Here is a 113,221-nt window from a genome sequence, read left to right as displayed (position 1 = left end):
CGGCGGCTCCGCGACGATCCTGTGATCGGTTGGCAGAATTCACAACTGCTGGTTCCTTACGAGCAGGTAGGCGCGGCGTGTCTCAATCTCCTGTGGATAGTTCACGCGCTCTAGGCTCATCTCGACGGGCAAGCCCGCGCTCCCCAGAGCATCGGCGATCTCCGCCGACTGGAAGAAGCGGAAGTCGAGGTCGATGGCGTGGCCCTGCCATTCGGCCAGGTGCCTGACCTCCGATCCGACGTGAAACGCAATGAGGGCACGCCCGCCTGGCCGCAGCCCCCGGCGGATCTCGCCGAATGCCCGGTGCAGTTCACCGTGCTCCAGGTGGATGATCGAGTAAAAGGCGACGGCCGCCGCGAACTCGCCATCGTCCGCTGGTAGCTCGAGGAGGTCGCCCTCACGGAACTCCACCTGGGGATAGTCCCGGCGGCCGGCGGCGATCATGACAGGGGACAGGTCGATACCCACCGCGGCCACGCCGTGCTCAACTAGCCAGGCCGTCACGTGCCCGGGGCCACAGCCCAGGTCCGCGACCGGCGAGCCGTCTCCGGCCTGCTCAGCCAGGCAGCTCAGCAGGGCCCGGTCGAGCGGTTTGCCGGCCAGTTCATCGCGGAAGATGTCTGCGTAGGACCCGGCGATGGCGTCGTAGCTGCGGCGGACGGAGTGGTGCTGCACGATCGCTCCCTTGATGACGGAAGTCGGCTTGGCCGTAACGATGAGAATGCCTAGATCGCCGCGCTCCGGGTCTGCGCGAGTCGCTCGCGGACCCGTTGCCTGGCCACCGTCAGGGGCGGCTGCCCGTTCTTCGCGGCTTCGTCGAGGAGGGCGCCGAGGCGGTCACCGATGGCGGCGATGAGGCGGTGAACTTCGAGTTCGGGAAGATGGTCGACCTCGCGGGCGACGGACGCGACGATGCCGCCGGCGCTCACGACCGGGTCGGGCGCCCAGGTGATGCCGCGTGCATGCAGCAGGTCCGCCACAGACTCGTCTGCGAGCTGGTTGTTGGCCGGTCCGACGATGGCGCGGCAGCGGAGCGCCGGGACCGTCTGCGGGGTGAGGATGCCGCCTAGTCCCGCGGGCACCAGGATGTCGGCGTCGCTGGCCAGCAGTAGCGCCGGGTCTGCGATGCGGGCGTGCCAGCGGCCGGCGAGCCGCCGGCGGCCCGGGTCGGTGTCGGCCACTACAAGGGTGGCACCCTGGCTCGCCAGGGAGTCGGCGATGAGGATGCCGACGTGGCCGAGTCCCTGGATGGCGAAGGTGAGCCCGCTGGCCGGGCGGCCGTCGAAGAAGCGCATTCGGACGGCGTCGATGCAGGCGAGGGTCCCGGCGGCGGTGGGGGCCGATGAGTCGCCGCTGCCGCCCGCGTTGTGCGGGCGGCACAGGACGTGTCTGGTGCGCTGAGCGATGACGGCCATGTCATCCGGGCAGGTGCCGACGTCCGGGCCGGTGATGTACCTGCCGCCGAGCGAGTCGACGACCTCGCCGACGTCCGCGAGGAGGTCGCCGCGGCGGGTGCCGGCGTAATGCGCCGCCGTGCCTGGGGAGAGCGCGACGACGGTCTTCCCGCCGCCGTAGGGCAGGCCGGCGAGCGCGGCCTTGTCGGTCATGGCAGCCGACAGGCGCAGGGCATCGTCCAGCCCGTCGCGCCAGGAGGCGTACGGCTTGACGCGGCAGCCGCCGAGTGCCGGCCCGGCCCCGGTGGAGTGGAGGCTGATGATGACCGGCTGGCCGGTTCGCGTGCCGCGCTCGACCCGCAGTGCGTCCGGCGCGCTCACGCCGCCGCCCCGTGCGGGGCCAGGCGCTTGGTCGCAGCGCTAACCCGGATGCGCGCCCCGTAGATGGCCAGCCTCAGACATGACGCATTGGCCGAGCGGCTGCCAGCGACCTGGGCCAGATAGTCCTCAAGCACCAGCCTGGTGTCCAGTCGCACGTCTCCTCCTGAGGCATATGATCGGCCAATACGGGTGATGCTAGATAGTTCGCTGCCGGGAGAGCTCAGTACGCGAACATCATCCAAAAAGACCGCTGATGGAGTGGATGTGGACGAAGTAGATTCGGCGATCGTCCGGGAACTGCAGTCAAACGCGCGGCTGAGCAACCGGGAACTGGCCGCCCGGATCGGCATCGCCGCGTCCAGCTGCCATGTGCGGACACGGCTGCTGCGCGACCGCGGCGTGCTCGCCGGATTCCACGCCGAAGTCAGCCTCGCCAAGGTCGGCCTCACCGTACAGGCACTCATCGCGTTCCAGGTCCGCCCGCTCAGCCGGCAGGTCATCCAGGGCTTCCGGGCCTTCGCGCTCTCCCTCCCCCCAGTCCGCGCGGTCTACGTGCTGACTGGCAACGACGACTTCCTCATCCATGTCGCCGTGCCCGACCTGCCAGCGCTCCACGGCCTCCTGATGGATCACTTCAGCCAGCGCAAAGAGGTCATCGGCTTCCGCACCTCAGTCATCTACGACTACGCCAGCCAGCCCCTGCTCACGTTCCCGGCAACCGAATGAGCCGGCGGCCAAGCGAAGCGCGTAATGGCGGGCCGGCAGCTGTCGCCAAGTGCGATCACGGAGATCCTGAAGATCATCCGAGAGCGGCACGTTCTGCTGGGCACCTTGCCCGCCGACCCTGACAATTCGGCGGACACCACAGCCATACTCGCGCACCCGGAAACGCCCGCACCAAACGCGACAGCTCCCGCTTCGCAGGGTGCTTGAATGACGCATCGTCGAGCGGCTGCCCATTCTGAGCCATAGCAACCATTCCGGCGACGCAATGGAAGCAGTCATCGGACGGCGCAGCACCGAGCATATCGGCGGATCTCGTGCGCTCGTTCCTGAGGCCATCGGTTACGTAGCGTGGTAATTCCCCTCGTCGCCGATCTCCTAGCTGGACGACAACGGGTCGCTTTCGGTAACTGCTCCGGAGGCCGTCGCAGCGTCTGTACTCGCGAGCCGGTCTGCACCTGCGCTCGATTGCTCATGATCATCCGGAACGCCGACGAGGCATCATTGCTCACTGGCCACAACGCCGCAGGTCGGCGAGCCGCGATTGCTTATGATCGCTCGGATCCTACACGCACTGCAGGATCCGCGGATCCGTGAGCAATTCCGGATGATCTGATCATGAGCATCTGTGCCGGGGAGAGCGGCAGGAGAGTGTGACACGTGGTGCGGTTCGCGGGAACCGGAATTGGCGTTTGTGCTGACGGAAGTGCAGCGCTCGGCGGCGTCTGTGTGCTTGAGAATGTCATTGCCGTTGATAGAGATCCCGCCGCCTGGTGAGATAGCCGTCATCGCGGACGGGACTGTGTGCGAGGAGGTTGCAGGTGGGTGACGCCGCCGCTGAGCGCGGCCGCGACGGTGATCGGCAGGGCTTTTCGGTGCGCATCGCGCCCCGCTACTGCGACGCCCAGGGCATGGTGCATGCAAGCCGGTACTACGAGTTGTTTGAGGATGCCTTCCTGGCGTGGCTGGAGCATGCGTGCGGCGGTTACCTCGCGCTGCAGGCAACCGGCGGCGACCTTGTCATCGTCGAGAATGGCTGCACGTACCGGCATCCGGCTCGCCAGAATGACACGGTAACCATTGAGGTTGACCCTGTGTGGGCCAGCAGGAGCTCGTTCTGCGTGGCGTTCCGTGTACGCCGGGATCAAATCAAGCTCGCCGATGGGCGATCCACCTATGTGTTCGTCCGGAACGGAGCGTCCGCCCCGATCCCGGCGCTACTGGATCCAGCTCTGGCAGACGCCAAGGCGCAATCTTCTTGTCGGCCAAGACGGGAGGGTCAAGCTGGCTGACGGCGTTTATCGGGTTCGTGGTGAAGGAGCAGCTGCTTGAGCGCGGAGGCGATCGAGTCCTGCTGCTGTCCGCTGAGCGGTTCGAGGAATGCCTGGTTGGCGGCTGTCAGTTCCTGAAGCGCCTGCCCGGGCGACCTTGCTGCCTCGCGGGGGGAGACGGACGAGCACCCCGCGCCGGTCGGCCGGATCGGGCGCGCGGCGGATGAGCCCGGCTCGTTCGAGCCGGTCCAGCCGTGCGGTCATGGCCCCCGTGGTGATCAGGGAGGCCCGGGCCCTCTCGCTGGGCTTGCTGCCGTGCTGGTCACCGACCCGGCGCAACGTGTTCAGGACGTCGAAGTCCGCGATGGCCGTCCAGTCGGCTGGCCGCCACTGCGGTCCGGGTGCGGCGCGATGATGAACCTGAGTTGGCTCAATTTAGCCTTCTCGCCGGGGCGGTCGCGCTTCCCGGAGAATTGGCGTGGGGCTGCGGGTTGCCGGCTGGCGCGGGTCGCTGCCGCTCCGTGGCGGGGCGGTCTGGGCTGTTCTGGTCCTGCCGGGATGGCCGGGCTGGGAGCATGGGTGCGGGCTGCCCGTGACGCCGAGCGCACTTGCCGCTGATAGCCGGGTTGAAGCCCGTGAAATGGCCTCTCGGCCCCTGGGCGAGACGGCCCCGTGCCGATGGCCTGCACCGCGAGGCTGGCCGCGCCGCGGGCGGAGGCCGCGTTCCCCCCGCGCAGCCTCGTGGCGGCGATCACCGGCGCCGCGATCGGCGTGCTGATGACCGCGGCCAGCGCGTTCAGGCCCCGCACCAGCAGCGACTTCCCAGCGATCTTCGTGTGCCCGAACTTCGCGCCCTGCTTGGCGTGCCCGTAGACCCGCTTCTGCATCGAGTCGATGTCCACGAACGCGAGGGTCCGGGCGCCGGGCAGCAGCGGCGCCCGGCGTGCCAGTCCCGCGAGGAACCCCCGGCCGGGTTGCTCCAACTGGCTCACGTTTCCCCAGGTATAGGAGCGCAGGTGCGAGCCGAGAGTGGACGGGGCGCGGACCCCGCCGAACAAGATGCCCATCGCGCCGTGCCGCAGCACGTCCATGTCATCGATGCTGTCCGCGCCCGCCGCCATGCCCGCGACCAGGGCCGGCACCTTCAGGCGGGCGTTCACCCCGCAATCCCCGGCCGGGCGGACGTGCTCCGCGGCCAACTCGCCCAGGCCGGCGCGCTCCGCCAGGGCCATCACCGGAACCAGGCCTGCGTGCGACACGAGATGCGGGTCATCGAACGACGCGACGGTCGTCGCCAGGGCATGCAGCAATCTCACCTACGAGGTGTCCTCTCGAACCGGGTGATGGAAGCGTCAGATACTCCCATTCTCCCAGCTCATAGGGCACCTTTCACGTTAGCACGCCGGAATGCACCCCTATTTGACCGGTGGATCGAGGCTTAGATGCGCGGCCGCCAGAGCGACCAGTTCTGTTTCTGGGTTTTCATGCGTCGTGGGGGATGCTGATCAGGTCGCCACCTGGCAGCGTAGGGCTCAGACGGCTGGTTCGACCCGGTAGCGGCCGGCGAGCCGGCGCTCGGCGTGCTTGCGGCACTTCTCGGCGTCAGTCAGCTTCCGGACCTGGCTCAGACGGCCCAGATGGCGTCAAACGCGCGCTGGTCGAGCGGGAGCAGCCAGCACGCTGTGATGTGCTGATCGATGACGTCATACAAGCCCACAGTCGACCAGCGATGGTCGACGTTGCGGATCGTGGCGAAGCCGTCGGTGAGCGCGGCGATCCGGTCTCCGTCGCCAACGAGAACGTCTCGCCGTTTCATCTGGAATGTGCGATCGGCGAGGTCTCGTCGTTTTCGGAAGTAGCCGAGCACGTCCTCGAGTCCGCGGTAGGTCCCGGCAATGCGATTATCGCCAGGGACAGTCCAGGTGATGTCGGGAGCGAGGAGCTGTTGGAGGGCGGCGCCGGGGCCGCCCGCGTAGAACTCGTTCTGCGCCTTGTGCAGTCGGTCGAGAAGGCCGGTGGCGGTGTCCCGGTTCATGGCTGGCGCGGGGGCCGTTCCGGGCTGCTGGCCTGCGCGAGGAGGTCCCGCACGACCTGTTGATGCCGGGGTGCGATTCCGGCCCACAGTGCGCGTGCGATGGGGTTGTCCAGTTGCACGAAGGTGGCGAAGAGCAGCGTGTGCTGCTGGCGTTCGAAGAGCAGTTCGCCCGACAGCCCGAGGCGGCCGCTGGCGCCAAGGAGCGCGGCGTCCGGGGTGCTGCGCCGGGCCTCCCAGCCGAGCACAGACCGGTCAGGCTGAGTTGAACCGAGCCGCAGGCCGAGCGCAGACCACCCCCTCGCGAGCGCGTTTCGCGTGCGCAGCGGAGCGCCTTCAAGGATCGCCCGGGCCCATTGCTCGCCCGTGCGGTCCAGAGCCGGGCCGGTTTCGACGACGAAGGCGTCCTCGCAGTCGACTTGGGAGAGCGTGCTGAGCGCTCGCGCGGCCGGCGGCAGTGTGACCTGGCGCACCCTGCCCGGCGCCGTCACGTGCGGGTCGTCCGGATGGCTGTCTGTACCCGCGGTCACGTCGATCTCCTCCTTGACTGAAGTACCTGGCGCGGTGATCGGTAAATCGAGTGCGTCGCAGAAGGCGACGGCGGTGTCCCGGTTCATGGCCGGCGCCGGCGCCCCTGTTCGGTCCCGTGGCACCGGATCCCCGATCCGGGATTTCGAATAGACCATCTGAGCTACGCGCGCGCCGGTGCCGGATCGCCGGGGAGCGCCTGCCAGCCCCGCCCGATCTCCCGCAGCATCGGCGGGTACACGATCAAGTGCCGGAACGGCCTGATCGCGGCCATGTAGCCGGTCCCGAGCAGCCCGTTGGGCTTGACGAGGACGGCCATCTGGCCGCGGTAGCCGCCGGTCCCATCCGGAACCCAGCCGAGGTGCATGACCCCGTGAACGGTCCGGTTGACGATCTCCGCGGCCCACTCGTCGCCGGTCAGGTACAGCGAGGTGAAGGGGAGGGCAGCGAAGTCCGGGCCTGGCGGGGCCTCGCGCAGGTCCGCCGGCAACCGGTCGCGGAGCGCCGGCCGCCCCGGGCCGGGGCCGGCGTCCGGGCCGTCCCAGCCGAGCACCTCCCCGGCCTTCCACCGGATCGCCCAGAGCGTGCGGACGGCGCAGGAGGCGGAGGCGTGCGCCGGGTCGCCGCGCGAAGCCCACCACTGCACCAGCCGGGGGAAGTCGTCCGGGCCGCCCGGCGTTGGCAGGGCCCACACGTCCTCGAGCCGGAAGTCACCCGTGAGCTCGTGGATGCGCCAGGGCCGGGAGGTGTGCGCGGTGTCCGGAAGCCGCATGCGGGAACCTCCATTTATACGATACCGTATACATGAAAGGTAGCACCATCAACGGCGCTGTCAACTCCCGGGGGTGAATTCACAGCTCATGGCCGCCGTCACCCGGACGCCCCGCAGCAGGTGGATCGAGGAAGGCTTGCGGGCCCTTGCGGCCGGCGGCCCGGACGCCGTCCGGGTCGAGGCCCTGGCGCAGGAGCTCGGCGTGACCAAAGGCGGCTTCTACGGGCATTTCGCCGACCGGAACGCGCTGCTCGGCGAGATGCTCGACGCGTGGGAGAGAATGAGCACCGACGAGGTGCTCGAGCGGGTCGAGCGCCATGGCGGCGACGTCAGGGCCAAGCTGCGGCTGGCGGGCGCGCTCACCTTTGCCGGCGAGCTGCTGCCGATCGACCTCGCAATCCGCGACTGGGCCCGGCGCGACCAGGCGGTCGCCGAGCGCCTCCGGCGCGTCGACAACCGCCGCATGGACTACCTGCGCCTGCTGTTCGGCGCCCTCTGCCCCGACGAGGACCAGGTCGAGGCCCGCAGCATGCTCGCCTTCTCACTAGTGGTCGGCCACCACTTCATGGCCGCCGATCACGGCGCACGCAGCCACGCAGACGTGCTCGAACTCGCCGTGAGGTGGCTCTTGGCGTAGCAGCGCCGTGAGCAGTGCGCGCCCTGACCGTGCGTTGTCCCGCATCTTGCGTTGTCAGCGGAGCTCCGGCTCCACCCGGTGGCTCCCCTCCGTGTCACATAACGAAAACCCTCCGGGAACATTGCCGCCGGGAGGCCAGTGCCCCGCGATAAACAGCAGCTCGGTCGCGACTGCACCCGTCCGGCTGCCCCGCACAGAACATCCCGATCAGGAACGCCTGCAAAGCCATGCTGCATCTTGCCGCCGACGTACCGAACGGCGGTTATCTGAAGTCGCCCTGTCTACGCCGTGCCTGACCAGGGCGTCTGCGGTGGTGACATGTAACCGCACAGCGTTCCCGTAGTAGCCGCCTAGTTCTAAAAGCGGCACCGAAGAGGAGGTTTGCGCGGGCTCTGCGGCGAAGACACTGTTCAGATAATGCGTTCTCCGCCCAGGCAAAAGCACACAAAACACCCCCGGCGGTTACAGCGAAGACACCCGAATCCGGGCTGGAGATAACGGCGGTTATCGATCGCGGGCCGTTCTCATCGGGCATGAGCGGGCCTTCGGTGGGCATCGTCGCTGGACTAGCCGGGGGCCCGCCTGCCGTCATGGGCGAACCGCCCGCCGGCAATCACACATCCCGCCGATGGGGCCATGCTGGATGGGTAACTGGTCTTGAAGACGCATGGCCCGGAGGCCGGGCGAGGTTAACCTCAGGGCTTCAGCGGTGGATTCGCCGGATCAAGGAGCCCCCGCTCCTTCAGCCAGCCGTACAGCGGGGTGTCCTCCGGGTAGTGGCCCCATGCGTGATCCCCGCCAAGGTCCTCGGCGCCGCCTAGCAGCTGCTGCTGAACGGGGGTCAGGCGGCCGAGCCAGTCGCTGGCCCGGATCGGGGCGATGTCATCCCGGATGGCGGTCCACCGGTAGGTGTAGCCGAAGAACACCGCCTTGGGGGTGTGCCCGGAGTGGTTGCGTGACCGGGTGTGCCAGATCCGGCGGTCGAAGAACACCGCGTCGCCGGGCCCGGCGGTCACCTCGACGGCGCCGTCGGGGTCGGGCCATCGGATGTCGCGGCGCGGCGGGCCGCCGATCCAGTTGGTCAGGTGGCTGCCCGGCACCGACCTTCAGGTTGCCGCGGCCGGGCGCGGAGACATCCGACAGCCAGTACGCCAGCTTCACCGACAGCCGCGGCCGCGGGGTCGTCTCGAGTTCGCGGTTCTGCCGGCCGCCGTCTTGGTGCCAGTCGAACCGGAACGGCATGGGTACCTGGATCGGCGGATGGACATCGAGGTGGGAGTGGTAGATGTGGATGTTCCAGCCGAGGACCGACCACACATGGCCGAACGTGGCCGGGTGGTCGGTCAGGCAGGTGACTTCCGGGCAGTGGCTGACCGCGCTGAGCAGGTGCATCGAGCCGTCCGGGCCGAGTGAGCCCGCCTTGGCCATGGCGGCGTACACCCGGTCGATCGCCTCGCGGGCGGCGGCGGCCTCATCCGGGCCAAGCGCGCCCCGGATGATCAGGTAGCCGTCGCGGTCGAAGGCGGCCCGCTGCTCAGCCGTCATCGGAACGGCCGGCGTGGTGTTCCCCGCTGCGGTTGGCTTTTGTGTCATTGTCCTTTCCTGCCGGCAGTTGCCAGTGAGATGAGCAGTCGCTGCTCGCAGCGGCATCCGGCGGATGACGCTGTTCGCGGTTCCTGTGCTGTCAGATGCTCCAGAGCGCCGCAGTAGGGGACAGGCGGGACCTCGGGGTGGTTCAGGTCGGCGTCCGTCTGCGGTCGATGGTCGCTGCCTCGGCCTTACTCAGCGTGCAGCGCAGCCGCGGTGCGGGCTCGGGCGGCCCAGGCGGCCGGCAGTATCCCCCCGGCCGCGGCTATGACCAGGCCGGCCAGGGCCAGCACGGCGATTTCCCATGCCCGGTAGACAGCCAGATAGCTGGCTGGAATCCCGGTTCCCGCCGCGTGCGCCATGACTGGCAGCACGTACCGGTGCACCGCCATTCCGGCTGGGACTGCCAGGAGGCCCGCGACCAGGCCGGTCCCCGCGACCGAGCACACCACCGTGGCAATGGTCTGCCGCGGGGTCATCCCGAGCGCCTTGAAGATGCCCAGGTCGTGTACGCGTTCGCGGGTGTGCAGCACCACCGTGTTCAGGACGCCCAGCCCGGCCATGATGGCCAGCAGCAGGGTCAGGGTGCCGATCAGGCCGATCAGGACGAGGACGAACGGATCCCTGCTGTTGATGCTGGTGTTGATATAAGAGGCATGAGGACCGAGCGTGCGGCCCAGCGCCTGGACGTACGCATCTGGGGAGGTGCCGGGCCGCAGCGCGACGTTATACGTGTCGAAGGTGAGGCGCCGGTCCGCGGCGGCGAGCGTACGCCAGTCGGTGAGCATGACCAGCCCGCCGTTGTCGGTGTCGAAGACCTCACCCACGATCCGGGCCGTGACCTGCGCACCCCCGTCACTGAACGTGACGGTGTCGCCGACCGCCTTACCCGTGACGGTGAGGAAGTTGGTCGGCACGTCCACCTGCCCGGGACCGGTGTACCAGTGCCCGCTGATCATGTCGTAGCCGGTCCAGTCCGCGTTGCCGCGGAACACGGCCATTCGGACTTGCCCGGACAGCCCGGCGACGCTGACCTCCTGGTCGGCCTGCGCGGCGTAGTGCAGCGTTCCCGGCTGCGCCCGCAACGCCGCCTCGATGGCCGCCCGCTGCGCCGACGGTGACGGCTGCGATCCGCTCGGCGGATTGGCCGGGTTATTCCCGCCCGATCCCGCCAGGGTCACCTGAACGGGCTCGGTATTGGCGTGCGACAGGCCGTCGGCCACCATGGTCAGCGAGGAGCTCAGGCCGACGGCGAAGGTCACTGCGAGCGCGCCCAGTCCCACGGCGGCGAGCGTGCCAGCGGCGCGGGCCGGGCGGGCGAAAGGCGCCGCGAGGCCGATGGTCACCGGGCGGGGCAGCGACAGCCTGCTCAGCAGCCGGTGCGCGGCGTAACCGCGTCCGGCGGCGGGCGCCCGGCCGATAGCGATCGCCTGGACCGCGCTCAGCCGCCCGGCCCGCAGGGAGGGCAGCAGGGCCGCGATCCCGGCCAGGCAGCACATCGCGCACGGGACGAGCAGATCCACCCACACCGGGACCCCCAGCGCCCCGACCCCGTACACGATGGCGGTGCTACCGAGCAGCGGCACCGACAGCGCGTTCCCGAGCACAACTCCACCGAGACAGCCCGCTACGGCGGGCACGGTGACCAGCCCGGCGTAGGAGCCCACCACCTGGGCGGGGGTGAAGCCGATGCTCTTGAGGATGCCTATCCGGCGATAGCCGGCCACGACGGCGCCGCAGACGACGTTGATGACGATCAGCACCGACATGACCAGCCCGATGATCGCGAACGCGACCACGAACGGCGCGAACGGGGCGATCCCCGACGTCTCCTGCGCCTTGACCGCCAGGTAGGACTGCGTGCCGGTCAGCGCGCCTGAGGGCAGCGCGGCGCGGAGCCGGCCAACCTCGGTGCGCAGCGCCGCCGCGCTGCCCGCGCTGGCGAACCGGTACAGCATCTGCGCGGTCGCGGGCGCCCCCGGTGCGCGCAGCGCCGCGATCTGGCTGGGCACGACCCAGCCGTCGGCCGACTGATTGATCGAGTTGGCGTAGCCCACCACGGTCAGCCGCGGCGTGCCCGGCACCCCGCCGACGGTGAGCTGCGTGCCCAGCGGCACGGCGGGGCCGGAATCGGAGGACAGGACGAGCTCACCCGGTCGCCGCGCCCAGCGGCCCTGCTGGATGACGAGGTCATCGAGGGGCCCGCCCGGCCCGCCGCGACCCGCCACCGTCATCGGCTGGAGGGTGGCCGCGGGCTGGCCTGGCCCGCCAATCTGCGAGCTGATCGTCGCCTCGGGGTAGGGCCCGGCCGCGGCCGTGACCTCCGGCAGCCGCGCTGTCGCGGCGAGCTGCCCTGGCGTAGCCACCGCCCGGTCGACGGTGGCCACCACATCCGCGCCGTGCTGAGCGGCGAAGGCCTTGTCGAACGGGGTGTTGGAGTCGACAACAAGGCCGAGGGCCAGCACGCAGGCGCCGGTGGACACCAGCAGCACCAGGCCGATCACCAGCGTCTGGACCTTGCGGCGGGCCAGCCCGCCGCCGACCGCCCGGGCAACGGGCCCGGTGCCGGGCATCACAGCTGCGCCCCGGTGAGCGTGTCACTGGCGACCCGGCCGTCGATGAGCTGGACCGTCCGGCTGGCGTAGCGGGCGGCCAGGCCCGGGTTGTGCGTGACCAGGATCATGGTCTGTCCGCTCCGGTTGAGATCGAGCAGCAGCTCGCCGATCTGCTCGCCGGTCGCGGTGTCCAGCGCCCCGGTCGGCTCGTCGGCCAGCAGCAGGGCGGGCCGGTTTACCAGCGCCCGCGCGATCGCCACACGTTGCCGCTCCCCGCCGGACAGCCTGGCCGGGTAGGCGTCGCGGTGGCGTTCGATCCGCAGCGCCGCCAGCAGCTCGTCAAGCCTGGCCAGGGCGCGGGCCCGGCGGATTCCGGTGAGCTGCGCCGGCAGCAGCACGTTGTCGGCGACGGTGAGGTCGTCAAGCAGGTTGAAGAACTGGAAGATCATGCCGATGCGCTGCCGGCGGAACCGCGCCACCGCAGTCTCGCTGAGCGTGTCGATCCGCTGCCCGGCGACGGTGACCGTGCCGCTGGTCGGCCGGTCCAGGCCGGCGATCAGGTTCAGCAGCGTTGACTTGCCGCTGCCCGACGGGCCCATGACGGCCACCGCCTCGCCCGGGGCCACCTCCAGATGGATGCGGTCAACCGCGGGCTGGCCGCCGCTCTGATAGCGCTTAGTTACCCCGCTGAGGCTGATGAGAGAGTCCATGCGGGCACGGTAGGCGTGGCCTGCCGCCGTGCGCCTCGGCCGCGAGCGCGAATTCCGATACCGTAGCTGGCTGACTCGCGGCGGCCCTCATCATTGCGACGGAGTCAGCTAGCCCTTGCGGCTGATGCGATAGGGCCCGTTTCCCGGCGACAATGGATAGGTGAGCGTAGGCAGCTGGCCGCGCCGGGCAATGGCGTTCTTGGGCAGCACGGAGCCGCGAACCGCGCTGCCCGGGCAGGCGATCATCACCGACGCCTGCCTGGCGCTCGTAGCCGTCCTTGCGGCGCTGGCCGCGCTCGAGGCGGAGGCGACGCACCGGCCCGCCGCGCTCGCCGAGGTCGCCGCGGTGCTGACCACGGCGCCGCTAGCTGCGCGCAGGCTCGCGCCGCTCGCCGCCTTCTGGGCGATCCTGATTGGCGTCATGACGCTCGGCAACGACAATACGATCGTCAGTTTCGCCGCGATATTGGTCGCCGGCTACTGCGCGGTCGTCTACAGCCGGTACCGCGGCCTGGCGCTGGTCAGCCTGCCCCTGGTCGGGCTGATCATCACGGCGGCGTTCCAGGACACGACGCCGCCGCTGGGCCGGCTGTCCGCCCTCGCGATTCTCCTGGCGATCATGGGCTTCGGCAACGCGGTCCGGGTCTGGCGTGCCCGGGCGGGGGCCTCCGGCGCGCGGCTGCTGCGGGCACAGGCCGAGCATGAGGCCGCGACCCGGCGTGCGCTGGAGCTAGAGCGGGCGCGGATCGCCAGCGAGCTGCACGATGTGGTGACCCACAACGTCAGCGTGATGGTCGTGCAGGCCGGCGCCGCCCGGCAGGTGCTCGGCGCCGAACAGCACGAGGCCAGGTCGGCCCTGCTCGCCGTCGAGGCGAGCGGCCGGACGGCCATGGCCGAACTGCAGCACATGCTGGGCCTGCTTTCCGTGCCGGGCGAGCAGGAACCCGGATCCCTGGCTGACGGCCAGGCCCGCGGGCGGCTGCGGCCCCTGCCGGGGCTTGACCAGCTCACGACGCTGACCGACCGGATGGCGGCCGCCGGGCTCGATGTTGAGCTGCGCGTCCTTGGCGTGCCATGGAGCCTGTCGCCCGGCGCGGACCTGGCCGCCTACCGGGTGATTCAGGAGGCGCTCACCAATGTGCTCAAGCACGCAGGTACGGCGCGGACGGTGATCACGCTGGACTACCGGCCCAGCGGGCTGACAGTCCAGGTAACCGACGACGGACCGCCGTGCCGGCCGACCGGGCCGTCGGCCTCTTCGCAGCCAGCGGGCCGCCCGGCGAACATACCCGGCACCGGGCGCGGCCTGCTCGGCCTGCGGGAACGCGTCATCCTGCATGGCGGGGAGTTCGATGCCGGTCCACGGCCAGGCGGCGGCTGGCGCGTCATAGGCCGGTTCCCCGCGGAGGATCCGCCGCTGGCACTCACCGCGGCCAGCGGAATGCCCGAAACGGCACGAGCCGCGGCTGTGAGCGGGGCGGCCGGCTTGCCCCATCCGGGTCAGTCATGAACACCGCGGCCGACAACGTCGCAGAGCACTCCGAACCCCGCGTTCTGATCGCCGACGATCAGAACCTGGTCCGGACCGGCTTCCGCATGATTCTGCGCGAGGCCGGCATCCCGGTCGTCGCCGAGGCGGCCGACGGCGGCGAGGCCGTCGCGGCGGCGCTGCGGTACCGGCCCGACGTGGTCTTGATGGACATCCGGATGCCCGGGATGGACGGGCTGGAAGCCACCAGGCGTATCCTCGCGGCACAGCCAGGGAACGGCAGCCGGATCATCATGCTGACCACCTTCGACCTCGACCGCTACGTCTACGAGGCGCTGGCCGCGGGCGCCAGCGGGTTCATGCTCAAGCACGTCTCGCCCGAGTACCTCATCGCCACGGTGCGACTGGTCCGCTGCGGCGATGCCCTGCTCGCCCCGTCCATCACGCGCAGGCTGGTGGAGCGGTTCGCGTCCCACGCGTCCGTGCCGCCGCTGGTGCACGGCGACCTGGCGGGCCTGACACCCAGGGAACTTGAGGTACTGCGGCTTCTAGCCCGCGGCCTGAGCAACGCCGAACTCGCCGCGGAACTGACGCTGAGCGAGGCGACCGTCAAGACCCATGTGGCCAACATCCTCGCCAAGCTGCAGCTACGGGACCGGGTCCAGGCCGTCGTTCTGGCCTACCAGACCGGACTGGTGAGCCTACCCGGCAGTCCAGCCGTTGGCGGACAGTGAATCACCGGGACCGCACCACCAGGCCAAAACACCGACGAACCTCGCCTGAGGCAGGGGCAATTACAGAGCGTTAGAAGCGGTCTCGCCCACCGGACCATCGCGGCGCGCGCAAGCGTCGATCGCCTATGGCGTCTGGCGGCGCCTGCATGACAAGTTCCCAGAAGCGTCCGCTGTGGTGACCGGCATCCTGACAAGCACGTACGCCCGGTGCGGTGGGGAACATCGCGGACTTGGCGACTGCGAGCACGTAGCCGATCCGATGAGCTTGAAGCAAGGCCCGGCCGAGCGCTTCCTGCCGTTCTGGGAACGCGCCGGGGCACTCGGCGTGCCTGGCTACCTGCATCCGCGCGACCCCCTGCCCGGAAACCAGGGAATCTACGAGGGGCACCCGGAACTGTTCGGCGCCGTGTCGACCTTCACCGCCGAGACCGCCACCCACGCGCTGCGCCTGATGACCAGCGGCCTGTTCGACCGATTCCCCCGGCTCACCGTCATCCTCGGCCATCTGGGCGAGACCCTGCCGTTCAACATCGTCGGGCGGGCCCTACGGCATCGACGCGTCCGCTCATCTGCTCCTTGAGCGGGCGCTGTCGGCAGCACCGATCGACCTGATCTGTGACCGCTGTGCCCGGCTGTGCGGCGCCCAGGTCAGCGCACCGATCGGCGGATATTTTTCACTTCGCGTTAAGTAGCGTCGGTCACCGAGCGTGATCCTGGTCGGTGGCTTTACGTGCTTGCCGATGCCGATGGCCGTGCTGGCTGGGATGATGACGTGGTGGCTGCAGGCAGTGAGCGCGGGCGGATGGGGGAAATCCTGGTGGGGCCCAGGCACGACTTGTCCCCGGGCCCCACCACGCTTTGACGCTAGCTCCGAGTTGGCCGCCACCACTCCTGTTTCTATACGGCCTTACCATCCCTGCGTGTCGTGCAGGTCGGCCGGTCGCGCGAGGTCATGGATGATCTCCCGGTTCCGGGAGCGCGCGAGGGCATGCCCGCTAGCGCGGGAAGCGGTGAACGTTTCGCGGATCTGAGCCTGGATCCACCGCCATGTGGTCAGCCGGACTGGGTGTACCTGGCGCCGTCCACCGGGTTGTAGGTGTAGTTGTAGTGGCCGCCCCCGGTGATCGTGGCGTGGCCGTCGAACAGCTGGTTGAGCATGGTCCCCTGGCTGGTGTCCCCGCTGGCCTGCTGCGCGGGCAGGTTGGCCGGGTCAGGCGGCGTGCTGGACGACACCTGGTAGTTCAGCGAGCCGTCCACTGAGCCGGCGCCGGTCTCGCATTCCCCCGTGGTCGGACTGGCCACCTGGGAGAAGCTGCCGTGCGCGGTGATGGTCACCGAGTAGGTGTGGGGGCCGTCGGGCACCGCAGTGAACCGTAGCGACAGGTTGTCGTACGCCCAGACCGGGCCGTTGGCCGAGATCGGGGCGCAGGAATTTGCCACGCTGGTCGTGTCCGGGTGGTTCTGAGTGTGAGTCACCGCCGTGACCGTGCCGGGCCCGCTGGATGCCATTGCCGGGGCGATCCCGAGCCCCAGTGCCGTGAGAGTGCCAGCGCCTGCGATGGCAAATTTGATGCGAGTGTTCATTCTTTCCTTCTTCCCTAGGGCAGCCTGACCGGCTGCCTCGTGCCTGGGCCGCGCTATGACGCGCGCACGACTCTCCGTGCCCAGGCTTGGTGCTTGCTGCCGCCGTGCCAGCCGGCGGATGCCGACCGGGTGCGGGACGATCTGCTCGCGCGCTGCCGAGCGGAGCGGATCGAGCCGCCGTCGGCGCGTGCATGCCGCGGCTGTTCCCGAGCTGGTAGCCCGGGCGCTGGACCTGCCGGTGCGGCGCCCGGGCTGCGGCTGCTGGTTTACAGCTGGGTGGTGACGGCCTTGACTTCGGTGTAGGCCTCGAGGGCCTGGTGGCCCATCTCGCGGCCCCAGCCGGACTGCTTGTATCCGCCGAATGGCAGTGCCGCGTCGAAGACGTTGTAGCAGTTGATCCAGACGGTGCCGGCCCGGAGCTTCTTCGCCAGGGCGTGCGCCTTGGAGATGTCGCGGGTCCAGATGCCCGCGCCGAGTCCGTACTGGCTGTCGTTGGCGATGCCGGCGATCTCGTCCAGGTCGGTGAACGGTGAGGCGACCAGGACGGGGCCGAAGATTTCCTCGCGGACGACCTTCATGTCCGGGCGGGTGCCGGTCAGCACGGTGGGCTCGACGAAGTAGCCGCGGTCGCCGTGCCGGCCGCCGCCTGCCAGCGCGGTTGCGCCGTCGGACTTCCCGGACTCCAGGTAGCCGGTCACCCGGCGGAACTGCTCCTCGGAGACCAGCGGGCCCATCTGCGTCCCCGGCTCCATCCCCGGTCCCATCTTGATGGACTTGGCGATTTCCGCGACGCCGTCGACGACCTCGTCGTAGCGGCCCTGCTGGACGAACAGGCGGGACCCGGCGACGCAGCACTGCCCGTGGTTGAAGAAGATCGCGTTGGCCGCGCCCTCGATGGCACTGTCGTCGGCGTCGTCGAAGACGATATTGGGGCTCTTCCCGCCCAGTTCCAGGGTCAGCTTCTTCAAGTTGCTGGCCCCTGAGGCGGCGACGATCAGCTTGCCCACCTCGGTCGAGCCGGTGAACGCCACCTTGTCGACATCGTTGTGCGCGGCCAGCGCGGCCCCGGCGGTCTCGCCGAAGCCGGGCACCACGTTCACCACGCCGTCGGGCATGCCCGCCGCGGCGATCAGTTCCGCCAGCCGCAACGCGGTCAGCGGGGTCTGCTCGGCCGGCTTGAGGACCACGCAGTTCCCGGTGGCCAGCGCCGGGCCGAGCTTCCACGCGGCCATCAGCAGCGGGAAGTTCCACGGGATGATCTGCCCGACCACGCCGAGCGGCTCGCGCAGCGTGTAGGAGTGAAAGTTCACGCCGGGCATGTAGGGCACCGAGATGCTGATCGTGCTGCCCTCGATCTTGGTGGCCCAGCCGGCCATGTAGTGGAACAGGTCCGCCGCCAGCGGCACGTCCGCCGCCTGCGCCACCCCGTACGGCTTGCCGTTGTCCAGCGACTCGAGCTGGGCAAGCTCGTCGGCGTGCTCGAGGATCAGGTCGCCGATCCGCCAGATGATCCGCCCGCGCTCCGACGGGGTCATCCTGCTCCAGGGGCCGTCGAAGGCGGCGCGCGCCGCCCGCACCGCGCGGTCGATGTCTTCGGCGTCACCTTCGGCGATCCGGGCGAGGGTCTCACCGGTCGCCGGGTTGGGGGTCTCGAACGTCTTGCCGGATGCGGCGTCGGTCCACTGCCCGTTGATGAAAAGCTGCCGGGGGATGCCGATGAAGTTCTCGACATTCCGGTCCAGGGTCACGGTCATGTTCTTCTCCCTCGGTTGCGCGGCGGGCAAGGGGGTGCGGCCAGCCGGCACCTCGCAGGTGTGGTTACGTTGCAGATGTGTCTACGTCGTAGACCTACGTTGTTAACATACGCCGTTAACGGCGCGATGCCAAGTTGGCGGAGCTGCATTTCCGGCAGGCGGGCTGCGCAGGAGCCCCGCCGGCCTGGCCCGGGAAACGGCAGATCCGCTGGCGGCCCGGCGCCTGGCAGCAGCGGGCAGCTGCTCCCTGATTCCCGTGCGCGCCAGGGATCAAGGCGGCAGCGTGACGCCACCCGAACTACGCCGTAGAGCTACAATGCCGAGCTACCGGCCCCGGCCCGCAGGGAGAAGGTGGTACCGCGATGACGTCACCGTCAGCCGGCCGCCCTGATGGCGACGCTAGCGCGAATCCGGATGGCAGAATCACCCGCGATGTCGTGCTGGCCACCGCGCTGGAGCTGATCGACCGGGACGGGGCGGACGGCCCGTCCATGCGCAGGCTCGCACGCGTCCTGGGCCGGGACCCAATGATCTTGTACCGGATGCGCCGAATAAGTTGCTGATGGCCGCGCGCCCGCTCCCGGGAAATGAGAATGGGGTCCAGCGCGAAGCACGCACAAGAACATCGCCCGCGGCCGCTGGTTCTCGATCAGCAGCAGATCCAGGGCCAGCAGCTTCGGGTTCAGCGCCGAGATGAACGCGAGTGCGAAGAACTCGGCACTCATCGCCGGTCAGCCAGCATGCGTCCTCGTCGCCTGCTCGCGGCACGTTCCGGTGGGTGGTACGTCTTGACATGCTCCACATGCGCGGTAATGCCGTCCGCTACCCGGGTATGGTCCGCGGACCCGCTGAAGCTCGGGCGAGACCTCGCGGTAGTCCAGATAGGGATGATCGCCGCAGTCGCAGCAGACGATCTCATACAGGTCCGAGTAGCCACCTTCCGGCTGGCCCTCAACCATGCGGGCCGGCTGGCGCCGCAGAACCACCGTCCAGCCGTCCCCGGGCCGATCACGGGTCGCCATGCCTGCCTCCTTCGCGATGCCTCCGCTGGACCCTTCCCGAGGCGGCGTCACCTGCGGGCTGCCGCCAGGGCCCGTTCATCCTCAGCTTCCGGGGTCGTGGGAAGGTGCCGGGCTTCCCGCTCAAGCCAAACCCGGCCACCGGACGTTGCATCATGTTGCCCGGGTGAGGTTCCGGTCCCTCCGCCGGTCTGTTGATACTCCAGATCAGGATCGCGCGGCGACCCGCGAGCTGAGAAGACGAGGGCACCCCGAAAACCCGCCGTAGAAACGCGTCCAGCGCTGCTGTTCTCCGCTCCGCCTACGAATGTGCCGCATAGCTTAGGACATGGGCCCGGGAGGGCGGTGGCCGGATAATTTCAGTTCTGGGAGGCGCGGCCGGGTAGCTTGCCGAACCGCCGCAGGTAGGCGAGGTTGAACTGGCTCAGGCTGGCCCAGCCCCACCGGCGGGCCACGCCGGCCGCGGTAATGCCGCTGGTCGGGTCGGCGTTCGAAAGATCTTGATGGGCGCGCTCAAGCCGGATCCGACGCAAGTACCCCTCCGGCGTGGTCCCGAAGCGCTGCTGGAACGAGTACCGCAGAGCAAAGACGGTCACGTCCGCCCACGCAGCGACTTCCTCTACCGTTATCGGTCGGCCGGCGCGGGCGTCGATGTACTCTGTCGCACGGTCCACCGTGGCCCACGCCACCCAGCCGGGGCCGGCCAGGTAGCCGGCCGTCATGGTGGTGTTGGGGAAGGTTTCCAGTATCGCCGCGGCCGCTAGCCTGGTCAGTTCCTGCGCAAGCAGTGGCTCGATTTCAGTGATCGCGGACGTGACCAGCTGATCGCAGATGAAGTCCACAGTCCTGCCAAATGTTCCCTGCCTGGCCGCCGAGACCGGGGCCATAGCGGCGAACCGCAGGTCCGCCGCGGGCATTCCCGTCCACTCCTCGGCCAGGGCGCCCACCACCGTCAATGGCACCTGCAGAGTCGCCATCGTGACGGCGCCGATCAGGGTTGCTGACGGCCGGTCAGCCGGCAGCAAGAAGGCGCAGCCAGGTCCATAGCGCAGGTCTTCGTCAGCATTGCTGATCTCGCCAACACCTTGCTTGAGGACCGCCGCGTTCGGCATGTCGGCAGGCTCCATCTCAGCCTGGCACAGCCCAGTTCACGCGGCCGTCGACCAGGTGCGGGTCAGCGCAGCGGAACCGCGCCGTGTGTTCGACATAGACCTGTCGGCTCAGCTCAGAGAGCTGATCCATATCCTGGGTGACCAACTCAGTATGCGTAACCGGCAGGTTACTGCCGTCCGAGCGAGGCTTGATCATGCGGTATCTCCTCATACACCCATGCCCGGCTCTACTCGGCACCTTAGGGGCACGGTCGGCAAGCTCCCGCGCGTCGGGACTGCGGCTGCTTGCGCGATGTCCTGACGCGGAACGGCGACGGCGACCAGCTCGGCCCCTCAGCCTGCTCGCCGCCGTCGCCTCAACCCGCACAACACCATCGCCGGACCTTTGCGGTCCTCGTCGCCTGCCAGGCGACGTGGATGGTACTGCCGGGGACTTTGCATGCCTGAGCGCGCAAAAACCTTATTGACACTCCCTCGGCCTTGTCGCCGAGGATGTCGCTCATCCGGCAAAATCGCCCCCGAGACGACGCTCCCCCTGTCCAGAGCATCCTCGCGGTAAGCGCGACGCCACCAGATCACTCACTTCGGGCCCGGGAGGGCCGCGCCTCCACTGACGGAGACCTGTAGACCTGGGTGGCAGCCCGCGCACGACGGTCCGGGAGACATCCCTGCGGGTATGGCGCACAGCTCCTCCGACTTGGCGGTCCACAAGGTCCGCTGCCGGGGTCCTGAGCAGCAGTCGCAGCTGAATGTGACTCCTGCGATGCGGGAGTGACAGCTCGACCGTCGACACGGTAGCACATCAACGTAACCAACGGTGACGATTACAACTAGACCGGAAATCTCAGAAGAAGATGTTGGCATGGCTGTGCGGTCGAGCCGGCAGGCGATCCGGCGGGTCGGTCCTGCCATGTGCCGACCATCGCACTGGAGAGGACGGATCGCCTGATGGCTGATTTTCCTTACGTGCACCGACAGGCTCACGCAGGGACGCGGACGCGGCTCCGCGTCGCTGCGACGCTGACAAGGCCGGACCGCGGCGTGGCTCGCGCTAGCGGGTACCTGTGATGTAGTCCGTCAACGCGGCCCGCTCAGTTTCCAGCTCGCCGATGCGGCTCTTCACCACATCGCCAATGCTCACGATGCCGCGCAAGCCACCGTCCACCGTGACCGGCGCGTGGCGTACCCGGCGCTCGGTCATCATGCGCTCGACTTCCTCCAACTCGGTTTGCGGGGTGACCGTGTGTACTTCGGCGGTGTAGATAGCCGTGACCTGCTCAGACATCACGGCTGTGTCTCGCAGGGCCAAAGCCCGGACGATGTCACGCTCGCTGACGATCCCGTCGACTGAGGTGCCGTCCTGAGACACGACGACCGCACCGATCCGGTGCTCGGCCAAGACCGTCAGAAGACGCCGCACCGTCGTGTCCGGGGTGACCGTGACGACCTCCGCGCCCTTGATGCGAAGTACATCGCTGATACGCATCCAGCCCTCCCGCCACTGCCACACCACGACCCGTGTACGTATCAGTACCCGAGGCCAGGCACTTCAATCGGTTGCTGCCCGGCAAGCGACCCGCGGTAGGCCCTGGCAGCTACGGCGCGGTGCTGGCCGCGCTGGCCCGGCTGCTGCCCGGCAGCCAGCTCCGCGAGCTGCGCCTGATCGTCAGCCGATACCCGGGAGGCCGGGCCGCCGCGCGGCTCACCGGCGGTGCGACGCCTCCGCGGGCTCACGGCGCCGATTGCTGCGCGCCCAGGGGCGTAAGAACGAAAATCGGCATCGTCCTAGTGGTCTTCTTCTGGTATTCGGCGTAGTCCGGCCAGGCCGCGACAGCGCGCTCGAACCAGACTGCGTATTCCTCGCCGTGGACCTCGGTGGCCTGGTAGTCCTTCTTGACCGGGCCGTCCTGAAGTTCCACGCGCGGGTTCGCGGTCAGGTTGTAGTACCAGACGGGGTGCTTGGGCGCGCCGCCCAGCGATGCGACCACGGCGTACTCGCCGTCGTGCTCGACGCGCATCAGCGGCGTCTTGCGCAGCTTCCCGGTCTTGGCGCCCACCGACGTCAGCACGATCACCGGCTTGCCCCCAGGATTCTGCGCGCCCTCGGCGCCGCCGGAGCTCTCGTAGAGGTCCACCTGATCGCGGGCGAAGTCGAACGCGCTCGGCGCGTAATCTCCAGTGAGAGGCATGTCTCCACCTTCCAGTTCGTCGGTTGCCTGGCTAAACGGACCATACCCCGCTTCGTATTCCGCCGGCAGAGCGGACCGAAGATTAGCCAGTCATCTGGGGAGCGCCGCATGCCGAGCGCGCCGATGCCGCACGCAACCGGCTTCACCTCCTGACCACGGCCCGCAAGACGTTCGCCGAAATGAGCCCGGCCCGGCTGACCATGGACGGGCTGGCGGAACGGGCGGGAGTGGGCAGGGCACCCTGTTCCGCGGCTTCGGCACCCGGCGGGATCTTCCAGGCGCTGCTGGACGACGACGAACGGGCCTTCCAGAAGCGGGTGCTGTCCGTCGCCGCTGGGCCCAGGCGCCAGGCGCATGGCCGACACCAGCGGCGACGCCGGACTTGGCTCGATGAGCGGATCACACGGCCGGGTGGCAACCCCAGGCGTTCAGCGAGACGCGGGGTTACGGCTACAGGAACCCGGGAAGTGCAGCCACCATCACCCGATGATGGCCGCTGGCCGTGCCGAAGGCAGAGGCGCCGGGTGACCTTGTTCAGAGAGACCCAGAATTCGACCACGGGCTGTCGGCCGCGCGGGAAATGATCGGAAAGAGACTGGGATGACTTCGAAGGCGACCTCGCCGACGCCCAGCCGTGAACCCGGCGTGCCCGCGCAGCAAGACCAGCACAGCCTGGTGCGCCGCGCCCTGATAAGCATGATCTTCCCGGTGTTCTTCGCCGTGGGGTACACGCTGTGCTTCGCCAGCGCTTTCCAGTCCCCGGCCCCGCACGGGGTGAACGTCGCCATCGCCGGTCCGGCGGCGCGGACCGCACCGCTGCGGGCCGGCCTGGCCCGGGGCGTCGGCCCGGCCTTCGACGTGAGCGCAGTGCCGACCGCCGCCGCGGCGGTCCGCGAGGTGCGAGACCGGGACCTGTACGGGGCCTACGTCCCGGCAACACCGGGGAAACCAGCCGCGACCGTGATCGTCAGCAGCGCGTCGGGGGTCGCGGTGGCGAACACGGTGGAAGCGCTGTTCCGGGCTGTGGCCGCGAAACAGGGCGCCCGCCTGACCGTGCTCGACGTCCGCCCGCTGCCAGCCGGCGACCGAAGCGGCCAATCGTTGTTCTTCTTCCTGATCAGATGCTCGGTCGCCGGATTCCTCACCATCGTAGTTACCGGTGCGCCCGCGCTGCGGCAGCGGTACCGCTGGCAGCTGATCCTGGCTGCGGCGGTTGCAATGCCTGTCCTGGCGTACCTGCTGGCTGGCCTGGGGCTCGGTGCCATCAACGGGTCGGCGGGAGCCATCTTGGCGCTGCTCGGGACGGGCGCCCTGTACGTGCTCAGTGTGGCGGTGATCGCACGTGGCCTGCAGGTCATCCTCGGCAAGCCCGCGATCCTCGCGTTCCTGGCCATCTTCGTCATGCTCGGCTTCCCCAGCGCCGGCGGCGCGGTCTCGCCTGTCCTGCTCCCGACGTTCTGGCACGTGCTAAATAGGTTCTGGATCGACGCTGGCGCCTTCGACGCCTTCCGCAGCATTATCTACTTCGCCGGGCTGGGAGTCGGGACCGATGTGCTCAAGCTGCTGGCCTGGCTGGGAGTCGGTGTCTTGCTGCTCGCCCTGCCGATCTGGCGCAAGACCGGACCCTGGCGCGGTCGACAGGCCCCGCCGTGACAGGCGCTGAACCACTGACTGAAGGGCGCTTCCGGGCGTCGCTGACCACGCTGGCGGACACTCCTTTTATGGAGCCGTCCATGCACTTCATCTGGACTGATATAGACACAATCAACCTTAGGTGGTACCTGGATGGCCAGCCCCTCCTTAACGTGTTCGATCGCGTTCGCCGCCACACATGGTGGGAACCTGATTGTTCGCCACGCACAGATCATGGTGATCCGCATCGGTTGTAGTCTTCCGCTATTCCTTTGCGGGGGCGGATCGGGGAGTCGGTCTCCTTCTGCGCCTGGACGAGGCATCCGGGCCGCGAGCGGGGATCGGAACCAGTGTCAGTCAGGTACCTGGAAATCTTTAGATCCCGTAAACGCGCCTTGTCTGGGCTCGTGGCTGGTGCCACGGCTGTTGCGACGAGCGCAGGCGCGACCACGGGCGATGCCAACAGCGAGATCACCGCGCTTTCAGACACGAAGTTCCTCGTCGACGAGCGTGACGGCAACTTCGAGCCGTTCGCGAACAAGACCGTCTACGAGGTCGACATCAACGGCGCCAGTGACATCAGCGGCCTGACGATCAACGGCAAGTCACCCGAGGCCTTGTCGGGGCGGACGGCACCAATGCGGCGCTCGCGACGCTCACCCAGGCCGGCGTGCAGGTGGCGCAGAAGCAGCCGTACCTCCAGGTCGGCACGCTGGTGAGCCAGCTTGACCCGACCGGCAAGCTTTTCGGCCACGACAAGGTTGAAGGGGTGGCTACCACGGACGTCAGCCAGAAGCTGTACCTGTCCACGACGACGACTTCGGCATCGACACGATCGTTGTTAACGCCGACGGGAGCTGGGCAGTGCACGAGAAGGTGCTGCCGGCAACGGGTCAGCCCGACAGCGGGGAGATCCTAGAGGTCGACACCGCCAAGCTGCCTGCCGTGCTCAAGACCGTCACGGTCACGATCCACGTGAGCTGACGCGGCTTACCCGCACCGGGCCCATCCACCACGCGGTGGGTGGGCTCGGCGTGTTTCGCGCGGCGGCCGCACCGAGTACGGCCGCACGCCCGGCTATCCGAACGGCTACCCTAGGGAGTCCCCGCGCCTCTCCCATCTGGTGATTCAGGGGCCGAGGCTAAAGCGCGGGCGGCGCCGAATCAGGGGCACCCCCGCAGAGTAGAATCTGGCATATCAGGCTGGCCCTCAGGCCGGACACATGCTGTTGGTTTCGTAGGTGGGCTTTTCGCGGGTGTTTACGCAAGACAGGTTGTTCCAGGCTGAGGAAATCGGAAACTCCGGGCAGGCTGCGGCCGCCATAATTTTCATCTGCCCGTACGGCACTCCGATTCAAAAAGTGAGTTTCGCTATACGAAGGCTTCTTAGGGCGGGCTATCACGTTGTGGCGTACGAGACCACCGCAGCCGTCTTCACAGCCGCCGACCCGCTGATCCTTCCCGAGCTGATCTCTCAGGTAAGAGAGGACATCAGGTCGCGGATAGCGAAGCTGGCAGCAGAGGGCGTAACCGAGTTCGGATTCTTCGGCAGCAGCCTGGGATCCTTCATCCTCTACAACTGCGTAGGCCGCAACATCCCCAAACTTCGCTGGGGCGTATTCAACACCGGCGGCAACATCGCGCAGGGCATGTGGAAAATGCTTGATCTTAGACAGCTGCATGTGGCGCAAGGATGGTCGCTTCCGCGACTTGAAGAAGCATGGGCTGAGCTTCAGTGGCCGGACTTCGGGCGACTCGACGGCTGCCGGTTCGTATTCGTGAGCTCACGCCGCGACGACATTGCCCCACCGGGAGATATCGTCCAGTACCTCGGCCCAATGGTCGAAGCGGGGGCCGAAGTGAGCGTGCGCAGGGTGCCGGCAATCAGTCATCGCACGACCGTCATTGCCGGGCTCTGGAACGCGCCACGATTTGTTCGGATGGTGAGCAGTAGTCAGGGGCCACCGCCGGGCAGACTGACGCAGTCACTGTGAGCTGCCACGGGCTAATAGCCACCGATGCTCGAATGCGTAAGAGCGATAGCGATGATCACTAGTCCCCATGCGATCGCGTACAGGAGGACGAAAGTCGCCTGTCAGCCAGCCCAGTACTCGGCTCGAACGGGCATCTTGCCCCCTCTTTCCGATTCCTAGCCGATTGTAATGTCAGCAACGGCTGCATCGCGGAGAAATATTGTGCCTTCGCGACGCTCCACCGGGGAACCTGTGGCTAATGAGCCGTCGACTTGGGCGGTATCAGCAAGTGGCGCAGGTACGGATCGCGGAGGATCTGACGGCGCGCGTCACGGGGCATTTGCATCGGACGGGCTCGGCGTACCCACCGTGCCCTGATCTGCGGGATAGTCGCCTGCAGGCAGTCGTACTTGGACAACAGCATCCCGCGGAAATCCATTGTTTCCGGCAGTACACCTGTAACGGCACCCCGGCCCAGGCGTTCAGCCTGGTGCCGTAAGAGCACAGTAGAGCGTTTCTACCACCTGGGGCGGCCCTGCCCAGGCAGGGCCGCCCTTGCTAACCACCCGGTCCGGTGGAAGCCCAGCCGCCGTGTCCGAGCTTCCGATCGTCCCCGCCACCGTGTCGGCTACCTCGGCCGCTATCCAGCCGATACGTGAGCCTGACCGACAAGCGCCCCTGCGCCGGCCACCGGGTGTCCTCGCGGGGGTAGGGCTAGCATTACCCCGCATCCGGAAGTCCGGATGATGGCGGGTGCCGACGCCGATGGCCTAGCGTCACTTGCATGCACTTCGTTCGGGACCTGGTGTCGCCGCGCACCTGGCTGGCGTTCATCCACCACTTCATCGGCGTGTGCGTCGGCGCCGTTGTCGTTTGGATCGTCGTGCCCGGGCTAGTGGCCGGCGCGCTTGGGCTCCCGGTGGCGCTGATCGGCATGCCGATCCTCGGCACCACGCTGCGGTTTACCGACTGGTTCGCCCGCGCCGAGCGGGCGAGGTTCGCGGTCACGCTGGGCGAGCGGATCCCCGCCTGGCCAGCGGGCACGCGCAGCGGGTACCGGCTGCGGCTGCTGCCGCGCCTGGCCAAGCTCAGCGAGCATGCCACCTGGCGCGAGGTGAGCTATGCGGTGCTGCGGGGGCCGCTCAGCGCAGCGGCCGCGTTCGTCACGCTGGGCGTATGGGCCTTCGGGCTGATCATGACGACGCTGCCCCTGTTCGACTGGTCGCTGCCTGGCGGGGGCTTCCACGTGGACGGCAGGACGCTGCACGAAACGAAGGCCGTGTTCGTGGCAGTGGCCGGCCTGCTCGTGCTGCTGGCCGCGCCGCAGGTGACCAGGGGCCTGGCGCTCGCGGACGCCGCGCTCGCCCGGCGGCTGCTCGGCCCACCAGGCGGCCTGGCCGCCCGGGTCGCCGAGCTTGAGCTCAGCCGGGAGCGCGTGGTGGACGCGGCAGAAGCCGAACGACGACGAATCGAGCGCGATCTGCACGATGGCGCGCAGCAGCGGCTGGTCGCGCTCGCGATGGAGCTGGGCCGGGCCAAGGCGAGGTTCAGCGACGACATTGACGCGGCGAGGGACCTGGTCGACTCGGCCCACGCGCAGGCGAAGGCCGCGCTGATCGAGCTGCGGGACCTGGTCAGGGGCGTGCACCCGCCCGTCCTGACCGATCGCGGACTCGACGCCGCGCTATCCGGCCTGGCCGCGCGCAGCCCGGTGCCCGTCGAGGTTAACGTCGACATGCCAGTCCGGCCGAAGCCGCTGGTGGAGGCCGTCGCCTACTTCGTCGTCGCGGAGGCGCTCACGAACGTCGCGAAGCACTCGCGGGCCAGTCAGGCGAAGGTCGTGGTCGAGGGGCACGGCTATCCCGGCACGCTCGCCGTCGTGATAAGCGACGACGGAATCGGCGGCGCCGATCCGAATGGCGCGGGGCTCTCCGGCCTCGTCAGCCGGGTGAGCGGCATCGATGGTCGGCTGACCGTGGAGTCTCCTGTCGGCGGGCCGACGATCATCGCGGCGGAGCTCCCATGCTCCGGGTAGCGATCGCGGAGGACTCTGTCCTGCTGCGCGAGGGGCTGACCCGCCTGCTGGCGGAGGCCGGCCATCAGGTTGTCGCCGCCGCGACCGATGCCGAGGAGCTGATGCGCGCCGTAGAGACGTGCGGCCCCGACGTGTGCGTCATCGACGTCAGGATGCCGCCGACGTTCACCGACGAAGGGCTGCGCGCCGCGCTCGTGATCCGTAACCGGTGGCCGGAAACCGGCGTGCTCGTCTTGTCGCAGTGGGTGGAAGAACGGTACGTGACCGAGTTGATCTCCGAGAGTCCGCACGGCATCGGGTACCTGCTCAAGGACAGGGTGGCCGACGTGTCGGAGTTCCTCGACGCGCTCCGCCGGGTGGCCGACGGCGGCAGCGCGCTGGACCCCGAGGTCGTGGCCCAGCTGCTCGCCCGCAGCCGCCACCCCCTCGGCGTGCTGACCGGCCGCGAGCGCGAGGTGCTCGCGCTGATGGCAGAGGGCCGGTCCAACTCTGATATCGCCGAGACGCTGATCGTCAGCGGCGGTGCCGTTGGAAAGCACATCAACAGCATCTTCAGCAAGCTCGGACTCGCGTCGGGCGAGCACGGGCACCGTCGGGTGCTCGCGGTCCTTCATTACCTGAATGGGGTCACCTCATGATCAGCTTCCTGCCGGCCGCCGCCCAGCCCGCTGCTCGCGAGCTGCTCATGACGCCCGCGCGCCGGGTCATCCTGCTGGTGGGCGTCCCGCTCTCGCTCACCCTGCTCGCCTGGACCTGCTACGGAATCATCAGCAAGGCCTCACAGGGCAGTTACACGGTGAGCTACTCCCCGGTGCGCGTCAGCGGCGGGCTCGCCATGAACGTGTACGGCGGTGACGTGACCCTGCAGGGCGGCGTCGCGCCAAGCGCAGCGCAGTTCACCGGCGCAGGCACCGTCTGGTACGGCCTGACCTACTCGGGCCAGCGCCCCATTCTCGCGACGGCGCAGACGGCGGCCGGGACCAGGATTAACTTCGCCTGCCCCGACTACAACTGCGCGCTCAGCTCATCCGTCGACGTTCCGCCGCAGGTCCCGGTGACGGTGACGAGCAACGGCGGCAACGTGACGGCGATCGGCATATCGGACGCGACCCTCCAGACCGCAGGCGGAAACCTGACCGTTGACGGGCTGACCGGCGACGTCAGCCTTAACACCGACGGTCGGTATGGTCCTTTCGGGGGCGGCAACGTCACCGGCACGCTTGCGGCGCAGAACGTCACCGTGGACAGCGGCGGCGGCAGCGTCGATCTCCAGCTCACCACGCCGCCGTCGAACCTGAACGTCACCACAGAGGGCGGCAACGTGACGCTGCAGTTGCCCGGCGGCTACAGCTACCGCGTCGACAACATCCCTGAGACGGCGGCCCAGATCGACCAAAACGGGCCCGCGCAGCCGTCCGCGATCACGGTCGCCACCAGTTCCTCGTCCCACTACCGGATCACCATCAGCGCCGACAGCGGCGCCGTCACAATCGACTAGCGGCGCGGCCGCCAGTGCCGCAACCAAGTGACCCCGCACCGGGCTTCAACGGCCATCCTGCGGAGGAGACTCCGTCCCTAGCACGGTCATGTTGGACGGCCACTCCAGCCCTTGGAGTGATCGCGGGGAAACCCCGTGGCTTAGCGCTCGGGCAATTAGGTGCCCGTTCGCCGCCCTACGTCGGCTCCCAGGCTCGTAAATCGATCCCGACACGTGCTCGCGCGGATCGACTTCCTCACCGGCCTCCCGGCGTCGCTCGATCTCCGCCCCCACTTCCCGCATGCAGGCGTGAGATTCCACCTCGCTGTCGAACGCCGCCACGACCACATTCCGCCGCTGGCGCCGTTGCGGGTCATAGCGATAGTGGTGAACGATGAACCGCTTGATGCTGTCATCGTCGGGGTCAACTTGCGCCATAGGCCAACGGTAGCCCTGGTGCAGCGGCCCCTTTGTGTCAACCAATTGAGACAAGAGGGCTTGGCCTCGGCCTGCTCTCGGGTAGCCAGCGGGCTGTCCGCGCGGGTTCCGCGATCCCTCACCGCTACCGTGGCCGGACCCGGCCACTTCTTCAACCTGCTGGCGGAAAACGTCGTCTTCGAGTACGTGATCACGGTCCCCGGCTACCCGCGCCGGGTGGAGGGGCGCGCCGCGGTCGCTGAGCTGTACCGGCCCTATGGCCAGGTGCTTGTCCTCGACCGTTGCTACGACCTGGCCGTCCACCACGATCCGGCGCAGGGCACCGTCGTGCTTGAGTACGCCTCCGAGGGCAAGGTTGTGGCCACCGGCGCCCCTTACGGCAACCGCTACATCTCCGTCCTCACCCTGCGCGACCGCGAGGTGGTGCACTGGCGGGACTACCTGGACCCCGTGGCGGTCTTCGACGCGCTCGGCTGGCCCGCGCGCTGATGCGACGCTACTTCGGTTGACGATATACCGGGAAACGAAATAGCCTGACGGGCATGTCGATCTTCGTGGAGGATCCTGCCCCGAGCCGGCGCCGAGGCGGCCGCCGCATGATGCTGACGATCGCGCTTTTCGCCGCATTCCTCGGCGGCGTGGTGCTGCTCGTCCTGGTCATCGCTCCGGGCATCGGTGCGGCCGGCGGCTGCGGGGGAGGCTGATGCAGCCGGAACTGACGCTGACCCGTGGCGGTTCGGCAGACGGGCACCGGTCGTCGGCCCGCCGTTGGCTTTGGGCGACGGTCGCCCTCACCGCTGGGGCGTTCGTCATCGCGGCGGCATTCGCGCCCGCTGGATCGGCACCGCCTGGCCGCGGGCTGGCCTGGGTGCTGTTCGCCGGATCCGCGGCGCACGTGGCGTCCACGGGCTGGCTCTACACGCTGCGCGACGTCCGCTCATACGCGGCGAGCCGTCCGTGGCGCTTCATCCGGGTCCCGGTGCTGCTGATGACCGCGGGCGCGGCGGTCGCCGCCACGCTCACCCCCGCGGCGATGGCGTGGCTGCTCCTCCCGTTCTTCGCCTGGCAGTTCTTCCACTTCGCCAAGCAGAACCTCGGCATGGCGGCGCTAGCGGCCATGACGGCCGGCGCGCCGCCGCTGCGAGCTGCCGAACGCCGCGCGCTGATCGCATCGGGCGTGGCCGGCATCGGCGGGCTGATGGCGCGCCCGGCGCTGCTGCAGCTGCGCGTCGATCCTGGGCTTTGCGCGCTGTTCCCGCTATCGGCGGCGTCGATGGCGGGAGCCGCTACCGTCGGCATAATCCTGCTTGCCCGCCGCGCGCCCGCGGACCGGCCGCGCGGCTTCTGCGTGATGTACCTGATGGGGCTGTTCTTCTCGGTCCCGGTCTTCGTCTTCGCCTCTCCGTACGCGGCCGTCGGCGGGATGACGATCGCGCACGGCATGCAGTACCTGCTGCTAGTGAGCCTGGTCGGGGCCGGGGGCTCGGGAGAGGCCGGCCGGGCGCTGCGCCTGGCGGTCCTGTGCAATGTCGCGCTGCTCGGCGGGGCGGTCCTCGCGATGGGCTCGCACCTGCACGACGGAGGTCCAGCGGAACGGTTGATATTCGGCGCCTACCTGGGCACGGTGATGGCGCACTTCGTGGTCGACGCCGGACTGTGGCGACTGCGTGATCCGTTCCCCCGGGCATTCCTCGCGGGCCGGGTGCCGTATCTGATGCGAGCGGCCCCGTGACAGCAGCCGCTACCAGGCGACGTCTCCCAGAGAGAGCGGGAATGCATCCGTCGGTGTCGGGAGAGGAGTGAAAGTGCCGTGGCTAATCACGCCGAAGTGGACCTGCGGCTGCGGCGAGTAGTCCGGCGAGTTCTGCTCGCCACCCATGGTCCCGACCGGAGGCGGGCTGGCGGTCCACTCGCCTAGCAGTGCGGACCCGGACGCGCTGACCCACAGGGTTTCCACGTCAAGGCTGTACCCGGCAGGAAGATCGACGGTGGACTGGTACACGCGAGTGCCGCCGCCGGCGTCCGCCAGCAGATCCGGCAGCGGGTAGGTCTGCCAGATCGCCTGCCGCGGCCCCCCGCTGCCGTAGCTGGGAGCGGTGCACGTGGCCGTCTTCCCGTTCGCGCTGACCATCGGGTAGAACTCGCCACAAGGCAATGGGCCGGGCTCGCCTCCCGGAAACGCGGTCGACACGGGCGTGACGACGTTCTTGCTCGGCGGGGACGGCTGCGACGAGGTGGACCAGATGACGTGGCTGTTCGCCATCAGGTCGCTGCCCGGAGCCGTGAGGTCAAGGGTGCGTACTTGCTGGACGTAAGTCGTCTTGGACGAACGCGGCTGGCTGACCGCCCGCAGCGCCGGGAAGGTGATGGCGTGATCCCCGTCTATCCAGGTGAACGCCGATGTCGAAGAAAACGCGTTGGAGAAGGCGAGCCGGCTCGTCGTGGACCAGGAGCGCAGCAGACGGCCGGTAGCCGTCGAGTAGACACCGAGGTAGCGCTTGGTCAGCGCGGTGTTGATCGTGACAATCGCGAGCTCACGACCGGACGCGGACAGTGCCATCGCGACCAGGAACTCGGGCTGCGTGATGGGCAGCCGGGTCAGCCGGACGGGCCGGGCGGTGCCCGGGGCGAGCGTCAGCTTCCACCACCTGCCTGGCGCCGACCGATGGACGGTGGACGTGCCGAAGGCGACGAACGTTCGGTCATCGCCGGCGCCCACCACCATGTCCAGCTGGGTGTGGGCGGGCGGGGGGACGGCGATGGTCTTTCCGGTGAACGTGTCCCCGACCAGCAGGCCCTGCGCGGAGCCGTACTTCGGTAGCCAGTTGATCGCGACGTAGTATTCGGGCACTCCCGGGATGGGGGCGACCGCGGCCGGGGATTGTGGGACCCCGCCACCGTTCGGGATGATCCTGACCGCCACCAGTGCGGTGGCGAGCGTTACGACGGCAGCGGCGGCGGCGACCGGGGTCAGCCACGGCCGCCAGCGGCGCGGCAGGGCCAGCAGCCGCCGTGCGGCCGGCGCCGTTTGTGTCGGCGTCAGGTCCGGAATCTGTTCGATTGTGCCGGCCGCGGCTCGGGTGGCGGCGCGGACGCGTTCCTCCAGGCTCACTGGGATCCTTCCTCCCCGAGCATCCGGCCGAGTGCGGCCATGCCGCGAAAGGTGGCCGACTTGACCGTGCCTCGGCTGATCTGCATGGCGCGGGCGATCTCTTCTTCTGACATGTCGAGGTAGAAGCGGAGTACGACCGCTTCCCGCTGCCGGTCGGGTAGCCGCTTGATGGCGTTCAGCACCTCCCGGTGCTCCTCGCCGAGCGGCGCCCAGGCATCGGCCCCATCGAGCGGGATGGGCGCGTCGGCGGCCATCGCGCGGACGGCGGCGTTGTCGCGCCTGCGCTGCCGGTGCAGCGTCGTGCGGCAGCCGTTCAGCACACTGGTCCGCAGGTAGGCCATGACGCGCGAGGGGTCAGCGAGGCTGCCCCACCGAAGGTGCAGGCCAAGGAAGGCTTCCTGCACCACGTCTTCCGCGGCGCCCCGGTCCCCGAGCATGACCACGGCAAGCCGGACGAGACCGAGGGCGTGCCGCCGGTAGAGGGCGGTCAGCTCATCGGCCGTCCCGCCGTCCGGGGCTGGGCGCGCGCCGGTGCCAGGAAGACCGAGCGCGTCGATGCTGTCCACACATAAGAGACTCCCGCACGGCGCGCCAGTTTGCCTGTGCGCTGTGCCGAGAAAGACTAGTGTCCCGTGCTGTGATTCCGGCACCGGATATTCCCGGACATAAAGTCATCGGCGTCCTCGGCTCGGGCGGGTTCGCCACCGTGTACCGGACGTGGCAGGAGGCGGTGGGCCGCGAGACGGCTGTCAAGGTGGACAGTCGGGCGCTGCACTCCGAACGGGACCAGCGGCGGTTCTTCCGCGAGGTGACCGCGGCGGGGCGGCTGTCCGGGCACCCGCACGTCATCGACGTGTACGACGCGGGAGCGTTGCGCGACGGACGCCCGTACATGGTGATGGAGTTGTGCCCAGGCGGATCGCTCAATGATGAGCTGCGGATCAGCTCAGTTCGGTCCATGATCTGATTGGGGCATTGCCGTCTGTGGCTGGGGGGCCGGTGCGGGCTGACGAGTTGGCGATCGAGCGCCTTGAGGCGCTGCGCGTCCCCCTGACCGGCTACTGTTACCGGCTGCTTGGATCCTCGGCGGACACCGACGACGCGGTCCAGGAGACCCTGATCCGGGCATCGTCCAAACTGGATCAGTACGACCCAAGCCGCGGACGGTTGAGCACCTGGGTCCACGGGATCGCGACGAATGTCTGCATCGACATGCTGCGCTCGGCGAAGCGGCGCGTGCTCGTGATCGACCTGGATGAGGGCGTTGTCCCGGGAGGGGACCTGGGGACGCCGCTTCCTCCGGACCGGTGGTTGGACCCGATGCCCGACGGGCGCGTGATCGCGGCGCGCGACCCCGCCGCGATGGTGCTGGAACGAGAGTCAGTTCGCCTGGGTTCCTGGTCGCGCTCCAGTGCCTGGCCCCACGTCAGCGAGCCGTCCTGGTGCTGCGTGATGTCCTCGCGTTCACCGCCCAGGAGACTGCGCAGATCCTCGGCATCACGGTGGCCGCGGCGAACAGCGCGCTGCAGCGTGCGCGGGCGTCGCTCGCCGCGCGGCGGCCAGACCCGTTCGACATCGCCGATTCCCAGGACGCCGCACAGCGGGACCTACTGCACCGGTACGTGACCGCTTTCGAGGCTCACGACATCGCAGGGTTGACGGCGATCCTGCGTGCGGACGCCGTGAGCTCCATGCCGCCGTTCCTGTGGCGGCTGACGGGTGCCGAGTCGATCGCCCAGGCGATGGGTGCAAGCGACTCGTGCGCGGGAGCGCGGCTCGTTCCTTGCCTCATGAACGGCGCCCAAGGGTTCGGACAGTACCGCCCGGGAGACGACGACGTTCTCCGCCCGTTCGCCCTCATGGCAGTCCAGATCCGGGACGGGCAGATCGCCCAGATCGTGACCTTCCTCGGCACGCAGCATCGGTTCCGCGAGTTCGGCCTGCCGGACAGTCTCCAAGAACGGGGAATCGCCGCACGCTGACCGATGAGTCCTGCGGCTCCGCGTCGTACCAGTCAACGAAGCCATCTTCGACGCGGAAGGAACCCCGATGCGCACATCCCCAGCTCACGACCTCACCGCCGAGACCCAGGCAGAGCGAGAACGGCTTGCCGCCCTCTTCTGTGACCTGTCACCGGAGCAGTGGGACACGCTGTCGCTCTGCGAAGGCTGGCGCGTCCGTGAGGTCGTTGCCCACATCACGATGCCGTTCCGGACCAAACCGCTAGGGACGATTGCCGGCATGATCCGAGCCGGATTCTCCTTCACCAAGTACGCCGACCGCGACGCCCGTTCAACAGCAGGAGAGATGAGCGGGGCGGAACTCGTGCATCTTCTCCAGCGCAATATCGGCAACCCCTGGCAGCCGCCTGGCGGCGGAGGCGCCGGGGCGCTCAGCCACGACGTCATCCACGGCCTCGATGCCACCGAGCCGCTTGGCCTTCCCGCGCCATCGGCCGACCGCATCGCCCTGGTGCTCGCCTCAACCGGTCCACGGCAGCTCAGATTCTTCGGCGTCGACCTGCACGGACACCGCCTGACCGCCACCGACGCAGACGTGTCGGTGGGAGACGGGACTAACGTCGTGCCGATGACCGTCAAGGACATCCTGCTCGTCGTTACCGGAAGGTACCCGTTCACGCCCTGATTGCGCAGGCGGTCACCATGGCCGATTTGTAGGCGATAGGCCAAAAATGTCGGAATTATCGTTGGAAAACGTCTGAAAACCGAAATCTTTTGCTTGTGGCCGTCTTGAACCTTGTGTAACACGAGAGCAAGCTACGCATAGCGCACTGCCATCTCGGAGGAATGCCAATGCCGGCTCGCTCTCACCCCCGCCGCCTCATCCTCGCGATCGCTACGGGCAGCCTCATGCTCCTAGGGTCGTTCGCCGGCTGGTCCAGGGCGGCCCAGGCCGCCGGGATGGCGTTCAGCCCCAGTAGCTGTGTCACCACGCCAAGCGCCATGGTCCCCGGCGTTCAGATCGCCGACCCGGCGTGTGAGTTCACCGGTGCGGCCTACGTCGCGCCGTTTGGCCCGATCGCCAACGGCAGCGGCCAGCTGTCCCACGTCTGGACGGGCATCGCCGCCGATGGCGGCGCCTACCGAGTAGAGGTTCCGCCTAACTGGAACGGGACGCTCGTGATGTTCGCCCACGGTTACCGGGGGAACGGCACCGAGGTGTGGGTCGATGAACCCCAGCTGCGCCAGTACTTCGTCGACAACGGGTTCGCCTGGGCGGCATCGAGCTACGCGATGAACGGCTACGACCCGGGCGACGGCGTCGTGGACACGCACGACCTGCTGAAGGCGTTCCCGTCGATCACCAGACTGCGCGCCCGGCAGGTGATCATGAGCGGCCTGTCGATGGGCGGCGAGATCACAACGGCCGAGATTGAGGCGTACAAGGGCGACTTCGTCGGCGCGATGCCCTACTGCGGGGTGCTAGCGGGCAACAACCTGTTCAACTATTTCCTCGGCGCCAACGTCACTGCCGCGGCCCTCACCGGGACGACGATCAGCTATCCGACGACGCTGGCAGCCGGCCAGGCGTACGCGCCCGCGTACCAGGCCGCAGCGGAGTCCGAGTTGCCCGCCCTGGGGATTACGCCCAACCCGGCCACCGGCGGCCAGACGTTCAGCACCAACCTGACCAGTACCGGGACACTGTGGGCAGACACCGTGGAGCAGCTGTCCGGCGGTACCCGTCCCGGTTTCACCAGCGCTCTCGACTACTGGAACAGTTTCGGGTTCCCGCCGCTGACCCAGGTCCCGTTCCTGTTCGGCCTCTACCCCGGGACCAGCGGCGGCACCCTCGGCTTCGCGAACGGGAGCGTGGTGGGCAACGAGCACACGTTCTACACGTTCAGCGACCAGCCGCTGTTTGACCTTCCACAGGAGATCGCGCTCAACCGCGCCGTGCTGCGGGTACCGGTCACGGCGACCTCCTCGGCCGACGCCCTGTCGCCCGCGGAACTGCCGGCGATCCACGGCAACCCGGGAATCCCTGTGCTGTCGGTTCACGGTATCGGCGACCTGTTCGTTCCGTTCTCCATGGATCAGCAGTACGACGCCATGATGGTGGTGCACGGCCAGGGGCGCCTGTTCGTGGGCCGGGCCATCCGCGAAGTCACGCACTGCGGTTACACGACCAGCGAGCTGTCGTCGGCGTTCTCCGCCCTCGTCTCGTGGATCCACACCGGGAAGCGGCCCGCCGGCGACAACATCCTCGACCCGCGGGCGGTCTCATCGCCGCTGTTCGGCTGCCGGTTCACCGACCAGACCCCCGGTGCCCATCCGGAGTTCCAAGCCCCGGTCTCCTGCCCGGCGAGCAGCAAGAGCTAACCGCGGCTTCAGATCGTCTTCATCCAGCGGCGCCAGTCGTCCTGCCTGCTGTACCCGCTGGCCCGCCACAGGTTCTGGCCGAGATCATTGTCATCGAGCACCATCGCATCGGCCCGGCTTGCTCCGAGACACTTGAATCTATCTTCGGCGGCCCGCAGCAGCGCGGACGCGACACCCTTGCGTCGCCAGTCGGGCCGGACCGCGAGCCGGTACAGGTGGCAGCGCCAGCCATCCCATCCAGCGATGATCGAACCGATCAGCTCGCCGTCCTGCTCGGCGAGGATCAGCGCCTCCGGGTCGCGGCCAAGCAGGGTCGTCACGGCCTGGCGGGTGTCGGCCGGGCGGCCAGCGTTCCCAGCCGCCTCCTGCCACATCGAAAGGAGTCCGTCAACGTCGTCGATGGTCGCTGCGCGCAATACGAAAGACATCCGGCCATCATGGCAGGACTCTCCGGGTCGCCGAATATGGCAGCCTAGTCTCATGGCCGAGTCTGATCGCAAAGCCGACCTCCGCCGCTACCTGCGGGAAACACGCGGGTCGGTGCTGTGGAAACTCGAGGGTCTGTCCGAATATGACGTGCGCCGCCCGATGGTGCCGACGGGGACCAATCTCCTTGGCCTGGTCAAGCACCTGGCCGGCGTGGAGATCGGGTACTTCGGCGATACCTTCGGCCGGCCCTTCGCGGGCGAGCTTCCCTGGGATGAGTCGGACCCGAACTCCGACATGTTCGCGACGCCGGGTGAATCGCGCGAGTTCATCACGGGCCTGTACCGGCGGGCATGGGCGCATTCCGATGCCACCATCGAGGCACTCGATCTCGACGCCATCGGTCGCGTGCCGTGGTGGCCGGCCGACCGCAACGAGGTCACGCTCCACCATGTCCTTGTCCGGGTGATCGCCGAGACCGGCCAGCACGCCGGGCACGCGGACATCATCCGCGAGCTCATCGACGGGACGGCCGGGCTCACCGCTGACCGGCCCAACCTGCCCTCGGACGAAGCCGCCTGGTGGAGCGCCTACCGCCAGCGCGTCGAGGAAGCAGCGCGCGCAGCGGCCGGCCCAAGCAAGGCACCGCTCGACACTTAGCGCGGTTCTATCTCGCCGGGACGCCAGGTCTTGTCGAACCAGGCCTGGAGCGGTCCGTAGAGCCGCAAGATGGCGAACCAGGACTTGCCTGGCACGGTCTGCACCCAGTTCGACTGCCTGCCCTCAGGAGCGTCGGGCCCGAAGTACAGCGTGGTGCTGCCGTCGTCGTTGGCCCGCACCGTGCCGCCGATGCTCATCACGGAGGGGTAGGGGTTGTCGGTCTCGAGCAGCGAGCGGGTCTGCGTGTCGTACACGTCGACGGACCAGAAGTTCTGCGCCGGTATGTCCGGCGGAAACGTGAGCTGATAGGACAAGCCGCCGTCGAGCCAGTTGCCGTTGGCGTCCATCGCGGTGTAGGCGTACGCGGACCCGGTGCCCGGGGTGGCGGCGGCCATGGCCGGCGTGATGACCGTGGCGAAGTAGTGGAACTGGGCCCGGGCGTCGAGCAGCCGGGCGTGGTTGCGCAGGAACTCGTAGCTGCCGCCGACGAAGGCGTTGAGCCAGTTGCTGCCGGGATACCGGTAGGCGGCCGGGTCCCGTGGCTTGTAGGTGATGGCTCTGGCGGCCGCCGCGCCAAGCGGCGCCGCCTGCGACAGGATGCGGCGCATCCGCTTGTCCGGCGCGAACGGCTGGCCCTTGACGATGCCGATGGCGGCGCACTGACCGGCGCGTTCCGCGTCGAGCGCGTCGGCCGGCTCCTCCTGGATCAGCGTGTTGATCTCCTCGTAGAAGGAGAAGTCGTTGGCGTGCACCGTGTTCTGCTTCTTGCCCGCGATATTGAGGTAGCTCATCTTCGGCGGCGCGCCCGCCTGGGCCAGCGGGTAGACCCGGGTCTTGACGATGTCGTCCACGCCGCCGAGCGCCCGCACCACCAGCCAGTTGGTGTAGGTGCTGGTGCGGCAGGCGAAGTACCCGGCAGGCACGCCACCGTCGTAGCCGGGCGGCAGCAGCAGGTACTTGCCGCCGGCGCCGTTGTCCGGGCCGGCCAGCCCGAGGTCGGCGACGTAGCGGAACCAGAAGTCATCGAGGACGCACAGCGAGTTCGGCGGGTTCTCGATGACCGTGGGCCCGTCCGCCTTCAGGTCGAGGAACATCGAACCGTAGGTGGTCTCGGTGTTCGCGGTCAGGAAGAAGCTGCCGGAGTTCGCCCGGGGCGCGGTGTAGCCGAGCACCCTCGATCCGTCCATGCCGACGCTGCGAAACCCGGCGCGCATGGCGACAAGGGACGCGCCTGGGATGGTGTTGAGGTAGACCTCGATGCCGCGGATCAGGTCAAGCAGGTCGTAGATGGTGTCCACCGACTCCAGGCTCGGCACTCCGTCGAAGAAAGTCAGATCTCCGAACGGGGAGGTGATCACGTCTGGAACGGCGATGGATTCACGCACGCTGCCCGGTATTCGCGACATGCTGCTCCGCGTTCCTCCCATCTGCCTGATGCCAGGGACACCACTAGACGGAGGCTAAGTACTCGGCCCCGTCTCGGGATCATCCTCCCCGGGTGACAACCCGCAGGTATGGACCTGACGAGGCGGACCTGTCCGAGATCGTGGCCGAGAGCACGCTGCGGTGGCACGAGTGGGAGATCGCCGCCGCCCTGCGCGACATAACGGAGTTGCGGCGGTCCGCGCAACCGCGTGCACGCCCTTTCCTCCCGCAATGCCGCTCGCCGGGCTTTTGTCGGCTGTAACGTAGTCAAGCGATGTGACGTTTATGGATCTGTGATCAAAGTGCGCGGGGGACTTGAGCTACAGGGGAGGAAGGGGAGGACGTGAGACATCTCTACGGGACCGCCCTGGCTATCGTCTTGACCGCGGTTATGTTCTTCGCGGGCGCATGGGGTTACCACGAGCTGCTCAACCCGACGGCGCTACCGGGTCAGTCGAGTGCGCTGCCGGCCGGTGGCGGGTCCTTGCTGTCGAACAGCTCCGCACTGCTCGCCCTGGCGGCGGTGGTGGCCACCGGCCTGCTGGCCGGCCTGCTCGTCATCATCCGCCGGCTCTCGCCACTCGCCGTGGGACTTCCCGGCCTGCTGCTTCTCGCCTGGACCGGCCTCTACCTGGTCAGCGTCCAGCGCGCGGTTGACCTGATACCGCTGCGCACCCAGGCGTTCGGCGCGGGCTGGCAGGCACTGCTCTGCAACGGCCTGCTGACTGCCGCCGGAGTCGTCATGGTGCTGCCGATGTGCATCCCGTCCCGCTGGCGCGCGCCCCGGCACGGCGACGGCACCGAGCCGGAGTCGTCCGCCGACGATTACCTTGCTGCCGTCAAGACGGACGCACCGCCGTTGCGGCGGCGGCGCAGCGAGCCGGAGCTCGTCGGCACGGTCCTGCCCCGCAACACCACCGGCATCCCGCTCCCGGCCGAGGATGCCTTCGTCCCGACCGGCGCGACCAGCCCGGTGGATACCACCCGGATCACCGGCGCGTCGCGGGTGCTGCGCAACACCGGGTCGTTCCGTGCCGTGCCCAACCCGTACGCACCGAACCGGCCGCCGGACCCGATGGGGCCCGGCGGCCGGTAAGGCGGGAAGGAACTCAGCCGAGCTCGGCGCGCAGCTGTGCGGCCGCGGCGGTCATGGCGGCCATCTTGCCGTCCGCGGTCGCCCGCGGTATGTACTTCATCCCGCAGTCCGTCGCGATCACGATCTTCGACGCCGGCACGTAGGGCAGCGCTCGCCGCACGCGCTCCGCGACGATCTCTGGCGTTTCCACGGCGGGGTCGGACAGGTCGATCACGCCGAGAATGATCGTCTTGCCCTCGAGCGAGCTGAGCACGGAGCAGTCGAGGCCGGACTGCGCCGTCTCAATGGAGATCTGCTCGACGTCGCACGCCGCGAGCTCGGGCAGGAAGGAGTACCCGGCCGGGCGCTCGTGAATGATCGCCGCGTAGCCGAAGCAGAGGTGCAGCGCGGTGGTGCCGAGCCCGGTCACCCCGTCGAGCGCGCGGTTGATCACCTTTACCCCGTACTGCGCGGCCTCGCCGGCCCGGGCCTGCAGGTACGGCTCGTCCAGCTGCACGATGTCGGCGCCCGCCGCGAACAGGTCCCTGATCTCCTCGTTCACCGCCTCCGCGTAGCCGAACGCGAGTGCTTCCCGCGACCCGTAGTAGTCGTCCTGCGCCTGCTGCGACATGGTGAACGGGCCGGGCACGGTGATCTTGATGGTCCGCGACGTGTGCTCCCGCAGGAACTTCACGTCGGCGACCTCAACCGGATGCCTGCGGCGGATCGGTCCGGTCACGCGTGGCACCGGGTTCGGGTGCCCGCTGCGGTCGAGGGCGGTGCCCGGATTGTCGATGTCCACCCCGTCGAGGGCGGTCGCGAACCGGTTGGAGTAGCTCTCCCTGCGGATCTCGCCGTCGGTGATGATGTCGAGTCCGGCGTCCTCCTGGGCGCGGATGGCTAGCAGGGTGGCATCGTCCTGCGCCTCGGCGAGGAACTCGGGCTCGATGCGCCAGAGCTCGCGAGCCCTGACCCGCGGTGGGAAGCGACCGGCGAGACGGCCCCTGTCGATGAGCCAGTCAGGCTGTGGATAGCTTCCAACCAGTGACGTGGGGAGCAGCATGACATGCAGGTTACGCCGGAAGATCACCGAGCGGAAGCAGCCGTCAGGTGCCCGGCAGGATGTTGACCGCGCGCGATACGACGAGGGCGACAGTCACGATCGAGATGACCGACTGCACTGTCATCGCCACCTTCGCCCATCGCGACATGGGCATCACGTCGGTCGGGCTGAACGCCGAGGCGTTGGTGAACGCCAGGTAGAAGTAGTCGAGGAAGGCCGGTTCCCAGTCCGGCGGCACCATCTCCGGCGGGCTGGTCATCTGCGGGAACTGGAAGTCCGGGTACCTGCCCTTCAGGTTGAGCGCACGGGCGACCGGGCCGCCGCGGTCGAACTCCCAGTACCACAGGCCGAACACGACGACATTGGTCAGCCAGATGGAGCCGCCGGTGATGAGCAGCTGGCCTGGGCTGCCGCCCATGTCGCCCCTGGTGATGTCGACGGCCAGCTTGGCCACCGACCAGATGTTGGCGAAGGTTAGCAGCGCCGCCAGGAACAGGCTCAGCGTCCGCAGCATCGTCGACTGCCTGTCGATCCGGTGCGGGTTGGCGGCAACGAGCGCGATGAGCAGCGCGCCCTGCACCGCGGGCAGGATCCACGTTGGCCTGAGAAGCACCAGCCGGCCCGGCACCGCCACCTGGAGCGCGATGGCCGCCGCCACAGTGATCGTGACGGGCCAGCGAATCTCGCCCTGGGTCACCCGTCGCCACGCGGGCGCGATGGAGCGCGGGTGGAGCGCGCCGGGGTGCTCGTGCAGCCACCCGCCCGCGTGCACGCCCTGTGCCTCGAGACGCTGCGCCACCATCTGGTGCAGCTCGTCGATCCTCGTGTGCAGCGTCCGGATGCTGTCGATGACCTCGGGTGCCGCCGGATCGCCCGGTGGCACGTGAGGCGCCTGCGGTGGGTCGTTTTCGCTCATGCCAGGCACATCACTCAGTTTCGCCGACCAGTCAAGCCGGCCGTTCGGAAGGCATGTCCTAAAAAGTACGGGCCGGTCCAGTTCAAAGGCCTGTGGAGTTATGCCTCGCAGGCGGGATGACCAAGCATGCATGGGACTTTTTAGACATGCCTTTAATGCGGAATGCCGGAGATCGCGTCGCCGACACGGCCGAGTGCCTCGCCGAGCCTGACCCGCGTGTCGCTCGCCTGATCGCCGGGTGCGGCCGACTCGAGCCGGTCGGCCAGCCGGTACAGGGTGTAGAGCCCGTGCACGCCCGTCCAGCGCGCGGGCTCCGGCTCCCATGCCCTGCTCCGGTGCCCAACCCAGGGCAGCTCGGTCAGCGGCGACTTCTCCCCGGTCACCAGGTCGGCGAGAGTGCGGCCCGCGAGGTTGGAAGCTGCGACCCCAACCCCGGTGTAACCGCCCGCCCAGCCGAGTCCCGACGCCGGGTTGTAGGTCACCGACGCGCACCAGTCGCGCGGCACGCCGAGCACGCCGCACCACGCGTGGTCGATCCGTGCGCTCGCCGCCGCGGGGAACATCCGCCGCAGCACCTTGGTCAGCGCGGCCACGGTCGACGGGTCGGTCTCACCGAGATGATCGGTCGCGGAGGCAAACCGGTACGGGACGCCGCGCCCGCCGAGCGCGATCCTGCCGTCCGCGGTCCGCTGCGCGTACATGTACGCGTGCGCCTGGTCGCCAAGCGTCTCGTAGCCGCGCCAGCCGATCTCCTGCCAGGCCGCGTCACCGAGCGGCTCGGTAACCACCATGTGGCTGTTCATCGGCAGCAGTGCCCGCCGCAGCCCGGGCAGCGCGGCCGTGTACCCCTCGGTGCAGCGCAGCACCGAGCGGGCGCGGACGTCGCCGAACCTGGTCCTCGCGACCGCCCCGGCCGCGACACCCGAGGACGCGTCGGCGGGATCGATTCGCGTCACCGGCGTCGCCTCGTAGATCTGCACGCCGCGGCGCTCCGCCGCCGCGGCGATGCCCGCCACGAGCTTGGCCGGCTGGACCCGCGCGCTCGCTGGAGCGTAGAGACCGCCGAGTGCGCCTGCGACGTTGATACGTTCCCTAGTCTCCTCGCCGGACAGGAACTGGTACACGTCCTCGCCGTCGCCCCACTCCCTGATCCCGGCTAGGCCGGCGCGCAGCCGGGCGAGCTGGGACGGGGTGGTCGCGACGGAAAGCGTGCCGCCCTTGAAGAAGTCGCAGTCGATGGACTCGGTCTCGCACACCCGGCCGACCTCGTCCACGGTCGATCGCAGTGCGGCTTCGAATGCCCGCACCCCGGCGGCACCGCTCGCGGCCTTCGCGAACCGCTCCCGCGAGCCGGGCATTTCCGACGTCACCCAGCCGCCGTTCCGTCCCGATGCCCCATAGCCCGCGAACACGGCCTCGAGGACCACGATCGTCCAGTCAGGCCGCAGCCCGGCCAGGTAGTACGCGGTCCAAAGGCCGGTGTAACCGCCGCCGACGATGCACACGTCCGCGTCGAGCGGGCCGGGGAGCGAGGGGCGCCGGGCCGGGAAACCGCCGCGGGCCTGCCACCAGTAAGACACTTCGCCGTTGCGCATGAGGGCGACGGTACCCGATGACTTGGTGATCACCGGGAATCAGGTGGCACTCATGAGCGAGCTTGCGAGCGAATCGGTAAGCACAGTGCGTCCGCGAATGCGGACTCCGAGCGCCAGCGAGGCGGCCTCATGAGCGGGTACTTTACGAGTTATGCGACTTGGGGTTCTCGACGTCGGCTCGAATACCGTGCACATGCTGGTCGTCGATGCCCATCCGGGTGCGCGTCCGCTCCCGGCCTTCTCCCGCCGGTTCGACCTGTCTCTCGCCGCCCATCTGGACCGGAGCGGCAACCTGTCGCGGGTCGGCGAGGCGCAGCTGACCGATGTGGTCGAGGAGGCGCTGCGGATCGCGGAGGACAAGGGCGTGGAGGATTTCATCGCCTTCGCGACCTCCGCGGTCAGGGACGCGGGCAACAGCGACGAGGTGCTCGCGCGCATCGAGGGCAGCACCGGAGCCCGCATCCGGGTCCTGTCGGGAGAGAACGAGGCGCGGCTCACCTTCCTCGCCGCGCGACGCTGGTACGGCTGGTCGTCGGGGCGGCTGCTCGTCGTCGACATCGGCGGTGGCTCGCTCGAGATCGCCACGGGACCTGACGAGGAGGCCGAGGGCGTGATGTCGCTGCCGCTCGGCGCCGGACGGCTGACCAGGGAATGGTTCGCCGCCGACCGACCGACTCCGGACGAGGTGCGCGCGCTGCGCAAGCACGTGCGGGCGGAGATCGCGCGTGCCGCGGGCGGGCTGCGCCGCGGCGGGGCCGCCGATCACGCCGTAGGCACGTCGAAGACCTTCAGGCAGCTGGCCAGGATCGCCGGGGCCGCGCCGTCGAGCGAGGGCTTCTTCGCGAAGCGGTACCTCCTGCACAGCGACGTGAAGCTGTGGGCGAAGCGGCTGTCCGAGCTGGACAGCTCGGAACGCGCCAGGATTCCTGGCGTATCCGAGGGACGAGCCGCCCAGATGCCCGCCGGCGCGATCGTGGCGGACGCCGTCATGGACCTGATGGGGATCACCCAGCTGGAGATCTGCCCATGGGCGCTGCGCGAGGGCGTCATACTCAAGCGCCTGGACACCCTCGCCGACCCCGCCACGCGTCCCTAAGACCATCATCCCGAACGGGTTCGTGACTCCGCCGATCACCCGCGACGGGAACGGCTACTGACGCAAGCTCTTGTCCGCGCGTTAGCGCGGACATCGGGGGGTACGGGGGGTCGTCCCCCGGAAGATATTCGTTTGCTGGGCACCCGATACGATGGCGTTTTCTGCCATCGGGCGCCCAGCAAACGATGATCACTGCAAGAGGCGGAGGCCCTCGGTTGGGGGCTCGTCCGGGTCGACGAAGCCGTTGCCGCGGCCCATCTCGCTACCGAACGGGTCGCCGAGTCCGCTCACCGGGTTGCCCGAGGGCATCGGCATCGGCTGACGGGGCGCCATGTCCTGCGGCCCCGCGCCCATCCGGGCCGGACCGTGTCCGCTGCCCATGGGCGGCGGCGGGGTCGGGCCTGGGCGGCCCATCGGGGCCCCGTCGATCGGGTCGGTGTCGGGGACGGGCGGGCCGAGCCGGCTCGTCAGCCCGGGCCGGCCGGGAACTGGCGGCCGGACGTCCTCGCCGCGCGGCGGTGCGACCGAGCCGTTCGCGACCGTCTCCGGTGGGGGCGGTGCCATATGGGCGAGGTCGGAGTCGTCCTGCGGGCCGTCCTCCTCTGGCGCGGCGGCAGCCTCGGCGGCCTCCGCGAGGCCGACCGCCTTGCTGACCGACTGGTTGACCTCTTCCTCGAGCGACATCCGCGCGGCCTCAGCGGCCACCAGGCCCTGCACGCCGTCCAGGATGTCGGTCAGCCGCCGCACCGTTTCCGCGTGCCTGGTGCTGAGCAGGTTGAGCCTGCGCTCGGCGCCGTCGTGGATCGCGGTCGCACGGGCCGTGGCCTCGTCGAGGAGCCTCTTGGCCTGAGCCTTGGCCTGGGCGACGGCGGCGTCCGACTTCCGCTGCGTGTCGCTGGTCAGCCGGTCGGCCTCGGTCCGCGCGGCGGTTCGGGTCTTGTCCGCGTCGTTGCGCGCGGCCGAGATGGTCCGCTCGGCCTGTTCCTGTGCCGCCGTCAGCATCCGTTCGGCCTGCTCCCGCGCCTCGGCGCGGACCCTTTCCGACTCCTGCTGCGCATCGGAGCGCTGCTTGGCGATGTCGTCGTCGGCCTTGTTCTTCTGGGCCTTCGCCTCGTCGTCCGCCAGCTTGAGGATCTGCGCGATCCGCTCGCTGACCTCCTCGTGCGCTGGCCTGCCGGAGAGCGCCTGCTGGCGCACGGTGGAGAGCTCGCGGCGCAGGTGCTCGGACTCGTCAAGGGTCCTGGCAAGCCGCTGCTCGAGTTCGCGGATCTCGTTGTTGCGGCGCGCTACGAAGTCGTCAACCTGGCGGCGGCTGTAGCCGCGCATCTGCATCTCGAACTCTTCGTGCAGCAGGTTGGGCAGGAGGTCACTGTTTTCATTCATGGCATCACGAGAATCTTGGGTCCTGTGAGGTCTGCGGGGACGTTGTCCGGAGTCTAACGGTGGCCGGGCCTGGTGGTGGGCTCGCCCGGATTATCGGGAGCGCCAGCAGGCGGCCGGGCGCATCGGGTGCGGCACCAGCGTGAAGCGTCGTGCAAGTTACCATCTGACTCTTCTCCCGGGAGGCCCCGCAACCGGAACGGTCGAGTATCCCGTTATATCCCGACTTGACTTGGTACGGAAGTAGAGAAAAGTGAGTTATGCGGCTGATGGAATTCTTGTGACTAAGCCGTGGTAGGCCATACCCAGTTCCGTACCACCCAATCGCGTGCCATTCCCGGCCCGGCTCGGCATTCCCGGGCCGGGAGGCAGATCCGCTGCTCAAGGGCCGTGGCGCCCGGGCAAGTCGTCACGTAAGCTGTAGTCAAGTGGTTACACTACGATATGCGGACATTAAGTGATCTTCCGCACTATAAAGGTACATATGGTGCCACGAGGGCTGTTGTCGTCATGGCGGCACCAGTTCTTAGATGTGACTGATGTCCGTTATCAGAACCTGAACATTTCCGCTGCTACAAGGCGGAATCGTTACCGTCAATCCGGGTAAAACGTACTCAAGGGTGGTCTGCGAATGGCCCCGATGGGTCATGCGGAGGAATGGTGTCGCGACGTAGCCTGAAGGGCGGGGCAGCGAGTTCCCGGTCAGCGCGCGGCGGTGCCGCGGCCAAGGAGGTGAGCACGATTCCCATGCAAGTCGATCTTCGTGTTCACGATGACGTAGCGCTTGGCGAGATCGAACTCTACGCCGAGGTGCTCACCGCGGTCGCCGCGAGCGACGGTCCGCTCTCCGAGCGGGAGCTCGACGAGGCGCTAGGTATCAGGCACCGCAGGGCCTCTTAGCCCGGGTGCTGGTACATCACGTCGGTTGACCAGCGGGTGAATCCGAGTCCCGCGTACATGCGGACGGCGGCGGTGTTGGATTCGTCCACGTAAAGAAGCACCGCATCAAGTCCGAGCCGTCGCAGGTGCGTTAGTCCGACGAGGGTCAGCGCCCTGCCAAGACCGCCGCCCTGCCGGCCGGGATCGACACCTACTACGTAGACCTCGCCGATCGGCGTGCCGCCTTCGCCGCCATTCGCGTGCACCTTCGTCCAGTGGAATCCGGCCAGTTCGCCGTCCCGCTCGGCGAGAAAGAAGCCGTCTGGATCGAACCACGGCTCTGCCTCGCGCAGGTCGATGTCCTGCCTGGTCCACGAGCCCTGCTCGGGATGGTGGGCGAATGCGCGCCCGTTGACCCCAAGCCATGCCTCCTCGTCCTGGCCGGGGCGGAAGGTGCGCACCGTCACCCCGGCTGGGAAGACCGGCTCGGGAAGCGCCGCGCCCGCCAGGCTCATCCGCATCTGATAAAGCGAGCGAATGCGCGCGAAACCCGCTGATTTCGCGAGCGCGGCGGCGGCAGGCAGGTCGCCGTGCGCCCAGATCCGGATGTCGCGTCCGTCATCGCCGCCAGTCAGCGCGCCGGCCAGGGCGGTCCCCAGGCCCTGGTTGCGGTGGCCGGGGTGGATGACGAGTTCACCGCTCCACTCTTCACCGGGCGAGTCTCCGCCGGCCTCGCCCTCGGCCTCGGCCAGGGCCAGCTGCGAGTAACCGCCGAGCGTGCCGCCGGCCAGCCTGAGCTGGAAGTCCCTGGTGCCGTCGGCGCTGGGGTGCCTGACATGGAGCAGGGCATCCTCTGACAGCGGCGCGAAGCCGTCGGCCGCGTGCGCGGCGCTGACCAGGGACAGCACCTCGGTGACCGAAGAGGGCGCGAGGCTGCCCTCCGTAATGGTGACCGGGGAGTCGATCACCGCTCCGCCGCGATCGCGGCATCGGACGCGAGCAGGTCGGCGCTTTCCCTGTCCTCGGGAGCGCCCTTCACCGGCACGAAGCGGTACCCAACGTTCCTGACCGTGCCGATCAGCGCCTCGTGCTCGGGACCGAGCTTGGCGCGCAGCCGCCGTACGTGTACGTCTACTGTCCTGGTGCCACCGAAGTAGTCGTATCCCCATACCTCCTGCAGGAGGTGCGCCCTGGTGAACACACGGCCAGGGTGCTGCGCAAGGAACTTGAGCAGCTCGAACTCCTTGAACGTGAGGTCGAGCACGCGGCCGCGCAGCCGCGCCGAGTAGGTCGCCTCGTCAATGGCCAGGTCCCCGGACCTGATCTCGTCCGGCGTGTCCGCGGCGGTGCGCAGGGCGCGGCGGCCGATGGCAAGCCTGAGCCTGGCCTCCACCTCGGCCGGGCCGGCCGTGTTCAAGATCACGTCGTCAGCGTTCCACTCCGCGCTGATCGCGGCAAGGCCGCCCTCGGTGACGATGGCGAGCATGGGGCAGTCAAGCCCCGTGGTGTGCAGCAGGCGGCAGATGCTCTTCGCGTGCGCGAGGTCGCGGCGTGCATCGACAAGGACGACGTCCGTCGGCGGGGCCTCGACAAGGGCGGAGGCGTCGGCCGGGAGGACGCGAACGGAGTGCAGCAGCAGGCCAAGCGCGGGCAGGACCTCCGACGAGGGCTCAAGGACGCTGGTCACCAACAGCAACTCGCTCAACCGATGCCACCTCCAGTCTTGCTGGCGCGATTAACGCCATCAGTACCCTGTATAAACAAAACGGGACCCGGGGGCAACAGCGCCCTAGGTCCCGTTGAAGTGAGGATATCGCACATGGTCAAGATCACCATCAGGTACTGGGCCGCTGCGAAGGAAGCCGCGGGGATGGCGGAGGAGTCCCTGGAGGCGGTAACCCTTCGCGATGCCCTCAACGCCGTTGTCGCGAGCAGGGCATCGGACAGCCGCCTGGCGGCCGTGCTGGCGAGATCGTCGTTCCTAGTCAACGCGGATCCAGTGGGTAAGGCGGACAAAGAATCGATCGTGCTCAGCGAGGGCGCGGTCATCGAGGTCCTGCCGCCGTTCGCCGGCGGATGACGGCCACACCCGACACTCGGAATACAAGGGGTAACTGATCAACTCGATGCGGTTGCTTCCTGGCGCTCCGGCCCGGTATATGGGTTGAGCGTGAGCAACGACCCCGGTCAGCCCTGGCAGCGAGATGTTTCGCCGCCGTTGAACCGGCCGCCCGATCCGGACGTTCTTCCTAATGTGCCGAGCACCGCACCCGCCAGCGGCCAACGCATGGCCGACGATGCCTTTGTCAGGGCGCTGTACGCCGAACATGGCGGCGCCCTGCTTCGGTACACCCTGCACCTGACCGGAGGTGACAGGCAGAAGGCGGAGGACCTCGTGCAAGAGACCATGGTGCGCGCCTGGCGGCATCCGGAGGCGCTTGCCGACCGGCCCGCGCGCCCCTGGCTGTTTGCCGTGGCTCGCAACCTCGCGGTGGACGCCTACCGGGCGCGCCAGTCCCGGCCACCAGAGACCGGGCAGGAAGCGTTCGACACGCTGCCCGCGCAAGACGACGCCGATCGCACGCTCGAGTCCTGGGCGGTCGCTGAGGCGCTGGCGTCTCTGCGCCCCGATCACCGGTCGGTCATCGTCGAGACCTACTACCGGGGCTGTTCTGTCGCCGAGGCGGCGGCAGCCCTGGGAATTCCGGCGGGGACCGTTAAGTCGCGAACGTATTACGCGCTGAAGGCGCTCAGGCTTGCTCTTCAGGAAAGGGGGCTTGCGCCATGACACATTCATCCGGAGGGGCGACGCCCCAGTTCCACCGATCCATGGACTGTGCGGAGACCAGGCTGTCGCTCGGTGTCTACGTGCTCGGCGCCATTGATCCGGCGGAGCGCGCGCTCGTCGACGCGCACCTGGCCACCTGCAGGGACTGCAGGGACGAGCTCGCCAGCCTGGCCGGCCTGCCTGCCCTGCTCGCCAGGGTGTCCCCGGCGGAGGCCTTCGCGCTCGCCGCCGACGAGTCGCCCCATGGCGGCGCCAACGGGGCCGGGCTGGCGAGGAACGCCGAGCCGCCCCGTGAGCTGCTCGCCACCGTGCTCGACCTGACGGCGGCGCGCCAGCGCCGGCGCCGGTGGTGGAGTGCTAGCCTCACCGTGGCGGCCGCGCTGATCATCGCGGTGGGCGTCTTCGGCGGGCTGCGTCTCGGCTTGAGCCCGGCGCAGAATGGGGGCGTGACGTCCGGGGCGGGCGGCACGTGGGAGACCGTGACAGGGCATTCGGCAGGGATGACCGCGACGGTCAAGTATCGGTCGGTGGGCTGGGGCACCCAGCTCGACACCGAGGTCACCGGCATCCCCATCGGCACCAACTGCCAGCTGTGGGTGGTCGACGCCGCCGGGCACCGGGTCCTGGCCGGCAGCTGGCTGACCGACTACGACGAGGGCACGGTCTGGTACCCCGCGTCCGCCGCGATGAACGCTAACGACGTGGAGAGCTTCCAGATCACCGTCGGCAAGAAGGGTGCCATCGCGGTCAAGGCCGACTAACTCGGTACGCATTCTGCGCAAGCTGGGAATAGTCGCCGGCCATCGCGGTGCTGCACTATGCGTGCTCGGTGGCCTGATAGCGGTAGTGGTTGTCCTTGTCGCGTCTTCCGCGGCTGGCTTCGCGCTGCGCCGGCGCCAGGGCCAGTTCCGCCAGGCCCCGTCGGCCGCGGGCGTGCTGACCGCCGCCGACCTGGGTGCGCCGCTCGGGCGGCAGGCGACCCTCGTCCAGTTCTCCACCGATTTCTGCACCTTCTGCGGGCCGACAAGGGAACTGCTCACCACGATGGCGGGCGAGCGCGACGGCGTGGCCTTCGTCGAGATCGACGCGGCCAACCGGATGGACCTCACCAAGCGGCTGCACGTTCTCTCCACGCCAACTGTTCTTGTGCTCGACGCCAGCGGCGGCATCGCGAGCCGTGCGTCGGGCCAGCCCCGCAAGGCTGATCTGCAGGGCGCCCTGGACCTGGTGCTGCGCGGCGGTGGACAGGCTTGAGTTCCCTACTAAATAAGCCGACAACGGGTGCCGTGCCATCCGGCCGGGTGACAGCGGTCCCATCGGTGAATACCATCTGGTACGTGTCCTACCGAACGCCACGATCATCCGCAGAGCGGACGGCGCCGCGCCGCGGGCCGGCCGTGTCCGCCGGAGGCGTGAGCGTGTTGGACATGCTGCTTACCAGGCGGCGAGCCGTCGACTACTGCCGGGTTGCGACCGCGATGTGTCCGCGCCCGGTGTCCGCCGCGCCTGTGTAGCAGTTGCTGCCCCAGGTAGGCGGAGAAAGGCTGGCCATCTCACCTGCGACTGGGAGCATGATCATGACCATCGACGCGCGAGGACCGCGTTTCGGCGCGGTAATCACCACCGTCGTGCTCGCCGTTGTCGTGGTCACGGCAGGTGTTTCGCATCCCGCCGCCGGGTGGCTGCTGTTCCTGCAGACCTTGGTGTTCGCCGTGGGAGCGCTTGCCGGGCTGCGCTACGCGCCCTACGGGTTCATCTTCCGTTCCCTGGTCCGGCCACGGCTCGGGCCACCGACAAAAACCGAGGCGGAAGCGCCACCGCGCTTCGCGCAAGGCGTGGGCATGGTGTTCGCCGCGATCGGCACCATAGGCTTCGCCGCTGGCGTGCCGGTGCTCGGGGTAGTCTTCGCCGCGTTCGCCCTGGCGGCCGCGTTTCTCAACGCGGCGTTCGACTTCTGCCTTGGTTGCCAGATGTACCTGTTCATTCAAAGAATCCGGCTAGCCCAGCGGGGCGGGCCGAACAAGGAGGTTTCTCAGCCATGAGCCGTTCCGACGTCCTAGTCGACGCCGACTGGGTCGAGGCCCAGATTGGCGCGCCTGGCACCGTCATCGTCGAGGTAGATGAGGACACGAGCGCGTACGACAAGGGGCACATCCCCAGCGCGATCAAGATCGACTGGAAGAAGGACCTACAGGACCCGGTCCGCCGCGACTTCGTCGACAAGGTCGGCTTCGAGGCCCTGCTCTCCGAGCGGGGCATCTCCAACGACGACACCGTGGTCCTCTACGGAGGCAACAACAACTGGTTCGCGGCCTACGCCTACTGGTACTTCAAGCTGTACGGGCACGACAAGGTGCTGCTGCTCGACGGCGGCCGCAAGAAGTGGGAGCTCGACTCCCGCGAGCTGAGCACCGACGTGCCGGCCAGGGACAAGACCAGCTACACCGCCTCCGAGCAGGACGCGGCGCTCCGCGCCAAGCGGGACGAGGTCATCGACGCGATCGGCAAGCGTAACCTCGTCGACGTCCGCTCGCCCGACGAGTTCGCCGGGCGGCTGCTCGCCCCGGCGCACCTGCCGCAGGAGCAGGCGCAGCGCGGCGGTCACATCCCCACCGCGAAGAACGTCCCGTGGTCCAAGGCCGCGAACGAGGACGGCACCTTCAAGTCCGACGACGACCTCACCGCCCTGTACCAGGACGAGGCCGGCGTCGACTTCGGCAAGGACACGATCGCGTACTGCAGGATCGGCGAGCGTTCGGCGCACACCTGGTTCGTGCTGCACGAGATCCTCGGCCAGCCGAACGTGAAGAACTACGACGGATCATGGACCGAATACGGCTCGCTGGTTGGCGTGCCGATCGAACTGGGTGAGGGCAAGTGAGCAACGACAGCTGCGGTGCACCGGCTGGTGGCGTGACCATCAGCAAGGACAAGTCGAGCAAGGAGGCGGTCATCGAGGGGCAGGTGCTCCGCGGTGGCGCCCCGGTGTCCCCGGGTTACGCCCGGCTGCTCGGCACCGGCGACGAGTTCGTGGCCGAGGTTCCGCTCGGCGAGGATGGCGGCTTCCGCTTCTTCGCCGCGCCTGGCGAGTGGACGCTGCGCGTGCTCGCCCCCGGTCAGGTCCGCCTCGAGCAGGAGGTCACGGCGGACATCGGCCAGGTCACCAAGGTCGAATTCCTCGTCTGATATCACGAGCCGCCGTCAACCGCCCCAGGAGCTGCTCCTGGGGCGGTTCACTTTATGGTCGCGTTCTGGTCGGCTTTCCTTCGCCTGCCCTGCGTAGGCTTTAGCCCATGAGCGAGCACCGGCAAGAGTTCGACAACGAGCTTGAGGCGATCGAGAGCAAGGTCATCGAGCTGTTCGCGATGGTGGCCGAGGGACTGCCCACGGCCACCCAGGCGCTGCTGAACAGCGATAACGAGGGGTATGCGCTGCTGGCCGAGCGGGATCGCATCATCGACGCCCTCTACGTCGAGACCGAGGGCCTGGCCAACAGGGAGATCGTGCTCCAGGCCCCGGTTGCCTCCGACCTGCGGTTCCTGCTGTCGGTGCTCCGCATCGTGCCGGAGCTCGAGCGCTCGCACGACCTCGTGGTGCACATCGCGGCGAGCGCCAGCCACTTCCTCGGCGTCGACCTGTCGCCGCGCGCCAGGGGTCTCGTTCAGCGGATGAGCGACCTCGCCGCCGACATGTGGCGGAAGGCGGCCGACTCGTGGTACCAGCGGGATCGGACCGCGGCGGTGGCCATCGCCGAGCTCGACGAGGGCATGGACGAGCTGCACGCGAGCCTCATCGCCGAACTCGCCTCCGGCGGCACCGCCGTCCCCGTGGCGATGGAGATGGCCCTGGTCGCGCGGGACTACGAGCGGCTCGGCGCGCACGCCGTCAACATCGCGCGGCGCGTGGTCTACCTGGCCGGTTCCTTCCCGGACAGGCCGCAGGCATAACAGGAGGAACGGGTGCGGCCTCGTGTAGGCCGCACCCGTTCCTCTTATCGCGTTTTGATCCCAGACCCGGGTGGCTACCCCATCCGGCCTGTCACGTAGGCCTGGGTGCGGCTGTCGTGCGGGTCCTCGAAGATCTGCTGGGTCGGGCCGTACTCCACCAGCACGCCGGTGCGGGTGTCGTTCTTGGAGTCGGTGAGCACCGAGAAGAACGCCGTCCGGTCGCTGACCCGGGTGGCCTGCTGCATGTTGTGGGTAACGATGACGATCGTGTAGTTCTTCTTGAGCTCGCGGATCAGGTCCTCGATGGCGAGCGTGGCGATCGGGTCGAGCGCCGAGGCGGGCTCGTCCATCAGCACCACGTCCGGCTCCACCGCGATCGTACGGGCGATGCACAGCCGCTGCGCCTGACCGCCGGACAGGGCGAGACCGGACTGCTTGAGCCGGTTCTTCACCTCGTCCCACAGCACCGCGGCGCGCAGCGAGCGCTCGACGATCTCGTCGAGCTTGGCCTTGTTCCGCTCGCCGTTGATCCGCGGACCGTACGCGACGTTGTCGTAGATGGACTTCGGGAACGGGTTCGGCTTCTGGAAGACCATGCCGATGCGCCGGCGGACCGCCGCCGGGGAGACTTCCTTGGCATACAGGTCCGCGCCCCGGTAGGTCATCTGGCCCTCGAGGCGCGCGCCGACCACCAGGTCGTTCATCCGGTTGAAGGCGCGGAGCACGGTCGACTTGCCGCTGCCGGACGAGCCGATGAACGCGGTGACCTCGTGCTCGTGGATCGGTAGCGAAACGTCGGTCACGGCCTTGAATGACCCGTAATAGATCGAGACGTTCTGCACGTCGAAGATGGTCGCCCGGGGCGTGTCGGTCGCCGGAGCCTGGACGGTGGTCTCAAGCTTCGGCATGTTCGTGGAAACCGTCTGAGCGACGACTTCTGGTTCAGGCTGTTCCATAACGATCCCTACCGAGTGTAACGGGTGAATCGGGCGGTGACTATGCGGGCGAGGAGCATCAGGATGAAGGCGATGACGATCAGCGTGAGCGCCGAGCCCCAGGCACGGTCCTGTGCGCCGATGAAGGGCTGCGTCGCGTTGTTGAAGATCTGCGTGGACAAAGCGGTGTTCGGGCCGCTGAACAGGTTCGTGTTGGTCGATTCGACGGTGAGGATGGTGAACAGCAGCGGGGCCGTCTCGCCGGCGGCGCGGGCGACGGCGAGCAGAGCGCCAGAGACGATCCCGCCAACCGCGGCGGGCAGCACGACCGTCAGCGTCACGCGGGCCTTGGTGGCCCCGAGAGCGTAGCTCGCCTCCCTGAGCTCATTCGGGACCAGCCGAAGCATCTCGTAAGAGGAACGGATCACTATGGGCAGCATCAGGCAGCCGAGGGCGAAGGCGCCCGCCAGGCCCGAATACCCGAAGTGCACCACCCAGATGGTGAAGATGAAGAGCCCCATGACGATAGACGGCACGCCCGTCATCACGTCGGAAAAGAAGGAGATGACCGGCGCTAGCAGGCGATTCCTGTCACCGTACTCACTGATGAAGACGGCGCCGAGCACACCAAGCGGTATGGCCATGAGGGCGGCGAAGCCAGTGGTAATCAGCGTGCCGACGACCGCCGCGCCCATGCCGCCGATCGTCACGGGCAGCACATTGGGCGGGATGGTGCTGTTGGTTAGGAACTGCCAACTGATCGCCGAAACGCCCTTCGAGATCACCGTGAACAGGACAAAGCCGAGCGGGATCACCATGGCGGCGAAGGCAACCCACATCACGACGAGCGAGATCTGGTTCTTGACGCGCCGCCATCCGCCCGCCTCGCGCAGGTCAATTGCCGGCTGCGTGGTGGCTGTCATCAGGCCCCCCTCATGCGCCGCGCGTTCCGCTCCACGACGGAGCGGGCGGTCAGGTTGACGATGATCGTGAGCAGGAACAGCAGGACACCAAGGCCGATCAGCGCAGAACGCTGAACGCCCGAGGCCTCGCCGAACTGGTTCGCGATGACGGCGGGCATGGAGTAGCCGGGGAAAAACAGGTGCGAGGTGACCGTTGCCGACGACCCGATCACGAGCGCGGCCGCGATCGTCTCCCCCATGGCCCGGCCGAGACCGAGCAGCATCGCCCCGACAACGCCCGTCTGGCTGTGCGGCCAGACCGCGCCTCGGATCATTTCCCAGCGAGTGGCGCCAAGCGCGTAGGCGCCCTCCTTGTCCGATGTCGGCACGGTAGCGATGACCTCACGGGAGAGCGACGTTACGATCGGCGTGATCATGATGGCCAGGATCAGGCCGGTGGTGAAAAACGACGCACCATCGACCCCCGGGCCACCGAACAGCGAGTCGAGTACCGGGATGCCGTTCACGGCTGAGGCGATCGAGGCGTAGATCGGCTGGAGCCATGGCGCCAGCACGATGATGCCCCACAAGCCCCAGACGACGGACGGGACCACGGCGAGCAGGTCAATCACGTAGACGATGGGTCGTGCCCAGCGGCTCGGCACGACCTCCGTCAGCAGCAGGGCGATGCCGACGCTGATCGGGAACGCGATTACGACCGCGATCACCGAGGTGATGACCGTGCCGTAGACGAAGGCCATCGGGCCGAACTTGTCATGCGCCGGATCCCAGTCGGCGGAGAAGATGCCTGACCAGCCCGCCGTGGTGAACCAGCTCACGGACTGCTGGCTCATGGTGACGGCGATGAGCACGAGGATTATCAGGACAAGCAGGCCGGCGGCGAGCGTAAGGATCTGGAAGGCGCGGTCCCCGAGCGGTCGGCGCGTCGACAGCCGGGAGGCGGACCCGGCCGGGGTGGCCGGATCCGCCTGCGCTGTGACGCTCACGCCGACAGCCCGATCATGGTCAGGTCTGGCTGCGTCATGGCGGTGGTCCTTATGAAGTGATCTGGCTTAGCTGCGCCACAGCCTTCGAGTCGATGCTAGACGGCATCGGCGCGTAGAAGATCTGCGTGAGGAGTTTCTGCCCGTCTCCGAGCAGGTAGCTAATGTAGGCCTTGAGCAGAGCCACATCGTTGGCGTTGGGCTGCTTCGCGTAGACGAGTACCCAGGACTGGGCGGTAATCGGGTAGGAGCTTGCGCCGGACGCCCAGACCGCGCTGAAGGTGAGGTCGGGGCTGACCACCGATCCGTCGCCCGCCGCGGACGCGCCGCTCACCGAAGGCGCGACGAAGGCGCCAGACTTGTTCTGCACCAAGGCGGCGGACAGGCCGGAAGCCTGCGCGGTGGCGAAGTCGTTGTACCCGATGGCGCCAGCGGTGGACTTGACGACCGATGCCACCCCCCCGTTCCCGTTGGCGGCGTGAGCGGTCGATGGCCACTTCACGGTTGAGGCGTTGCCGAGCGTCCACGTCGACCCCGCGCCGTCCTGAAGGAACGTCGCGAAGTTCTGCGTGGTGCCGGAGGAGTCCGAGCGGACCGCGGTGGTGATCGCCGTGGACGGGAGGTTAACACCGGGGTTGAGTGACTTGATGGCTGGATCGTTCCAGGTCTTGATCTGGCCCTGGAAGATCTCCGCGATGACCTTCGGCGTCAGCTTCAGGTTGCTTACACCCGAGAGGTTGTAGGTCACCGCGATCGGGCTGAACAGGATGGGGAAGTACAAGACCTTCTGCCCCTTGAAGTCCGCCGTCTCGGTGGCCGGGATCGGCGAGTCGGAGCCGGCGAAGTTGACCGTACCTGCGGCGAGGTTCGCCCGGCCGGTGCCTGAGCCGACGCCACTGTAGTTGACGGTGATCTTGGGGCTAATCGACTTGAACGCCGAGATGGCAGCCTGCTCGAAGGTGAGCTGGAGCGTCGAGCCACTGCCGTTGATCGTGCCGCTTGCGGAGGAGGCGCCCGACGTCGAGCCGCCGCCGGAGGTCGCCGTGGAAGTACCGGTGGCGCCCGGAGCTGACGAGCTAGACGAGGAGGAGCTTGACGAAGAGCAGGCGGCCAGGGCCAGTGCCGCGAGCACGGCACCCCCGGCCACCACGGCCTGCTTGCTGCCTCGGAGCTGCATAAGAGGGTTCTCCTTGTAATTGAAGCGCATCGCGCGCGATTCCAGTCTGATCGATCTGCGTGACCGCAAAAGGATGGCAACGCGTTCAGTGATAGGTGGCGTAAGTAGCATGCAGTGACATCGAGATGGACGTGAGGCGGACTCTAGGTTAACTTCTGGTGACTTGCCTCATCCGCTGGATTGCTGGCTCGTGTTCCCCTTGTCACTGTACGGAGTCATCTGCGTGCCATTTCCGTATATGTACGATCTCTATCTCTGTGCATTGATTGGGCCTTAACGGGCGAAATTCCCGGGTTGGCCTAGAGGTTAACATTGCAGGTAGTGCAGCCCTTGGCGGCCAGTGAAGTGCATGTGCACGCACATCATCGCATCCCCTCGGCGACGTGCCGTCGCGGGTTGACCGGGACGCGGTGCGGCGTGCGCGACTGTCGCGCTCAGGGTGCTCGACCGCACCGCCGACCTGAATATGATTTACCTACATGACATTTAGAAGATTACTTTCATTCCTCTTGTATTCAACTTAAGTTTACCTTCACTGAATATCAATTAGGCGGACGTGACAAGGCTATATCCATTCGTTTTGCCGACTGGAGGCGCGGACAAGCCATGGGGGAAGCAGAGCCAGCCAGGCGGTCCGGCGTGGCCGCCCTCGACCCGGCCAGCGGTGGCCGGCTGGCCGACGTTCCACAGGGCGGATGACTGCCGTTCCGGGGGGAAACGGCGGCGCGGCGGGTGCCCGTGGCCGTGGCGGTCATGTTCAGGCAAGCAGCACGGAGGTCGACGCGGCGGTGCCGCCGCAGCGGGCGGCAAGCGGCGTGCTCGCGGACCGGATGGCCGCCGCGCTCGTGCATCGCGAGCCGGGCTGGCAGCTGCCACGGCGCAGCGCGCTCGCCCGCAGGTACAACGTCAGCATGGCCGAGATCGACGTGGCTATCGGCGAACTCGCCCGCCGCTCGCTGATCCGCAGGCTGCCCGACGGGCAGCTGTACCGCGCCAGCCCAGCCGAGTACCTGATACCGCTCGAGGGCGTCGGGGGCCTCAGCACCAGGCTCGATCCGATGGGCGGCGAGATCGTCTGCACCGCGCGGCACGTGTCGCTGCGCGCCGCGCCGCAGGACGTCGCCTGGTCCCTCGCGGTCGCGGGGGAGGCTCCTGTCCGCATCGTCCGCTGCGCCTGGGCGGTGGGCGCCGAGCCCGTCGCCATCTCCGCGGCCTACATCCCCGGCGTCGCGGCCGATCACGTGACCGATGAGCCGAGCAGCTTCGAGGACACCCTGCGCGCCCCGCCGGGCAGCCTTTCCTCGATCGAGCGGGTGCACGCCCGTGCGGTCGACCTCGAGCTCACCCCGCCGCAGCCATCAGTCGCCCGCAGCCTGCGGCTGCTGCCCGGCCAGGCGGCGATCGCCGTGACCATCCGGTTCGATGACCAGGCCACCGGTGTCCCGGCCGGCCTGACGACGGTCACCATGAAGCCGCATCACTTCCGCGTGGTCATCCAGGCAGGCGATTCGCTCCCCCGCCCGCCTCACCTGCCGGACTGAGAGCGGATTTCGGAGACCGTTCGGACAGAGGCGGCGGCGCGCAAAGCCTGTCGCGCGCAAGGCGGCCGGCCGAACGGCGGCGCTACTCTGCGGCCGGCCGAAGGGACAACCCGTCGGGTATCGACACAGATCGTAATTATTTGGCAACATAGAGTTATGACATTAGGAACAGTGCCCGAGACGGGGGCGTTGCCGCGGCGTGGTCGTCGGCTGATTCCGGCCGGCGTTCCCCGGCGTGGCGAGGTTCTCGCGGTGTTCGCCGTGACGATCGTGGTCGGGCACCTCGTGTTCGCTCCGGTGACGCTGGTCGTTGCGACTGTGCTCGCGGCGGCCGGCAAGGCGAGCCGGTGGCGGCTGTGGTGGCTGCTGCTCCCCGCGGGCGTGGGCCTTGCCTGGCTGCTCGCGCGTGGACCTGGCAGCGCGCTGGCCGGCTTCACCGCGTGGCCGTCGGGCATCCTCGGCTCGCTGCACGGGCAGCTGGCCGGGCATCCTGCTGCCTACCAGGAGCATCCGCCGGCGGGGCTCCGCCTTGCCTGGCACTCGCTGCCCGCGCAACTCCCCATCGCGCTCATCTGCGGCGCGGCCGAGGCCGCCGTGCTCGGCTGGCTCGTCTGGCTACAAACCGACGAATGGGCGGTACCCGCGCCGCGTCCCGGCGTGCTCGCCGCGGTGCGGGGCCGGGTCGCCGCTGCCACGATCCGGGCGGGCGTGGTGCTCACCAGGGACGGCTGCGCCCTCGGCGTCGTGCCGGCCACCGGTGCCGTCGCGGAGCTGAGCTGGGATGAGATGTCCGGCGGGCTACTCATTACCAGCGACGATTCCCGGAATGTCACGCTGGCCAGCCTCCAGGTGGTGCACGCCGCACTGCGCCGCCGCAAAGCGCTGATCGTCATCGACCTCAGCGACGCGGCCGACCCCAACGACACGGCAGGCCTGGTCCGTGCGCTCACGGCCGCCTGCCTGGCGACCGGCACGCCGCTGCAAACGGACGGTTCCACCACCGGTCTCGTGGCGAGCGCGGACGGCGCCGGGGCCGGTTTCGAGGAGATGACCGGGAGAGGAGCGCAGGCGGCGGGTGGACGGGGCGGCGCGAGCGCCAGCCGGCTGTGGGGCCGAGCGCGCGAGGACCCACCCGGTAGCCCCCGCGCGGTCCGCGCCCCCGTCGACCTGCACCAGGTGATCCTGGAGCGTTCGGCCGCCCGGCTGCCCGCGGACTCACCCGAGGAGGCGGCCCGCGCCAGCGCCGATCTGGCGGCACTCGCACAGCACCTGCGGGCGATCGGCGTCGACGGCGATGGCCTGGTCTGGATTCCTCGCGGTGAACTGATGTCCGCGGAAGACATGGCCACCCTGCTGCGCGACGCGCCAGCCGCGGGCCTCTCGGTGCTGCTCGGCGCCACGTCGCCCGCCGCCGCGGCGGATCTCGCAGGCCTGGTCGGTGCCACGCTCGCCCTGCGCGTCACCGACCCGGCCCTTGCGTCGCGCCTCGCGGAGCTGACCGGTACCCGGATGGTGCCCGCGTCGGCCGCCGCGGCACTCGCTGGCATGGCCGGAGCGCCAGCGGGCTCGTGGTCGCCACCAGGCATGCCCACGATGCCCGCCTTCCCCGCGCCGCCCGCTACGGCCATGCCGCGCGCTACGGCCATGCCGCCCGCTACCGCCATGCCTGCAGCAGCTTCCGCGCAGGCAGCCGGCACAGCGCTTCCCGGCGTGCCTGCGATGCCGGGGACAGACCTCATGCGCTGCCCCGTTATCCCGCCGCGGACGCTGCGCGCACTGCGGCGCGGTGAGTTCGTCCTCGCGGTGAATGTGCCGCACAGGCGCCTGATCGCGCTCGGCCGGTTCATTCCCGCGCGCCTCCCACGCCGGGCGGAGCCGCCGCACCGAGACAAGTCGCCATACCGGGAGGCGCCGCCGAGCTGGACAGCGCCGGAGGTGGCCGGGTCATGACGGATCCACTCTACCTCGGCTGGCAGTACGCCACCCCGCACGCCGACCCTGGGCCGCCGCCGCGCCCGCCCACGCCGCCGACGCCTCTCGGTCCGGTCAGCCTGGCCGGCGACGGCTGGCTCGCGGCTCAGCGCCGGGAGGAGAAGCTGATCAGCCGACCGCAACGGATCGCCATCATGGTGGCGACGCTTGCCGCGTTCGCGCTCGTGGCCTGCACGGCGGCCGGCTGGGTGACCATCGTCATCGCGGTGCCCGCCATGGCGGCCTGCCTGATCATCGCGGGACGCTGCTGCCTCGCCCTCTGGCGGGGTCAGAGGGTGCTGTGCGGGCGCATCGACGCGGAGCGGTACCGGACGGAGCTGCTCAGCGCGGACCGCGAGCGCCGCGTCGCCGCGGCGCGGGCGGACCACGCGCGGCGGGTCAGCCAGTGGCAGGAACAGCGGTCGGCGTTCACCCGGCAGAAGCGCTGGTACGCCGTGCCTGTGCCGGACGGGATCGACCGGGTGGACGTCGCGGGCGGCACGCTGGCCGGCTGGTCGGCGATGCTGACTATGGCCGCCTCCTACCGGCTCGCCTCCGGGGGCGAGGTGACCGTCATCGACCTGTCTGGCGGCGCGGTCGCGGCCGACCTGGCCGGCCTGTACGCGGGCGCCGCGGCCAGCACCGCGGAAAGCACCGCGGCCAGCACTGGGGTCGGCACCCCGGCAGCGGGCGGGCTGCCGGCCGTCTGGGTGCTGCCGCAGGACCTGCCGCGGCTCGACATCGCTGCGGCGCTGCCCGCACAGGAACTCGCCGGGGTGCTCGCGCTTTCCGCCAGTGTCGCCGAGGAACGGAGATCGGCAAGGGACCTGGCCATCGACACGGCGATCCTCGATCGCGTCATCGGCGTGCTCGACCCGGCAGCGGGCGCCGTCGGGGTGCGCCGGGTGACGGCGGCGCTGCGCGCGCTTGCCGAGGTCGGCGACCCGCGTGCCGATCTGGCGACCGGACTGCTCACCGAGCGCGAGGCAGGGGAACTCGGCGCGCTGTTCGGCCGGGCGGCCACCGACCGCGTGGTGCTCGAGCGGGCACTCGCGATGGAGGCGCAGCTGCGCGTGCTCGACCGCGTCGGCACCGACCCGGTCCGCCTGCCACGGTCCAGGCTGCGCGTCGTCGCGCTCGACCGCCGTGCCAGCCCGCAGGCCGCGACGGCGATCAGCGGCTTCGCGGTGACCGCGCTCACCCGGCTGATCGGCCAGGAGCAGGCGCCGCCCGGCCCGGTCTCCTGGCAGCACACCGTGTTCCTGCTCGGCGCCGAACGGCTACGCGACGACGTGCTCGACCGGCTCGCCGATGCCTGCGAGGCCGGACGGCGCGGACTCGTGCTCGCCTACCGATCGCTGCCGCCGCACGTCAGGCAGCGGCTCGGCCGCGGCAACGCGGCCACCGCCTTCATGCGGCTCGGCAACGCGGACGAGGCGAAGGCGGCGAGCGAGCAGATCGGCACGTCGCACCGGTTCCTCCTGTCCCAGCTGACGGAGACCGTCGGCACCTCGGTCACCGACAGCCTCGGCGGTTCGTACACCAGCACCGTCGGCGACTCCGCCTCGGCCGCCGCCTCCGCCTCGGACAGCGAGTCCCGGTCGACGGGCACGGGGCGGAGCCGCTCCGCCGCGCCGGGCGCCCTGCCGCTGCCAGGCGCCGCGTCACGCTCCACGCAGGCGGGCACGTCGTGGAGCACCTCCGCGTCCGCCTCGCTCACCGCCGGGATCAGCACGAGCACCGCGTGGGGCGTTTCCACCTCGCGGGCGACAGGGGACAGCGAGTCGCTTGCCAGGTCGCTGCAGCGGTCGCGCGAGCTGGTGGTCGAGCCGTCCGAGCTGCAGCGCCTGCCGGCCACCGCGATGATCATCAGCTACGGTGACGCCGCGGCACGCCGGGTGCTGCTCGCCGACGCCAACCCGGCCATCGGCTCGCTGGCCGTCGCCACGCTCGCCCCCCTCGCCGGCGACATGATGCTCGCCGGCAACCACGGGCTCGCCGCTGACCTCGCGCTCGGCTCGGCGCGCGGACAAGTTAACGCGCCCGTCACGTTGCCGGCGGCTCGTCGGGGCCCGCCGCCGCCCGGCGAACGGATAGCATCAGCGCACGATGGATGACAACACCCAGCACCGCACCAGATTGCCGATGCGGGCCAGGCTCGCCACCACGGTCGGCGGCGCGGCGGCCACCGTATCCCGCCTCGCCGGCAAGGGTGACGGCTCGGTCATCGGCGGCATCATCGGCCTGCGCCTGGCACCTGACCTGCTGTCGCAGCTTGCCACCGGGCGCCAGGTCGTCCTCGTCACGGGCACCAACGGCAAGACCACGACCACGAAGCTGATCACCGCCGCGCTCGCACCGCTCGGCAGCAAGATCGCCTCCAACATCTACGGCGCCAACATGGAGGCCGGGCTGACGTCCGCGCTCAGCCGCGCGCCCGACGCGCCGGTCGCGGTGCTCGAGACGGACGAGAAGTACATTCCCGCGATGGTCAAGGCGACGCGGCCCAAGGTAGTCGTCCTGCTTAACCTGAGCCGGGACCAGATGGACCGCGCGGCCGAGATCTGGCTGCTGGCGCGCCGCTGGCGGGACGCGCTCGCCGCCGCGCCCGACTGCCGGGTGGTGGCCAACGCCGACGACCCGCTCGTCGCCTGGGCGGCGAGCGCCGCGGGCAAGGTCACCTGGGTCGCCGCGGGCCAGCGCTGGCGTGAAGACTCCTGGTGCTGCCCCAACTGCGGCGCTCACCTGCAGCGCGAGGGCGACGACTGGTCTTGCCGCGAATGTGGCGGCCGCCGCCCGCCGGTGAGCTGGATGCTCTACGGCGACGAGGTCATCGATCCGTCTGGCAGGGCCACCCAGCTCGGCCTTGCACTGCCAGGCCGGGCGAACCGGTCAAACGCCGTCATCGCGCTCGCTGTTGCCGAGGCGTTCGGCGTGCATCTCAGCCACGCGCTCGCCGAATTGCGCAAGGTCACCTCGGTCGCCGGCCGGTACACGCAGGTCAACCGCCGTGGCTGCGACATCAGGCTGCTGCTCGCCAAGAACCCGGCGGGCTGGCTCGAGGCGCTCGACGTCATGGTGCCGCCGCCCGTCCCCGTGCTGCTCGCGGTCAACGCGCAAGGACCCGACGGCAAGGACACTTCCTGGCTGTGGGACGTGGACTTCCGCAGGCTCCGCGGCAGGCCCATCCTGGTCGGCGGCGAACGCAGGCTTGACCTCGCCGTCCGGCTCGAGGCCGACGAGGTGGCATTCCGGCTGGTGAACGACATCGACGAGGCGGTCGACGCGGCCCTGGCAGTGGGCGCCGCCGCGGCCGGGCCAGGCGGGACGGCGCCGAGCCTCGAGGTGCTCGCCAACTACACCGCGTTCCAGCAGTACCGGGTCGCTCTTGGGAGGGTCCAATGAGGTCACTTCGGCTGGTCTGGGTCTACCCGGACCTGCTCAGCACCTATGGCGACCGCGGCAACGTGCTGGTGCTCGAGCGGCGCGCGCGGCTGCGCGGCCTGCCCGTCGAGATCGTCGAGGTCAACTCCGACCAGCGGGTGCCGCGCGACGGCGACATCTACCTGATGGGCGGCGGCGAGGACCTGCCGCAGACCCTGGCGACGCGGCGGCTGCTGGCGGACGGCGGGCTGCACGAGGCGGCAGGTGGCGGCGCGGTGGTGTTCGCGGTCTGCGCTGGCTACCAGATGCTCGGCACCGAGTTCGGCGGTGTGGAGGGCGCACCGGTGCAGGGACTCGGGCTGCTCGACATGCGCAGCGGCCGCGGCGAGGTGCGCGCCGTCGGCGAGATCGTCGCCGACGTCGATCCCGGACTCAACGTGGGACGGTTGACCGGGTTCGAGAACCACCAGGGCGTCACCAGGCTCGGCCCCAATGTCCGGCCGCTAGCCCGCACTGAGCTCGGTACGGGCAACGGCGACGGGACGGAGGGCGCCTACCTGGGCCGCGTGCTTGGCACGTACCTGCACGGCCCCGCGCTCGTGCGCAATCCCGGCCTCGCGGACCTGCTGCTCTACTGGGCCGCCGGCCCGCTGCCGCAGATTCCGCCGCAGGCCGAGGAACTGGCGAACGCGCTGCGCGCCGAGCGCCTTGGCGCGGTGCTGCCCCGCTGAACACGCGGGCGGCCGGGCAAAGCGCTCAGTAGACCAGCGCCTGGGCGTAGTCGGCGGTCACCTCGGACACGAAGGTCGCGGCGCCGGCGATCCTGACCCCCGCGATTACGTCCTGCGGGCCGATCTCCCTGCGGGCGGCGCACTGGGTGCAGATCGTCACCGTGCCGAGGGCGAGCACCGAGGCGAGCAGGTCGGCGAGCGGCGCCGCATGCGGCAGCGAGAAGTCGTCCGCCCTGCCCGGCAGCCCGAACCACGCCGCCTCGCCGGTCAGCCACAGCGAGACGGGGACCCCGCTCGCGACGGCCGTCGCGGCCACCGTGAAGGCCTGATTGCACCGTTCGGGCTCATCCTTACCCGCCGTGACCTTGATTACGAGCTTCCGCGCCACGACTAAGAACGATAGCCGCTCCTAGAGCGCGCTGCGGCGAGCGGAGCGGGCAGAACTGTTAGGCTCCCGTGCCATGCACGGGATGCTGAGCGCGGCGATCATCATTCTCGCCTACGCTTTGGTCGCCATCGCCGCCGGGTACACGGCGGTCAAGGTGATCAGGGGAGGCCCGCATGACGGATGACGGCGCGCAACGGGGCGATGAGACCCAGGCGGAGATCACGTCGTTGCCGCCGGAGCATCCCGCGATCGCGCCGCTCAGCTTCCTGCTCGGCCGCTGGAGGGGGACCGGCAAGGGCGACTACCCCACAATCAAGAGCTTCGACTTCCTGCAGGAGGTCACGTTCTCCCACATCGGCAAGCCCTACCTGATCTACACCAGCCGGAGCTGGCGGCTGGCCACGGACGACGATGGCGAGCTCAAGCGGGACGAGGCCGGTGAGCTGATCCGGGTCGAGCCGCTCGCGGTGGAGGCGGGCTTCTGGCGTCCGCAGCCCGAGGGCAAGGTGGAGGTGCTGCTCAGCCACCCCACCGGGATCACCGAGATCTACGCGGGCGAGTTCCGCAGCATGACGAGCATCGAGCTGGTCACCGACGCGGTGGCCCGGACCGCGACAGCCAAGCCGTACACGGCGGGCAAGCGCCTCTACGGCCTGGTGCCAAGCCAGGTCAGGGAGGGCGAGAAGGACCTGGCGTACGCCTTCGACATGGCGGCCATGGGCCAGCCGCTGACCCCGCACCTGTGGGCCGTGCTGCAGTGGGACTGGATCGAATAGGCGCCGCTGAGCTGCAGCACAGGGGAAATTAAAGAACCCCGGGCGACTCCGCGCGTAGGCGGGACCGACTGGACAAGGCCGGTCAACCCGGGGATCCGGTGGAAGCCCTAATTTTGCCCGCCGCCGCCCTTAGGCCGGGGTCCGCCACGCGGACCCGCACAGCGGGGACGGCAGCCTAAGCGGCAGCCACCTCGCAAGTCCTATAAGCACTCATTACCTAGGACCACCTCCTCTCCGCGTACCTCAGACGCTACGACAGCCCCCCGGGCGAGCGCAAGAGAATATTTCCCGTCATGCCGAACGGGCACGCGAAAGACGCGCACCACCAGTCACCCGTTGGCGTACCAGGCAACGCGGGAGGTTTCCGGCACGCGGGTGCGCGCCGCGGCAGGGAATCCCGCTTCGCGGCGCTGATGCGATAGCCAGCACGGCCCCGGAACTAGACTCGATCCCATGGAGCAAGCGCCGCAGCGAGACCGCAGCTGGGATGAGGAGCTCAGGTCCCGCGGCTACCGTGTGACCCCGCAGCGCCAGCTCGTGCTCGAGGCGGTCGCCTCCCTGAATCACGCGACACCGGAAGAGATCGCGGCTCGCGTTCAGCAGACCGCCAAGGGCGTCAACATCTCGACGATCTACCGGACGCTCGAACTGCTCGACAGCCTCGGGCTTGTCGCGCACACGCACCTGAACCACGGCGCGCCCACCTACCACCTAGCGACCGAGGCGGGTCACGTCCACCTCGTCTGTCAGGACTGCGGCAAGATCGACCAGGCGTCGCCTGAAGCCATCGCGCCGCTCACCGCTGCGCTCGACGACCGGCACGGGTTCGAGGTCAACGTCTCGCACCTGACCGTGTTCGGACGCTGCCAAGACTGTAGGAGCAAGACACGTGCTTGACATTGAAGGCGCCGTCGCGGCGGAGTGGCCGGACGAGGGCGTCGCGTCGCACTACGGCGACCCGGCCCGCGAGGGGCGCACGCTCAGCCAGACCCGGGTTCTCGTCGACCGGAGCAACCGGGGCGTGGTCAAGATCACCGGCCCGGACCGGCTGAGCTGGCTGCACAGCCTGACCAGCCAGTACCTGGAGCGGCTAGCACCCGGTGACACGCGTGAGGCGCTGCTGCTGTCCCCTCAGGGCCACCTCGAGCATCACCTGACGCTCACCGACGACGGCGCCGCCACCTGGATCCACGTCGAGCCGCACACCGCCAAGGCGCTGACCGAGTACCTCAACTCGATGCGCTTCATGCTCCGGGTAGAGGTCGAGGACCTGTCCGGGGTGCTGGTGGTGCAGACGCTGGCCGGACCGCTTCCGGCTGAGGGAGGAGTCATATCCCGAACGGATGCGGCCGCCTCCCTACCCGCCCCGCAGTCTTCCCCCGGGGGAGCGACCCCCCGTACCCCCCGGGACGCGCCCGATGGAACCGCGATTGTATCGGGCGCGTACGGAGACGCGGCGCCGGCCGCGATCATGACGAATCCGTTCGGTATCGACCTGATCGTCAAGCCGGAGGCGACCCGCCAGCTTGCCGCGGCCTTCCCCGTCGCGGGCATGTGGGCGTTCGAGGCGGCCCGCATCGCGGCCCGCATACCGCGGCCGGGGCTCGACACTGACCACAAGACCCTGCCGCACGAGATCGGGCTCATCGAGTCGGCCGTGCACCTGAGCAAGGGCTGCTACCGCGGTCAGGAGACCGTCGCGAGAATCCACAACCTCGGGCACCCGCCCCGCCGGCTCGTATTCCTGCACCTGGACGGCTCCATGGACCAGCTTCCCGCGCACGGCTCGCCGCTGACGCTGGCCGACGGGACTCAGGTTGGCTTCACCGGGTCGGCCGCCAGGCACTTCGAACTCGGGCCGATCGGGCTCGGGCTCGTGAAACGGTCCGTTGACGTGGCCGCCCCGTTGCTCGCCGACGGGGTCGCCGCGGCGCAGGAGGTGATCGTCCCGCCGGACGCGGGCGCCAACGTCAAGGTGACGCTGCGCAGGGACAGCCTGCCGCAGCCCCCCGCCGGCCGCAGGATGCTCTGATCGCGCGGGCCAAGCTCGCGCTGTTCCTGCGGTCTCTAGGATCTAGATCATGATCGCGATTCTCGGTACGGGAAAGATGGGCGAGGCGCTGCTGTCCGGGCTGATCAGGGCCGGGCGCCCGGCGGCGGAGCTCGCTGTGGTGGTGCGGCGGCCGCAGCGCGCCAAGGAGCTGCGCGAGGCGTACGGGGTCGAGGTGCTGACCGCGATCGAGGCCGCGGAGAAGGCCGACACGCTGGTGATCGCGGTCAAGCCGCAGGACATGGGCCGGATGCTCGACGAGATCGGTGGCCGTGTCACGCCCTCGCAGCTGGTGATCTCGATCGCGGCGGGTATCACCACGTCGTTCATCGAGCGGCGCTTTCCGGCCGAGGTGCCGGTGGTGCGGGTCATGTCGAACACCCCCGCGCTCGTCGACGAGGCGATGTCGGTCATCTCACCCGGGTCCCACGCGAGCGAGGAGCACCTGGAGCATACGGAGGAGCTTTTCGCGCCGCTCGGCTCGGTGATCCGCATACCCGAGTACCAGCAGGACGCGGCGACCGCGCTGTCAGGTTCCGGACCTGCCTACGTGTTCTACCTGGTCGAGGCGATGGTGGACGCGGGCATCCTGCTCGGCATGCCGCGCAGGACGGCACTCGAGATGGTCACCCAGACCGTCTACGGCGCGGCGACCATGCTGCGCGACTCCGGCGAGCACCCGGTGATCCTGCGCGACGCGGTGACCTCGCCGGCCGGGACGACGATCGCGGCGATCCGCGAGCTTGAGAAGCACGGGGTGCGCGCCGCGTTCCTCGCGGCCATCGAGGCGGCCAGGGACCGCGGCCGCGAACTCGGCGGTGCCTGAGGTCCCTACTCGGGCTTGCCTGGGCCGGCGATGATGACAACTGGCGAACCCTTTCCAATCTGGTGACGGTGGAGGCGTGCGTGACTGGTCCTGCGGCGGTGGTGTGGGATGACGGGCTCACGCGGTACGACTTCGGGCCCGGGCATCCGTTCGACCCGGTGCGGGTCCGGCTCACGATGGAGCTGGCCAGGTCGCTCGGGGTGCTCGCGTCCGACTCGGTGACCATGCTCACGCCGTCGCCGGCCACCGACGGCGAGCTCGAGACGGTGCACGACGGCGAGTACATCGAGGCGGTCCGCCATGCGGGCCGCTCCCTGCAGCCGAACATCCGCTTCGGGCTCGGCACCGACGACGATCCGGTCTTCGAAGGCATGCACGAGGCGGCCGCCCTGGTGGTCGGCGCGACCCTGGAGGCGGCACGGGCGGTCTGGTCGGGTACCGCGCGGCACGCGGTGAACGTCGCGGGCGGTCATCACCACGCGATGCGGGGGGCTGCCAGCGGGTTCTGCGTGTATAACGACCTCGCTGTCGCGATCAAGTGGCTGCTCGCCGCCGGGGCAGAACGGGTGGCGTACGTCGATCTCGACGTGCACCACGGAGACGGCGTACAGGCCGCGTTCTACGACGATCCCCGCGTGCTGACCATCAGCCTGCATGAGCATCCGGCGACGCTGTTCCCCGGCACCGGGCTGCCGGGGGAAACAGGGACAGGCGCCGGGGAGGGCTATGCCGTCAACGTCGCGCTGCCCGCGGGAACAGGGGACGCCGGGTGGCTGCGCGCACTCGACGCGGTGGCCGTGCCGCTGCTCCGCTCCTTCAAGCCGACGGTGCTGGTCAGCCAGCACGGCTGTGACAGCCACCGGCTCGACCCGCTGGCGCACCTGGCGCTGAGCGTCGACGGGCAGCGGCGCGCTCAGCTGATCATGCACGAACTGGCGCACGAGTTGTCCGACGGACGCTGGATCGCCACCGGAGGCGGCGGATACGCGCTGGTCCAGGTGGTGCCGAGAACCTGGACGCACCTGCTTGCGATCGCGGCGGGCACGCCGCTTGATCCGGAAATGCCGACTCCCGCGGCCTGGCGGGAACTCGCACTGTTCATGACGGGCGAAACGGCGCCGCTGACGATGACCGATGGCGCCTCGCCTGACTTTGTTTCTTTCGCCTCCGGCATGGACCCAGGCGAACCGGTGGACCGCGCCATCATGCGCACGAGGAGTGCGGTGTTTCCTTCGCACGGGCTGGCCGCGCTGTAAATTTTGCGCGGTGACCACCAGCCCTAGCGCTGTCGGCAGCCAAGATGCGCCGAAGCCATCAAGGGCTTCGTGACGTGCTTCTTTCCGTCCCTTTCACTGAATGATCTGCGGGGTCGCAAGGGGCGCGGGTCTGCTACCGACCGAAGAGTAAGAACAATGAGGCTATTAGGGGGACTTGCTCTTTTCCGTACGAGACTTACCCTGGGATACGTACGTGACTGGTGCGCTGAATCCGGTCAGGCGTGCTCGGCTTCGCGCGGAAGAGGGCAATGATGGCAAGCGAAACTCCCCTTAGCGACGTTCGATTCCTAACCGTCGCCGAAGTGGCCACGATCATGCGGGTATCGAAGATGACCGTCTATCGGCTGGTCCACTCCGGCGAACTAGAAGCCATCCGGGTCGGTCGTTCTTTCCGGGTCCCTGAGCAGGCAGTTAACCAGTACCTGCGGGCGGCCTTCGTCGGCACCGTGTAAGCTCACCCGCTGCTGAGTGCGGGTGACCGGAACCGCTCGCAGTGGCAGGCAGTGCTTATGCCGTGTGTCCCGTTTTTCGCGGGTGCCGAGGGTCGGTGTGCGGCACCCGTGGCGCCGCTGTGGCTGGTGCCGGTGGGGGTACTGGCCACGGCGGCGGCGCTTGCCGCATGATGGTAGTTGCCGGGCGAGTATCAGGGCCCTGCCGTACCGGGTACGCTTGAGGACTGCGTGAGCGGTTGGCGTTCACGTGTCTCTAGTTCGGGCGTGTGCCCAGCCTCCCGTATGGCGGTGGGTGATGGCGAGCCCGCTGCCGTTGTGCCGAGAGGATGGTGGCCCATGGGCTCAGTCATTAAGAAGCGCCGCAAGCGGATGGCGAAGAAGAAGCACCGCAAGCTGCTGAAGAAGACGCGGATCCAGCGCAGGAACAAGAAGTAGCGCTGGCATCCCCCCGGGGGACCGGCCCCCGTGCCCCAGGCCGCGCGCCTGGTGGCGAAGACCGCCGTCGTGCGAGGGCGCGCGGCGAACCGGACTTCGCGGATGTCGCGGGCGCGCTATAGGCGTGCCCGCGCTTTCGCATGCCAGCACCCCGCTCAACCCGCCGTTCGAACCTGTGGCATGCAACCGGATGCTGGTGGAAAGGCACGTATCCTGGCAACACGCCGGTCACGGCGGTCAGGTTGGCCGACAATGGTAGATGCGGGAAGCCCTGTACCGAGATCGGAGCGGATATGAGCGGCAGACGGCGACGTGGAGACGGGTGGGACGAAGGTCGCCGAGACGCGCACGATGACCGTCGTGACCCCTGGCGGGACAGCGGCGCCTATGACTGGGCTGCCGTCCGTGACCGTCAGCGCGGCGACGCCACCGATCGGCCTGGCGCATCCGCGAGCAGCGCGGCACCTGGCGGCCGCGGAACCAGGGACGGATACGGGGCGGCCGGCGGCGCGCAGGCCAGCGGGTATGAGCGGGCCGGCTACGACAACGGGCGCTACGACGCCGGCGCGGGTTACGGCGGTCAGCGCGGCGCCGCCAACGGCTACTCGACGGCCGGGTACAGCGGCAATGACTACACGGATTCCGGCTACCCGGCCGGCCGCCCGGCGGCCAGCGAGACCTACCAGGGCGCTAGCTACGGGGCCAACGGGTACGGCGCGGGCGGCTACGAGGCTACCAGTTACGACGCCACCAGCTATGACGTCGGCTACCGCGGCGCGACAGGCGCTTATGGTGCTGCGTACGGAAGGGACGCGGGCTATGGTTCGGTCGCCAATTCCGCCAATGGCGGGCCGGGATCGGGCTACGTTCCTGAATTCATGCCGGCCGGTAACGATGACGCTAACGACGGCCAGCCGGGTACTCCGCGGCCAATAGGCCGGCTTTCCATTTACACGCTGCATGACGATAAGACGGCGGAATTCGACCGGCTAGCGGAACGCGCCGCGGAAGGCGTAAAGGCGGCCGAGCCTGACACCCTGGTATTCGTCATCCATGTGGTGCCCAAGGCGCCGGCGCAGCGAATCGTCTACGAGATTTACCGGGACCGGGCCGCATTCGAAAGTCATGAGCGGCAGCCGCATATCCAGCAGTTCGCGGCGGACTGCGCCTCGTGCGTGCTCGCCACCAACATCATCGACCTGCGGCTGAAGTACGCCAAGGTCGCGGCGCTCGGCGCGATGTCGTCCGACGCGCCCGCGCCGCAGCGGGCGAGCTGGACGCCGCGGGCGCTGGAATCCGCCGCCCCCGTGGCGAGCTTCACGCCCGCCGAGGACCGGTACGCGACGGCGAATGGCCAGTACACGGCGAACGGCCACGAGCAGTACTCCCAGTCCGCCCAGTACGGTAATACCGGTAATGGAGCGTATGGGGCCGATAACAGTCAGTATGGCGGAACCGGCGCATACTCTGCCGCGGCCGGCGCTGCCAACGGCGGCTACTCGGCGTCCAATGGCGCCAGTGGTTACTCGAGTTCCAATGGCTACCCGAGTTCCAATGGTTACGCGGGTGCTAACGGGTATTCCAGCGCCAATGGCTACCAGGGTGCCAGCGGTTACTCGGGTGCCAGCGGATACGCGAACGGCAGCGGATACTCCGGCTCCGCCGCCAGTTCCAGCGGAACGGCCGGATACTCCAACGGCGCAGGCTACTCCGGCGCGGCCAGCGGCGCCACCGGGTACGCGAACGGTACGGCCGGCTACGCGAACGGCAGCGGTGCCTATGCCAACGGCAACGGCGCCTACGCGAACGGCAGCTCGTACCAGAACCCCAGTTACTCCGCCAATGGGGGCTACTCAGCCGCGGCCCAGACCGGCTACTCCGCCGCGGCCAGCGGCTACGGCACGGCGGGTTACGCCGAATCGGCAGACAGCCAGTACGCCACCGGCCGGTACCGCGAGCTGCCCAGCGGTCAGGCCGACGCCGGAGGGTACTCCGGCAGCACAGGCGCTTACCAGGACGACCGCGGCCGCACCTCCCGGGGGCAGGCTTCCGAGGGCCAGCGGTAGGAGGCGACCCGGATGACCGCTGCGCGGATCACGCTGCTCGGCCGTCCGGGCTGCCACCTGTGCGACGACGCGCGCCAGGTGATCAGCAGGGTGGCCACCGAACTCGGGGTGACCTGGGAGGAACGGGACATCACGCAGTCGGCGGACGATTTGCGTGAGTTCTGGGAGAAGATCCCCGTGACCTTCGTGGACGGGGTGCAGCACGACTTCTGGCGGGTATCTGAGGAGCGCCTTCGCGCAGCGTTGCGCTGATCCCTGGCTTGGTGACGGACTTTGTGCATTTGTTCACAAACGACGTATGGTAGATAGGTCGCGTGTCCTGCGCGCGCCATCATGACCAACGCGGACCAGGTCTTGACCCGGCTCGCAACAGCGCCGAACCGCCCTCGGGAGCGTCGCATGTCCAGTGCCGCCGAGTTCACCGACCAAGAAGCTGAGCCAGGCAACACCATCGACCGGGCCTACCCTGGCGGTATCCCTGAAGCCACGGTGGCCAGGCTTCCCGTGTACCTGCGTGCGCTCTACACGCTTGGGGAGCGGGGGGTGAGCACCGTCGCGAGCGATGAGCTCGCGAGGGCGGCAGGCGTCAACTCGGCCAAGCTCCGCAAGGACCTGAGCCACCTCGGTTCTTATGGCATCAGAGGGGTTGGCTACGACGTCGAGTACCTGGTGTACCAGGTGTCGAGGGCACTGGGACTGACGCAGCGCTGGCCCGTGGTGATCGTCGGCGCCGGTAACCTCGGCCGCGCCCTCGCGAACTACGGCGGGTTCCTCACCAGGGGTTTCCGGATCGAGGCGGTGCTCGACACCGACGCGTCGCTTCTCGGCCGCGAACTCGGCGGCGTGCTGATCAGGCACGTCAGCGAGCTTGAGCGGATCGTGACCGAGAACAGCATCGCGATCGGAGTCATCGCGGTGCCGGCCGGAGCGGCGCAGGCGATGTGCGACAGGCTGGTGGCCGCCGGGGTGACGAGCATACTTAACTTCGCTCCGTTGGTACTCAGCGTGCCTGAGGGCGTGGATGTGCGTAAGGTCGACCTATCGATTGAACTGCAGATTCTCGCCTTCCACGCGCAGCGGCGTAACGCCGAGCGCTTCGGGCAGGCAGTGGATCAGGCAGCAGCGGAAGCGTAGGCGGTAAAAGAGTGAGCGTTCTCGTCGTCGGCCTAAGCCACAAGAGCGCACCGGTCTCAGTCCTTGAGCGGGCCGCGGTCAGCGGCGACACGCTCGGCAAACTGCTGCACGATGTCGCCCGCACGCCGGACATCGCGGAGACTTTCGTCATTTCCACCTGCAACCGGGTGGAGGTCTACGCCGAGGTTGACCGCTTCCACGGCGGGGTGGCCGGGGTGTGCGAACTGCTCTCCAGGTACTCGGGAATTCCGCCGCACGAGCTGACCTCCAGCCTGTACGTGCACTATGAGGACCGCGCCGTCCAGCACCTGCTTGCCGTGTCGAGCGGCCTGGAGTCCATGGTGGTCGGCGAGGACCAGATACTCGGCCAGGTCAGGTCGGCGCTCAAGCTGGCCGGCGAGCAGGGCACGCTCGGGCGGTCGCTGCGCGATCTTGGCAGGCTGGCGCTGCGCACCGGCAAGCGGGCCCGCGCGGAGACGGGCATCGACCGGCTCGGACAGAGCCTGGTCAGCGTGGGGCTGGAACTGGCGGCGGGCACGGGGCAGTTGTCCGGTCACGGCGTTCTCATCGTCGGGGCCGGCGCGATGAGCGGGCTCGCCGTGGCCACCGTCGCGCGCTCCGGTCCCGCCTCGGTCACCATCGCGAACCGGACCAGGGCAAAGGCCGAGCGGCTTGCCTCAGGCGTGGACGGCGCCGTCGCGGACTTCGCCGACCTGCCCGCCGCGATCGCGGCGGCCGACCTGGTGATTTCCTGCACCGGCGCCGCCGGGCTGGTGATCACGGTGCCCGAGGTCAAGAAGGCGCTCGAGGCCCGGGCGCCACGCCGCCCGCTGGTCTTCCTTGACCTCGCGATGCCCCGGGACGTCGCACCCGAGGTCGCCGGCCTGCCCGGCGTCAGCCTGATCGACATGGACACCCTGCGCGGCAGCGCCGGAAGCGCGGACGCCGCCGAGGTGGCCGCGGTCCGTGCGATCGTTGAGGAAGAGTACGCGGTCTACGGGTCGGCCGTCCGCGCCGCACGGGTGACCCCGACGGTGGTGGCACTGCGGGCGAAGGCGGCAACGGTCGTGGACGCGGAACTGGCCAGGCTGGCTGGCCGGCTGGCGGAGGAGGGCGTCAGCGGTCACGCCCTGGAAGAAATGGCCCAGACGGTACGGCGAGTGGTAGACAAGCTGTTGCACGCACCCACGGTCCGGGTAAAGGAACTCGCGTCGTCACCCGACGGCGAGGAGTACGCGGCAGCACTGCGAGTGCTCTTTGATCTCGACCCGCGCACGGTGGACGCCGTTACCCGCGCGGAACTCGAATCCCCGGGGAGCATCGGCGGACCGTCGTCACCCTGACGACGACGGCCCGCTCCCGACGCCAGGGGAGGCAGGATGCAGAAGGTTCGATCTGGAGGGAAGCTGTGAACGCGGAAACGCTGCGGCTCGGCAGCCGGCGGAGCCCGATGGCGCTATCGCAATCGGGCGACGTGGCCAGGCTGCTCACCGAGCGCACCGGCCGCCGCGTCGAGATCGTGGGCGTGACCACCCTCGGGGACGTGAGCAGGGAGCAGCTGACCCAGATCGGCGGCACCGGCGTCTTCGTGAGCGCGCTGCGCGAATCCCTGCTGCGCGGCGAGGTGGATTTCGCGGTGCACTCGCTCAAGGACCTGCCGACGGGTGCCGCGGAGGGCATCACCCTCGCGGCGGTACCGCCGCGCGATGACCCGCGTGACGCGCTCGTGGCGCGCGAGGGCGCCAAGCTCGCCGATCTGCCCGCGGGCGCGCGGATCGGCACCGGATCGCCGCGTCGCGCCGCTCAGCTCGCCCTGCTCCGCTCCGACGTCACCGCCGTGCCGATCAGAGGCAACGCGAACACCCGGCTCGCCAAGGTGCGGGACGGCGAGCTCGACGCCGTGGTGCTCGCCTACGCGGGTCTCGCCAGGATCGGGCACACCGACCTGGTGAGCGAGATCTTCGAGCCCGAGGACATGGTCCCCGCGCCTGGGCAGGGCGCGCTCGCCGTCGAGTGCAGGACCGACGACACCGAGCTCGCCGAGCTGCTCGCGACGATCGACCATCCGGCCACCAGGGCCGCGGTGACGGCGGAGCGCAGCCTGCTCGCCGCTCTCGAGGCGGGGTGCAGCGCGCCGGTCGGCGGCTACGCGACCGGGGTGGCCGGCACGGAGCGGCTGCACCTGTCCGGGGTGGTGCTTGGCGTCCGTGCAACAAGTTTCCAGCCTGGCGTACTGGACGTGGGGCCGGCGGCCGGCAGAATGGTGGTACGGGAACGCGGCGAAGCGGACGCGGCGGATGCGATTCGCCTGGGGTACGAGCTTGCGGCACGAATGCTGGCGCTCGGCGCCGCGGACTTGATGCGCGGGGAGAACAGCGACAGGAATGATGCGCATGATTGACATGGAAGGCTGGGTCGCGTTCGTCGGAGCGGGTCCCGGTGACGAGGGGCTGCTGACCATGCGCGCCGCCCGGCTGCTTGGCGCGGCGGGGCTGGTCGTCGCCGAGGCCGAGGTGGCGGAGCGGGTACGCGGGCTGCTCGCGCCCGAGGTGCGGGTAAGCGAGCCCACGGACGTGGTGGACACGGCGAGGATCCTGGTCCAGGCGGCGAGGGACGGACTGTTCGCGGTGCGGCTGTTCGCCGGCGATCCGCTGATCGCCGGCGGCGCGGCCGAGGTGCAGGCCGTCGCCAAGGCACAGGTGCGCTTCGAGATCGTCCCCGGGGTGCCCGCGGCCACCGGCGTCCCCGCCTACGCGGGGATAGCCCTGCCCGCCGACGGGACCGGCGAGCTGCGGATCGTGCATGCCAACGAGGTGAGCCAGGTCGGCTACGGCCCGGGCACGCTCGTGGTGCTCGGGGCCGAGACCGCCCCTGCCGACCTGGGCAAGATGCTGATAGCGGCGGGCTGGCCTGACTCCACCCCGTTCGCGATCACCTGGGACGGCACCACCACCGAACAGCAGACCGTGGTCACCACGCTGGGCAGGATCGGTCCGGACCTCAAGGCCGCGGGCATCACCGTCGCGACCACCCGCGGCGGCGCCGTCGCCGTGGTGGGCGACGTGGCGGCGGCGAAGAACCGGATGTCCTGGTACGAGACCAAGCCGCTATTCGGCTGGCGGGTGCTTGTGCCGCGGACCAGGGAGCAGGCATCGGTCGTCTCCGAGCGGCTGCGCGAGTACGGCGCGGTGCCAGAAGAGGTGCCGACGATCGCGGTCGAGCCGCCGCGCACACCGCAGCAGATGGAGCGCGCGGTGAAGGGCCTGGTCACGGGCCGCTACCAGTGGGTGGCGTTCACCTCGACCAACGCGGTCAAGGCGGTGCGGGAGAAGCTCGAGGAGTACGGCCTCGACGCCCGTGCCTTCGCCGGCGTCAAGGTAGCGGCGGTCGGCGAGCAGACGACCGCGGCCCTGGTCGAGTTCGGCATCAGGCCCGACCTGGTGCCGGACGGCCAGCAGTCCGCCGAGGGCCTCGCGGACGCGTGGCCGCCCTACGACGACGTGCTCGACCCGATCAACCGGGTGCTGCTGCCGCGGGCGGACATCGCGACGGAGACCTTGGTCGCCAGGCTGACCGATCTGGGCTGGGAGGCGGAGGACGTGACCGCCTACCGGACGGTGCGCGCCGCGCCGCCGCCCGCCCCCATCAGGGAAGCCATCAAGGGCGGCGGGTTCGATGCCGTCCTGTTCACCTCGTCGTCTACCGTGCGCAACCTCGTCGGCATCGCCGGCAAGCCGCACGCGGTGACCGTGATCGGCGTGATCGGCCCGCAGACGGAGAGCACGGCGACGGAGTTCGGCCTCCGGGTGGACGTTACGGCCGGCAGGCCGTCGGTCACCGCCCTGGTGGACGCGCTCGCCGCCTTCGGCGCCGCGCAGCGCGACGCGGCCATCGCGGCAGGCGAGCCGCTGCGCCGTCCGAGCGAGCGCCGCCGGGGCGGCCGTCGCCGCCTGCGCTAACCGTTACTAGGACAGGAGACGTTCGTGAGCGCTGGGTTTCCTGAGGTTAGGGCGCGGCGGCTGCGCGGGACCGCGGCGCTGCGGTCCATGGTGGCCGAGACCGCGCTCCGCCCGGCCGAACTCGTGCTTCCCGTGTTCATCAAGGAAGGCATCGCCGACCCGCAGCCGATCAGCTCCATGCCAGGGGTTGTCCAGCACACCCGCGACAGCCTGCGCAAGGCGGCCGCCGAGGCCGCCGAGGCAGGCGTGGGCGGCATCATCGTGTTCGGCGTGCCAGCGGACAAGGACGCCCAGGGCAGCGCGGCGGACGATCCTGAGGGCATCTCCCAGCTGGCCATCGCCGACATCAGGGCCGAGGTGGGCGACGGCCTCGTCGTCCTTGCCGATCTTTGCCTGTGCGAGTACACCGACCACGGGCACTGCGGCATCGTCACCCCCGGCGGTAGCGTGGACAACGACTCGACGCTTGAGCGGTACGCGTCGACCGCCATCGCGCAGGCGCGGGCGGGCGCCCACATGGTGGCGCCCAGCGGGATGATGGACGGCCAGGTCGGCGCCATCAGGAAGGCGCTCGACGGTGCGGGCTTCCGCGACGTCCCGATTTGCGCCTACTCGGCCAAGTACGCATCCGCGTTCTACGGGCCGTTCCGCGAAGCTGCCGAGGGAGCGCCGCGCTTCGGCGACCGCGCCACCCATCAGCAGGACCCGGCCAACGCGCGCGAGGCGCTCAGGGAGGTCGAACTCGACCTGGCAGAGGGCGCGGACATGGTGATGATCAAGCCGGCGCTCAGCTACCTGGACATCATCAGGCGGGTGGCGGACACCGTACGGGTCCCTGTCGCCGCCTACCAGGTCAGCGGCGAGTTCGCGATGCTCGAGGCGGCCGCCGCCAACGGCTGGCTGGACAGGGACAAGGCGATCATGGAGACGCTGACGTCGATCCGCCGCGCGGGCGCCAGCGTGATCCTCACCTACTGGGCCACCGAGGTGGCGCGCCGTCTCCGCGCCTGAGCATTGTGCCATCGGGCGCTCAGCAAGTGGCGCGAGTCACGGCCATCCGCGCCGAACAGGGTGGTGGGCGGCGGTACCATTTTCGCAATCCCATGAACCGTCCGGCGGACGCTTTGGCATTTACCTAGGGATGACGGGTCCGCCGGGCAGGGATGGTTGCGAACCACTAGGGGATGGCGGGGCCTGATGGTGACGATGATGCGGCGACGCGGCCGTCGGCGGGTGGCGGGGCGGCCGCCTGCGCTCGGCGCGGCGGCACTTGAATATGCCGCGCTCGGCTGGCCGGTATGTCAGGGGGCGAGTCCAAGCGGGGGGCTTGACGGCGTCGGGCTATCAGAGCCGGGCCGTGCGTGCTCTTGCGACAGGGTCGGCTGCCCGGCACCGGGAGCGCATCCGGTATCACCGACCTGGCAGATGCAGGCGACCGCGGACAGCGCGGTCATCGGACAGTGGTGGGAAACCCGTCCGGAGGCGAATGTGATTCTCGCCACCGGACGGGTTTTTGATGTTCTGGACGTGCCCGCGGTCGGCGGTGCGAAGGCGCTCGCGCGGATGGCCGCCGCCAGCGTGGCAACCGGGCCGGTCTCTGTGCTGCTGTCCGCCGCGGGGTCGAACCCGCGCACGGCCCGTGGCATGGCGGACGCGCGTGCGGGCGCGCCTGGCATGCGGAGCACGGACCGGATGCACTTCTACGTCCTGACCAGGGGCGCGCCAGCCGACGAGGACGAATGGTGGTCGTGCGGCCTGGACGCCTCGCCCGACCTCGGAGAGGGCGAGTCGCTGCGCTGGCACACCAGGGACAGCTTCGTGCTCGCGCCGCCGTCCAGGTACGGGACAGGCCAGGACGTACGCTGGGTCCGCGAGCCGGCCGGCCGGACGCTGCCCGACGGACTGCGGCTGCTTGAATACCTGGTCGACGCGTGCGAGGAAGAAGGCTAACCAGTGACCAAGGATCGATCAGGCGAGTTGTTCGACCGTGCCGTTACGGTGACCCCGGGGGGCGTGAACTCCCCAGTCCGCGCCTTCGGTCCGGTCGGCGGCGTACCCAGGTTCATCGACAGGGCCGCCGGGCCGTACCTGTTCGACGTGGACGGACGAAAGTACGTCGACCTGATCTGTTCCTGGGGGCCGATGATCCTCGGCCACGGGCACCCGGCGGTCACCGACGCGGTCTCCGCCGCGCTCGCGCGCGGCACCTCGTTCGGCGCCGCGACGCCTGGCGAGGTCGACCTGGCCGCGGAGATCATCGCGCGGGCCCCGGTGGAGCAGGTGCGGCTGGTCAACTCGGGCACCGAGGCGACGATGAGCGCGCTCCGGCTGGCCCGCGGCTACACCGGCCGGGCCATCGTGGTGAAGTTCGCCGGCTGCTACCACGGGCACGTGGACGCGCTGCTTGTGGCGGCCGGCTCGGGCGTCGCCACACTCGGCCTTCCCGACACGCCTGGCGTGACGGGTGCCTCCGCCGCCGACACAGTGGTGCTCCCGTACAACGACGCGGACGCGGTGCGGGCGCTGTTCGCGGCGCGCGGCGACGAGATCGCTTGCGTGATCACCGAGGCCTGCCCGGCCAACATGGGCGTCGTGCCGCCCGCGGCCGGGTTCAACGAGCTGCTGCGGTCGCTGTGCGACGCGTCGGGCGCCCTGCTGATCATGGACGAGGTGCTCACCGGTTTCCGTGTCACCGGCCAGGGCTGGTACGGGCTCGACGGCGTGCGCGGCGACCTGGTGACGTTCGGGAAGGTAATGGGCGGCGGCCTGCCGTGCGCGGCGTTCGGCGGACGGGCGGAGATCATGTCGCGGCTCGCGCCGGTCGGCCCGGTTTACCAGGCGGGCACGCTGTCGGGTAACCCGCTCGCCACCGCGGCGGGCCTGGCCACGCTGCGCGCCTGCACCCCAGCGGTGTACGCGACCGTGGATGCCTTCGCCGACGCCCTTGGCGCGCTGGTCTCCGCCGTCCTTGAGAAGGAGGGCGTGCCGCACTACCGGTCCACGGCGGGCAGCCTGTTCACCATCTTCCTCGGCCGAACCGAGCCGGTGCGGAACTTCGCCGACGCCAAGGACCAGTCCACCGTCGCCTACTCAGCCTTCTTCCACGCGATGCTCGACGGCGGCGTCTACCTTCCGCCGTCGGCCTTCGAGGCCTGGTTCGTCTCCGCCGCCCACGACGATGAGGCGCTGTCCCGGGTCGCGGACGCCGTTCCCGCCGCCGCCCGTGCCGCCGCGCAGGCCCTGCGCGCGAGCTGAGCCGCCCCCGGGGTGGGCAGGCAGCGGAAGCCGGTAGGCTGACCTCGCCATGGCTGAGATCACTGTCGTTCACCTGCTACGGCACGGTGAAGTGCATAACCCAAAGCACGTCCTGTACGGGCGGCTGCCCGGCTACCACCTGTCCGCCAACGGGCGGATGATGGCCGTCGCCGCGGCCGACTATTTCGAGGGCCGCCCGGTGGCGGCAGTCTTCGCATCCCCGCTTGAGCGGGCGCAGGAGACCGCGCAGCCGGTGGCCGACCGCCTTGGCCTGCCGATCACCACCGACGACAGGCTCATCGAGTCGGGCAACGTGCTCGAGGGCAAGTCCGTCAGCCTGGCCAGCCTCGCGGTGAACCCGCTCAACTGGAAGTACCTGTGGAACCCGTTCACGCCGTCCTGGGGCGAGCGCTACACCGAGGTCGCGGCGCGGGTGCGGCAGGTCGTCGACAGGGCGCGGGACGCGGCTCGCGGTCAGGAGGCGGTGTGCGTCAGCCACCAGCTCCCGATCTGGGTCAGCCGCCTCGCCGCCGAGCACCGGCGGCTCTGGCACAACCCCAACAGCCGTGAGTGCGCCCTCGGTTCCGTCACCAGCTTCAGCTTCGACGGAGACGAGCTCACCGGCGTTTCATATGCCGTCCCGCCCCGGCGACCCGTCACCGATCCGGATAGGGCACAATAGGTGAGTACTACTTCCTGTAGGAGTGGATCACGAGGGGTCGTCCCTCCGGAAGTCAATCGCCCGTAAGGAACCGCTGGTGTTCAGAGCCAAGCGCCGGATGGTCGTCATCGCGACGGCTGTGCTCGCCGTGCTGCTTGCCGGGGGTCTCGCGATCGGGCTGCTTTCCCAGGAGAAGGGCAACGCGAGCGCCGACGGCATCATCGCGTACCAGGCTGGGCAGCGGCCGGCCGCGCCGGAATTCACGGGCACCTCGCTGACCGGGACCACGATCAGGCTGTCCAGCTACCTAGGGAAGACCGTGGTGCTCAACTTCTGGGGATCGTGGTGTCCGCCGTGCCGTGACGAGGCGCCGACGCTGGAAGTGCTCGCCCAGCAGTACGGCAAGCAGGGAGTGGCGTTCCTGGGCGACGACGTGCACGACTCCCCGGCGAACGCGCTGGCTTTCACGCAGCGGCTGCGCATCTCCTACCCGAGCATCAATGACCCCGGTTACCTTGTCGTACAGCAGTTCTCCCAGGTCGCGCCGGTGAGCGACACCCCCACCACGGTCGTTATCGACAAGACGGGACACGTCGCAGGGCTGATACTCGGCGCGGTCAGCTACAGCCAGCTGACGACGCTCCTGCGCGATGCGGCGGTGACACAGTGACAGACGTACGCACCCCGTCGTCGGAGCCCCGGTCACCGCAGGTGACGGCCGATGGCGGCGAACCGCAGGACTCGCCGGCGGCGAACGCCGGGTGGCTGCGCTGGGGATGGCGGCAGCTCACCTCCATGCGCACAGCACTGATCCTGCTGTTCCTGCTCGCCCTCGGCTCGATCCCCGGGTCCGTGCTGCCGCAGCAGGGCGCCGATCCGTCCGCCGTGCAGCAGTACTACGCCGCGCATCCAGGTCTCGCGCCCTGGCTGAACCACCTAGGGCTGTTCAACGTGTTCGCCGCGCCCTGGTTCGCGGCGATCTACCTGCTGCTCTTCACGTCGCTCGTCGGGTGCGTGGTGCCGAGGACGTTCAAGCTCGCCGGGGCGGCGCGCACGCCGCCGCCGCGCGCGCCGCGGAACCTGGCGCGGCTGCCGCACTCGTCGACATACACGTCCGCACTGCCGTCGCAGGATGCGGTCGAGGGCGCGGCCTCGGTGCTCGGCGGGCAGCGGTTCCGGCTGCGGCGGTCTGAGGCGGGCGGCTCGGAGCACTGGGTGTCGGCGGAGAAGGGTTACCTGCGCGAGGCGGGGAACCTGCTGTTCCACCTGTCGCTGCTCGGCGTGCTCGTCTCGATCGCGGCCGGCGGCCTGTTCGGCTACAAGGCGGACAAGCTGCTCGTGGAGGGTCAGCCGGCGTTCGCCGACACGGTCTCCGCGCTCGACGAATTCCACCCCGGGCGGCTTGTCTCCGGTTCTGATCTCGCGCCCTTCTCGCTAGCACTCAACAAGTTCACGGCCACCTACCTCACCTCGGGGGAATCGCGCGGGCAGCCCGCGGACTTCAACGCGAACGTCACCTACACGTCATCGCCCGGCGCCAAGCCGGCCAGCTACAACATCCGGATCAACGACCCGCTCCCCGTGGACGGGGCGAAGGTCTACCTGATCGGTCACGGGTACGCGCCGGAGTTCAAGGTGACCGGGGCCGACGGCACAGTGGCCTACGACGAGGCGACCCCGTTCATCCCGGCCAACACCGGCACCTTCCTGTCGGACGGCGTGATCAAGGCACCGGACGCCTCGCTCGGCTTCATGGGCGTGTTCGTGCCGACCGCGATTTCGGTGGGCGGGACGCTCGAGTCGATCTTCCCCGCCGCCGACAACCCAGCCGTGTCGCTGATCGGCTACTCCGGGAACCTGGGGATGAACTCCGGGGTGCCGCAGTCGGTCTACCAGCTTGACACAACCGGGATGACGAAGCTCTCCGGGTCGCCGCACCTGCTTCAGCCCGGCCAGACGTGGCAGCTGCCCGGGGGCAAGGGGTCGATCACCTTCGTGGGCGTCAAGCAGTGGGTGTCGATCGCGATCACCTATGACCCGGGTCAGGTGCCCGCGCTCGTCTGTGGAATCCTGGCGCTTGCCGGGCTGCTGCTTTCGTTCTTCGTGCGACGTCGCCGGGTGTTCGTGCGGGCGGTGCCCGCGGAGTCGGGCACCGGGTCCGTCGTTACGGTCGGCGGGCTCACCAGATCCGACGCCAGCGGCGGATTTGAGGAAGAGTTCGCCGAGCTGGCGGCGGAGATCGCAGCCGCGGAATCCGGCAAACACCCTGAAGAGGGAGCGTGACGTTTCATGCCCGTCAATCTTGGCTTCGCGCACGCGAGCAATGCCTTCCTGATCGCCGCGCTGCTGATTTACTCGCTCGCGGTGCTCGCCTTCGCCGGTGACTACGCCTTCGGCAGGCCCCGTCGCGCGGCCAGCGCGACCGGCGTCCGCGCCCCGGCGCGCGCCGGCGCCAGGCTCGCGACAGTCGGCGCCGGACAGGCCCCCGCCGGGCTCGACACAGCCGGGCTCGACACCAGCGGGCCGAATACCGACGGCACTACGGCCGACGGTGCGGCCGGCCCGGGCGACGGCGGATCCGGCATCGTAACTCCCGCGGCGCCGGCGCGGTCCCTGCCGGTTCCCCCGACGGGCGCCTTCCGTGCCATGTGGGCGGCCGGAACCTGGGTCCGCGCCGCCGCGGTGCTAAGCGCCGTCGGCATGCTGGCGCACCTGGCCGCGGTGGTCACCCGCGGGCTCGCGGTGCATCGCGCGCCATGGGGCAACATGTACGAGTTCATCACCGCCCTGACCTGCGTTGCCGCGATCTTCTTCGGCTACATCGTGCTCCGCTACCGTGCCTGGACGCTCGGCGTGTTCGTGATGGGCGCCGTCGTGCTCTCGCTCGGCCTGGCCGAGACGCTCATTTACACGCCGGCGGGCCCGCTGGTTCCCGCGCTGCAGTCCTACTGGCTTTCCATCCACGTCACCGCGATGACGCTCGCGACCGGCATCTTCTTCGTGGCGGCCGTGCTCGGGATCATGTACCTGATAGCCGAGCGCTACCGGAAGCGGGTCGAGGCAGGCAAGGCGCAGCCGGGTAACGGGCTCATCGCCAGGATCCCGTCGGCGCAGACCCTGGACAAGCTGACCTACCGGACCGTGGTCTTCGGCTTCCCGGTGTGGACCTTCGGCGTCATCGCCGGCGCCATCTGGGCCGACCAGGCGTGGGGCAGGTACTGGGGCTGGGACCCGGTCGAGACCTGGGCGTTCATCACCTGGGTTATCTACGCGGCCTACCTGCACGCACGGGCCACGGCCGGCTGGCGGGGCGCCCGCGCGCACTACATCCAGCTGCTCGGCTTCGCCAGCCTGGTGACCAACATGCTCGTGGTGCAGGTGTTCATCACCGGCATGCACTCCTACGCCGGCGTCAGCGGATAAATCCAAAGTCGTTGTCCGGAACGGGAGCGGCTGACTCTGCTCCCCCCGGGTTGCGCCCCTGCCCGGTTACCACCCAGATCACAGGCCCCGCGGGCCCGCCCGTGTCGCACCGGCGGCGTTGATGACGGAAATTCGGATTACAACGGAAACTTTTCCCCCGAATCGGGTTCTTTATTTCCAATCAGGAGAAGAGTTTCCGTGATCATTGGTCCGCTTGGTCGTCGAAGATCAATATCCGCGCGAGCGGCCCGGAGGGGGCGGGGCCCTGTGGGGGGCGTGAGCTACCTGGAGGCGCCGGGGTGCCGGGAGGCGTGAGGCGTGAGGCGCAGGGGCGACGATGCCGGGGGTCGGGGCGGCTATTCGGAGCGGCGGATGCGCTCGGCTAGCTGAGCTAGGAACTCGGGGTCGTCGTCGGGGCCAATGGGGACGGCTCCGTAGGGGTTGTCCGCGTTCTTGGACCGGCTGGCGGGGTGACGCGCCAGGGCGGCCGCCTCGGCCTCGGCCGTGGCGGCGGACCGGGGCGGGTACCACAGGATGTTGCCGTCGTCGTAGCCGGCGAACGCCGGGTGGCCTGCCGAGTTCAGCGCCCAGTGGCTGGTGCGCCACGGCCGGCGGGAGATCATCCAGGCGATGGCGCCCACGATGAATGTCGCGCCGATGATGAGGATCCAGGCCCGCTTGGACAGCCCATAGAACGACCTGGCAGGGGTCAGTGCGGCATCGGTCAGGCAGTACAGCCAGCAACCTGCCAGGAAAAGGACAAACAGGACACCTGACAGAAACATGGCGAAAGCCTAACGGGCGGGTTGCCGCCTCGTAACCGGAATGCCTATCTTTCCCCACCCGCATATTTGATAGCGGTCTGTCACTCGGGGTGACGTCCAGGACGATTCGGAATATTCTGGGCCTTGGACGAGGAACAGGGAGTCCCAGGATGCGGCTACGCCTAATGGAGCGGCTAGGCCGCCTCGTCGGCTGGCGTTTCGGTTCGCAGCGTGACGCCAAGGGCCGCGGGGACCCCAGGGTCGCGGTAACGGACGCCGGCGGCAGGCATCGCAGGAATCCCGGCCCTGCTCAGCCGGCGGGCAGAGGCGCCGCGGCGACGGCCGTGCACGAGACGCCGCTACCGCCCCTGCAGCCCCCGGCCGGCCTGCCGAAACGGTCCCCGAGGGCTACCGGGCCTATTCCGCGGTCACCAGCCATCCAGCCCAACGGCGCGGCCATGCCGCCGATGCCGAGGAACTACACACCCCGCGGCGGCGGAAGCGGTGGCGGTGCTGGCCGAGGCGGTGCTGGCGGAGGCGGGGGCATCGGGCGGGCCAGAATCAGGGAGGCGCCGTTCGGTGCGGCGCCCGTGGAGACGGCGACCCGCCCGCAACAGGGCCAGGACGCCGCCGCTGCCGCGCGGCCTGCCGAGGCGGCGCCCAGGCAGCCCTGGTACCAGGTTGTCGGCGGTCCGCCCGCGGCCCGCGAGGTCAGCGGCCAGCCCGGGCTGGCCGCTGTGGGACAGCAGAGCATGGGACAGCAGAGCGTGGGACAACGGAGCGCGGGAGCAGGCCCTGCGGCCGACCCCCGCGCGCTGCTGCCGCTCGCCCGGCCGCACGCGCCGGGCCTGCGCGACATGGGCGACGGCCGGCGCAACTGCGGCCCTCTCGAACGGATCCTGTGGCGGCAATGGGATGCGGCGGCGACCGCGCCGCCCCCGCAGGTCGTCGAGGCGATCGACCGGCTCGCGGAATTCCCTAGGCAGCTGCAGGAGAAGCTGGCCGCCGGGCTTGACGGCATCTACGTGGGGGCGGGCGGCGTGCCCGACCTTGACCACCTGACCGCGCTGCACGGCGTGCCGCTCCCGTCGGGCAAGGCGACCTGGGACGCCTGCGCGGGTGCGTACGGGGAGCGCAAGATCGTGGTGGGCACCCGGCCGTCGCCCACGCCAGACGTGATGTGCCACGAGGTCGGGCACGCGCTCGACGACCTGGACAGCCCGCCAGGAAAATGGCAATCAGACTCAGCCGAGTTCAGGCTCATCTATGATCAATGTCAGCCATATATCGCGAGTGACTTCCATCGTCAGCACGGCGGTCTCGGGCGGAAGGAGTTTTTCGCCGACTCCTTCGCCGCGATCGCGTCAGCGCAGCGGCCCGCGCTGGTCGACATGCTGAGCGGTAACACCCGGACCGCGCTCCGGGTGATGCTCTACTTCAACAGGCGTTATGGCATCTAGGTGAGCTGCGATGTTCGTCATACGACTACCGAACGGAAACCTGCAGGTTCCGCAGACCGCCGTGCGCTCCGGAGACGGGCGGCTCATCGGCGATGTCTACGTGGAGATCGGTCCGGACGACAGCGACTACGAGCGGCTGTCGGCGCAGGCCCTCACCCTCGACGAGATCGAGGAGCGCAAGGGCCAGTGGCGCGCCGGAGACGCAGCGTTGCTGCGTGAGTTCCAGGAGTTCGCCAGGCTCGTCGGCGACGACCCGTTCCCGTCCTGAGCGCACAACTCGCTGACCGGACAGGCCCCGGGTAAAGGCCTGCCCGGTTCACGGGCCTGACGAGCTAGGAGGCGGCGGGGTGCCCCTCGGGTGCTGCCTCACTGTCGCCGCGCAGCAGGGCGCGTACCTCAGATTCCCGGAAGCGTCTGTGGCCGCCGGGCGTGCGAATGCTGGTGATGCGACCGGACGCGGCCCAGCGGGTCACGGTCTTCGGATCCACTCGGAACAGGGCGGCTACTTCCCCGGGGGTGAGCAGCCGCTCATTGTTGCCGTCCACGTTCCATCTCCTCGTAATCGATCGGAGTATGCACCTAGTTTGGCGACAAACGGGTACTTTCTGCCCAGATTTCGGGAAATTAGGTGCGCGATTCGACGATTGCCCTGGGTGACCCGTGAGTAGTGCCGGGACGGCATGTGGCGGTGCCGATGTCCGGTCTGGCGTTAGGGTATCGGTGATGACTGACCTTGTGACAATTGATGACATACGTGCCGCGGCGGTACGGCTGAACGATGCGGTCGTGCGCACGCCGCTTGTGCCGTTCGCCGCGGGCGCCCCGCTGGCCGGAGGGCGATCCCTGCTGGTCAAGCCGGAGTCGCTGCAGCCGACGGGCGCGTTCAAGCTGCGCGGCGCCTACAACGCCGTCTACGCGGTCACGCGCGATCTGGACTCCTGCGCCAAGCCCGACGGAGTCGTCGCGCACTCAAGCGGCAACCACGGCTACGCCGTGGGGTATGCGGCGCGCCTGCTCGGCATCCGCGCCGCGATCGTAGTGCCGGAGAACGCGCCCGCGGTCAAGACGGACGCGATCGCGTCGACGGGCGCCGAACTGGTCCGTGTCGAGCCCACGCTCGCCGCCAGGATCGCGGCTACCGAGGAGATCGCCAGGGTCAGGGGCTACCACCCGGTCCCGCCGTTCGACAGCCGTGACGTGATCGCCGGCCAGGGCACGATCGGCCTGGAGATCGCCGACGACTTCGCCGCGGGACGGGCCGCCGGCATGCCGCACCAGTCACCGGCCGCCGTCCTCGTCCCGGTCAGCGGCGGCGGCCTCATCTCCGGCATCGCGACCGCTCTCAAGGCCCTGCTGCCCGGCGTCAGGGTCATCGGGGTCGAGCCGGAACTTGCCGCGGACGCACGCGATTCGCTCCGCGCGGGCGCCCGCGTCGCGTGGACGCCCGCGCAGACCGCGCGCACGCGGGCCGACGCGCTGCGCGTGGAGGAGGTCGGCGAGCTGACCTTCCCGCACATGCAGGCGTACGTCGATGACATCGTCACGGTCTCGGAGGACGAGATGCTCGACGCGGTCCGCCGGCTCGCGCTGCAGGCACGGCTGATCGCCGAGCCGGGCGGCGCGGCAGCGGTCGCCGCCGCGCTGTACCGCGATCCGGCCGAGCTCGGGCTGCCCGCAGCGGTGACAACCGCAGGCGAAACATCGGCACCGCTGGTCGCGGTGCTGTCCGGCGGCAACATTGACCCCACCCTGCTGGCCGAGATCCTCCGGACCGAGTCCTACACTGGGTAGGGCTATGAAGACCAGAACCTGGCCGAGCATCCTCGCCTACACGTCCGCGCGCATCCTGATCTTCGGGTGCGCCGTGATCCTGCTGTACGTGGCCGGGGCACGCGGAGTTCTGCTCCTCTTCCTTGGCCTGGTAATCAGCGCCCTGGCCAGCTACATCCTGCTGAACAGGCAGCGCCAGCTGATCGCGGACAAGCTGAACGGCCGCATCGGCCGAGTCGGCGCAAAGGCAACGGCGAAGGCCGCCGAGTTTCGCGAGCGCCTCGAAGAGGGCACCAAGGCCGAGGACGAGGAAGAAGCCGTCCGCTAGGCGCAACCCGGCATGTGGGGTCCGGCCAGGCGCATCCTTTCGCTCTGTGAGCTGCGTCCATGCAGTACCGCGGCTTGTGATGCCAGGCTTCGCTCGTACCTATACGCTTTCCCGAAGCAGGTCATCGGGTACTTAAGGCATTTCGGAGGGGCAGATGCCAGCAATTCTCACCAATCCAGTCGTCACGCCCGCCGAGCTCAGGCAGCGGCTTTACGGTGGCGACCTCGTTCTCCTGACTGGCCTGCCGAAGCTTGCCGAGCTTGTTGATTACATCCGGCACGGTTCGACCCCGAGCACACGCATTACGACGTGCCGAAGCCGCGGACATCGTTCCCTCAGGGGCACCTGAGGACGGGGATCGCGTTCGACTTTCCGTGGCACAGGGACGTCTGGTACAGCGCACCAGCCCAGCAGATTAACTGGTGGCTGCCTATCTTCCCGGTGCGAGAAACCAACGCGATGAGCTTCGACCTGGCCTGGACGCCAGGGACCTGCTCGACGGCCGCGGCGCGCCGCTGGCAGACGCCTGGTGCACCGGAACCTCCGTCCGTGACTTCGTTCGCGTCATGGACGAGCGGCCGTTTGAGGAGGAAGCCGTGCGGTCCGTCTTCGGTGCGCCGCCCGAGGGCGCGCACCTGGTGTTCACCACTGACGACGCCGAGCAAGCCGCCACTGCGAACTGAACTCGGGGGCCTTCCCAGCCGGAAGTCCTGTTGTCGGAACAGCTCGCCCGCCCCGCTAGCTGACGAGCCAGCCGCCGCGGGTGAGCTGCCCGAGCACCGCCGCGACCGCATCCTGCCTGGAGACCACCGAGGTGTCGATCACCAGGTCCGCGTCGACCGGCTCCTCGTAGGGGTCGGAAATCCCGGTGAACGAGCCGATGATCCCGGCACGCGCCTTCGCGTACAGGCCCTTGCGGTCGCGCGCCTCGCACACCTCGAGCGGCGTCGCCACGTGCACAAGCATGAAGTCGCCCGCCTCTGTCACCATCGCGCGCACCGCGGCGCGCGCCGCCGCGTACGGTGCGATTGGCGCGCAGATCGCGATCCCGCCGTGCCGCGCCACCTCGGTCGCCACGAACCCGATGCGCAGGATGTTGAGATCGCGGTCTTCGCGGGAGAATGTGAGCCCGGAAGACAGCAGCCGTCGCACGAGGTCGCCGTCGAGCAGCGAGACGGTCCGGTCGCCGCGCTCGAGCAGCGCGTCGCGAAGGTCCCTGGCTAGGGTCGACTTTCCCGATCCCGACAGCCCGGTGCAGAACACCACCACACCGCGATCGGAGCGCGGCGGTCTGGCACGGCGCAGTTCTGCCGCCACGCCCGCAGGCATCAGCCAGTCGGGCACCGGCGTGCCGGAGTCGAGGAGTTCGCTGAGCTCGCCGTCGGACAGCTCGCCCCGCTCCATGCCCGGCTCGATCAGGCCGAGCGGCCGCCACACTTCGGCAGCCGGGTCGAAGGCCCATTCGCCCTCGCTGATGACCTGCATCCCGAGCTTGGCAAAATCAAAATTCGAGTCCACAGAACGTGTGCCGCCTGACTCGGCAGCCGCCGCGCCGTCTGTCAGGAGGTGGGTCGCCCCGTAGGCGGCCGCAACCACAGCACGGGCCGCGAGCTCCTGTGCCGTGCCGTCCCGCGGCGCGAGCGGAACGGGCACGACAAGCGTGCTCGCCGGAAGCTGGCGGGCGGCGGCGAGGACCGCGCGGACCAGCGCCTCGGGCCGGCCGACTAGCTCGGCTGGGCCGGCCACAAGCGGAAGCAGCAGCACCCGGGCGCGCAGCTGGTCGGCCAGGTGCCTGAGCTGGCCGAGCTGACGCTGGCCGAGCGGGCGCCTGGTCGCGATCGCGAGCACCGGCGCGGTGCCGATCGTTGCGCGGACCATGGCGGGCGTGCGGCGCAGCGCGCGGAACGGCCCGTGCTCGGGCGCGCGCAGCGCAGTGACCGGCCCGGCGAGCCGCAGCCCCGCGCCGTCTCCTGCCCGGGCGTCTGCCCGTTCCGTGATCTGAAGGACCGCGAGCGGTGACCCCTCCTGGTCTTGGAGGACCAGGTGCCTCGCGTCCGCGGGCACGGCGTCTGCTGGCACAGTGAAGGTGACTGGGACCGGCCAGAAGGTGCCGTCGGCGAGCTGGCCGCGCTCGGCCACGGAAGCGAGGTCGGCCGTTGTGAGATATCCGGCCAGCGGCGCGAACGCGCCAGAGGTGAGAAGCTCGAGCTCGGCGAGCTGCTCCTCGCCCGGGGTCCAGGCCGGCCACGTGGCCAGCTCCGCTGGCAGCGTGTCCGGTACCGTCGCCGCGCCGTCGGACACGCTCTCAGGTGTCGCTTCCCCAAGGGGAACCTGCGTCTCCGATATCCTGGCTTGCCCATTGGACAGGCCTCGGGGGGTACGGGGGGTCCCTCCCCCGGGAGAAGACTGCCCTGCCGTCACCTGCGCCTCTCTTTCCGGGTCTCGGCGCACGCGGCGGTAAGACGACGCGAGCGAAACGGTCCTGCGGCTTGCGGATCACGTAGAGCAGCTCGTCATGGCTGTCGCCGTAGCGCCCCCTGCTGAGCCTGGCAATGGCACCGCAGGTGATTCGCATCGACGATGATAGCCCGGCCGGGCTGTCTGGGCGGGTTAGCTCACTGGCCCGCGCGGCGATGACGAGCCCGCGCATCAGCGCGTAATCGGCGATGCCGTCCGCGCTGACCGCCTTCTCGTAGACGGGAGTGAATGGTCCTGGAGTGCCGGGGCGGAACCTGGACCAGACCATGCGCCTGGCCGGGCCCGGGAGCAGACGGTCGAGCAGGGCCATCGCCGAGTACCTGTCCGCCGTCCTGATCAGCAGCAGTCCGCCGGGCTTGAGCGCGCTGTTCAGCCGGTCGAGCACGAGCGCGACGTGCTGCACCCGTTCGAGCAGTTGCGCGCAGTAGACCACGTCGTAGGTGCGTGGCGGTATAGAAACCGTCCGCAGGTCCCCCGTGATGACGTCGTCGTAGGCGCCGTGCGAATCCCGCAGCACGCGCTTCGCGATCGGGTCGTCGGCGTCCACGGCGGTGACCGTGATCTGGAACCCGCCATCGGTGAGTTCACCGATGCCAAGCTCACGCAGTGGCGCCAGGCAGCCGGCCTGGAGCACGCTGACCGGCCGGCCAAGGCAAGCGAGCACGTAGTCGCGCATCGGCTCGGCGAAGAATCGGCTCACCGTCCGCTGACCGCCCGGCGAGCCTCGTTCGGCAGTCGTCATGGATCGTATGGTAGTTGAATAACTACATAGCGTATCGAGTTTGCCTGACAGTGAGGAACGCAATCTCCGCAAACCATGGCAGCCTTCGGCTGTATCAGGGTGCCATTCCCCAGGGTCTTCTGGTGTGAAGGCCCGCGCCGGGCTGGCCGGCTGCCGGCTGGCAGATCAAGGAGTGCGAGATGCGGGTCCTGGTCGCGGGTGATGGCGGCTACATCGGTGCGGTTCTCGTCCCGTTCCTCAGGAACGCTAGACACGTGGTCGACGGTCTTGACCTCGGCCTGTACTCAGGGTGTGACCTCGGGCCAGGCGAGGCACAAGACAGCGCGCTAGAAAACGCCGACATGCGAGACGTCACGGCGGCCCAGCTGCGCGGCTATGACGCGGTCGTCTGCCTGGCGGCACTGTCGAACGACCCGCTGGGCGACCTGAACCCCAGGGCGACGTACTCGGTGAACCTGGACGGCACGATGCGGCTTGCCGCGAAGGCCAAAGAGGCGGGGGTGCCGAGGTTCCTGTTCTCGTCCTCGTGCAGCCTCTACGGAGCGGCAGGATCGGCGGCGGTGGCCGAGGATGCCGACCTCTTCCCCGTGACGCCCTACGGTGAGAGCAAAGTCATGGCCGAGCGGGAACTCGCCAAGCTCGCCGACGACAACTTCAGCCCTACCTACCTGCGGAACGCGACCGCTTACGGCGCCTCCAGACGACTGCGCCTTGACATCGTGGTGAACAACCTCACCGCAGTCGCGCTGACGACAGGTCAGGTCCGCCTGGAGAGCGACGGCACGCCATGGCGGCCGCTCGTGCACATCGAGGACATCAGCCGCACGTTCCTCGCCGTGCTTGACGCGCCGCGTGAACTCGTGCATAACGAGGCGTTCAACGTCGGGCGGTCCGAGGACAACGTCCAGATCCGAGATATCGCCGAGCAGGTCCGCGAGACCGTGACCGGGTCCGCGGTGACCTTTGCCGCCAACGCCGGGCCTGACCTGCGCAACTACCGCGTCGATTTCGGCAAGCTCAATGACACATTCCCTGGCCTTGGCCTGCGCTGGACGGTGCGCGACGGGATCGCCGAGCTTCTTGCCAGCTACACGGCGCACGGGTTGACGTACGAGGACTTCACCGGGTCGCGTTTTGTCCGGCTGCGCAGGATCAAGGAACTGATGGCTGCCGGCACGGTGGACGAGATGCTCAGGCGGACACCCGGCGCGAACTAGGGCGGCGCTGCGGCGGGACGCGCCCCAGGCGGCGCGACGTAGACTAGGTGGGGCGTCGGGCGCTCTAGTGCCGACCCGTGGCGCGTACGGGGACTGCCTGATTCTGGTCCTGCCCTGACGGGCGGGCGGACGTTCGCGCGATGCCTCCGCAGCCTTATCACTCTCACATTGGGACAGCATGAGCCTCGCCGGACTACTCGCCGCCGTAGCCGAAGATCCCCAGCTCCGTACCGCCCTCGCCGGCCAGCCAGGCACGCAAGAGATCGACGGCGCCGCCGAGCGCGATCTCGTCGCACCCGCCGCCCTGCGCCCGCTCGTCACCGCCGCGATGGCTACCGGGGTCGCCGGCGGCCAGGGCCGCTTCGTGCTCGCGGTCACCGCGACCGCCCGGGAGGCCGAAGACCTGACCGCGGCGCTCGGGTCGTTCCTGCCGCCGCACGTGGTTGCCACATTCCCCGGCTGGGAGACGTTGCCGCATGAGCGGCTCTCTCCCCGCTCGGACACAGTCGGCCAGCGGATCGCGGTCCTGCGGCGGCTGCAGCACCCGGGGCCCGCTGGCGACGCCGTGGGGGGTCCGCTCAAGGTCGTCGTCGCGCCGGTGCGGGCCGTGCTCCAGCCGATCGTCGCCGGGCTTGGCGACCTGGTGCCCGTCCGGCTCGCCGCGGGGGACGACGCGGACCCTGAGGACGTGATCGCGCGGCTCGTCGACATCGGGTATGCCCGCGTCGAGATGGTGTCCAAGCGCGGTGAACTCGCGGTGCGCGGCGGCCTGCTCGACGTGTTCCCGCCGACCGAGGAGCATCCGCTGCGCGTCGAGTTCTTCGGCGACACCGTCGAGGAGATCCGGGTATTCAAGGTCGCTGACCAGCGGTCGGCCGGCCAGGCGGACCACGGCCTGTGGGCGCCGCCCTGCCGCGAGCTGCTGCTCACCCCGTCGGTGCGCGCCCGCGCCAAGGAGCTTTCTGCCAAGCACCCCGCCGTTTCTGAGATCCTCGGCAAGATCGCCGACGGGATCACCGTGGAGGGCATGGAGGCCTTCTCCTCCGTCCTCGCGGACCACATGGACCTGCTGCTCGACCACCTTCCGCTCGGTGCCGTGCTGCTCGCCTGCGACCCCGAGCGGATCAGGACCAGGGCGATCGAGCTCGTGTCGACAAGCCAGGAGTTCCTCGAGGCGTCCTGGGCGAGCGCGGCGTCCGGCGGCGAGGCGCCCGTCGACCTCGGCGGCTCGGCCTTCCAGCCGATTGAGACGATCCGCGAGGCCGCCGCGGAACTCGGCATCGCGTGGTGGACCCTCGCTCCCTTCGGAGTCACCGAGGAGGGCGCCGACCCGTCGGGGGAGCAATCGGCGGTAGAGAGTACGCCGCAACCGTTCGGGATGATCATCAGTGCCCAGCCCGCGGCGGCCTACCGCGGCGAGACCAACCGCATGATCGCGGACGTGCGGCACTGGCTCGCGGACGGATGGCGAGTGGTGCTCGTCACCGAGGGGCACGGGCCGGCCAAGCGGCTCGCCGAGGTGCTGCGCGGCGAGGGATTCGGCGCGCGGGAGGGCGATCTTGCCGAGGAGCCGCAGGGCGGCGTCCCCTACGTCGCCACCGGCGAGCTCCGCCAGGGATTCTCCTGGCCGGCCGTGCGGCTCGCGGTGCTCACCGAGGCGGACTTCGCGGCGCGCGGCACGTCACGGCCAAGCTCACGGGATGAGCGGCGGATGCCGTCGGCGCGGCGGCGCGGCGGCGTGGATCCGCTTCAGCTGCAGCCGGGTGACTACGTGGTGCATGAGCAGCACGGTGTTGGCAGATTCGTGGAGATGACAAGCCGGACGGCGGCCGGCGCGACCCGTGACTACCTGGTGCTCGAGTACGCATCGGGCAGGCGGGGGCATCCGCCGGACCGGCTGTACGTGCCGACCGACCAGCTCGACGAGGTCACCAAGTATGTCGGCGGTGAGGCGCCTGCGCTGCACCGGCTCGGCGGCGCGGACTGGGCCAAGACCAAGGGCAGGGCGCGCAAGGCGGTCCGCGAGATCGCGGCCGAGCTGATCAGGCTGTACTCGGCGCGGATGGCCTCACCGGGGCACGCGTTCGGCGGCGACACCCCGTGGCAGCGCGAGCTTGAAGACGCCTTCCCCTACGTGGAGACGCCGGATCAGCTGTCCGCGGTGGACGACGTCAAGCGCGACATGGAAAAGCCGGTGCCGATGGACCGGCTGATCTGCGGCGACGTCGGCTACGGTAAGACCGAGATCGCGGTGCGGGCCGCGTTCAAGGCCGTCCAGGATGGCAAGCAGGTCGCGATCCTCGTGCCGACGACCATCCTCGCGCAGCAGCACTTCAACACGTTCTCCGAGCGGTACGCGCCGTTCCCGGTGTCGGTCAAGCCGATGTCCAGGTTCCAGAGCGCTGGCGAGGTCGCGGAGACGCAGCGCGGTCTCGCCGACGGCACCGTCGACTTGGTGATCGGCACCCACCGGCTGCTGTCGCCCGAGACCAGGTTCAAGCAGCTCGGCCTGGTGATCATCGACGAGGAGCAGCGGTTCGGCGTCGAGCACAAGGAGTACCTCAAGCGGCTGCGCACCGAGGTGGACGTGCTCGCGATGTCCGCGACGCCGATCCCGCGCACGCTGGAGATGGGCGTGGCGGGCATCCGCGAGATGTCCACCATCCTGACCCCGCCGGAGGAGCGGCACCCGGTGCTCACGTTCGTCGGCGCCTATGACGAGAAGCAGATCGCCGCGGCCATCAGGCGCGAGCTGCTCCGTGACGGCCAGGTCTTCTACGTGCACAACCGGGTGCAGTCGATCAAGAAGGTCGCCGCGCGGCTCGGCGAGCTGGTGCCGGAGGCCAGGATCCAGGTCGCCCACGGCCAGATGAACGAGCACGAGCTCGAGCGGATCATGATCGGCTTCTGGGACCGGTCATTCGACATCCTGGTCGCGACCACCATCGTCGAGTCCGGGCTCGACATACCCAACGCGAACACACTGATCGTGGACCGGGCCGACGCGCAGGGACTGTCCCAGCTGCACCAGCTGCGCGGCCGCGTCGGGCGCGGGCGGGAGCGCGCGTACGCGTACTTCCTCTACCCGCAGGACAAGCCGCTGACCGAGACGGCGCACGAGCGGCTCGCGACGGTGGCGCAGCATACGGAGATCGGCGCCGGCATGTACGTCGCGCTGAAGGACCTGGAGATCCGCGGGGCGGGGAACCTGCTCGGCGGCGAGCAGTCGGGGCACATCGCCGGGGTCGGGTTCGACTTGTACATCCGGATGATCGGCGAGGCGGTGCGCGAGCTCAAGGACGACGCGCCACCCGAGCGGCCCGAGGTGCGGGTCGAGCTGCCGGTCAACGCGCACATACCGCACGACTACATCCCTGGCGAGCGGCTGCGTCTCGCGGCTTACACCTCCATCGCGGCCATTGACTCCGAGGACGACGTGATCTCCGTCCGTGACGAGCTGCGCGACCGCTACGGCGAGCTGCCGCTGCCCGTGGTGACGCTGCTCGACGTGGCCAGGCTCCGGTTCGACGCCCGGCGCGCCGGGCTGACGGACATCACACTCCAGGGATCGCACGTGCGGTTTGCCCCTGTTGTCCTGCCTGATTCGCGTGTGGTCCGGGTTCAGCGGCTATACCCCAAGACAGTGCTTAAGCCGGCAGTGCGTACCATGCTGGTACCAGTGCCGAAGTCCGGTGCCTCCAGCGGAGGCTTCGGCGGGGAGCCGTTGCGCGACACCGAGCTACTCGCTTGGTGCGCGGAGGTAATCCGTTCGGTACTGTCCGAGTCGTAGTTCGCGCTGTCGTTGATTGACACGGTTGAAGGGATCGTCTGTGGCTCTGTTTGCTAAGAAGGGCCGCCGGGTGGCCGCGCTCGGCGCCGCGGGCCTTGGCGCGTGCGCGGTACTCGCCGCCTGCGGTCCGGTACAGGCAGGGGCCGCTGCGATCGTCGGCGACCAGCGGATCACCGTGTCCTCGCTTGACACGCAGGTCTCCAACCTCCAGGCGGCCGCCAAGCCCTACAGCCAGCTGCCGATCACCACCGCGCAGATGCCGACCGCGGTGCTGTCCTGGCTGATCAGGTTCGCCGTCATGGACCAGGTGGCCGCGACGAACGGCATCACGGTGTCTCAGTCCGAGGCTGAGGCGGGGCTCAGCTCGCTCAAGAGCGTGGCGCAGCATTACGGGTTCGCCAGCACGACCGAACTGCTCATTGCCAACGGCATACCGCCGCAGCTGTTCCCCGAGGTCGGCCAGTGGGAGGCGCAGCAGACCGCCTACGCGCTCAAGCTGAACAACGGCAAGACGCCGTCGACCACCGCGGAGCAGAACGCCTTCACCACCGCGATCACCAAGTCGCAGTGCCAGGCGGCCAAGTCGCTCAACATCAAGGTCAGCCCGCAGTTCGGACGGCTGGACTACACGCACTACACGGTCGTCGCGACGCCGAACACGCTGTCGCAGCCGGCCGGCAAGCCGACGCCCGCGTCCACCACGGGGCTCGCCCCGGCGTGCTGACCGTCCTGCTGACCAGCTCGCGGGTGGCGCCCGGGCTGCTCACCTGGCAGGCGTGGTCCGCGCTGCGTGCGGCGTCCAGGGTGCTTGCCGGTTCTGGCGGGCATCCGCAACTGCCCGCGCTGACCGCGGCGGACGTGGTCCCCTCGGTTGTCGACGCACCGGCCGGCGCTGTTCCGCTCGCCGGTTTCCTGTCGTCCGCCGCGTCGTCCGCCGATGGCGACGTGCTATGGGTCGCGCCGCCCGATGAGGAGGCGGACCCGGCGCTGCTTGGTGCTCTTTCCGTCCCGTATCAGGTGCTGAACGGGTCGCGTGACCTGCCGGGCGCGCACCTGCTCGACCTGGTCGCGATCATGGACCGGCTGCGGGTGTCCTGCCCGTGGGACCGGGAGCAGACCCATTCGTCGTTGCTGAAGTACCTGCTTGAAGAGGCCTATGAGGCCGCGGAGACGATCGAGTCCGGCGACCTCGCGGGGCTGCGCGAGGAGATCGGCGACGTCATGTTTCAGGCGTTCTTCCACGCGAGGATCGCCGCCGAGCGGCCCGCCGCCGAGGGCGGGTTCACCATCGATGACGTCGCCGACACACTCGCGGCGAAGCTGGTCAGGCGGCACCCGCACGTGTTCGGTTCCGTGTCGGTGTCATCGGCGGCCGACGTGAACGCCAACTGGGAAGAGATCAAGATGGCGGAGCGGGCCGCCAAGGCCGAGGCCGCACGGGCCGGGGGCTCGGACGGTGGCACAGATAGTCCGTCAGTACTCGACGGCGTTCCGTTCGGGCAGCCCGCGCTCTCGCTGGCCGCGCAGTTGCAGCGGCGAGCGAAACGAGCCGGAATTGTCTTCCCTGCCGCCTATGGCGGGAATCCCGGTGAGAACAGCCCTGCCGGAGACGGCGGGGATCCCAGCCTGGCCGGCAAGGGCATCGGCGACGCGCTCATGAGGGTTGTCGCCGAGGCGGCTGAGGCAGGCCTAGACCCGGAGCTGGAGCTACGGTCCGCGGCCCGGAGCTTTGCGGATGCGGTGCGCGCGCGGGAAAGCGCGGCCGGCCCGGCGAAACGGTAAATTCCGGGAAAGTCTCGTGGGCGTGCGGAGAACGCTAAGATCAATTTTTTCCAGGCTCAGCAATCCGTGCACGAAGCCTGCTTCCGTGATCGCGAAAACTAATAGAACATTTATTCCTGTGCTATTAATCTTGTTAGGTCCTCTACCTAGCATCTCAACTGACCCCGGCAATTGTCAGCACGAAGCAGATTTGAGAAGATGCCCCTCGTAGGCAAGCCGGTTTAACCACTGATGGCTGCGGAGAGAACCGGATGGCGCGGTAGATCGCGTCAAAGAGAGCGGGAGCGATGTTTCGGTAGCTAGATGTGTCGCCGAAACATGCGAGGGGTGATGCTGCGTGTGCCTAATAGTGACGCCTGCGCAAATATGCGGTCCGGGCAGGATAAAACGCGTCATCGGGTCTATGCCTGGGTGTCGCTAACTGACGACGCTTGCGCTAACTGCCCGTCACCATATGCGGCGCGTGCGCCGGCGACCGTCCGGCGCCTTGCTGCCGCCTTGTCCACGGAGCCTACCGGACCGGTCTGGCCGGGTTGTGTCGCGTGCCCGCGGTCGTCGGCACGGGCGTACAGTCGCGTCAACCCCAGATTTCCCAGTGGGCATTTACGCTCGTTATTTTCACAATTCAAATGATGTGGGGCATCTAAACATCTGGCAGCCGACGGGGTAAACCGGCGGGTTTGTCCAGGCGTCTCGTAAAGGGCAGAAGGAAGGGCACGCATAAGTGCCTATGGGGGAGCGCGATTGTCATGGCGGTGCTTCCGCCGTGACACATCGAGAGGTGGGGATGGGGTGTGTCCGATTATTCTTCGATTGTCTCTGTTGGCGACCATTCCGAGTGGCTGGCGAATCGGCCGGGCGCTTGGCTGCGAACCTATGTTCGTCAAGTAGCCATCGCGGACTTCTCCGCGGCGATGGTGGCGGCGCTCGCCGCCACTGAAGTGCGCTTTGGCGCGCATCCAAACAACAGGTACGTGATGCTCAGCCTGGCGCTGCCGCTGCTGTGGCTGATCGCGGTCCGCGTCTTCGGCGGATACGAGCGGCGGTTCATCGGTGGAGGCTCAGATGAGTTCCGCAGGATCCTCAACGCTGGGCTGAGCCTGACCGCAGCTCTCGCCCTGATCTCCTACGCGGTGAACAACGAACTGTCCCGCGTCTATCTGGTCGTCAGCATGCCAGCCGTCGTCGGGCTTGACCTGCTGGTCAGATACGTGCTGCGCAAGCGGCTGCACCGGCGACGGGCGCACGGCGAGTGCATGTCCACAGTCGTGGCGGTGGGACACGAACCCGCCGTGCGGCAGCTGATCAGCGAGCTGCGCCGGGAGTCGCATCACGGCCTCCTCGTGGTAGCGGCTTGCCTGGCAGGCGAGTTCAACGACAGCGAACTGGCCGGCGTGCCGGTGGTCGGAGACATCGACGACGCCGCCAGCGTGGTGCGGAACATCAGGGCCGGCACGGTGGCGGTGCTCTCCTGCCCGGAGATGGACGGCATGAAGCTCAGGACGCTCGCCTGGGAACTGGAGAAGACAGGCACCGACCTGTGCGTTGCCCCGGCGCTGCTGGACGTCGCTGGCCCGCGAACCACGATCAGGGCAACCGCCGGACTGACCCTGCTGCACGTGGATCACCCGCAGCTGAGCGGGCCTAGACAGGCGGTCAAGGATCTCTTCGACCGGTGTGCCGCGGCGCTCGGTCTCCTGGTGCTTTCGCCGCTAATGCTAGTGATTGCGGTGGTGATCCGGATCTCCGATGGCGGTCCCGCGCTCTTCACCCAGACTCGTGTCGGCAAGGGCGGGCGACCATTCAAGATCTACAAGTTCCGCACGATGGTGGTGGACGCAGAGGCGCGCCTGGCCGCGATGAGGGAGAAGAACGAGTCAGACGGCGTGCTCTTCAAGATTCGCCGGGACCCGCGCGTCACTGGCATCGGTGCGCGGCTGCGCAAATGGTCGCTTGATGAGCTGCCGCAGCTCATCAACGTGCTCCGCGGTGAGATGTCGCTGGTCGGCCCCCGCCCCGCGCTGCCGGAGGAGGCGGCGAGGTACGCCGCTCATGTGCGCCGCCGGCTGGTCGTCAAGCCGGGCCTGACTGGCATGTGGCAGGTCAACGGCCGGTCCGAGCTGTCCTGGGACGAAACGGTGCGCCTCGACCTGCGCTACGTCGAGAACTGGTCGTTCGCTCTCGATCTTCAAATTCTGTGGAAGACGTTCTCGGTGATCTTCAGGGGGGCCGGTGCCTACTAGCGCGGTAATGCTGGAGCAGGACCTCGACGGCGCTGTCGTCGAAGTCCTCAACACGATCGACGCCGCGGTGGTCGAACTCGACGCCACCAGGCTGGTCCGCCGGGCGGCCGACGGGGATCCCGCGGCCTGGGAGGGCCTCATCGCCAAGTACGGCCGGCTCATCTGGTCGATCACCAGGGACTTCAAGCTCGCGGAAAACGATGCCGCGGATGTCTTCCAGACGACCTGGATGCGGCTGATTGAGCACATCGACCGTATCGAGCATGCGGACAGAATTGGCTCCTGGCTCGCGTCGACGGCGCGGAACGAATGCCTGCGATCTCTCTCCATCCGCAAGAGACTGGTGCTCGCGGATGAGGAGGAATCGTTCGACGGTCCTGCCACGCATGAGCCGGAAGTCGACGAGGCGCTGCTGGCAGCGGAGCGCGCGCAGGTGGTTCGCGAGGCCATGACGCACCTGCCGCGGCGCTGGCAGCGACTCATGGAAATGCTCATGTCGGACCCGCCGGCGTCGTACGCCGAGATATCCGACGAGCTGGGACTCCCCGTTGGCAGCATCGGTCCCACTCGAGGTCGCTGTCTCGCACGGTTGCGCATGCTGCTAGAGGCGACCAGCTGACTAGAACTCTGCGGGGGCCCGGCCCAGTGCGTCGGCGTCTACCCAGCGCCCGCCGCGAGCCTCGATTTCCGGGTAGGTGACGCGAACTTCGGCCATCAGGTCCGAGACGAAAAGTGCCACCTCATCTGGGCGGCGCGCGATAAGTTCCGCCGGGCTGACCACGGGAATCGTGGTGCCAGGAATGCGCCTCCCCAGCTTGGCTGGGGAGGCGTCGGCCACCGCAGGGAGGAGATCGCGGTTAACCTCCGCCCTCTTGAGCAGTGCGACGGCCCGCGAGGCAGCGCCGTAGCCCAGCACGGTCCGTCCTGCGCGCGCACTCTCGGCAAGCCAGCTGTGCAGCGCCATGGCTCTTGTCTGGACGTCTCGCGACAGCCCGCGCAAGACTTCGGGATCACATACCCGAGTGCGCGCCTCCGCCGCCAGCAGGGCTATGAGCGTCGCATCGGGGATTACGGGGCCAGCACCGCTGTGGCTGGCGGCGAGCAGGACGGTGCCGCCGTAGAGATCGAACCGCCACGCCATGCGAGCCGTGAGGCCGGCGGCGGCCAGCATCGCGCAGAGCGCGGTCGTGGAGTAGTACGCGTAATGACCGTGCCGCAGCGCGTTCCATTGCCCCAGCCGGATGATCGTGTGGAGAGAGTGATACTCCAGCAGTATGACTCCGCTAGGGGCCAATCGCCCGGCCCGCTCGGCGAGCGCGTCGCTTTGGTCGGGAGCATGCATCATGCCAAAGCAATCGAGGATGACATCGGCTTGCGCCGTGCCGTCCGCCGGCCGCAGGCCGCGCTCGGCCAGCAGGTCAAGCCAGGAACCGCCATGCGGACTGCCATACTCAGCCACCCTGGCCCCGGCCGGAAGCAGGCCTGCCGCCGCTACACGGGCCACGGCATCGACCGCCTGCGCCACCAGTGCGGCGGGCTCGGTGCCTCTAGGCTCTTCGGGCACGGTCGGGTCTTCGAGCAGTTGCGCCAGCCCGCAGTCCGAGCAGAGCCACATCCGAAGTGGGTACACCGGGTCGGGCCCCGGATCGCCCAGCAGAGGGAAGTAATCACAGGCGGGCTGGCTGCCAAGATCGAGTACCACGTGTCCCGCGTCCCGGCGGCAGGCCCGGCACTTGTAGGTATTCACGGCAACACATCCTGGATCTCAATGATGCGGCGGAGCGCATGCCGCCACCCGTATCAACGAGATTCATTCCGGATCGTGTAAATACCGATCGCCAGCCGGATGTCCGGCTGGCGGGTGTCAGCCATCAGCCGGATGCATTGGGGTGACATGTCAGCTGGACACTCGTGCCGCCTGTGCGGCGCGGAACTAACGCGCTCCTTCGTCGATCTTGGGATGTCTCCGCTGTGCGAGAGTTACGTGCCGGCGGAGAGCGTCTACGCGCCTGAAGTGTTCTACCCGCTGAACGTGCTGCTCTGTCAGCAGTGCCTGCTCGTTCAGCTCCCCGCCTATGTGTCCGGCGAGCACATCTTCTCGGACTATGCGTACTTCTCGTCCTACTCCGACTCGTGGGTTGCCCACGCCAAGCGGTACGCGGACGGGATGACCGCCGTGCTTGACCTGACGTCCGACAGCCTTGTCACCGAGGTCGCGAGCAACGACGGTTACCTTCTCCAGCATTTCGTCGCCGCTGGCATCCCGGTGCTCGGCGTTGAGCCGGCCGGCAACGTCGCCGAGGCCGCCATCGCCAAGGGCATCCGGACGGTGGTGAAGTTTCTCGCACCGGACACTGGCGCCGCCATCGCCGCCGACTACGGCAGGGCCGACCTGGTCGCCGCCAACAACGTCTTCGCGCACGTGCCCGACATCCGCGGGTTCGCCGCGGGACTGCGCGCCCTGGTAAAGGATTCGGGGCTGGTGACCCTGGAGTTCCCGCACCTGCTCCGGCTGATCGAGCGGCGTCAGTACGACACGATCTACCATGAGCATTTCTCGTACCTGTCGCTGCTGACGTCAAGCCGCGCGCTGGAGACAGGTGGCCTGCGCGTGGTGGATGTCGAGGAGCTGACCACGCACGGCGGCTCGCTCCGGGTCCATGCCCGGCCCGCCCAGACAGCCTGCGAGCCCTCAGCGCGGGTGAGGGCCGTGCTCGCCGAGGAGGAAGCCGCCGGCCTGCACACGGTCACCGGGCACGACGGTTTCGCCGGCGACGTGCTGCGCATCAAGAGCGAACTGCTTTCCTTCTTGTTCCGCGCGGTGGCCGAGGGCAAGACAGTGGCCGGCTACGGCGCGCCAGGCAAAGGCAACACGCTGCTGAACCACTGCGGGATTAGGGGCGACCTGCTCCAGTACACCGTGGACCGGTCGCCGGTGAAGCAGGGCAAGTTCCTGCCGGGTACGCACATCCCCATCCACGCGCCGGACCGGCTCGCGGAGACGAAGCCCGACTACATCCTCGTTCTGCCATGGAACCTCCGTGAGGAGATCACCGGGCAGCTGTCCTACGTCCGGTCCTGGGGCGGCCGCCTTGTCTTCCCGATCCCGGCACTGGAAGTCATCTGATTGACAGCGGGCCGTATTTCCGGGGTGCGCCGGAGATCTTCTTGTAGGGCTTATGAAGGAGGGGGAACACATGAAGGTGGTGCTTTTCTGCGGGGGGCTCGGCATGAGGATGCGGGACGGGGTGACGAACGCGCCTAAGCCGATGGCGATGATCGGCGACCGGCCGCTGCTGTGGCACGTCATGCGCTACTACGCGCACTACGGGCACACCGAGTTCGTGCTCTGCCTCGGCTACGGGGCCTCGGCCGTCAAGGATTTCTTCCTCAGCTACGACGAGACTCGGTCCAACGACTTCGTGCTCGAGGGCGCCGGCCGGCAGATCGAGCTTTTCAAGACCGATATCTCGGACTGGCGGATCACCTTCGTCGACACTGGCCTGCACTCCGCGATCGGTGAACGGCTCCGCCGGGTCCGCCGCTTCGTGGCGGACGAGGAGATGTTCCTCGCGAACTACGCGGACGTCTTCACCAACGCACCGCTCCCCGATATGGTCTCACGCTTCGCGTCGTCTAACGCCTTGATCAGCCTGCTGGCGGTGCCGCCGACGTCGTCGCATCACGTCGTGGACGTGGGCGAAGACGGACTCATCACACAGGTGACCCCGGTACGGGATTTGCGCCAGTGGGAGAACGGCGGGTTCTTCGTGATCCGGTCCGAGATCTTCGACTACCTCAACGAAGGCGAAGATCTCGTAGAAGACGTGATCGTGCGGCTGGTCCCGCAGGGACGCGTCCTCGCCTACCCGCATAAGGGGTACTGGTCGCCGGCTGACACCGTCAAGGAGCGCGCCCAGTTGGAAGAGATGTTCCATCGGGGGAATTGTCCCTGGATGGTCTGGGATCCCGAGCGCTCTGGGCAGAGTGCCGCGGCTACTTCGGCCGAGGTTCTCGCCCTACGCGACAGCGCCGTGGTCCGGGCGTGATCACGCTACCGCTCAGCCCGTCGGGTGCCGGGCCACTATCCGTGCTTGCTCTTGGCGCGCACCCCGACGACATCGAGATCGCGGCGGGGGGGACGTTGCTCAGCCTGGCCGAGCGGAAGCCTGGCCTGTGCGTCAGATACGTACTTTTCACCGGGACGCCCGAGCGCCAGCAAGAAGCGCGGGCGGCGGCAAGTGCATTTATGCCGGGTGCCGACCTTGAGGTGGAATTGTATGACCTGCCGGACGGTCGGCTGCCTGCAGTCTACGGACAGGTCAAAGAGCTCCTTGAGGGCATCGCGGCGTCCTTTAGACCGGACGTCATACTCGCGCCGTTTCCGGGTGACGCGCACCAAGACCACCGAACGGTAGGCGAACTAGTGCCGACGGCGTTCCGGGACCAGCTCTGCCTCGCGTACGAGATCCCTAAGTGGGACGGCGACATGGGCCGCCCGAACACGTACTTCCCGCTGACCGACAAGATCGCGCGGCAGAAGGTCGAACTGCTCGGCAAGTGCTATCCCTCGCAGCGGGACCGGGACTGGTGGGGCGAGGAGACGTTCCTCGCGCTGGCGCGGTTGCGCGGCATGGAGTGCCGAGCGCACTACGCCGAGGCATTCACCTGCTCGAAGCTGGTTATTTCGTGATTTCCTCTTGACGCGGCGCGCCCGGACGAAGTGTCCAAGCGGCCGCCACGGCGCCCCCTCGCTTTCCAGGTGCCACCTGCGGGTTGTCATTGCGTCGCGCCGGCGCCGTCGGTATCAGCGCTCCGCAAAGCTTTCGGCCCGGCCGGACGGGATCTCGTCGCGGAGCGCTGCCCACTGCAGCGAATGCCGAATGCCCTCGGTGAGGTCATGCTGAGCCCGCCAGCCCAGGACCACCGCGTAGATGTCGGGATGCTCGGCGAAGATCCGGTCACCCAGCGGCCCGTCGGCGATGTCACCCGCATAGAACACCGGGCCCAGGGCGAACTCCTGCCTTCCGGCCCACCAGGTTGTTGTCAAGTATTACCGGGCATATCCCTGCGTCCAGGCTCGTCTTTGTCAATAACGAGTCGACGTTTGCCGCTCTTCGGTAGGATCACTTCATCGCGAACTTCAAAGCTGAGCTGAAATGCATTACCTAGCTTTGAAGCGAACTGCTTAGCCACAGTCGGCATGACGGCGGCTGCCGAACGTTCAACTGGTACGAGCAGCAACTTAACTACGCCCGGTGCCATCTGGACGAACTGATATTCAGCGACTTTGGAAAACTCAGTGCTGTGCAAATTCAGCGCAACAACATGCGCCCGACGCCCATCACGACCGACGACGGATGAATCTTCCCGCCTGGGCTGAATATCGGCCAGAACATAGTGACACGATGGCCATTCGCCGTCAATGGAGATCACTGTGGCCGTATCGCCGGAGTCATATCGAATAATCGGTGCAGCATTGTTGATGTGGCTCGTGCCGATGATCCTTCCCCGTTGTCCAACTGCGACAGGCCTGTCATTGTCATCGAGGATTTCGACAGTTGAGTACATAGGATTCACGTCATAGACGCCTGGCTCGTCCATTCGCTCTAGCGCGAATGCAGTTCGCTCGGTGAGCCCATACTGAACAACGATCCGAGCTGACGGAAACGCTTCTGCAATAGCATGTCGCTGATCCTGCGTCACTGGTTGCGAAATGAGCAAGACGGCTTTGATCAAGGCGGAAAGCTTATGCGGATCACGAGCTGCGATGACGCTCCGCGCCAACGTGTCGATCGCGCTTGGATAGCCATGCAGGTAGCGGATTGATCGTGCGGCGATCAGGCTCTGAAAGAGCAAAAGATTCTCTGGGTTCATGTGGAAAGGAGAGAGTCTGAGCTCCGAGAAAGCATTACTGACACACCACGGTTTCGAGTCTTTGAACTCAAGCCCTCGCATCAATGCTCGCCAATCGCCTAGCGCGTATCCACAAGCTTGATTCCAGGCCGTGACCATGAAGGCCCATTCTGCCGATCTTCGGCTCTTGGGCAGGTAAAAACGAACCGGCTTGCCTGACGAACCGCTCGTTGACGCAAGATCTACATCCGCCAATTTCGTCGCAATCATGCGCTCCGGATGCTGTGAAAGTTCATCCCGCGAGATGATCGGAAGCCCCTTGAGTGTTTCGTAAGTCGATTGCTGCGTAATTCGAGGGGCCAAGTGTCGATATGGCTTGTAGAAGTCGGAGCCGAGGAGGGCCGAGCAAAGAACTTCCATCAGCAGTTCGGCACGTTTTGCAGCCGCTTCTTGCTCATGGCTCGGGTGCATGGCTGCTATTCGCGACCAGCGGTCATAGGAGCTGCCGCCAAATCGAATTGACGGCGGCATAAGTCCGGCCAGTGGGTCGGCAATAGATTTTACGACCGGTCCAGACCTGAGGTAAATTTGCTGGCCAAGGGTGGTAAGCATCGCTGTGGCACTATCCCCGTGGCCTGATGGCTGGCCTGACCGGTCGGCCGCGAAGCACCGTCGAAACGCCGTCTTCAAGCGCTCGCCGGTAGGTCGGCATCAGCTCGGCCACGGCATCAACGGCGTGCTGGATCGCCTTCGGGTTATGGGCGGCGCTGACCACGAACGACGGTGCCAGGATCCCATGCTCCAGGAACTCCTGCAGCACGAGGGTACGGAACTCCTGGCTGGGTTGACCGTCGCCGTCACGGGCTACATAGACAAGGTTGCAGTCGCGCCCGAGCAGCTGGAAGTACGAGCTCAACCCGGCCTCGGCGACCACCGCCTCAACGCTGCCGCGAAGGTCCGCGCCGATGGCGTGCAGCTGCTCGGCGATGTGGTCACGCTGGTAGGTGTCGATGACAGCCAGCAAGGCGGCCAGGGCCCATGGCTGTGCGCCAGCGGTCTGTGACATCAGGAACACGCGATCGACGTCATCGACGTATCCGCCCAGGCGCATCACATCCCGCCGGCCGGCCAGGGCCGATAGCGGAAATCCGTTGGCCATCCCCTTGCCGAAAGTGCACAGGTCCGGCTCTATCGCGTAGATGAACTGCGCTCCCCGCTCATGCCACCGGAATCCGGTGATGATCTCATCCAGGATGAGCAGAGCCCCGTTCCGGTCACAAAGCTGACGCAGCCTGGCGAAAAAGCCCGGGACAGGCGGCTCGACGGTTTCGGGTTCGAGCACCACCGCGGCGATCTGACCGGGATAGGTGTCGAACAGGCTCTCCAGGGTCGTCGGGTCGTTGTACGAGAACTGCACGGTAAGAGATCGGACTGCCGCCGGGATTCCCGCGGGCATGGGCGTGGTGACGATGAACCAGTCGTCGGTGGCGAAGAACGGATGCTGCCGACAGACGGCAACCATGTCCCTGCCGGTGTACGCCCGCGCAAGGCGAATTGCGGCGGTAGTGGCATCGGAGCCATTGACGCCGAACTTGACCATCTCGGCACTGGGAATCAGGTCGATCAGGCGCTCAGCCGCTTCGCGTTCGAGCCTGTGCGGCCGAACGAAATTGACTCCCTCAGCCATCTGGCGCTGCGCGGCGCGGACAACCGGCTCGAATCCGTGGCCGAGAGTCGTGGAGCGCAGCCCGCTGCCGAACTCCACGAACTCGTTGCCGTCAATGTCCCAGACCCGGCATCCGGCTCCGCGGTCGATCACCGGCGCCATGCCGGCCGGATACTGGTCGTCGCCCTTAGCGTAGGTATGCGCGCCGCCGGGGATGAGGCGCTTGACAGCCGACGTGTGCTCATCTGACGCGACAAATTTGCTCACCTGCACTCCTCCGCTGGCGCCGGCCACGACGGCCAAGACCGATATGACGGCTTTCTCGTCGGGGTTTGTCTCTTCGATGTGTTCGAAACTGTTCCCGGCGCGCCAGCGCGAGCGACGAGACGAAGGCGGGTCACGCTAGCTGCGGGCATCAGGCTGGCTCCCAATCTGTTTCGCCGGTCTGCCACAAGAGCATCTATCTGGCCCCCTGATACGTGAATATAGATGTACGCCTCCCGTAGAAACGCGGACCTACCCCGTGAGCCGCCGAGAACAGACCAAAAAGTTCTACGGCTAACTTAGTGGTCGCGCCCGTTAATTCGTCGGGGGTTATGCGGCGAGCGGGTGGGGTGCGTGCCGGTCGTGGAGCCTGACGCGTGCCAGGAGCTGGTTGAGGTCGGTGCGGGTGAATCGCCAGCCGAACGGCCTTGCGGCGGCGTTGTAGTGCTTCTCGAAGGCGAGGATCTGGTCGGCGAGCTCGTCGGGGCCCTCGAAGTCGTCGGGGGTGAGGAGCTTGCGCTGGATGACGGAGAAGTAGACCTCGTCGGGTAACCCCGGCGCGTTGCCGCGCCGGGGTCCCCTCAGAACCGGCCGTGCCCGTTTTCCGGGCAGCTCGGCTCAGGCAAGCCCTGATGGCTGCGGGCCGGGCAGAAGTGCCGGGCTGGTGCCGTTCCCGATGCGGTTGCGGCAGTAGGCGTGTATGAGGTGGTATGCGGCGCGTTCGTCCGGCGTGCCGAGGTCCGTCACGCTGGCGATCGCGTGCTTGCGGATCGCCTTGCGCGTGGCGGTGTGCCACTGCTGCCATTCCTCCGGGCTTTGCGGCTGGCGGTCGGCGTGCAGCAGCAGTCCCCGGCAGAGCGGGCACCGGCCGCGCTGGCGGCGCAGCAGGTGCCAGGTCGCCGGGTCCACCGGGAGGCGGTCGCGACGTCGCCGCTGCTGCCAGTACCCGGTGAGGGCGGGATCGTCGGGAGACGCCCGCCCGGCGACCATCCGGTGCCGGACGATTTTCGTCCAGGCGAACTTGCGCAGGTAGAAGCCGGTCTCCCGGCTGCCGAGCACCCACTTGTCCTGCCTGGCCGGGTTGAACATGCCGAAGTACCGGGCGATGATCCAGCGCCTTGGCTTGTTCGGGTGGGAGTACCTGGCCCACTTCCAGGCCAGCCTCCACAGGTGGGCGTCCAGCGCGCCGAAGGCGTGCTTGGACACCCCGATCCGGTAGTAGGCGGCCCACCCGGTGATGATCGGGTTGAGCCGCGCGATGAGCGCGTCCGCGGTGGCCCCGCGCAGGGTTACTGCCTCCGCGGATAGCCGCTCCCGGATCCGCCGCATTGCCTCCTTGCTCGGCTTGGTCAGCAGCTTGCCGTTGGGATAGCGGCGGATGCTGAACCCGAGGAAGTCGAACCCCTGGCTGAGGTGGACGATCCTGGTCTTGGCCTCGTTGAAGGCGAGGCCCCTGGGTTCCAGCCACTCGGCGAGCCGTGCCCTGACCTGCTCGGCCTGCGCGCGGGACGCGCACAGGGCCGCCAGGTCGTCGGCGTATCTCACCAGGACCGGCGTGCCGGGAGCGGCACGCAGGGTGCTGCCCTCCCAGTACCGGACCCCGGCGGCCTGTTCCATGCCGTGCAGTGCCACGTTCATGAGCGCGGGGCTGATGACGCCGCCCTATGCGCAGTGCTGGGTTATGCGCAGTGCCAGCGCGTTGTCGCTGGTGAGGGTCGTGCGGTCTGGTGAACGCTGAGCATAACGTCGATGCTCCGTTCATGAGGCCCGGCAGGGGCCGGGCT

The 113,221-nt window shown here is 68.6% G+C and carries 114 protein-coding genes and 1 pseudogene; 74 read left to right on the top strand and 41 right to left on the bottom strand.

Going from position 1 to position 113,221, the window contains the following annotated elements; all coding sequences use genetic code 11:
• Positions 1-39: 39 nt before the first annotated feature.
• Together EAS64_RS29125 and EAS64_RS29120 are read right to left on the bottom strand one after the other, a co-directional pair.
• Positions 40-675 (bottom strand): class I SAM-dependent methyltransferase, encoded by a 636-nt coding sequence (locus tag EAS64_RS29125; protein ID WP_222849702.1) that lies wholly within the window; start codon positions 673-675, stop codon positions 40-42.
• Positions 676-725: 50 nt separating this feature from the next.
• Complete coding sequence (locus EAS64_RS29120; RefSeq protein WP_145858254.1) at positions 726-1,775, bottom strand: Glu/Leu/Phe/Val dehydrogenase dimerization domain-containing protein; 1,050 nt, start codon at positions 1,773-1,775, stop codon at positions 726-728.
• Between the two features lie 264 nt (positions 1,776-2,039).
• Between EAS64_RS29120 and EAS64_RS29115 the strand changes: the two genes are divergently transcribed.
• Entirely contained in the window at positions 2,040-2,501 is a 462-nt protein-coding gene (locus tag EAS64_RS29115; RefSeq protein ID WP_145858252.1) for an Lrp/AsnC family transcriptional regulator, read from the top strand.
• An 818-nt stretch (positions 2,502-3,319) separates the two neighbouring features.
• Positions 3,320-3,790 (top strand): acyl-CoA thioesterase, encoded by a 471-nt coding sequence (locus tag EAS64_RS29110; protein WP_145858251.1) that lies wholly within the window; start codon positions 3,320-3,322, stop codon positions 3,788-3,790.
• A gap of 6 nt (positions 3,791-3,796) precedes the next feature.
• Here EAS64_RS29110 and EAS64_RS29105 read toward each other — a convergent pair whose 3' ends face one another.
• The 5 genes from EAS64_RS29105 to EAS64_RS29085 all read right to left on the bottom strand — a co-directional run bounded on the left by EAS64_RS29105 (position 3,797) and on the right by EAS64_RS29085 (position 7,101).
• A complete protein-coding gene (locus tag EAS64_RS29105) occupies positions 3,797-4,108 on the bottom strand; it encodes a MarR family transcriptional regulator (RefSeq protein WP_187366260.1) in 312 nt (103 codons plus the stop codon).
• Positions 4,109-4,113: 5 nt separating this feature from the next.
• The gene (locus EAS64_RS29100; protein WP_145858249.1) at positions 4,114-5,085 is read right to left on the bottom strand and encodes a hypothetical protein; all 972 of its coding nucleotides are present in this window, start codon (positions 5,083-5,085) and stop codon (positions 4,114-4,116) included.
• Between the two features lie 308 nt (positions 5,086-5,393).
• Positions 5,394-5,804 carry a nuclear transport factor 2 family protein gene (locus EAS64_RS29095; RefSeq protein ID WP_145858247.1) on the bottom strand — a complete coding sequence of 137 codons (411 nt, stop codon included), beginning with the start codon at positions 5,802-5,804 and terminating at the stop codon, positions 5,394-5,396.
• Entirely contained in the window at positions 5,801-6,418 is a 618-nt protein-coding gene (locus tag EAS64_RS29090; protein WP_145858246.1) for a DUF2867 domain-containing protein, read from the bottom strand. The genes EAS64_RS29095 and EAS64_RS29090 overlap by 4 nt, the downstream gene beginning before the upstream one ends.
• A 74-nt stretch (positions 6,419-6,492) precedes the next feature.
• Positions 6,493-7,101, bottom strand: a complete 609-nt coding sequence (locus tag EAS64_RS29085; protein ID WP_145858244.1) for a DUF2867 domain-containing protein — start codon at positions 7,099-7,101, stop codon at positions 6,493-6,495.
• A 73-nt stretch (positions 7,102-7,174) separates the two neighbouring features.
• On the opposite strand from EAS64_RS29085, the gene EAS64_RS29080 reads away from it, so the two are divergent.
• Positions 7,175-7,738 carry a TetR/AcrR family transcriptional regulator gene (locus EAS64_RS29080; protein ID WP_246115911.1) on the top strand — a complete coding sequence of 188 codons (564 nt, stop codon included), beginning with the start codon at positions 7,175-7,177 and terminating at the stop codon, positions 7,736-7,738.
• Between the two features lie 695 nt (positions 7,739-8,433).
• On the opposite strand, the gene EAS64_RS45125 is transcribed toward EAS64_RS29080, so the two are convergent.
• Complete coding sequence (locus EAS64_RS45125; RefSeq protein ID WP_222849701.1) at positions 8,434-8,838, bottom strand: phytanoyl-CoA dioxygenase family protein; 405 nt, start codon at positions 8,836-8,838, stop codon at positions 8,434-8,436.
• 185 nt (positions 8,839-9,023) lie between these two features.
• Between EAS64_RS45125 and EAS64_RS45120 the strand changes: the two genes are divergently transcribed.
• Positions 9,024-9,245: a hypothetical protein gene (locus EAS64_RS45120; RefSeq protein WP_222849700.1), complete on the top strand. Its 222-nt coding sequence runs from the start codon at positions 9,024-9,026 to the stop codon at positions 9,243-9,245.
• Between the two features lie 271 nt (positions 9,246-9,516).
• Here EAS64_RS45120 and EAS64_RS29070 read toward each other — a convergent pair whose 3' ends face one another.
• Both EAS64_RS29070 and EAS64_RS29065 read right to left on the bottom strand, forming a co-directional pair.
• On the bottom strand, positions 9,517-11,898 hold the full coding sequence (locus EAS64_RS29070; protein ID WP_145858243.1) for an ABC transporter permease: 2,382 nt from the start codon (positions 11,896-11,898) through the stop codon (positions 9,517-9,519).
• Complete coding sequence (locus EAS64_RS29065) at positions 11,898-12,590, bottom strand: ABC transporter ATP-binding protein (protein WP_145858241.1); 693 nt, start codon at positions 12,588-12,590, stop codon at positions 11,898-11,900. Before EAS64_RS29065 ends, EAS64_RS29070 begins: the two co-directional genes overlap by 1 nt.
• A 160-nt stretch (positions 12,591-12,750) precedes the next feature.
• On the opposite strand from EAS64_RS29065, the gene EAS64_RS45115 reads away from it, so the two are divergent.
• The 3 genes from EAS64_RS45115 (at position 12,751) to EAS64_RS46905 (ending at position 15,393) form a co-directional block, all read left to right on the top strand.
• A complete protein-coding gene (locus tag EAS64_RS45115; protein ID WP_145858239.1) occupies positions 12,751-14,100 on the top strand; it encodes a sensor histidine kinase in 1,350 nt (449 codons plus the stop codon).
• Entirely contained in the window at positions 14,097-14,813 is a 717-nt protein-coding gene (locus EAS64_RS45110; RefSeq protein ID WP_145858238.1) for a response regulator, read from the top strand. Before EAS64_RS45115 ends, EAS64_RS45110 begins: the two co-directional genes overlap by 4 nt.
• Positions 14,814-14,985: 172 nt before the next feature.
• Entirely contained in the window at positions 14,986-15,393 is a 408-nt protein-coding gene (locus EAS64_RS46905; protein WP_342782085.1) for an amidohydrolase family protein, read from the top strand.
• A 473-nt stretch (positions 15,394-15,866) separates the two neighbouring features.
• Here EAS64_RS46905 and EAS64_RS29045 read toward each other — a convergent pair whose 3' ends face one another.
• From EAS64_RS29045 to EAS64_RS29010, 7 genes are all read right to left on the bottom strand, one after another.
• The gene (locus EAS64_RS29045) at positions 15,867-16,289 is read right to left on the bottom strand and encodes a hypothetical protein (RefSeq protein ID WP_145858235.1); all 423 of its coding nucleotides are present in this window, start codon (positions 16,287-16,289) and stop codon (positions 15,867-15,869) included.
• 374 nt (positions 16,290-16,663) lie between these two features.
• Entirely contained in the window at positions 16,664-18,151 is a 1,488-nt protein-coding gene (locus EAS64_RS29040; RefSeq protein ID WP_145858233.1) for an aldehyde dehydrogenase family protein, read from the bottom strand.
• 1,378 nt (positions 18,152-19,529) lie between these two features.
• Positions 19,530-20,282, bottom strand: a complete 753-nt coding sequence (locus tag EAS64_RS29030; RefSeq protein WP_187366257.1) for an AraC family transcriptional regulator — start codon at positions 20,280-20,282, stop codon at positions 19,530-19,532.
• A 16-nt stretch (positions 20,283-20,298) separates the two neighbouring features.
• A complete protein-coding gene (locus EAS64_RS29025) occupies positions 20,299-20,478 on the bottom strand; it encodes a hypothetical protein (protein ID WP_145858230.1) in 180 nt (59 codons plus the stop codon).
• Between the two features lie 855 nt (positions 20,479-21,333).
• Positions 21,334-21,768, bottom strand: coding sequence for a CBS domain-containing protein (locus EAS64_RS29020; RefSeq protein ID WP_145858228.1), 435 nt, complete (start codon positions 21,766-21,768; stop codon positions 21,334-21,336).
• Positions 21,769-21,809: 41 nt separating this feature from the next.
• The gene (locus tag EAS64_RS29015) at positions 21,810-22,016 is read right to left on the bottom strand and encodes a hypothetical protein (protein ID WP_145858227.1); all 207 of its coding nucleotides are present in this window, start codon (positions 22,014-22,016) and stop codon (positions 21,810-21,812) included.
• Positions 22,013-22,471: a nitroreductase family deazaflavin-dependent oxidoreductase gene (locus tag EAS64_RS29010; RefSeq protein ID WP_145858225.1), complete on the bottom strand. Its 459-nt coding sequence runs from the start codon at positions 22,469-22,471 to the stop codon at positions 22,013-22,015. Before EAS64_RS29010 ends, EAS64_RS29015 begins: the two co-directional genes overlap by 4 nt.
• A gap of 600 nt (positions 22,472-23,071) precedes the next feature.
• On the opposite strand from EAS64_RS29010, the gene EAS64_RS29005 reads away from it, so the two are divergent.
• The 9 genes from EAS64_RS29005 (at position 23,072) to EAS64_RS28970 (ending at position 31,757) form a co-directional block, all read left to right on the top strand.
• Positions 23,072-24,124, top strand: coding sequence for a hypothetical protein (locus EAS64_RS29005; protein WP_145858223.1), 1,053 nt, complete (start codon positions 23,072-23,074; stop codon positions 24,122-24,124).
• 386 nt (positions 24,125-24,510) lie between these two features.
• On the top strand, positions 24,511-24,822 hold the full coding sequence (locus EAS64_RS29000) for an esterase-like activity of phytase family protein (RefSeq protein WP_187366256.1): 312 nt from the start codon (positions 24,511-24,513) through the stop codon (positions 24,820-24,822).
• Between the two features lie 536 nt (positions 24,823-25,358).
• Positions 25,359-26,096, top strand: a complete 738-nt coding sequence (locus EAS64_RS28995) for a hypothetical protein (RefSeq protein ID WP_222849699.1) — start codon at positions 25,359-25,361, stop codon at positions 26,094-26,096.
• Between the two features lie 763 nt (positions 26,097-26,859).
• A complete protein-coding gene (locus EAS64_RS28990; RefSeq protein ID WP_145858218.1) occupies positions 26,860-28,110 on the top strand; it encodes a sensor histidine kinase in 1,251 nt (416 codons plus the stop codon).
• Entirely contained in the window at positions 28,098-28,748 is a 651-nt protein-coding gene (locus EAS64_RS28985) for a response regulator transcription factor (protein WP_145858216.1), read from the top strand. Before EAS64_RS28990 ends, EAS64_RS28985 begins: the two co-directional genes overlap by 13 nt.
• Positions 28,745-29,608 carry a DUF4097 family beta strand repeat-containing protein gene (locus EAS64_RS28980; RefSeq protein WP_145858214.1) on the top strand — a complete coding sequence of 288 codons (864 nt, stop codon included), beginning with the start codon at positions 28,745-28,747 and terminating at the stop codon, positions 29,606-29,608. The genes EAS64_RS28985 and EAS64_RS28980 overlap by 4 nt, the downstream gene beginning before the upstream one ends.
• 546 nt (positions 29,609-30,154) lie before the next feature.
• Complete coding sequence (locus EAS64_RS28975) at positions 30,155-30,514, top strand: nuclear transport factor 2 family protein (protein ID WP_187366255.1); 360 nt, start codon at positions 30,155-30,157, stop codon at positions 30,512-30,514.
• A 53-nt stretch (positions 30,515-30,567) separates the two neighbouring features.
• Positions 30,568-30,729 (top strand): hypothetical protein, encoded by a 162-nt coding sequence (locus EAS64_RS43900; RefSeq protein ID WP_187366254.1) that lies wholly within the window; start codon positions 30,568-30,570, stop codon positions 30,727-30,729.
• Positions 30,729-31,757 (top strand): hypothetical protein, encoded by a 1,029-nt coding sequence (locus EAS64_RS28970; RefSeq protein ID WP_145858211.1) that lies wholly within the window; start codon positions 30,729-30,731, stop codon positions 31,755-31,757. The genes EAS64_RS43900 and EAS64_RS28970 overlap by 1 nt, the downstream gene beginning before the upstream one ends.
• 9 nt (positions 31,758-31,766) lie before the next feature.
• Here the strand turns inward: EAS64_RS28970 and EAS64_RS28965 are convergent, their stop codons facing one another.
• Complete coding sequence (locus EAS64_RS28965; RefSeq protein ID WP_145858209.1) at positions 31,767-33,137, bottom strand: hypothetical protein; 1,371 nt, start codon at positions 33,135-33,137, stop codon at positions 31,767-31,769.
• Positions 33,134-33,703 (bottom strand): RNA polymerase sigma factor, encoded by a 570-nt coding sequence (locus EAS64_RS28960; RefSeq protein WP_246115910.1) that lies wholly within the window; start codon positions 33,701-33,703, stop codon positions 33,134-33,136. The genes EAS64_RS28965 and EAS64_RS28960 overlap by 4 nt, the downstream gene beginning before the upstream one ends.
• Positions 33,704-33,774: 71 nt before the next feature.
• On the opposite strand from EAS64_RS28960, the gene EAS64_RS28955 reads away from it, so the two are divergent.
• The 5 genes and pseudogenes from EAS64_RS28955 (at position 33,775) to EAS64_RS28940 (ending at position 37,480) form a co-directional block, all read left to right on the top strand.
• The gene (locus tag EAS64_RS28955) at positions 33,775-34,104 is read left to right on the top strand and encodes a protein kinase domain-containing protein (protein ID WP_187366253.1); all 330 of its coding nucleotides are present in this window, start codon (positions 33,775-33,777) and stop codon (positions 34,102-34,104) included.
• A gap of 17 nt (positions 34,105-34,121) precedes the next feature.
• Positions 34,122-34,313, top strand: a pseudogene (locus EAS64_RS47650) (sigma factor); the annotation flags it as partial.
• Between the two features lie 266 nt (positions 34,314-34,579).
• The gene (locus EAS64_RS28950) at positions 34,580-35,119 is read left to right on the top strand and encodes a sigma factor-like helix-turn-helix DNA-binding protein (protein ID WP_246115909.1); all 540 of its coding nucleotides are present in this window, start codon (positions 34,580-34,582) and stop codon (positions 35,117-35,119) included.
• A 67-nt stretch (positions 35,120-35,186) separates the two neighbouring features.
• A complete protein-coding gene (locus EAS64_RS28945) occupies positions 35,187-35,783 on the top strand; it encodes a maleylpyruvate isomerase family mycothiol-dependent enzyme (RefSeq protein WP_145858205.1) in 597 nt (198 codons plus the stop codon).
• A gap of 167 nt (positions 35,784-35,950) precedes the next feature.
• Positions 35,951-37,480, top strand: a complete 1,530-nt coding sequence (locus EAS64_RS28940) for an alpha/beta hydrolase family protein (RefSeq protein WP_145858203.1) — start codon at positions 35,951-35,953, stop codon at positions 37,478-37,480.
• Positions 37,481-37,488: 8 nt separating this feature from the next.
• Here EAS64_RS28940 and EAS64_RS28935 read toward each other — a convergent pair whose 3' ends face one another.
• Positions 37,489-37,908: a GNAT family N-acetyltransferase gene (locus EAS64_RS28935; protein WP_145858201.1), complete on the bottom strand. Its 420-nt coding sequence runs from the start codon at positions 37,906-37,908 to the stop codon at positions 37,489-37,491.
• Positions 37,909-37,960: 52 nt separating this feature from the next.
• Between EAS64_RS28935 and EAS64_RS28930 the strand changes: the two genes are divergently transcribed.
• Positions 37,961-38,566 carry a DinB family protein gene (locus tag EAS64_RS28930; protein ID WP_145858199.1) on the top strand — a complete coding sequence of 202 codons (606 nt, stop codon included), beginning with the start codon at positions 37,961-37,963 and terminating at the stop codon, positions 38,564-38,566.
• Here EAS64_RS28930 and EAS64_RS28925 read toward each other — a convergent pair.
• Positions 38,563-39,951 (bottom strand): DUF1254 domain-containing protein, encoded by a 1,389-nt coding sequence (locus tag EAS64_RS28925; protein ID WP_222849697.1) that lies wholly within the window; start codon positions 39,949-39,951, stop codon positions 38,563-38,565. The two genes, EAS64_RS28930 and EAS64_RS28925, sit on opposite strands and share 4 nt — an antisense overlap.
• A gap of 113 nt (positions 39,952-40,064) precedes the next feature.
• Between EAS64_RS28925 and EAS64_RS28920 the strand changes: the two genes are divergently transcribed.
• Both EAS64_RS28920 and EAS64_RS28915 read left to right on the top strand, forming a co-directional pair.
• Entirely contained in the window at positions 40,065-40,253 is a 189-nt protein-coding gene (locus tag EAS64_RS28920; RefSeq protein ID WP_145858197.1) for a hypothetical protein, read from the top strand.
• 81 nt (positions 40,254-40,334) lie between these two features.
• A complete protein-coding gene (locus tag EAS64_RS28915; RefSeq protein WP_145858195.1) occupies positions 40,335-41,087 on the top strand; it encodes a hypothetical protein in 753 nt (250 codons plus the stop codon).
• Positions 41,088-41,100: 13 nt separating this feature from the next.
• Here EAS64_RS28915 and EAS64_RS28910 read toward each other — a convergent pair whose 3' ends face one another.
• The 3 genes from EAS64_RS28910 to EAS64_RS28900 form a co-directional block, all read right to left on the bottom strand.
• Entirely contained in the window at positions 41,101-42,129 is a 1,029-nt protein-coding gene (locus tag EAS64_RS28910; protein ID WP_145858193.1) for a uroporphyrinogen decarboxylase family protein, read from the bottom strand.
• 43 nt (positions 42,130-42,172) lie between these two features.
• Positions 42,173-43,045 carry a hypothetical protein gene (locus EAS64_RS28905; RefSeq protein ID WP_222849696.1) on the bottom strand — a complete coding sequence of 291 codons (873 nt, stop codon included), beginning with the start codon at positions 43,043-43,045 and terminating at the stop codon, positions 42,173-42,175.
• 152 nt (positions 43,046-43,197) lie between these two features.
• Positions 43,198-44,640, bottom strand: a complete 1,443-nt coding sequence (locus EAS64_RS28900) for an NAD(P)/FAD-dependent oxidoreductase (RefSeq protein WP_145858191.1) — start codon at positions 44,638-44,640, stop codon at positions 43,198-43,200.
• Between the two features lie 151 nt (positions 44,641-44,791).
• Between EAS64_RS28900 and EAS64_RS28895 the strand changes: the two genes are divergently transcribed.
• Entirely contained in the window at positions 44,792-45,736 is a 945-nt protein-coding gene (locus EAS64_RS28895; RefSeq protein WP_145858189.1) for a Ppx/GppA family phosphatase, read from the top strand.
• Positions 45,737-45,925: 189 nt separating this feature from the next.
• On the opposite strand, the gene EAS64_RS28890 is transcribed toward EAS64_RS28895, so the two are convergent.
• A complete protein-coding gene (locus tag EAS64_RS28890; protein WP_145858187.1) occupies positions 45,926-47,119 on the bottom strand; it encodes a DivIVA domain-containing protein in 1,194 nt (397 codons plus the stop codon).
• A 744-nt stretch (positions 47,120-47,863) separates the two neighbouring features.
• Between EAS64_RS28890 and EAS64_RS43895 the strand changes: the two genes are divergently transcribed.
• On the top strand, positions 47,864-48,016 hold the full coding sequence (locus tag EAS64_RS43895) for a hypothetical protein (RefSeq protein WP_222849695.1): 153 nt from the start codon (positions 47,864-47,866) through the stop codon (positions 48,014-48,016).
• Here EAS64_RS43895 and mshD read toward each other — a convergent pair.
• Both mshD and EAS64_RS45105 read right to left on the bottom strand, forming a co-directional pair.
• Complete coding sequence (gene mshD / locus EAS64_RS28885; protein WP_222849763.1) at positions 48,013-48,960, bottom strand: mycothiol synthase; 948 nt, start codon at positions 48,958-48,960, stop codon at positions 48,013-48,015. The genes EAS64_RS43895 and mshD overlap by 4 nt on opposite strands.
• Positions 48,960-49,700 (bottom strand): response regulator transcription factor, encoded by a 741-nt coding sequence (locus EAS64_RS45105; protein WP_222849694.1) that lies wholly within the window; start codon positions 49,698-49,700, stop codon positions 48,960-48,962. Before EAS64_RS45105 ends, mshD begins: the two co-directional genes overlap by 1 nt.
• 114 nt (positions 49,701-49,814) lie before the next feature.
• Between EAS64_RS45105 and EAS64_RS28870 the strand changes: the two genes are divergently transcribed.
• From EAS64_RS28870 to phoU, 8 genes are all read left to right on the top strand, one after another.
• Positions 49,815-50,075, top strand: coding sequence for a MoaD/ThiS family protein (locus EAS64_RS28870; RefSeq protein ID WP_145858178.1), 261 nt, complete (start codon positions 49,815-49,817; stop codon positions 50,073-50,075).
• 90 nt (positions 50,076-50,165) lie between these two features.
• On the top strand, positions 50,166-50,783 hold the full coding sequence (locus tag EAS64_RS28865) for a sigma-70 family RNA polymerase sigma factor (RefSeq protein ID WP_439333629.1): 618 nt from the start codon (positions 50,166-50,168) through the stop codon (positions 50,781-50,783).
• Between the two features lie 41 nt (positions 50,784-50,824).
• Entirely contained in the window at positions 50,825-51,544 is a 720-nt protein-coding gene (locus EAS64_RS45100; RefSeq protein ID WP_222849693.1) for an anti-sigma factor family protein, read from the top strand.
• A gap of 85 nt (positions 51,545-51,629) precedes the next feature.
• Positions 51,630-52,037 (top strand): TlpA family protein disulfide reductase, encoded by a 408-nt coding sequence (locus EAS64_RS28855; RefSeq protein WP_246115908.1) that lies wholly within the window; start codon positions 51,630-51,632, stop codon positions 52,035-52,037.
• 323 nt (positions 52,038-52,360) lie between these two features.
• Positions 52,361-52,825: a DUF4395 domain-containing protein gene (locus EAS64_RS28850; protein ID WP_145858176.1), complete on the top strand. Its 465-nt coding sequence runs from the start codon at positions 52,361-52,363 to the stop codon at positions 52,823-52,825.
• On the top strand, positions 52,822-53,664 hold the full coding sequence (locus EAS64_RS28845) for a sulfurtransferase (RefSeq protein WP_145858174.1): 843 nt from the start codon (positions 52,822-52,824) through the stop codon (positions 53,662-53,664). Before EAS64_RS28850 ends, EAS64_RS28845 begins: the two co-directional genes overlap by 4 nt.
• Positions 53,661-53,969, top strand: a complete 309-nt coding sequence (locus EAS64_RS28840) for a DUF1416 domain-containing protein (RefSeq protein WP_145858173.1) — start codon at positions 53,661-53,663, stop codon at positions 53,967-53,969. The genes EAS64_RS28845 and EAS64_RS28840 overlap by 4 nt, the downstream gene beginning before the upstream one ends.
• 107 nt (positions 53,970-54,076) lie before the next feature.
• Positions 54,077-54,730, top strand: coding sequence for a phosphate signaling complex protein PhoU (gene phoU / locus EAS64_RS28835; RefSeq protein ID WP_145858171.1), 654 nt, complete (start codon positions 54,077-54,079; stop codon positions 54,728-54,730).
• A gap of 74 nt (positions 54,731-54,804) precedes the next feature.
• Here the strand turns inward: phoU and pstB are convergent, their stop codons facing one another.
• From pstB to pstS, 4 genes are read right to left on the bottom strand one after another with little or no spacing between them, the layout of a single operon-like run.
• Positions 54,805-55,638 carry a phosphate ABC transporter ATP-binding protein PstB gene (pstB, locus tag EAS64_RS28830; RefSeq protein ID WP_187366321.1) on the bottom strand — a complete coding sequence of 278 codons (834 nt, stop codon included), beginning with the start codon at positions 55,636-55,638 and terminating at the stop codon, positions 54,805-54,807.
• 56 nt (positions 55,639-55,694) lie between these two features.
• Positions 55,695-56,588 (bottom strand): phosphate ABC transporter permease PstA, encoded by an 894-nt coding sequence (pstA, locus tag EAS64_RS28825; RefSeq protein WP_145858167.1) that lies wholly within the window; start codon positions 56,586-56,588, stop codon positions 55,695-55,697.
• The gene (gene pstC, locus EAS64_RS28820; protein ID WP_222849692.1) at positions 56,588-57,574 is read right to left on the bottom strand and encodes a phosphate ABC transporter permease subunit PstC; all 987 of its coding nucleotides are present in this window, start codon (positions 57,572-57,574) and stop codon (positions 56,588-56,590) included. The genes pstA and pstC overlap by 1 nt, the downstream gene beginning before the upstream one ends.
• Positions 57,575-57,623: 49 nt before the next feature.
• Positions 57,624-58,748 (bottom strand): phosphate ABC transporter substrate-binding protein PstS, encoded by a 1,125-nt coding sequence (gene pstS, locus EAS64_RS28815; protein ID WP_187366251.1) that lies wholly within the window; start codon positions 58,746-58,748, stop codon positions 57,624-57,626.
• Positions 58,749-59,443: 695 nt separating this feature from the next.
• Between pstS and EAS64_RS43890 the strand changes: the two genes are divergently transcribed.
• The 5 genes from EAS64_RS43890 (at position 59,444) to EAS64_RS28790 (ending at position 66,375) form a co-directional block, all read left to right on the top strand.
• Entirely contained in the window at positions 59,444-60,289 is an 846-nt protein-coding gene (locus tag EAS64_RS43890; protein WP_187366250.1) for a GntR family transcriptional regulator, read from the top strand.
• A gap of 156 nt (positions 60,290-60,445) precedes the next feature.
• A complete protein-coding gene (locus EAS64_RS28805) occupies positions 60,446-62,239 on the top strand; it encodes a hypothetical protein (RefSeq protein WP_145858163.1) in 1,794 nt (597 codons plus the stop codon).
• Positions 62,236-64,377 carry a hypothetical protein gene (locus EAS64_RS28800; protein ID WP_145858161.1) on the top strand — a complete coding sequence of 714 codons (2,142 nt, stop codon included), beginning with the start codon at positions 62,236-62,238 and terminating at the stop codon, positions 64,375-64,377. Before EAS64_RS28805 ends, EAS64_RS28800 begins: the two co-directional genes overlap by 4 nt.
• Entirely contained in the window at positions 64,370-65,665 is a 1,296-nt protein-coding gene (locus tag EAS64_RS28795) for a MurT ligase domain-containing protein (RefSeq protein WP_246115907.1), read from the top strand. The genes EAS64_RS28800 and EAS64_RS28795 overlap by 8 nt, the downstream gene beginning before the upstream one ends.
• On the top strand, positions 65,662-66,375 hold the full coding sequence (locus EAS64_RS28790; RefSeq protein ID WP_145858159.1) for a type 1 glutamine amidotransferase: 714 nt from the start codon (positions 65,662-65,664) through the stop codon (positions 66,373-66,375). Before EAS64_RS28795 ends, EAS64_RS28790 begins: the two co-directional genes overlap by 4 nt.
• Before the next feature lie 25 nt (positions 66,376-66,400).
• On the opposite strand, the gene EAS64_RS28785 is transcribed toward EAS64_RS28790, so the two are convergent.
• Positions 66,401-66,763 (bottom strand): DsrE family protein, encoded by a 363-nt coding sequence (locus EAS64_RS28785; protein ID WP_145858157.1) that lies wholly within the window; start codon positions 66,761-66,763, stop codon positions 66,401-66,403.
• 173 nt (positions 66,764-66,936) lie between these two features.
• Between EAS64_RS28785 and EAS64_RS28780 the strand changes: the two genes are divergently transcribed.
• From EAS64_RS28780 to ccsB, 20 genes are all read left to right on the top strand, one after another.
• Positions 66,937-67,539 carry a nitrobindin family protein gene (locus tag EAS64_RS28780; protein WP_145858156.1) on the top strand — a complete coding sequence of 201 codons (603 nt, stop codon included), beginning with the start codon at positions 66,937-66,939 and terminating at the stop codon, positions 67,537-67,539.
• A 453-nt stretch (positions 67,540-67,992) separates the two neighbouring features.
• Positions 67,993-68,436 carry a Fur family transcriptional regulator gene (locus EAS64_RS28775; protein ID WP_145858154.1) on the top strand — a complete coding sequence of 148 codons (444 nt, stop codon included), beginning with the start codon at positions 67,993-67,995 and terminating at the stop codon, positions 68,434-68,436.
• A complete protein-coding gene (ygfZ, locus tag EAS64_RS28770) occupies positions 68,429-69,571 on the top strand; it encodes a CAF17-like 4Fe-4S cluster assembly/insertion protein YgfZ (RefSeq protein ID WP_145858152.1) in 1,143 nt (380 codons plus the stop codon). Before EAS64_RS28775 ends, ygfZ begins: the two co-directional genes overlap by 8 nt.
• 49 nt (positions 69,572-69,620) lie before the next feature.
• Positions 69,621-70,415: a pyrroline-5-carboxylate reductase gene (gene proC / locus EAS64_RS28765; RefSeq protein ID WP_145858149.1), complete on the top strand. Its 795-nt coding sequence runs from the start codon at positions 69,621-69,623 to the stop codon at positions 70,413-70,415.
• A gap of 98 nt (positions 70,416-70,513) precedes the next feature.
• Positions 70,514-71,671: an acetoin utilization protein AcuC gene (locus EAS64_RS28760; protein WP_145859056.1), complete on the top strand. Its 1,158-nt coding sequence runs from the start codon at positions 70,514-70,516 to the stop codon at positions 71,669-71,671.
• A 269-nt stretch (positions 71,672-71,940) separates the two neighbouring features.
• Complete coding sequence (locus EAS64_RS28755; protein ID WP_145859055.1) at positions 71,941-72,144, top strand: helix-turn-helix domain-containing protein; 204 nt, start codon at positions 71,941-71,943, stop codon at positions 72,142-72,144.
• A 336-nt stretch (positions 72,145-72,480) separates the two neighbouring features.
• Positions 72,481-72,579, top strand: coding sequence for a 30S ribosomal protein bS22 (locus EAS64_RS28750; protein WP_018654693.1), 99 nt, complete (start codon positions 72,481-72,483; stop codon positions 72,577-72,579).
• 293 nt (positions 72,580-72,872) lie between these two features.
• The gene (locus EAS64_RS28745) at positions 72,873-74,645 is read left to right on the top strand and encodes a putative quinol monooxygenase (RefSeq protein ID WP_187366249.1); all 1,773 of its coding nucleotides are present in this window, start codon (positions 72,873-72,875) and stop codon (positions 74,643-74,645) included.
• Between the two features lie 12 nt (positions 74,646-74,657).
• The gene (locus EAS64_RS28740; protein ID WP_145858146.1) at positions 74,658-74,897 is read left to right on the top strand and encodes a glutaredoxin family protein; all 240 of its coding nucleotides are present in this window, start codon (positions 74,658-74,660) and stop codon (positions 74,895-74,897) included.
• Between the two features lie 147 nt (positions 74,898-75,044).
• A complete protein-coding gene (locus tag EAS64_RS28735) occupies positions 75,045-75,779 on the top strand; it encodes a redox-sensing transcriptional repressor Rex (protein ID WP_145858144.1) in 735 nt (244 codons plus the stop codon).
• An 11-nt stretch (positions 75,780-75,790) separates the two neighbouring features.
• Positions 75,791-77,122 (top strand): glutamyl-tRNA reductase, encoded by a 1,332-nt coding sequence (locus tag EAS64_RS28730; protein WP_145858142.1) that lies wholly within the window; start codon positions 75,791-75,793, stop codon positions 77,120-77,122.
• 107 nt (positions 77,123-77,229) lie between these two features.
• The gene (gene hemC, locus EAS64_RS28725) at positions 77,230-78,180 is read left to right on the top strand and encodes a hydroxymethylbilane synthase (protein WP_222849761.1); all 951 of its coding nucleotides are present in this window, start codon (positions 77,230-77,232) and stop codon (positions 78,178-78,180) included.
• Positions 78,173-79,738 (top strand): bifunctional uroporphyrinogen-III C-methyltransferase/uroporphyrinogen-III synthase, encoded by a 1,566-nt coding sequence (locus EAS64_RS28720; protein WP_246115906.1) that lies wholly within the window; start codon positions 78,173-78,175, stop codon positions 79,736-79,738. The genes hemC and EAS64_RS28720 overlap by 8 nt, the downstream gene beginning before the upstream one ends.
• 24 nt (positions 79,739-79,762) lie before the next feature.
• On the top strand, positions 79,763-80,749 hold the full coding sequence (hemB, locus tag EAS64_RS28715) for a porphobilinogen synthase (RefSeq protein WP_145858139.1): 987 nt from the start codon (positions 79,763-79,765) through the stop codon (positions 80,747-80,749).
• A 186-nt stretch (positions 80,750-80,935) separates the two neighbouring features.
• The gene (locus tag EAS64_RS28710) at positions 80,936-81,688 is read left to right on the top strand and encodes a bifunctional DNA primase/polymerase (protein ID WP_145858137.1); all 753 of its coding nucleotides are present in this window, start codon (positions 80,936-80,938) and stop codon (positions 81,686-81,688) included.
• Positions 81,689-81,691: 3 nt separating this feature from the next.
• Complete coding sequence (hemL, locus tag EAS64_RS28705; protein WP_145858135.1) at positions 81,692-82,993, top strand: glutamate-1-semialdehyde 2,1-aminomutase; 1,302 nt, start codon at positions 81,692-81,694, stop codon at positions 82,991-82,993.
• 49 nt (positions 82,994-83,042) lie between these two features.
• Positions 83,043-83,675, top strand: coding sequence for a histidine phosphatase family protein (locus tag EAS64_RS28700; protein ID WP_145858134.1), 633 nt, complete (start codon positions 83,043-83,045; stop codon positions 83,673-83,675).
• A gap of 76 nt (positions 83,676-83,751) precedes the next feature.
• The gene (locus EAS64_RS28695; RefSeq protein ID WP_145858132.1) at positions 83,752-84,324 is read left to right on the top strand and encodes a TlpA family protein disulfide reductase; all 573 of its coding nucleotides are present in this window, start codon (positions 83,752-83,754) and stop codon (positions 84,322-84,324) included.
• On the top strand, positions 84,321-85,937 hold the full coding sequence (gene resB, locus EAS64_RS28690; RefSeq protein WP_246115905.1) for a cytochrome c biogenesis protein ResB: 1,617 nt from the start codon (positions 84,321-84,323) through the stop codon (positions 85,935-85,937). Before EAS64_RS28695 ends, resB begins: the two co-directional genes overlap by 4 nt.
• 6 nt (positions 85,938-85,943) lie before the next feature.
• On the top strand, positions 85,944-87,077 hold the full coding sequence (gene ccsB, locus EAS64_RS28685) for a c-type cytochrome biogenesis protein CcsB (RefSeq protein ID WP_145858131.1): 1,134 nt from the start codon (positions 85,944-85,946) through the stop codon (positions 87,075-87,077).
• 356 nt (positions 87,078-87,433) lie between these two features.
• Here ccsB and EAS64_RS28680 read toward each other — a convergent pair whose 3' ends face one another.
• The gene (locus EAS64_RS28680; protein WP_145858129.1) at positions 87,434-87,862 is read right to left on the bottom strand and encodes a hypothetical protein; all 429 of its coding nucleotides are present in this window, start codon (positions 87,860-87,862) and stop codon (positions 87,434-87,436) included.
• A 569-nt stretch (positions 87,863-88,431) separates the two neighbouring features.
• Between EAS64_RS28680 and EAS64_RS28675 the strand changes: the two genes are divergently transcribed.
• Positions 88,432-89,301 carry a hypothetical protein gene (locus EAS64_RS28675; protein ID WP_187366248.1) on the top strand — a complete coding sequence of 290 codons (870 nt, stop codon included), beginning with the start codon at positions 88,432-88,434 and terminating at the stop codon, positions 89,299-89,301.
• Positions 89,302-89,311: 10 nt separating this feature from the next.
• Complete coding sequence (locus tag EAS64_RS28670; RefSeq protein WP_145858128.1) at positions 89,312-89,569, top strand: hypothetical protein; 258 nt, start codon at positions 89,312-89,314, stop codon at positions 89,567-89,569.
• A 64-nt stretch (positions 89,570-89,633) separates the two neighbouring features.
• Here the strand turns inward: EAS64_RS28670 and EAS64_RS28665 are convergent, their stop codons facing one another.
• The gene (locus EAS64_RS28665) at positions 89,634-89,846 is read right to left on the bottom strand and encodes a BldC family transcriptional regulator (RefSeq protein ID WP_145858127.1); all 213 of its coding nucleotides are present in this window, start codon (positions 89,844-89,846) and stop codon (positions 89,634-89,636) included.
• 178 nt (positions 89,847-90,024) lie between these two features.
• Between EAS64_RS28665 and EAS64_RS28660 the strand changes: the two genes are divergently transcribed.
• From EAS64_RS28660 to EAS64_RS28650, 3 genes are all read left to right on the top strand, one after another.
• Positions 90,025-91,092 (top strand): threonine ammonia-lyase, encoded by a 1,068-nt coding sequence (locus tag EAS64_RS28660; protein ID WP_145858125.1) that lies wholly within the window; start codon positions 90,025-90,027, stop codon positions 91,090-91,092.
• Positions 91,093-91,096: 4 nt separating this feature from the next.
• The gene (locus EAS64_RS28655; RefSeq protein WP_145858124.1) at positions 91,097-91,399 is read left to right on the top strand and encodes a DUF4229 domain-containing protein; all 303 of its coding nucleotides are present in this window, start codon (positions 91,097-91,099) and stop codon (positions 91,397-91,399) included.
• Positions 91,400-91,821: 422 nt separating this feature from the next.
• The gene (locus EAS64_RS28650) at positions 91,822-92,082 is read left to right on the top strand and encodes a hypothetical protein (RefSeq protein ID WP_145858122.1); all 261 of its coding nucleotides are present in this window, start codon (positions 91,822-91,824) and stop codon (positions 92,080-92,082) included.
• Positions 92,083-92,137: 55 nt separating this feature from the next.
• Here EAS64_RS28650 and cysC read toward each other — a convergent pair whose 3' ends face one another.
• Both cysC and EAS64_RS28640 read right to left on the bottom strand, forming a co-directional pair.
• A complete protein-coding gene (gene cysC / locus EAS64_RS28645) occupies positions 92,138-93,700 on the bottom strand; it encodes an adenylyl-sulfate kinase (protein WP_246115904.1) in 1,563 nt (520 codons plus the stop codon).
• 4 nt (positions 93,701-93,704) lie between these two features.
• Positions 93,705-94,619 carry a class I SAM-dependent methyltransferase gene (locus EAS64_RS28640; RefSeq protein WP_145858121.1) on the bottom strand — a complete coding sequence of 305 codons (915 nt, stop codon included), beginning with the start codon at positions 94,617-94,619 and terminating at the stop codon, positions 93,705-93,707.
• Positions 94,620-94,798: 179 nt separating this feature from the next.
• Here EAS64_RS28640 and EAS64_RS28635 point away from each other — a divergent pair, with 179 nt between their 5' ends.
• From EAS64_RS28635 to EAS64_RS28610, 6 genes are all read left to right on the top strand, one after another.
• Entirely contained in the window at positions 94,799-95,836 is a 1,038-nt protein-coding gene (locus tag EAS64_RS28635) for an NAD-dependent epimerase/dehydratase family protein (RefSeq protein ID WP_145858120.1), read from the top strand.
• Between the two features lie 178 nt (positions 95,837-96,014).
• Positions 96,015-99,626, top strand: a complete 3,612-nt coding sequence (gene mfd / locus EAS64_RS28630; RefSeq protein ID WP_145858118.1) for a transcription-repair coupling factor — start codon at positions 96,015-96,017, stop codon at positions 99,624-99,626.
• Between the two features lie 40 nt (positions 99,627-99,666).
• Entirely contained in the window at positions 99,667-100,350 is a 684-nt protein-coding gene (locus EAS64_RS28625) for a SurA N-terminal domain-containing protein (protein ID WP_187366247.1), read from the top strand.
• Positions 100,344-101,408: a nucleoside triphosphate pyrophosphohydrolase gene (locus tag EAS64_RS28620; RefSeq protein WP_145858116.1), complete on the top strand. Its 1,065-nt coding sequence runs from the start codon at positions 100,344-100,346 to the stop codon at positions 101,406-101,408. Before EAS64_RS28625 ends, EAS64_RS28620 begins: the two co-directional genes overlap by 7 nt.
• A gap of 794 nt (positions 101,409-102,202) precedes the next feature.
• The gene (locus EAS64_RS28615; protein ID WP_246115903.1) at positions 102,203-103,651 is read left to right on the top strand and encodes a sugar transferase; all 1,449 of its coding nucleotides are present in this window, start codon (positions 102,203-102,205) and stop codon (positions 103,649-103,651) included.
• A 7-nt stretch (positions 103,652-103,658) separates the two neighbouring features.
• Positions 103,659-104,270 carry an RNA polymerase sigma factor gene (locus EAS64_RS28610; protein ID WP_145858114.1) on the top strand — a complete coding sequence of 204 codons (612 nt, stop codon included), beginning with the start codon at positions 103,659-103,661 and terminating at the stop codon, positions 104,268-104,270.
• Here EAS64_RS28610 and EAS64_RS28605 read toward each other — a convergent pair whose 3' ends face one another.
• Positions 104,271-105,398 carry a class I SAM-dependent methyltransferase gene (locus EAS64_RS28605; RefSeq protein WP_145858113.1) on the bottom strand — a complete coding sequence of 376 codons (1,128 nt, stop codon included), beginning with the start codon at positions 105,396-105,398 and terminating at the stop codon, positions 104,271-104,273.
• Positions 105,399-105,530: 132 nt separating this feature from the next.
• On the opposite strand from EAS64_RS28605, the gene EAS64_RS28600 reads away from it, so the two are divergent.
• The 3 genes from EAS64_RS28600 (at position 105,531) to EAS64_RS28590 (ending at position 108,344) form a co-directional block, all read left to right on the top strand.
• Positions 105,531-106,778, top strand: coding sequence for a methyltransferase domain-containing protein (locus EAS64_RS28600; RefSeq protein WP_342782089.1), 1,248 nt, complete (start codon positions 105,531-105,533; stop codon positions 106,776-106,778).
• Between the two features lie 70 nt (positions 106,779-106,848).
• Positions 106,849-107,700, top strand: coding sequence for a glycosyltransferase family protein (locus EAS64_RS28595; RefSeq protein ID WP_145858110.1), 852 nt, complete (start codon positions 106,849-106,851; stop codon positions 107,698-107,700).
• Positions 107,697-108,344: a PIG-L deacetylase family protein gene (locus EAS64_RS28590; RefSeq protein WP_246115902.1), complete on the top strand. Its 648-nt coding sequence runs from the start codon at positions 107,697-107,699 to the stop codon at positions 108,342-108,344. Before EAS64_RS28595 ends, EAS64_RS28590 begins: the two co-directional genes overlap by 4 nt.
• A 114-nt stretch (positions 108,345-108,458) precedes the next feature.
• Here EAS64_RS28590 and EAS64_RS43885 read toward each other — a convergent pair whose 3' ends face one another.
• Genes EAS64_RS43885 through EAS64_RS28580 form a run of 3 tightly spaced genes read right to left on the bottom strand, consistent with a single transcriptional unit; the run spans position 108,459 to position 111,467 of the window.
• Positions 108,459-108,701, bottom strand: a complete 243-nt coding sequence (locus EAS64_RS43885) for a hypothetical protein (RefSeq protein ID WP_187366332.1) — start codon at positions 108,699-108,701, stop codon at positions 108,459-108,461.
• On the bottom strand, positions 108,698-110,119 hold the full coding sequence (locus tag EAS64_RS28585; RefSeq protein ID WP_145858109.1) for an AMP-binding protein: 1,422 nt from the start codon (positions 110,117-110,119) through the stop codon (positions 108,698-108,700). The genes EAS64_RS43885 and EAS64_RS28585 overlap by 4 nt, the downstream gene beginning before the upstream one ends.
• A gap of 10 nt (positions 110,120-110,129) precedes the next feature.
• The gene (locus tag EAS64_RS28580; protein WP_246115941.1) at positions 110,130-111,467 is read right to left on the bottom strand and encodes a glutamate-1-semialdehyde 2,1-aminomutase; all 1,338 of its coding nucleotides are present in this window, start codon (positions 111,465-111,467) and stop codon (positions 110,130-110,132) included.
• 324 nt (positions 111,468-111,791) lie between these two features.
• Between EAS64_RS28580 and EAS64_RS43880 the strand changes: the two genes are divergently transcribed.
• A complete protein-coding gene (locus EAS64_RS43880; protein WP_187366246.1) occupies positions 111,792-111,989 on the top strand; it encodes a hypothetical protein in 198 nt (65 codons plus the stop codon).
• Positions 111,990-112,055: 66 nt separating this feature from the next.
• Here the strand turns inward: EAS64_RS43880 and EAS64_RS28570 are convergent, their stop codons facing one another.
• Positions 112,056-113,090, bottom strand: a complete 1,035-nt coding sequence (locus EAS64_RS28570; protein ID WP_281283347.1) for a group II intron maturase-specific domain-containing protein — start codon at positions 113,088-113,090, stop codon at positions 112,056-112,058.
• Between the last annotated feature and the right edge of the window lie 131 nt (positions 113,091-113,221).

The sequence above is a fragment of the Trebonia kvetii genome, from assembly GCF_007827045.1.
Lineage (GTDB): Bacteria > Actinomycetota > Actinomycetes > Streptosporangiales > Streptosporangiaceae > Trebonia > Trebonia kvetii.
Note: the sequence above shows the minus strand (reverse complement) of the source record. Positions and strands in the feature narration are given on the sequence as shown.

Excerpts from the sequence above, each read along its gene's own strand:
- EAS64_RS29030 (WP_187366257.1), bottom strand. The coding sequence starts at position 20,282 with ATGCCGAACGCGGCGGTCCTCAAGCAAGGTGTTGGCGAGATCAGCAAT.
- EAS64_RS29090 (WP_145858246.1), bottom strand. The coding sequence starts at position 6,418 with ATGAACCGGGACACCGCCGTCGCCTTCTGCGACGCACTCGATTTACCG.
- EAS64_RS29010 (WP_145858225.1), bottom strand. The coding sequence starts at position 22,471 with ATGCCTCTCACTGGAGATTACGCGCCGAGCGCGTTCGACTTCGCCCGC.
- EAS64_RS28755 (WP_145859055.1), top strand. The coding sequence starts at position 71,941 with ATGATGGCAAGCGAAACTCCCCTTAGCGACGTTCGATTCCTAACCGTC.
- EAS64_RS28905 (WP_222849696.1), bottom strand. The coding sequence starts at position 43,045 with ATGAGCGAAAACGACCCACCGCAGGCGCCTCACGTGCCACCGGGCGAT.
- EAS64_RS28780 (WP_145858156.1), top strand. The coding sequence starts at position 66,937 with ATGACGGATGACGGCGCGCAACGGGGCGATGAGACCCAGGCGGAGATC.
- EAS64_RS29025 (WP_145858230.1), bottom strand. The coding sequence starts at position 20,478 with ATGATCAAGCCTCGCTCGGACGGCAGTAACCTGCCGGTTACGCATACT.
- proC (WP_145858149.1), top strand. The coding sequence starts at position 69,621 with ATGATCGCGATTCTCGGTACGGGAAAGATGGGCGAGGCGCTGCTGTCC.
- EAS64_RS28680 (WP_145858129.1), bottom strand. The coding sequence starts at position 87,862 with ATGTTTCTGTCAGGTGTCCTGTTTGTCCTTTTCCTGGCAGGTTGCTGG.
- EAS64_RS28700 (WP_145858134.1), top strand. The coding sequence starts at position 83,043 with ATGGCTGAGATCACTGTCGTTCACCTGCTACGGCACGGTGAAGTGCAT.
- EAS64_RS28930 (WP_145858199.1), top strand. The coding sequence starts at position 37,961 with ATGGCCGAGTCTGATCGCAAAGCCGACCTCCGCCGCTACCTGCGGGAA.
- EAS64_RS28600 (WP_342782089.1), top strand. The coding sequence starts at position 105,531 with ATGCATTGGGGTGACATGTCAGCTGGACACTCGTGCCGCCTGTGCGGC.
- EAS64_RS29085 (WP_145858244.1), bottom strand. The coding sequence starts at position 7,101 with ATGCGGCTTCCGGACACCGCGCACACCTCCCGGCCCTGGCGCATCCAC.
- hemC (WP_222849761.1), top strand. The coding sequence starts at position 77,230 with ATGGCGCTATCGCAATCGGGCGACGTGGCCAGGCTGCTCACCGAGCGC.
- EAS64_RS28660 (WP_145858125.1), top strand. The coding sequence starts at position 90,025 with ATGACTGACCTTGTGACAATTGATGACATACGTGCCGCGGCGGTACGG.
- EAS64_RS28970 (WP_145858211.1), top strand. The coding sequence starts at position 30,729 with ATGCAGCCGGAACTGACGCTGACCCGTGGCGGTTCGGCAGACGGGCAC.
- EAS64_RS28585 (WP_145858109.1), bottom strand. The coding sequence starts at position 110,119 with ATGCTTACCACCCTTGGCCAGCAAATTTACCTCAGGTCTGGACCGGTC.
- EAS64_RS28900 (WP_145858191.1), bottom strand. The coding sequence starts at position 44,640 with ATGCGCAACGGCGAAGTGTCTTACTGGTGGCAGGCCCGCGGCGGTTTC.
- pstS (WP_187366251.1), bottom strand. The coding sequence starts at position 58,748 with ATGCAGCTCCGAGGCAGCAAGCAGGCCGTGGTGGCCGGGGGTGCCGTG.
- EAS64_RS28990 (WP_145858218.1), top strand. The coding sequence starts at position 26,860 with ATGCACTTCGTTCGGGACCTGGTGTCGCCGCGCACCTGGCTGGCGTTC.
- EAS64_RS28845 (WP_145858174.1), top strand. The coding sequence starts at position 52,822 with ATGAGCCGTTCCGACGTCCTAGTCGACGCCGACTGGGTCGAGGCCCAG.
- EAS64_RS28720 (WP_246115906.1), top strand. The coding sequence starts at position 78,173 with ATGATTGACATGGAAGGCTGGGTCGCGTTCGTCGGAGCGGGTCCCGGT.
- EAS64_RS28735 (WP_145858144.1), top strand. The coding sequence starts at position 75,045 with ATGTCCAGTGCCGCCGAGTTCACCGACCAAGAAGCTGAGCCAGGCAAC.
- EAS64_RS28740 (WP_145858146.1), top strand. The coding sequence starts at position 74,658 with ATGACCGCTGCGCGGATCACGCTGCTCGGCCGTCCGGGCTGCCACCTG.
- EAS64_RS28795 (WP_246115907.1), top strand. The coding sequence starts at position 64,370 with ATGGATGACAACACCCAGCACCGCACCAGATTGCCGATGCGGGCCAGG.
- EAS64_RS29020 (WP_145858228.1), bottom strand. The coding sequence starts at position 21,768 with ATGCGTATCAGCGATGTACTTCGCATCAAGGGCGCGGAGGTCGTCACG.
- EAS64_RS45110 (WP_145858238.1), top strand. The coding sequence starts at position 14,097 with ATGAACACCGCGGCCGACAACGTCGCAGAGCACTCCGAACCCCGCGTT.
- EAS64_RS28805 (WP_145858163.1), top strand. The coding sequence starts at position 60,446 with ATGACATTAGGAACAGTGCCCGAGACGGGGGCGTTGCCGCGGCGTGGT.
- EAS64_RS43895 (WP_222849695.1), top strand. The coding sequence starts at position 47,864 with ATGCAAGTCGATCTTCGTGTTCACGATGACGTAGCGCTTGGCGAGATC.
- pstB (WP_187366321.1), bottom strand. The coding sequence starts at position 55,638 with ATGCCGAAGCTTGAGACCACCGTCCAGGCTCCGGCGACCGACACGCCC.
- EAS64_RS28980 (WP_145858214.1), top strand. The coding sequence starts at position 28,745 with ATGATCAGCTTCCTGCCGGCCGCCGCCCAGCCCGCTGCTCGCGAGCTG.
- EAS64_RS28595 (WP_145858110.1), top strand. The coding sequence starts at position 106,849 with ATGAAGGTGGTGCTTTTCTGCGGGGGGCTCGGCATGAGGATGCGGGAC.
- EAS64_RS28635 (WP_145858120.1), top strand. The coding sequence starts at position 94,799 with ATGCGGGTCCTGGTCGCGGGTGATGGCGGCTACATCGGTGCGGTTCTC.
- mfd (WP_145858118.1), top strand. The coding sequence starts at position 96,015 with ATGAGCCTCGCCGGACTACTCGCCGCCGTAGCCGAAGATCCCCAGCTC.
- EAS64_RS43890 (WP_187366250.1), top strand. The coding sequence starts at position 59,444 with ATGACTGCCGTTCCGGGGGGAAACGGCGGCGCGGCGGGTGCCCGTGGC.
- ccsB (WP_145858131.1), top strand. The coding sequence starts at position 85,944 with ATGCCCGTCAATCTTGGCTTCGCGCACGCGAGCAATGCCTTCCTGATC.
- phoU (WP_145858171.1), top strand. The coding sequence starts at position 54,077 with ATGAGCGAGCACCGGCAAGAGTTCGACAACGAGCTTGAGGCGATCGAG.
- EAS64_RS28800 (WP_145858161.1), top strand. The coding sequence starts at position 62,236 with ATGACGGATCCACTCTACCTCGGCTGGCAGTACGCCACCCCGCACGCC.
- EAS64_RS28775 (WP_145858154.1), top strand. The coding sequence starts at position 67,993 with ATGGAGCAAGCGCCGCAGCGAGACCGCAGCTGGGATGAGGAGCTCAGG.
- EAS64_RS28910 (WP_145858193.1), bottom strand. The coding sequence starts at position 42,129 with ATGCTGCTCCCCACGTCACTGGTTGGAAGCTATCCACAGCCTGACTGG.
- EAS64_RS28890 (WP_145858187.1), bottom strand. The coding sequence starts at position 47,119 with ATGAATGAAAACAGTGACCTCCTGCCCAACCTGCTGCACGAAGAGTTC.
- EAS64_RS28745 (WP_187366249.1), top strand. The coding sequence starts at position 72,873 with ATGAGCGGCAGACGGCGACGTGGAGACGGGTGGGACGAAGGTCGCCGA.
- EAS64_RS43900 (WP_187366254.1), top strand. The coding sequence starts at position 30,568 with ATGTCGATCTTCGTGGAGGATCCTGCCCCGAGCCGGCGCCGAGGCGGC.
- EAS64_RS28670 (WP_145858128.1), top strand. The coding sequence starts at position 89,312 with ATGTTCGTCATACGACTACCGAACGGAAACCTGCAGGTTCCGCAGACC.
- EAS64_RS45120 (WP_222849700.1), top strand. The coding sequence starts at position 9,024 with ATGTGGATGTTCCAGCCGAGGACCGACCACACATGGCCGAACGTGGCC.
- EAS64_RS45100 (WP_222849693.1), top strand. The coding sequence starts at position 50,825 with ATGGACTGTGCGGAGACCAGGCTGTCGCTCGGTGTCTACGTGCTCGGC.
- EAS64_RS28985 (WP_145858216.1), top strand. The coding sequence starts at position 28,098 with ATGCTCCGGGTAGCGATCGCGGAGGACTCTGTCCTGCTGCGCGAGGGG.
- EAS64_RS29070 (WP_145858243.1), bottom strand. The coding sequence starts at position 11,898 with ATGCCCGGCACCGGGCCCGTTGCCCGGGCGGTCGGCGGCGGGCTGGCC.
- EAS64_RS28935 (WP_145858201.1), bottom strand. The coding sequence starts at position 37,908 with ATGTCTTTCGTATTGCGCGCAGCGACCATCGACGACGTTGACGGACTC.
- EAS64_RS28870 (WP_145858178.1), top strand. The coding sequence starts at position 49,815 with ATGGTCAAGATCACCATCAGGTACTGGGCCGCTGCGAAGGAAGCCGCG.
- EAS64_RS29095 (WP_145858247.1), bottom strand. The coding sequence starts at position 5,804 with ATGAACCGGGACACCGCCACCGGCCTTCTCGACCGACTGCACAAGGCG.
- EAS64_RS28610 (WP_145858114.1), top strand. The coding sequence starts at position 103,659 with ATGCTGGAGCAGGACCTCGACGGCGCTGTCGTCGAAGTCCTCAACACG.
- EAS64_RS28895 (WP_145858189.1), top strand. The coding sequence starts at position 44,792 with ATGCGACTTGGGGTTCTCGACGTCGGCTCGAATACCGTGCACATGCTG.
- pstA (WP_145858167.1), bottom strand. The coding sequence starts at position 56,588 with ATGACAGCCACCACGCAGCCGGCAATTGACCTGCGCGAGGCGGGCGGA.
- EAS64_RS28850 (WP_145858176.1), top strand. The coding sequence starts at position 52,361 with ATGACCATCGACGCGCGAGGACCGCGTTTCGGCGCGGTAATCACCACC.
- EAS64_RS28655 (WP_145858124.1), top strand. The coding sequence starts at position 91,097 with ATGAAGACCAGAACCTGGCCGAGCATCCTCGCCTACACGTCCGCGCGC.
- EAS64_RS28945 (WP_145858205.1), top strand. The coding sequence starts at position 35,187 with ATGCGCACATCCCCAGCTCACGACCTCACCGCCGAGACCCAGGCAGAG.
- EAS64_RS28790 (WP_145858159.1), top strand. The coding sequence starts at position 65,662 with ATGAGGTCACTTCGGCTGGTCTGGGTCTACCCGGACCTGCTCAGCACC.
- EAS64_RS29005 (WP_145858223.1), top strand. The coding sequence starts at position 23,072 with ATGACTTCGAAGGCGACCTCGCCGACGCCCAGCCGTGAACCCGGCGTG.
- EAS64_RS28940 (WP_145858203.1), top strand. The coding sequence starts at position 35,951 with ATGCCGGCTCGCTCTCACCCCCGCCGCCTCATCCTCGCGATCGCTACG.
- EAS64_RS28640 (WP_145858121.1), bottom strand. The coding sequence starts at position 94,619 with ATGACGACTGCCGAACGAGGCTCGCCGGGCGGTCAGCGGACGGTGAGC.
- EAS64_RS29040 (WP_145858233.1), bottom strand. The coding sequence starts at position 18,151 with ATGACCGTGACCCTGGACCGGAATGTCGAGAACTTCATCGGCATCCCC.
- EAS64_RS28710 (WP_145858137.1), top strand. The coding sequence starts at position 80,936 with ATGGTGACGATGATGCGGCGACGCGGCCGTCGGCGGGTGGCGGGGCGG.
- EAS64_RS29065 (WP_145858241.1), bottom strand. The coding sequence starts at position 12,590 with ATGGACTCTCTCATCAGCCTCAGCGGGGTAACTAAGCGCTATCAGAGC.
- EAS64_RS28750 (WP_018654693.1), top strand. The coding sequence starts at position 72,481 with ATGGGCTCAGTCATTAAGAAGCGCCGCAAGCGGATGGCGAAGAAGAAG.